This window comes from Variovorax sp. NFACC27, assembly GCF_048301545.1.
Lineage (GTDB): Bacteria > Pseudomonadota > Gammaproteobacteria > Burkholderiales > Burkholderiaceae_C > Variovorax > Variovorax gossypii.
This window is the reverse complement of sequence record NZ_CP157613.1, coordinates 3,080,833-3,191,436: the sequence shown is the minus strand read 5'-3', so window position 1 is coordinate 3,191,436 and position 110,604 is coordinate 3,080,833. Positions and strand designations below refer to the sequence as shown.

General features: G+C 68.0%; 106 protein-coding genes, 1 pseudogene and 1 riboswitch (2 of these 108 cut by a window edge). Of the genes and pseudogenes, 53 read left to right on the top strand and 54 right to left on the bottom strand.

Features of this window, described 5'->3' with window-relative positions; genetic code table 11:
- Positions 1 to 1,050, bottom strand: the 5' end (the start) of a protein-coding gene (gene uvrB, locus ABL840_RS14960; RefSeq protein ID WP_093304930.1) for an excinuclease ABC subunit UvrB. Its footprint begins 1,068 nt before the window's first position; 1,050 of the gene's 2,118 nt are visible here — the first part of the coding sequence; the start codon lies at positions 1,048 to 1,050; its stop codon lies off the left edge, out of view.
- A gap of 105 nt (positions 1,051 to 1,155) precedes the next feature.
- Between uvrB and ABL840_RS14955 the strand changes: the two genes are divergently transcribed.
- The 4 genes from ABL840_RS14955 to ABL840_RS14940 all read left to right on the top strand — a co-directional run bounded on the left by ABL840_RS14955 (position 1,156) and on the right by ABL840_RS14940 (position 5,246).
- A complete protein-coding gene (locus ABL840_RS14955) occupies positions 1,156 to 2,352 on the top strand; it encodes an amino acid aminotransferase (protein ID WP_093201686.1) in 1,197 nt (398 codons plus the stop codon).
- A gap of 158 nt (positions 2,353 to 2,510) precedes the next feature.
- Positions 2,511 to 3,944, top strand: coding sequence for a polyhydroxyalkanoate depolymerase (locus ABL840_RS14950; protein ID WP_093304932.1), 1,434 nt, complete (start codon positions 2,511 to 2,513; stop codon positions 3,942 to 3,944).
- A 28-nt stretch (positions 3,945 to 3,972) separates the two neighbouring features.
- A complete protein-coding gene (locus ABL840_RS14945; protein WP_093202206.1) occupies positions 3,973 to 4,611 on the top strand; it encodes an RnfABCDGE type electron transport complex subunit B in 639 nt (212 codons plus the stop codon).
- Complete coding sequence (locus ABL840_RS14940) at positions 4,608 to 5,246, top strand: LysE family translocator (RefSeq protein WP_093304934.1); 639 nt, start codon at positions 4,608 to 4,610, stop codon at positions 5,244 to 5,246. Before ABL840_RS14945 ends, ABL840_RS14940 begins: the two co-directional genes overlap by 4 nt.
- Here ABL840_RS14940 and yedA read toward each other — a convergent pair.
- Entirely contained in the window at positions 5,212 to 6,141 is a 930-nt protein-coding gene (gene yedA / locus ABL840_RS14935) for a drug/metabolite exporter YedA (RefSeq protein ID WP_093304936.1), read from the bottom strand. The two genes, ABL840_RS14940 and yedA, sit on opposite strands and share 35 nt — an antisense overlap.
- 116 nt (positions 6,142 to 6,257) lie before the next feature.
- On the opposite strand from yedA, the gene ABL840_RS14930 reads away from it, so the two are divergent.
- Positions 6,258 to 6,755, top strand: a complete 498-nt coding sequence (locus ABL840_RS14930) for an Lrp/AsnC family transcriptional regulator (RefSeq protein ID WP_093201697.1) — start codon at positions 6,258 to 6,260, stop codon at positions 6,753 to 6,755.
- Here ABL840_RS14930 and ABL840_RS14925 read toward each other — a convergent pair.
- Genes ABL840_RS14925 through scpA form a run of 8 tightly spaced genes read right to left on the bottom strand, consistent with a single transcriptional unit; the run spans position 6,745 to position 16,584 of the window.
- Positions 6,745 to 7,236, bottom strand: a complete 492-nt coding sequence (locus ABL840_RS14925; protein ID WP_093304938.1) for a VOC family protein — start codon at positions 7,234 to 7,236, stop codon at positions 6,745 to 6,747. The two genes, ABL840_RS14930 and ABL840_RS14925, sit on opposite strands and share 11 nt — an antisense overlap.
- The gene (gene bioB / locus ABL840_RS14920; RefSeq protein WP_093304940.1) at positions 7,233 to 8,270 is read right to left on the bottom strand and encodes a biotin synthase BioB; all 1,038 of its coding nucleotides are present in this window, start codon (positions 8,268 to 8,270) and stop codon (positions 7,233 to 7,235) included. Before bioB ends, ABL840_RS14925 begins: the two co-directional genes overlap by 4 nt.
- Positions 8,270 to 10,318: an acetyl-CoA carboxylase biotin carboxylase subunit gene (accC, locus tag ABL840_RS14915; protein ID WP_093305207.1), complete on the bottom strand. Its 2,049-nt coding sequence runs from the start codon at positions 10,316 to 10,318 to the stop codon at positions 8,270 to 8,272. Before accC ends, bioB begins: the two co-directional genes overlap by 1 nt.
- A 20-nt stretch (positions 10,319 to 10,338) precedes the next feature.
- Positions 10,339 to 11,883 (bottom strand): acyl-CoA carboxylase subunit beta, encoded by a 1,545-nt coding sequence (locus ABL840_RS14910; RefSeq protein WP_093201705.1) that lies wholly within the window; start codon positions 11,881 to 11,883, stop codon positions 10,339 to 10,341.
- A 21-nt stretch (positions 11,884 to 11,904) separates the two neighbouring features.
- Positions 11,905 to 12,918: a hypothetical protein gene (locus ABL840_RS14905; protein WP_093304941.1), complete on the bottom strand. Its 1,014-nt coding sequence runs from the start codon at positions 12,916 to 12,918 to the stop codon at positions 11,905 to 11,907.
- A complete protein-coding gene (meaB, locus tag ABL840_RS14900) occupies positions 12,906 to 13,889 on the bottom strand; it encodes a methylmalonyl Co-A mutase-associated GTPase MeaB (RefSeq protein ID WP_176947560.1) in 984 nt (327 codons plus the stop codon). Before meaB ends, ABL840_RS14905 begins: the two co-directional genes overlap by 13 nt.
- Before the next feature lie 47 nt (positions 13,890 to 13,936).
- The gene (locus ABL840_RS14895; RefSeq protein WP_093304944.1) at positions 13,937 to 14,410 is read right to left on the bottom strand and encodes a GNAT family N-acetyltransferase; all 474 of its coding nucleotides are present in this window, start codon (positions 14,408 to 14,410) and stop codon (positions 13,937 to 13,939) included.
- A gap of 11 nt (positions 14,411 to 14,421) precedes the next feature.
- On the bottom strand, positions 14,422 to 16,584 hold the full coding sequence (gene scpA / locus ABL840_RS14890; protein ID WP_093304946.1) for a methylmalonyl-CoA mutase: 2,163 nt from the start codon (positions 16,582 to 16,584) through the stop codon (positions 14,422 to 14,424).
- 128 nt (positions 16,585 to 16,712) lie between these two features.
- Here scpA and ABL840_RS14885 point away from each other — a divergent pair, with 128 nt between their 5' ends.
- Complete coding sequence (locus ABL840_RS14885; protein ID WP_093201715.1) at positions 16,713 to 17,354, top strand: GntR family transcriptional regulator; 642 nt, start codon at positions 16,713 to 16,715, stop codon at positions 17,352 to 17,354.
- A gap of 10 nt (positions 17,355 to 17,364) precedes the next feature.
- Here the strand turns inward: ABL840_RS14885 and ABL840_RS14880 are convergent, their stop codons facing one another.
- A complete protein-coding gene (locus ABL840_RS14880; RefSeq protein WP_093201718.1) occupies positions 17,365 to 17,979 on the bottom strand; it encodes a TetR/AcrR family transcriptional regulator in 615 nt (204 codons plus the stop codon).
- Positions 17,980 to 18,121: 142 nt separating this feature from the next.
- Between ABL840_RS14880 and ABL840_RS14875 the strand changes: the two genes are divergently transcribed.
- From ABL840_RS14875 to ABL840_RS14850, 6 genes are read left to right on the top strand one after another with little or no spacing between them, the layout of a single operon-like run.
- Positions 18,122 to 18,787, top strand: coding sequence for a DUF3313 domain-containing protein (locus ABL840_RS14875; protein ID WP_093304948.1), 666 nt, complete (start codon positions 18,122 to 18,124; stop codon positions 18,785 to 18,787).
- Positions 18,784 to 18,933: a hypothetical protein gene (locus ABL840_RS14870; RefSeq protein ID WP_176947554.1), complete on the top strand. Its 150-nt coding sequence runs from the start codon at positions 18,784 to 18,786 to the stop codon at positions 18,931 to 18,933. Before ABL840_RS14875 ends, ABL840_RS14870 begins: the two co-directional genes overlap by 4 nt.
- A 29-nt stretch (positions 18,934 to 18,962) precedes the next feature.
- Complete coding sequence (locus tag ABL840_RS14865; RefSeq protein WP_093304950.1) at positions 18,963 to 19,424, top strand: hypothetical protein; 462 nt, start codon at positions 18,963 to 18,965, stop codon at positions 19,422 to 19,424.
- A 32-nt stretch (positions 19,425 to 19,456) separates the two neighbouring features.
- Complete coding sequence (locus ABL840_RS14860; protein ID WP_418116360.1) at positions 19,457 to 20,344, top strand: DUF2145 domain-containing protein; 888 nt, start codon at positions 19,457 to 19,459, stop codon at positions 20,342 to 20,344.
- Between the two features lie 34 nt (positions 20,345 to 20,378).
- A complete protein-coding gene (locus ABL840_RS14855) occupies positions 20,379 to 20,567 on the top strand; it encodes a hypothetical protein (RefSeq protein WP_093304952.1) in 189 nt (62 codons plus the stop codon).
- Complete coding sequence (locus tag ABL840_RS14850) at positions 20,564 to 21,238, top strand: response regulator transcription factor (RefSeq protein WP_093304954.1); 675 nt, start codon at positions 20,564 to 20,566, stop codon at positions 21,236 to 21,238. The genes ABL840_RS14855 and ABL840_RS14850 overlap by 4 nt, the downstream gene beginning before the upstream one ends.
- On the opposite strand, the gene ABL840_RS14845 is transcribed toward ABL840_RS14850, so the two are convergent.
- Together ABL840_RS14845 and dusA are read right to left on the bottom strand one after the other, a co-directional pair.
- The gene (locus ABL840_RS14845; RefSeq protein ID WP_093304955.1) at positions 21,235 to 22,059 is read right to left on the bottom strand and encodes an IclR family transcriptional regulator; all 825 of its coding nucleotides are present in this window, start codon (positions 22,057 to 22,059) and stop codon (positions 21,235 to 21,237) included. The two genes, ABL840_RS14850 and ABL840_RS14845, sit on opposite strands and share 4 nt — an antisense overlap.
- Before the next feature lie 178 nt (positions 22,060 to 22,237).
- Entirely contained in the window at positions 22,238 to 23,203 is a 966-nt protein-coding gene (gene dusA / locus ABL840_RS14840; RefSeq protein ID WP_418116282.1) for a tRNA dihydrouridine(20/20a) synthase DusA, read from the bottom strand.
- A gap of 439 nt (positions 23,204 to 23,642) precedes the next feature.
- Between dusA and ABL840_RS14835 the strand changes: the two genes are divergently transcribed.
- From ABL840_RS14835 to ABL840_RS14825, 3 genes are all read left to right on the top strand, one after another.
- On the top strand, positions 23,643 to 23,795 hold the full coding sequence (locus ABL840_RS14835) for a hypothetical protein (RefSeq protein ID WP_418116281.1): 153 nt from the start codon (positions 23,643 to 23,645) through the stop codon (positions 23,793 to 23,795).
- A gap of 120 nt (positions 23,796 to 23,915) precedes the next feature.
- The gene (locus ABL840_RS14830) at positions 23,916 to 24,344 is read left to right on the top strand and encodes a tyrosine-type recombinase/integrase (protein WP_418116280.1); all 429 of its coding nucleotides are present in this window, start codon (positions 23,916 to 23,918) and stop codon (positions 24,342 to 24,344) included.
- A gap of 512 nt (positions 24,345 to 24,856) precedes the next feature.
- Positions 24,857 to 25,768 carry a class I SAM-dependent methyltransferase gene (locus tag ABL840_RS14825; protein WP_418116279.1) on the top strand — a complete coding sequence of 304 codons (912 nt, stop codon included), beginning with the start codon at positions 24,857 to 24,859 and terminating at the stop codon, positions 25,766 to 25,768.
- A gap of 146 nt (positions 25,769 to 25,914) precedes the next feature.
- Here the strand turns inward: ABL840_RS14825 and ABL840_RS14820 are convergent.
- The 3 genes and pseudogenes from ABL840_RS14820 to ABL840_RS14810 all read right to left on the bottom strand — a co-directional run.
- Positions 25,915 to 26,409, bottom strand: a pseudogene (locus ABL840_RS14820) (AMP-binding protein); the annotation flags it as partial.
- Between the two features lie 133 nt (positions 26,410 to 26,542).
- Positions 26,543 to 26,995, bottom strand: a complete 453-nt coding sequence (locus tag ABL840_RS14815; protein WP_176947555.1) for a nuclear transport factor 2 family protein — start codon at positions 26,993 to 26,995, stop codon at positions 26,543 to 26,545.
- Between the two features lie 56 nt (positions 26,996 to 27,051).
- A complete protein-coding gene (locus tag ABL840_RS14810; RefSeq protein WP_093304965.1) occupies positions 27,052 to 27,663 on the bottom strand; it encodes a TetR/AcrR family transcriptional regulator in 612 nt (203 codons plus the stop codon).
- Positions 27,664 to 27,874: 211 nt separating this feature from the next.
- On the opposite strand from ABL840_RS14810, the gene ABL840_RS14805 reads away from it, so the two are divergent.
- The gene (locus tag ABL840_RS14805; protein ID WP_093201748.1) at positions 27,875 to 28,258 is read left to right on the top strand and encodes a response regulator; all 384 of its coding nucleotides are present in this window, start codon (positions 27,875 to 27,877) and stop codon (positions 28,256 to 28,258) included.
- 15 nt (positions 28,259 to 28,273) lie between these two features.
- Here the strand turns inward: ABL840_RS14805 and ABL840_RS14800 are convergent, their stop codons facing one another.
- Positions 28,274 to 29,188 carry a GntR family transcriptional regulator gene (locus ABL840_RS14800; RefSeq protein WP_093201750.1) on the bottom strand — a complete coding sequence of 305 codons (915 nt, stop codon included), beginning with the start codon at positions 29,186 to 29,188 and terminating at the stop codon, positions 28,274 to 28,276.
- Between the two features lie 186 nt (positions 29,189 to 29,374).
- On the opposite strand from ABL840_RS14800, the gene ABL840_RS14795 reads away from it, so the two are divergent.
- The 7 genes from ABL840_RS14795 (at position 29,375) to ABL840_RS14765 (ending at position 38,729) form a co-directional block, all read left to right on the top strand.
- Positions 29,375 to 30,727: an aspartate aminotransferase family protein gene (locus ABL840_RS14795; protein WP_418116278.1), complete on the top strand. Its 1,353-nt coding sequence runs from the start codon at positions 29,375 to 29,377 to the stop codon at positions 30,725 to 30,727.
- A 23-nt stretch (positions 30,728 to 30,750) separates the two neighbouring features.
- A complete protein-coding gene (locus ABL840_RS14790; protein ID WP_093304966.1) occupies positions 30,751 to 31,848 on the top strand; it encodes a C45 family autoproteolytic acyltransferase/hydolase in 1,098 nt (365 codons plus the stop codon).
- Positions 31,849 to 31,915: 67 nt separating this feature from the next.
- Positions 31,916 to 33,532, top strand: coding sequence for an ABC transporter substrate-binding protein (locus tag ABL840_RS14785; protein WP_093304968.1), 1,617 nt, complete (start codon positions 31,916 to 31,918; stop codon positions 33,530 to 33,532).
- Positions 33,533 to 33,549: 17 nt separating this feature from the next.
- On the top strand, positions 33,550 to 34,494 hold the full coding sequence (locus tag ABL840_RS14780; RefSeq protein ID WP_093304970.1) for an ABC transporter permease: 945 nt from the start codon (positions 33,550 to 33,552) through the stop codon (positions 34,492 to 34,494).
- Positions 34,491 to 35,309: an ABC transporter permease gene (locus ABL840_RS14775; protein WP_093201761.1), complete on the top strand. Its 819-nt coding sequence runs from the start codon at positions 34,491 to 34,493 to the stop codon at positions 35,307 to 35,309. Before ABL840_RS14780 ends, ABL840_RS14775 begins: the two co-directional genes overlap by 4 nt.
- The gene (locus ABL840_RS14770) at positions 35,306 to 36,964 is read left to right on the top strand and encodes an ABC transporter ATP-binding protein (RefSeq protein WP_093304972.1); all 1,659 of its coding nucleotides are present in this window, start codon (positions 35,306 to 35,308) and stop codon (positions 36,962 to 36,964) included. The genes ABL840_RS14775 and ABL840_RS14770 overlap by 4 nt, the downstream gene beginning before the upstream one ends.
- A 31-nt stretch (positions 36,965 to 36,995) precedes the next feature.
- The gene (locus tag ABL840_RS14765; RefSeq protein WP_093304974.1) at positions 36,996 to 38,729 is read left to right on the top strand and encodes a hypothetical protein; all 1,734 of its coding nucleotides are present in this window, start codon (positions 36,996 to 36,998) and stop codon (positions 38,727 to 38,729) included.
- Between the two features lie 19 nt (positions 38,730 to 38,748).
- On the opposite strand, the gene ABL840_RS14760 is transcribed toward ABL840_RS14765, so the two are convergent.
- A complete protein-coding gene (locus tag ABL840_RS14760; protein ID WP_418116359.1) occupies positions 38,749 to 39,972 on the bottom strand; it encodes an MFS transporter in 1,224 nt (407 codons plus the stop codon).
- 74 nt (positions 39,973 to 40,046) lie between these two features.
- Positions 40,047 to 40,802, bottom strand: a complete 756-nt coding sequence (locus ABL840_RS14755; protein WP_093304977.1) for an aldolase — start codon at positions 40,800 to 40,802, stop codon at positions 40,047 to 40,049.
- A 203-nt stretch (positions 40,803 to 41,005) separates the two neighbouring features.
- On the opposite strand from ABL840_RS14755, the gene ABL840_RS14750 reads away from it, so the two are divergent.
- The 4 genes from ABL840_RS14750 (at position 41,006) to ABL840_RS14735 (ending at position 45,356) form a co-directional block, all read left to right on the top strand.
- A complete protein-coding gene (locus tag ABL840_RS14750) occupies positions 41,006 to 41,986 on the top strand; it encodes a helix-turn-helix domain-containing protein (RefSeq protein ID WP_093304978.1) in 981 nt (326 codons plus the stop codon).
- 78 nt (positions 41,987 to 42,064) lie between these two features.
- Entirely contained in the window at positions 42,065 to 42,541 is a 477-nt protein-coding gene (locus ABL840_RS14745; RefSeq protein ID WP_093304979.1) for a MarR family winged helix-turn-helix transcriptional regulator, read from the top strand.
- A gap of 118 nt (positions 42,542 to 42,659) precedes the next feature.
- On the top strand, positions 42,660 to 43,682 hold the full coding sequence (locus ABL840_RS14740; protein ID WP_093304981.1) for an alpha/beta fold hydrolase: 1,023 nt from the start codon (positions 42,660 to 42,662) through the stop codon (positions 43,680 to 43,682).
- Between the two features lie 114 nt (positions 43,683 to 43,796).
- A complete protein-coding gene (locus ABL840_RS14735; RefSeq protein ID WP_093304982.1) occupies positions 43,797 to 45,356 on the top strand; it encodes a cation:proton antiporter in 1,560 nt (519 codons plus the stop codon).
- A gap of 42 nt (positions 45,357 to 45,398) precedes the next feature.
- Here the strand turns inward: ABL840_RS14735 and ilvB are convergent, their stop codons facing one another.
- Entirely contained in the window at positions 45,399 to 47,189 is a 1,791-nt protein-coding gene (gene ilvB, locus ABL840_RS14730; protein WP_093304984.1) for a biosynthetic-type acetolactate synthase large subunit, read from the bottom strand.
- Positions 47,190 to 47,254: 65 nt separating this feature from the next.
- Here ilvB and ABL840_RS14725 point away from each other — a divergent pair, with 65 nt between their 5' ends.
- A complete protein-coding gene (locus ABL840_RS14725) occupies positions 47,255 to 47,749 on the top strand; it encodes an Lrp/AsnC family transcriptional regulator (protein ID WP_176947556.1) in 495 nt (164 codons plus the stop codon).
- A 36-nt stretch (positions 47,750 to 47,785) separates the two neighbouring features.
- Here the strand turns inward: ABL840_RS14725 and ABL840_RS14720 are convergent, their stop codons facing one another.
- A complete protein-coding gene (locus tag ABL840_RS14720) occupies positions 47,786 to 48,787 on the bottom strand; it encodes an OmpA family protein (RefSeq protein WP_093304985.1) in 1,002 nt (333 codons plus the stop codon).
- 330 nt (positions 48,788 to 49,117) lie between these two features.
- Between ABL840_RS14720 and ABL840_RS14715 the strand changes: the two genes are divergently transcribed.
- Positions 49,118 to 51,124, top strand: coding sequence for a sensor histidine kinase (locus tag ABL840_RS14715; RefSeq protein WP_093304986.1), 2,007 nt, complete (start codon positions 49,118 to 49,120; stop codon positions 51,122 to 51,124).
- Between the two features lie 15 nt (positions 51,125 to 51,139).
- Here the strand turns inward: ABL840_RS14715 and ABL840_RS14710 are convergent, their stop codons facing one another.
- On the bottom strand, positions 51,140 to 52,033 hold the full coding sequence (locus ABL840_RS14710) for a LysR family transcriptional regulator (protein ID WP_093304988.1): 894 nt from the start codon (positions 52,031 to 52,033) through the stop codon (positions 51,140 to 51,142).
- An 89-nt stretch (positions 52,034 to 52,122) separates the two neighbouring features.
- Between ABL840_RS14710 and ABL840_RS14705 the strand changes: the two genes are divergently transcribed.
- Positions 52,123 to 52,899, top strand: coding sequence for an NAD(P)H-dependent oxidoreductase (locus tag ABL840_RS14705; protein ID WP_093304990.1), 777 nt, complete (start codon positions 52,123 to 52,125; stop codon positions 52,897 to 52,899).
- 63 nt (positions 52,900 to 52,962) lie between these two features.
- On the opposite strand, the gene ABL840_RS14700 is transcribed toward ABL840_RS14705, so the two are convergent.
- The 6 genes from ABL840_RS14700 to ABL840_RS14675 all read right to left on the bottom strand — a co-directional run bounded on the left by ABL840_RS14700 (position 52,963) and on the right by ABL840_RS14675 (position 58,902).
- Entirely contained in the window at positions 52,963 to 53,274 is a 312-nt protein-coding gene (locus ABL840_RS14700; RefSeq protein WP_093304992.1) for a hypothetical protein, read from the bottom strand.
- On the bottom strand, positions 53,271 to 53,816 hold the full coding sequence (locus tag ABL840_RS14695; protein WP_093304994.1) for a hypothetical protein: 546 nt from the start codon (positions 53,814 to 53,816) through the stop codon (positions 53,271 to 53,273). Before ABL840_RS14695 ends, ABL840_RS14700 begins: the two co-directional genes overlap by 4 nt.
- 154 nt (positions 53,817 to 53,970) lie before the next feature.
- Entirely contained in the window at positions 53,971 to 56,061 is a 2,091-nt protein-coding gene (locus ABL840_RS14690) for an alpha/beta hydrolase domain-containing protein (protein WP_093304996.1), read from the bottom strand.
- 68 nt (positions 56,062 to 56,129) lie between these two features.
- On the bottom strand, positions 56,130 to 57,095 hold the full coding sequence (locus ABL840_RS14685) for a Bug family tripartite tricarboxylate transporter substrate binding protein (RefSeq protein WP_093304998.1): 966 nt from the start codon (positions 57,093 to 57,095) through the stop codon (positions 56,130 to 56,132).
- A 53-nt stretch (positions 57,096 to 57,148) separates the two neighbouring features.
- Positions 57,149 to 57,514, bottom strand: coding sequence for a hypothetical protein (locus ABL840_RS14680; RefSeq protein ID WP_093305000.1), 366 nt, complete (start codon positions 57,512 to 57,514; stop codon positions 57,149 to 57,151).
- Positions 57,511 to 58,902 carry an acyclic terpene utilization AtuA family protein gene (locus ABL840_RS14675; RefSeq protein ID WP_093305002.1) on the bottom strand — a complete coding sequence of 464 codons (1,392 nt, stop codon included), beginning with the start codon at positions 58,900 to 58,902 and terminating at the stop codon, positions 57,511 to 57,513. The genes ABL840_RS14680 and ABL840_RS14675 overlap by 4 nt, the downstream gene beginning before the upstream one ends.
- Positions 58,903 to 58,990: 88 nt before the next feature.
- Here ABL840_RS14675 and ABL840_RS14670 point away from each other — a divergent pair, with 88 nt between their 5' ends.
- The 4 genes from ABL840_RS14670 to ABL840_RS14655 all read left to right on the top strand — a co-directional run bounded on the left by ABL840_RS14670 (position 58,991) and on the right by ABL840_RS14655 (position 63,108).
- Positions 58,991 to 59,908: a LysR family transcriptional regulator gene (locus tag ABL840_RS14670; protein ID WP_093201813.1), complete on the top strand. Its 918-nt coding sequence runs from the start codon at positions 58,991 to 58,993 to the stop codon at positions 59,906 to 59,908.
- A gap of 140 nt (positions 59,909 to 60,048) precedes the next feature.
- Positions 60,049 to 61,029: a Bug family tripartite tricarboxylate transporter substrate binding protein gene (locus ABL840_RS14665; RefSeq protein WP_093305004.1), complete on the top strand. Its 981-nt coding sequence runs from the start codon at positions 60,049 to 60,051 to the stop codon at positions 61,027 to 61,029.
- 11 nt (positions 61,030 to 61,040) lie between these two features.
- Positions 61,041 to 61,916 carry an amidohydrolase family protein gene (locus tag ABL840_RS14660; RefSeq protein ID WP_093305210.1) on the top strand — a complete coding sequence of 292 codons (876 nt, stop codon included), beginning with the start codon at positions 61,041 to 61,043 and terminating at the stop codon, positions 61,914 to 61,916.
- Between the two features lie 130 nt (positions 61,917 to 62,046).
- Positions 62,047 to 63,108 carry a porin gene (locus ABL840_RS14655; protein WP_093305006.1) on the top strand — a complete coding sequence of 354 codons (1,062 nt, stop codon included), beginning with the start codon at positions 62,047 to 62,049 and terminating at the stop codon, positions 63,106 to 63,108.
- Here the strand turns inward: ABL840_RS14655 and ABL840_RS14650 are convergent.
- Positions 63,096 to 64,040 carry a LysR substrate-binding domain-containing protein gene (locus ABL840_RS14650; RefSeq protein WP_093201819.1) on the bottom strand — a complete coding sequence of 315 codons (945 nt, stop codon included), beginning with the start codon at positions 64,038 to 64,040 and terminating at the stop codon, positions 63,096 to 63,098. The two genes, ABL840_RS14655 and ABL840_RS14650, sit on opposite strands and share 13 nt — an antisense overlap.
- A gap of 117 nt (positions 64,041 to 64,157) precedes the next feature.
- Here ABL840_RS14650 and ABL840_RS14645 point away from each other — a divergent pair, with 117 nt between their 5' ends.
- Positions 64,158 to 65,309, top strand: coding sequence for an aromatic ring-hydroxylating oxygenase subunit alpha (locus tag ABL840_RS14645; protein WP_093305008.1), 1,152 nt, complete (start codon positions 64,158 to 64,160; stop codon positions 65,307 to 65,309).
- A 7-nt stretch (positions 65,310 to 65,316) separates the two neighbouring features.
- Here ABL840_RS14645 and ABL840_RS14640 read toward each other — a convergent pair whose 3' ends face one another.
- From ABL840_RS14640 to ABL840_RS14630, 3 genes are read right to left on the bottom strand one after another with little or no spacing between them, the layout of a single operon-like run.
- On the bottom strand, positions 65,317 to 65,988 hold the full coding sequence (locus ABL840_RS14640; protein WP_093305010.1) for an FABP family protein: 672 nt from the start codon (positions 65,986 to 65,988) through the stop codon (positions 65,317 to 65,319).
- Positions 65,989 to 66,046: 58 nt separating this feature from the next.
- Complete coding sequence (locus ABL840_RS14635; RefSeq protein WP_093305013.1) at positions 66,047 to 67,015, bottom strand: Bug family tripartite tricarboxylate transporter substrate binding protein; 969 nt, start codon at positions 67,013 to 67,015, stop codon at positions 66,047 to 66,049.
- Positions 67,016 to 67,067: 52 nt separating this feature from the next.
- Positions 67,068 to 67,472 (bottom strand): winged helix-turn-helix transcriptional regulator, encoded by a 405-nt coding sequence (locus tag ABL840_RS14630; protein WP_093202223.1) that lies wholly within the window; start codon positions 67,470 to 67,472, stop codon positions 67,068 to 67,070.
- 105 nt (positions 67,473 to 67,577) lie between these two features.
- Here ABL840_RS14630 and ABL840_RS14625 point away from each other — a divergent pair, with 105 nt between their 5' ends.
- The 3 genes from ABL840_RS14625 to ABL840_RS14615 all read left to right on the top strand — a co-directional run bounded on the left by ABL840_RS14625 (position 67,578) and on the right by ABL840_RS14615 (position 69,073).
- Positions 67,578 to 67,895, top strand: coding sequence for a DMT family transporter (locus ABL840_RS14625; protein WP_093305015.1), 318 nt, complete (start codon positions 67,578 to 67,580; stop codon positions 67,893 to 67,895).
- 20 nt (positions 67,896 to 67,915) lie between these two features.
- The gene (locus ABL840_RS14620; RefSeq protein ID WP_418116277.1) at positions 67,916 to 68,548 is read left to right on the top strand and encodes an FMN-dependent NADH-azoreductase; all 633 of its coding nucleotides are present in this window, start codon (positions 67,916 to 67,918) and stop codon (positions 68,546 to 68,548) included.
- 135 nt (positions 68,549 to 68,683) lie between these two features.
- Positions 68,684 to 69,073, top strand: coding sequence for a DUF427 domain-containing protein (locus ABL840_RS14615; protein ID WP_093201835.1), 390 nt, complete (start codon positions 68,684 to 68,686; stop codon positions 69,071 to 69,073).
- A 125-nt stretch (positions 69,074 to 69,198) separates the two neighbouring features.
- Here ABL840_RS14615 and ABL840_RS14610 read toward each other — a convergent pair whose 3' ends face one another.
- The 3 genes from ABL840_RS14610 to ABL840_RS14600 form a co-directional block, all read right to left on the bottom strand.
- Complete coding sequence (locus tag ABL840_RS14610) at positions 69,199 to 69,579, bottom strand: helicase SNF2 (protein WP_093305019.1); 381 nt, start codon at positions 69,577 to 69,579, stop codon at positions 69,199 to 69,201.
- 235 nt (positions 69,580 to 69,814) lie between these two features.
- A complete protein-coding gene (locus ABL840_RS14605; RefSeq protein ID WP_093305020.1) occupies positions 69,815 to 70,651 on the bottom strand; it encodes an APH(3'') family aminoglycoside O-phosphotransferase in 837 nt (278 codons plus the stop codon).
- Between the two features lie 78 nt (positions 70,652 to 70,729).
- Entirely contained in the window at positions 70,730 to 71,200 is a 471-nt protein-coding gene (locus tag ABL840_RS14600; protein WP_093305022.1) for a cupredoxin domain-containing protein, read from the bottom strand.
- Between the two features lie 183 nt (positions 71,201 to 71,383).
- Between ABL840_RS14600 and ABL840_RS14595 the strand changes: the two genes are divergently transcribed.
- From ABL840_RS14595 to ABL840_RS14585, 3 genes are all read left to right on the top strand, one after another.
- Entirely contained in the window at positions 71,384 to 72,238 is an 855-nt protein-coding gene (locus ABL840_RS14595) for a hypothetical protein (RefSeq protein ID WP_093305024.1), read from the top strand.
- Between the two features lie 65 nt (positions 72,239 to 72,303).
- Entirely contained in the window at positions 72,304 to 72,660 is a 357-nt protein-coding gene (locus ABL840_RS14590) for a DUF2845 domain-containing protein (RefSeq protein ID WP_093305212.1), read from the top strand.
- A gap of 6 nt (positions 72,661 to 72,666) precedes the next feature.
- A complete protein-coding gene (locus ABL840_RS14585) occupies positions 72,667 to 73,173 on the top strand; it encodes a GNAT family N-acetyltransferase (RefSeq protein ID WP_093305026.1) in 507 nt (168 codons plus the stop codon).
- A gap of 13 nt (positions 73,174 to 73,186) precedes the next feature.
- On the opposite strand, the gene ABL840_RS14580 is transcribed toward ABL840_RS14585, so the two are convergent.
- Together ABL840_RS14580 and ABL840_RS14575 are read right to left on the bottom strand one after the other, a co-directional pair.
- Positions 73,187 to 73,717, bottom strand: coding sequence for a cupin domain-containing protein (locus ABL840_RS14580; RefSeq protein ID WP_093305028.1), 531 nt, complete (start codon positions 73,715 to 73,717; stop codon positions 73,187 to 73,189).
- Positions 73,714 to 74,457, bottom strand: a complete 744-nt coding sequence (locus ABL840_RS14575; RefSeq protein WP_093305029.1) for an NAD-dependent epimerase/dehydratase family protein — start codon at positions 74,455 to 74,457, stop codon at positions 73,714 to 73,716. Before ABL840_RS14575 ends, ABL840_RS14580 begins: the two co-directional genes overlap by 4 nt.
- A 92-nt stretch (positions 74,458 to 74,549) precedes the next feature.
- On the opposite strand from ABL840_RS14575, the gene ABL840_RS14570 reads away from it, so the two are divergent.
- On the top strand, positions 74,550 to 75,962 hold the full coding sequence (locus ABL840_RS14570) for a PLP-dependent aminotransferase family protein (protein ID WP_093305031.1): 1,413 nt from the start codon (positions 74,550 to 74,552) through the stop codon (positions 75,960 to 75,962).
- Positions 75,963 to 75,969: 7 nt separating this feature from the next.
- Here ABL840_RS14570 and ABL840_RS14565 read toward each other — a convergent pair whose 3' ends face one another.
- Entirely contained in the window at positions 75,970 to 77,052 is a 1,083-nt protein-coding gene (locus tag ABL840_RS14565) for a hypothetical protein (RefSeq protein ID WP_093305032.1), read from the bottom strand.
- A gap of 139 nt (positions 77,053 to 77,191) precedes the next feature.
- On the opposite strand from ABL840_RS14565, the gene ABL840_RS14560 reads away from it, so the two are divergent.
- From ABL840_RS14560 to ABL840_RS14525, 8 genes are all read left to right on the top strand, one after another.
- Entirely contained in the window at positions 77,192 to 80,374 is a 3,183-nt protein-coding gene (locus ABL840_RS14560; protein WP_093305033.1) for a hypothetical protein, read from the top strand.
- Positions 80,371 to 82,080 carry a hypothetical protein gene (locus tag ABL840_RS14555; protein WP_093305035.1) on the top strand — a complete coding sequence of 570 codons (1,710 nt, stop codon included), beginning with the start codon at positions 80,371 to 80,373 and terminating at the stop codon, positions 82,078 to 82,080. The genes ABL840_RS14560 and ABL840_RS14555 overlap by 4 nt, the downstream gene beginning before the upstream one ends.
- 279 nt (positions 82,081 to 82,359) lie before the next feature.
- Positions 82,360 to 84,315, top strand: a complete 1,956-nt coding sequence (locus ABL840_RS14550; RefSeq protein WP_093305037.1) for a reverse transcriptase family protein — start codon at positions 82,360 to 82,362, stop codon at positions 84,313 to 84,315.
- A gap of 6 nt (positions 84,316 to 84,321) precedes the next feature.
- Positions 84,322 to 84,888: a GNAT family N-acetyltransferase gene (locus ABL840_RS14545; RefSeq protein WP_093305039.1), complete on the top strand. Its 567-nt coding sequence runs from the start codon at positions 84,322 to 84,324 to the stop codon at positions 84,886 to 84,888.
- Between the two features lie 356 nt (positions 84,889 to 85,244).
- On the top strand, positions 85,245 to 86,294 hold the full coding sequence (locus tag ABL840_RS14540) for a GNAT family N-acetyltransferase (RefSeq protein WP_418116276.1): 1,050 nt from the start codon (positions 85,245 to 85,247) through the stop codon (positions 86,292 to 86,294).
- On the top strand, positions 86,291 to 87,145 hold the full coding sequence (locus ABL840_RS14535; protein WP_093201874.1) for a PA4780 family RIO1-like protein kinase: 855 nt from the start codon (positions 86,291 to 86,293) through the stop codon (positions 87,143 to 87,145). The genes ABL840_RS14540 and ABL840_RS14535 overlap by 4 nt, the downstream gene beginning before the upstream one ends.
- A 21-nt stretch (positions 87,146 to 87,166) precedes the next feature.
- Complete coding sequence (locus ABL840_RS14530; RefSeq protein WP_093201877.1) at positions 87,167 to 88,108, top strand: ABC transporter substrate-binding protein; 942 nt, start codon at positions 87,167 to 87,169, stop codon at positions 88,106 to 88,108.
- A gap of 31 nt (positions 88,109 to 88,139) precedes the next feature.
- Entirely contained in the window at positions 88,140 to 88,667 is a 528-nt protein-coding gene (locus ABL840_RS14525; protein WP_093201879.1) for an SET domain-containing protein, read from the top strand.
- Here the strand turns inward: ABL840_RS14525 and ABL840_RS14520 are convergent.
- The 9 genes from ABL840_RS14520 to ABL840_RS14480 form a co-directional block, all read right to left on the bottom strand.
- Positions 88,655 to 89,071, bottom strand: a complete 417-nt coding sequence (locus tag ABL840_RS14520; RefSeq protein ID WP_093305042.1) for a RidA family protein — start codon at positions 89,069 to 89,071, stop codon at positions 88,655 to 88,657. The two genes, ABL840_RS14525 and ABL840_RS14520, sit on opposite strands and share 13 nt — an antisense overlap.
- A 128-nt stretch (positions 89,072 to 89,199) precedes the next feature.
- Positions 89,200 to 89,646 carry a vWA domain-containing protein gene (locus tag ABL840_RS14515; protein ID WP_418116275.1) on the bottom strand — a complete coding sequence of 149 codons (447 nt, stop codon included), beginning with the start codon at positions 89,644 to 89,646 and terminating at the stop codon, positions 89,200 to 89,202.
- Between the two features lie 203 nt (positions 89,647 to 89,849).
- Positions 89,850 to 90,917: an ATP-binding protein gene (locus ABL840_RS14510; RefSeq protein WP_093305045.1), complete on the bottom strand. Its 1,068-nt coding sequence runs from the start codon at positions 90,915 to 90,917 to the stop codon at positions 89,850 to 89,852.
- Positions 90,914 to 94,723, bottom strand: a complete 3,810-nt coding sequence (gene cobN / locus ABL840_RS14505) for a cobaltochelatase subunit CobN (RefSeq protein WP_093305047.1) — start codon at positions 94,721 to 94,723, stop codon at positions 90,914 to 90,916. The genes ABL840_RS14510 and cobN overlap by 4 nt, the downstream gene beginning before the upstream one ends.
- Before the next feature lie 15 nt (positions 94,724 to 94,738).
- Positions 94,739 to 95,803 (bottom strand): cobalamin biosynthesis protein CobW, encoded by a 1,065-nt coding sequence (gene cobW, locus ABL840_RS14500; protein WP_093305049.1) that lies wholly within the window; start codon positions 95,801 to 95,803, stop codon positions 94,739 to 94,741.
- 135 nt (positions 95,804 to 95,938) lie between these two features.
- Positions 95,939 to 96,616: an energy-coupling factor ABC transporter permease gene (locus tag ABL840_RS14495; RefSeq protein WP_093305050.1), complete on the bottom strand. Its 678-nt coding sequence runs from the start codon at positions 96,614 to 96,616 to the stop codon at positions 95,939 to 95,941.
- Between the two features lie 73 nt (positions 96,617 to 96,689).
- Positions 96,690 to 98,231 (bottom strand): PepSY domain-containing protein, encoded by a 1,542-nt coding sequence (locus ABL840_RS14490; RefSeq protein ID WP_093305052.1) that lies wholly within the window; start codon positions 98,229 to 98,231, stop codon positions 96,690 to 96,692.
- Positions 98,232 to 98,254: 23 nt separating this feature from the next.
- Complete coding sequence (locus tag ABL840_RS14485) at positions 98,255 to 100,339, bottom strand: TonB-dependent receptor (protein WP_418116274.1); 2,085 nt, start codon at positions 100,337 to 100,339, stop codon at positions 98,255 to 98,257.
- A 272-nt stretch (positions 100,340 to 100,611) separates the two neighbouring features.
- Positions 100,612 to 100,908, bottom strand: a riboswitch (cobalamin riboswitch).
- A gap of 79 nt (positions 100,909 to 100,987) precedes the next feature.
- On the bottom strand, positions 100,988 to 101,209 hold the full coding sequence (locus ABL840_RS14480; RefSeq protein WP_093201899.1) for a hypothetical protein: 222 nt from the start codon (positions 101,207 to 101,209) through the stop codon (positions 100,988 to 100,990).
- 170 nt (positions 101,210 to 101,379) lie between these two features.
- Here ABL840_RS14480 and ABL840_RS14475 point away from each other — a divergent pair, with 170 nt between their 5' ends.
- Positions 101,380 to 101,784 carry a hypothetical protein gene (locus ABL840_RS14475; RefSeq protein WP_093201901.1) on the top strand — a complete coding sequence of 135 codons (405 nt, stop codon included), beginning with the start codon at positions 101,380 to 101,382 and terminating at the stop codon, positions 101,782 to 101,784.
- A 34-nt stretch (positions 101,785 to 101,818) separates the two neighbouring features.
- Here the strand turns inward: ABL840_RS14475 and ybaL are convergent, their stop codons facing one another.
- The 3 genes from ybaL to phbB form a co-directional block, all read right to left on the bottom strand.
- Positions 101,819 to 103,522, bottom strand: coding sequence for a YbaL family putative K(+) efflux transporter (gene ybaL / locus ABL840_RS14470; protein ID WP_093201904.1), 1,704 nt, complete (start codon positions 103,520 to 103,522; stop codon positions 101,819 to 101,821).
- Positions 103,523 to 103,598: 76 nt separating this feature from the next.
- Complete coding sequence (locus tag ABL840_RS14465) at positions 103,599 to 104,942, bottom strand: dicarboxylate/amino acid:cation symporter (RefSeq protein WP_093305056.1); 1,344 nt, start codon at positions 104,940 to 104,942, stop codon at positions 103,599 to 103,601.
- A gap of 126 nt (positions 104,943 to 105,068) precedes the next feature.
- Positions 105,069 to 105,806, bottom strand: coding sequence for an acetoacetyl-CoA reductase (phbB, locus tag ABL840_RS14460; RefSeq protein WP_093201910.1), 738 nt, complete (start codon positions 105,804 to 105,806; stop codon positions 105,069 to 105,071).
- Positions 105,807 to 106,010: 204 nt separating this feature from the next.
- Between phbB and ABL840_RS14455 the strand changes: the two genes are divergently transcribed.
- Both ABL840_RS14455 and ABL840_RS14450 read left to right on the top strand, forming a co-directional pair.
- The gene (locus ABL840_RS14455; protein ID WP_093201913.1) at positions 106,011 to 106,658 is read left to right on the top strand and encodes a DJ-1/PfpI family protein; all 648 of its coding nucleotides are present in this window, start codon (positions 106,011 to 106,013) and stop codon (positions 106,656 to 106,658) included.
- The gene (locus tag ABL840_RS14450) at positions 106,655 to 107,167 is read left to right on the top strand and encodes a CinA family protein (RefSeq protein WP_093305058.1); all 513 of its coding nucleotides are present in this window, start codon (positions 106,655 to 106,657) and stop codon (positions 107,165 to 107,167) included. Before ABL840_RS14455 ends, ABL840_RS14450 begins: the two co-directional genes overlap by 4 nt.
- A 12-nt stretch (positions 107,168 to 107,179) precedes the next feature.
- Here ABL840_RS14450 and ABL840_RS14445 read toward each other — a convergent pair whose 3' ends face one another.
- The 4 genes in view from ABL840_RS14445 to ABL840_RS14430 are tightly spaced (at most 30 nt apart) and all read right to left on the bottom strand, a layout consistent with a single transcriptional unit that may run on beyond the window.
- Positions 107,180 to 108,199 (bottom strand): tripartite tricarboxylate transporter substrate-binding protein, encoded by a 1,020-nt coding sequence (locus tag ABL840_RS14445; protein ID WP_093305060.1) that lies wholly within the window; start codon positions 108,197 to 108,199, stop codon positions 107,180 to 107,182.
- 30 nt (positions 108,200 to 108,229) lie between these two features.
- Complete coding sequence (locus tag ABL840_RS14440; RefSeq protein WP_093305062.1) at positions 108,230 to 109,084, bottom strand: HpcH/HpaI aldolase/citrate lyase family protein; 855 nt, start codon at positions 109,082 to 109,084, stop codon at positions 108,230 to 108,232.
- Complete coding sequence (locus tag ABL840_RS14435) at positions 109,081 to 110,262, bottom strand: CaiB/BaiF CoA transferase family protein (RefSeq protein ID WP_093305065.1); 1,182 nt, start codon at positions 110,260 to 110,262, stop codon at positions 109,081 to 109,083. Before ABL840_RS14435 ends, ABL840_RS14440 begins: the two co-directional genes overlap by 4 nt.
- A gap of 17 nt (positions 110,263 to 110,279) precedes the next feature.
- Positions 110,280 to 110,604, bottom strand: the final stretch of a protein-coding gene (locus ABL840_RS14430) for an FAS1-like dehydratase domain-containing protein (RefSeq protein WP_093305067.1). It continues 581 nt past the right edge of the window; the window shows 325 of its 906 coding nt (coding positions 582-906); its start codon lies off the right edge, out of view; its stop codon occupies positions 110,280 to 110,282.

The window sequence follows — 110,604 nt, the reverse complement described above, 5'->3', positions numbered from 1 at the left end:
CGGCGGGTCGCCCGGGGCGGCGCCCGAGAGATGACGGGTGTAGTTCTCGATGCCCTTGCAGTGGCCGATTTCCGACAGCATCTCGAGGTCGAAGCGCGTGCGCTGCTCCAGCCGCTGCGCCTCCACCAGCTTGCCGGCCCCGACCAGCTCCTTGAGCCGATCCGCCAGCTCGACCTTGATGGTTTCCACGGCCGCCAGCACCTTGTCGCGCGGCGTGACGTAGTGGCTCGACGGGTACACCGTGAAGCGCGGCACCTTCTGCCGGATGCGCCCCGTCAGCGGGTCGAAGAGCTGCAGCGACTCGATCTCGTCGTCGAACAGCTCGAAGCGGATCGCCAGCTCGCTGTGCTCGGCCGGAAACACGTCGATGGTGTCGCCGCGCACCCGGAACGTGCCGCGCGCGAAGTCCTGTTCGTTGCGCGTGTACTGCATGCGGATCAGCTGCGAGATCAGGTCCCGCTGGCCGACCTTATCGCCGACGCGGGCAATCAGCCGCATCTCCATGTAGTCCTCGGGCGTGCCGATGCCGTAGATGGCGCTCACCGTGGCCACGATGACCGTGTCACGCCGCTCCAGCACGCTCTTGGTGGCCGAAAGGCGCATCTGCTCGATGTGCTCGTTGATCGACGAGTCCTTCTCGATGAACAGGTCGCGCTGCGGCACGTAGGCCTCGGGCTGGTAGTAGTCGTAGTAGCTGACGAAGTACTCGACGGCGTTCTTGGGAAAGAACTCGCGGAATTCGCTGTACAGCTGCGCCGCCAGTGTCTTGTTGGGCGCGAACACGATGGCCGGGCGACCCAGCCGGGCGATCACGTTGGCCATGGTGAAGGTCTTGCCCGAGCCCGTCACGCCCAGCAGGGTCTGGAACGACTCGCCGTCCATCACGCCCTCGACCAGGCCCTCGATGGCCGTAGGCTGGTCTCCGGCCGGCGGATAGGGCTGGTAGAGCTCGAACGGGGAGTCGGGAAACCTGACGAATTCGCCCTGCTTCACCGGCCCGATGGGGTCGAGTTTCTTCAGGTCTGCTATGGCTTCGTTGTTCTCTGGCATGGCTGTTCCCGACAGGTGGCGCTCGCGCCGGTAAAATTCAAGGCAACCGGAAAGCATAAAGCCTCCTCCGGTTGCAGCGAAGCTTTCATCCCAAAGGACCTTTCCATGTCTATGTTCACCGCGGTCGAAATGGCACCGCGCGACCCGATCCTCGGCCTCAACGAACAATTTGCAGCCGACACCAACCCCAACAAGGTCAATCTCGGCGTCGGCGTCTATTACGACGACAACGGCAAGCTGCCCCTGCTGCAGTGCGTGCAGGCCGCCGAGCAGAACATGATGAAAGCGCCCACCGCGCGCGGCTATCTGCCCATCGACGGCATCGCCGCCTACGACAACGCCGTCAAGGCGCTGGTCTTCGGCGCCGACGGCGAACCCGTCACCTCGGGTCGCGTCGCCACCATCCAGGCCATCGGCGGCACCGGCGGCCTGAAGGTCGGCGCCGACTTCCTGAAGAAGCTCAACCCCAACGCCAAGGTGCTGATCAGCGACCCAAGCTGGGAAAACCACCGCGCGCTCTTCACCAACGCCGGCTTCGAAGTCGAAAGCTACCCCTACTACGACGCCGCCAAGCGCGGCATCAACTTCGATGGCATGCTGGCCGCGCTCAACGCAGCCCCGGCCGGCACCATCGTCGTGCTGCACGCCTGCTGCCACAACCCGACCGGCTACGACATCACCCCGGCCCAGTGGGACCAGGTGGTCGCCACCGTCAAGGCCAAGGGCCTGGTGCCCTTCCTCGACATGGCCTACCAGGGCTTCGGCTACGGCCTGAAGGAAGACGGCGCCGCCGTCGCCAAGTTCGTCGAAGCCGGCCTGACCTTCTTCGTCTCGACTTCGTTCTCCAAGAGCTTCAGCCTGTACGGCGAACGCGTCGGCGCCCTGTCGGTGCTGTGCGAGAACAAGGAAGAAGCCGGCCGCGTGCTGTCGCAGCTCAAGATCGCCATCCGCACCAACTACAGCAACCCGCCCACGCACGGCGGCGCCGTGGTGGCCGCAGTGCTCGGCAACCCCGAGCTGCGCGCCCTGTGGGAAAAGGAACTCGGCGAGATGCGCGTGCGCATCAAGGCCATGCGCCAGGCGCTGGTCGACGGCCTCAAGGCCGCGGGCGTGAAGGAAGACATGAGCTTCATCACCACCCAGATCGGCATGTTCAGCTACTCGGGCCTCACCAAGGACCAGATGGTTCGCCTGCGCAATGAATTCGGCGTGTACGGCACCGACACCGGCCGCATGTGCGTGGCCGCGCTCAACAGCAAGAACATCGGGCACGTCTGCGCCTCGATCGCCAAAGTCATCTAGGTGACAGCAAAGTGTGAGGGAATCCGCCCCGAGCGACGATTCCTTCACACTCCCTCTCAGAAGGGCCCTGGCGGCGGACCGATGTAGGGGTTAGGCCTCCTGCAACGCAGCGGATGCGCTGATATATTGCGCCGCAACATTCCACTCCAACACCAGCGATGCTCTATCAACTCTACGAAGCCCAGCGTTCCTTGATGGAGCCGTTCTCGGACTTCGCCCAGGCGGCCTCCAAGCTCTACAGCCCCGGTGCCGTATGGGGCCAGTTGCCGATGGCCCAGCGCATGGCTGCGAGCTACGACCTGCTCTACCGCCTCGGCAAGGACTACGAGAAGCCCGAGTTCAACATCAAGTCCGTCAAGGTCGACGGCAAGGAAGTCGTGATCCAGGAGGCCGTCGAGCTCGACAAGCCCTTCTGCGAACTGCGCCGCTTCAAGCGCTTCACCGACGAGCCGCACATCCTCAAGACGCTCAAGAGCCAGCCCGTGGTGCTGGTCGTGGCGCCGCTGTCGGGCCACTACGCCACGCTGCTGCGCGACACCGTGCGCACCATGCTGCAGGACCACAAGGTCTACATCACCGACTGGAAGAACGCGCGCCTGGTGCCGCTGTCGGAAGGCGAGTTCCACCTCGACGACTACATCAACTACGTGCAGGAGTTCATCCGCCGCCTGCAGGCCGAGTACGGCAACTGCCACGTGGTGAGCGTGTGCCAGCCGACGGTGCCGGTGCTCGCGGCCGTGTCGCTCATGGCCAGCCGCGGCGAGGCGCTGCCGCTCTCCATGACCATGATGGGCGGCCCCATCGACGCTCGCAAGTCGCCCACCGCGGTGAACAACCTCGCGATGAACAAGAGCTTCGAGTGGTTCGAGAACAACGTGATCTACCGCGTGCCGCAGGGCTTCCCGGGCGCGGGCCGCAAGGTCTACCCCGGCTTCCTGCAGCACACCGGCTTCGTGGCGATGAACCCCGATCGCCACGCCAGCAGCCACTACGACTACTTCAAGGACCTGATCAAGGGCGACGACGCCAGCGCCGAGGCCCATCGCAAGTTCTACGACGAGTACAACGCAGTGCTCGACATGGACGCCGATTACTACCTCGAGACCATCCGCACCGTCTTCCAGGAGTTCGACCTGGTCAACGGAACCTGGGACGTCAAGAACCCCAAGGGCCAGGTGGAGCGCGTGCGCCCGCAGGACATCCACAGCACCGCCCTGCTCACCGTCGAAGGCGAGCTCGACGACATCTCGGGCTCAGGCCAGACCGAGGCGGCGCACAGCCTGTGCACCGGCATCGCCAACGACAAGCGCGAGCACTACGAGGTCAAGGGTGCCGGCCACTACGGCATCTTCAGCGGCCGCCGCTGGCGCGAGCTGGTCTATCCGAAGATGAAGAAGTTCATCGAGGCGAACGACCAGCCGCAAAGCCGCGCCAGCAGCCGTGGCGGCCTCGGCGCCGAAGACACCGTCAGGCCCGGGCGCAAGATCCCCGCCTCCGTGGCCGCCAAGAAGGCGCCCGCGAAGAAGACCGCGACCGTGGCGGCGAAGAAGCCCGCCGCGCGCAAGCAGCCCGGCGCCCGTGCCGCGCTCTGAGGCGCGCACGCATCGCCATCCGCAGCAAGTGAACGGGCTGGCCGCACGCATCGACGACGCACTGCCTCAAACGCAGTGCACACGGTGCGGCTACCCGGATTGCGCAGGCTACGCGCAGGCCATTGCCGACGGCGAGGCCGGCATCAACCAGTGCCCGCCCGGCGGCGCCGAAGGCATCGAGCGGCTCGCGCAGATCACCGGCCGCGCGCCGCTTCCTCTCGACCCCAAGTTCGGCACCGAAGGTCCGCGCGCCATGGCGGTCATCGACGAGGCCTGGTGCATCGGCTGCACCCTGTGCCTCGACGCCTGCCCGACCGATGCGATCGTAGGCATCAACAAGCGCATGCACACCGTGATCGAAGCCCATTGCACGGGCTGCGAGCTCTGCATTCCGGTCTGCCCGGTCGACTGCATCTCGCTCGAGGTCGAAACTCCGGGCCTCAGCGGCTGGCAGGCCTGGTCGGCCGAGCAGGCACTCAGCGCACGACGCCGCTACGAGGTGCACGGCAGGCACCGCAACACCGACGCCCGGCTGGCAGAAGCTGCAACTCCCGCACCCGAAGCCCCGCAGGACGCCGATGCGCGCAAGCGCTCCATCGTCGAAGCGGCACTGGCGCGCGCCCGCGCCGCCTCGCAACAGAAACGCCCTCCGGCGGCCAAGCCATGACGCTCGACACCCTGCTCGTCTACATCGTCGCCTCGCTCGCCCTGGCCCTCATCCCGGGGCCGACGATGCTGCTGGCGCTGTCCAACGGCATCGAGGGCGGCATGCGCCGCGCGAGCTGGGGCATTGCCGGGGCATCGCTCGGCAGCATCACGCTGATCACCGTCGTTGCGCTCGGGCTGGGTTCGCTGCTGGCGGCCTCGGAATGGCTCTTCAACGCCATCCGCGTGGCCGGCGTGGCGTATCTCGTGTGGCTGGGCATCAAGCTGTGGCGCAGCGAAGCGACCGACCTGAGCACCGCGCTGGCCAGGTCGCCGCTCGAAGTGCGGCCGCAGGGCCGCGTCGCGTTGATGCGCAGCCTGGCGGTGGCCCTGTCGAACCCGAAGACGGTGCTGTTCTTCGCGGCCTTCCTCCCCCAATTCGTCGACATCGCGAAGCCGCAGGGCCCGCAGTACCTGCTGCTGGGAGCGGTGTTCGTGGCGCTCGACACCTGCGTGATGCTGGCCTACGCAGGCGCCGGCACGCAGGCCGTGCGTTTTCTCTCCCAGCGCGGCATCAGGATGATGAACCGCGGCTGCGCAGCCGGCATGTGGCTGCTCGCCGCTACGCTTGCCGTGTGGCGCCGCCCCGGCGCTTGAAGAGCAGCAGCAATACGCCTGCCAACACAACGGCCACGGCGTACCACTCGAAGCGAGTGACCGTCTCGTTGGCGATCCATACGCCAAGCAGCATCGCGATCACCGGGTTCACGAAGGTGTAGCTCGCCGCCAGTCCGGCCGGCGCCCTGGCCAGCAGCACCATGTAGGCGTTAAACGCGATCAGCGAGCCGAACACCACCAGGTAGACCCATGCGGCGAGCGCCTGGGGCTGTGGCGGCCAGTTCATGGTCTCGCCCGACAGGGCGGCCAGCACCATCAGCACCACGCCACCGCAGAGCATTTCGCTCGCGAAGCCCATCGCGCCGGGTGCCAGCGGCAGGCTGCGCTGGCTCAGGACGCTGCCCAGCGACCAGCAGGCGCAGCCGATGCACAGCGCCAGCAGCCCCTCGGGCGAGGATTTGAAACCGCCGCCCTGCGTGAGCATCAGCACGCCGGCAAGGCCCACCGCGATGCCCGCCGCCTCCAGCCGCGAAGGCTTCACGCCCCAGATCAGGTTGAGCAGCGCGATCAGCAGCGGAATCACGGCAATGAACGCCACCACCAGCCCCGAGCCGATCGACACCTCGGCGTACGCCGTGGCCCCCATGCCGCCGCCCAGCATCAGCGCACCCACGACCAGGGCATTGCGCCACTGCACCATCGACGGCCACGGCGCCCCGCGCCAGCGCATCCACGCCGCCAGCAGCACGCCCGCGAACAGGAAGCGCGAACCCATCTGCAGGAATGGCGGGAAGCTGATCAGCGCGTACTTGATCGCGAGATAGGTCGAGCCCCACACCACCCAGGTGGCGGCAAGGCAAAGCCACAGAAGCGGCGGCAATCCGGAGCGTGCAGCCGCGGGCGCGGCATTGGCGGGGGAAGCGAGGGTCGGCATGTCGAGGGTGTCTCTTCTTGGTATCGGATGCCGGCCATGGTATGAAAGCCATCTTTCCGCAGCCATGCAGATTTCATGGTTCTGCCCCTGCCGCACCGTCGATTTGAAGGACTTGCATGGACTTTTCCTTGAACCCCTCCCTGGACGCCCACGACACCCGCATCCTCGCCGAACTGCAGGCCGACGCGCGCCTGACCATGGCCGAGCTCGGCCGACGCGTGCACCTGAGCCAGCCCGCCGTGACCGAGCGCGTGAAGAAGCTGGAGGCCGCGGGCGTCATCAGCGGCTATCGCGCCACCGTCAACCTCGGCAAGCTGGGCTACGGCATCCGCGCCATCATCCGCGTCGGCCGCGCCGACTACGACCTCGTCGTGAAGCTGGTGCAGGAGACGCCCGAATGCGTCAATGCCTACAACGTGACCGGCGAGGACAGCTGGATCCTCGAGATCGCGGTGATCGACGTGAGCCACCTCGACGCGGTGCTCACCAAGTTCTGCATCCTGACCGAGACGGCGACTTCGATCATCCTGAACCCGGCGCGCGAGCACCAGCCGATGCTGCCGCCCAGGCGCTCCGACGTGAAGCCGCCGATCAGGAAGATCGTCAACGCGTAGCGGCCAGCGCGCCGAAAGCCGCCACCACCTCGGGCGGCGCCTGCACCATCTCGATCAGCACGCCCTCGCCCGCGATCGGGAATTCGTCGTTCGCCTTCGGATGCAGGAAGCAGATGTCGAAACCCGCAGCGCCCTTGCGGATGCCGCCCGGCGCGAAGCGCACGCCCTGCGCGGTGAGCCATTCGACGGCCTTGGGCAGGTCGTCGATCCACAGGCCGACGTGGTTCAGCGGCGTCGTGTGAACGGCGGGCTTCTTCTCGGGGTCCAGCGGCTGCATCAGGTCGACCTCGACCTTGAAGGGGCCTGCGCCCATCGCGCAGATGTCTTCGTCGACGTTCTCGCGTTCGCTCCTGAAAGTGCCCGTGACTTCGAGCCCCAGCATGTCGACCCACAGCTTCTGCAGGCGCAGCTTGTCGGGGCCGCCGATGGCGATCTGCTGGATGCCCAGCACCTTGAAGGGACGCATGGTGGCGGCCGTCATGCTGCGCAACCTTCCGCCTGCTCCTGCACCTGGCGCGAATTCAGCCCCAGCTTGCGCAGCAGCACCGTGTCGGCCTCCACGTCGGGGTTGCCGGTGACCAGCAGCTTGTCGCCGTAGAAGATCGAGTTCGCGCCCGCCATGAAGCACAGCGCCTGCACCGCGTCGCCCATCTGCTGACGGCCGGCCGACAGACGCACGCGCGCGGTCGGCATCGTGATGCGCGCCACGGCGATCATGCGCACGAAGTCGAAGGGATCGACCGGTTCCGAGTCGGCCAGCGGCGTGCCGGGCACGCGCACCAGGCTGTTGATGGGCACCGATTCCGGGTACGGATTCAGGTTGGCCAGTTGCGCGATCAGCCCCGCGCGGTGCACCGGCTGCTCGCCCATGCCGACGATGCCGCCGCAGCACACGCTGATGCCGGCGCTGCGCACGTTGGCCAGCGTGTCGAGGCGGTCCTGGTAGGTGCGCGTGTCGACCACGTCGGTGTAGTACTCGGGCGCGGTGTCGAGGTTGTGGTTGTAGTAGTCGAGGCCGGCGGCCTTGAGCTGATGCGCGTGGTGCGGCTCCAGCATGCCGAGCGTGGCGCAGGTCTGCATGCCCAGGCCCTTCACCGCCTCGACCAGCACCGCCACCTTCTCGACGTCGCGGTCCTTCGGCGCGCGCCATGCGGCGCCCATGCAGAAACGCGTGGCGCCGGCGTCCTTGGCGGCCTGCGCGGCGCGAACCACCTCCTCGACCTCCATGAGCTTCTGCGCCTTCACGCCGGTGTCGAACTCGGCCGACTGCGGGCAATAGCCGCAGTTCTCGGGACAGCCGCCGGTCTTCACCGACAGCAGCGTGGCCAGCTCGATGTCGCCTTCGGGGAAATGCTGGCGATGCACGGTCTGCGCCTCGAACAGCAGGTCCATCAGCGGCTTGTCGAGCAGCGCCTGGATCGCCTCGACGGACCACGGCCCCTGCGGCGTCGCGATCTTCGCGGGCCGGTGCAGCGTGATCGCCTGTTGCGCCTGTTGAAAGTCGTTGGCACCCATCAGTTGAACTCCAGAATGATCTGATCGACGGCGAGCGATTCGCCCTTGTTCGCCGAAATCTTGCCCACCACGCCGTCCTGCGTGGCGAACAGCACGTTTTCCATCTTCATCGCCTCGATCACGGCCAGCTTCTCGCCAGCACGCACCTGCTGCCCCGGCTGCACCGACACCTCGACCAGCAGCCCCGGCATAGGCGACATCAGGAACTTGCTGAGGTCCGGCGGCGCCTTGTAGGGCATGAGCTCGAGCAGGCGCGCGCCCAGCGGCGACAGCACCATCGTCTCGATCTGCGTGCCGTCGTGCGACACGCGCAGCGCCAGCGGGTTCTTGCCCGCGCCGCGCTCCACCTGTGCGGTGAAGGGCTTGTCGTTGACGACGCCCTGCACGCGGATCGAGCCCAGCGCGAGGCTGCTGTCGATCTTGTATGTCTTGCCGTTCACGGTCACCGAGCTCGCGCCGGTCTTGCCGTGGAAGTCGGTCACCGAAACCGGGTGATGCACGTGCTTGCCCTCGTGCCCCAGCTCGACCACCACGAATTGCTCGCCCACCTTCACGCCGTGGCCCTCGAGCTGCCCGCTGATGCCGGAAGCGCGGGCACGGTAGCGCCGATGCACGTACGCCGCCAGCGCGACCAGGAAGGACGGATCGGTGTGCGGCACGTCTTCCGCGTGGAAGCCCTTGCCGTAGTGCTCGGCGATGAAGCCGGTGTTGAAGTCGCCCGCCACGAACTTCGGATGCGCCAGCAGCGCCGCCTGGAACGGGATGTTGCTGCTGATGCCGCGGATCACGAAGCCGTTGAGCGCCTCGCGCATGCGGGCGATCGCGTGCTGGCGGTCCTTTCCGTGCACGATGAGCTTGGCGATCATCGAGTCGTAGTACATCGGGATCTCGCCGCCCTCGTACACGCCGGTGTCCACGCGCACGCCGTTCAGGTGCTGCGTGTCGCTCGCGAACATGGTCTCGCCCGGCGGCTGGAACTTCACCAGCCGGCCGGTGGAAGGCAGGAAGTTGCGGAACGGGTCTTCTGCGTTGATGCGGCACTCGATGGCCCAGCCATCGCGCTTCACCTGCTCCTGCGTCAGCGGCAGCTTCTCGCCAGCCGCCACGCGGATCATCAGCTCGACAAGGTCGAGGCCGGTGATGCACTCCGTCACCGGGTGCTCCACCTGCAGGCGGGTGTTCATCTCGAGGAAGTAGAAGCTCTGGTCCTTGCCGACCACGAACTCCACCGTGCCCGCGCTCTGGTACTTCACGGCCTTGGCCAGCGCCACGGCCTGCTCGCCCATCGCCTTGCGCGTGGCGTCGCTGATGAAGGGCGACGGCGCCTCCTCGATCACCTTCTGGTGCCGACGCTGGATGGAGCACTCGCGCTCGTTCAGATAAATCACGTTGCCGTGCGAGTCGCCCAGCACCTGGATCTCGATGTGGCGCGGCTCCTCGACAAACTTCTCGATGAACACGCGGTCATCGCCGAAGCTGTTGCGCGCCTCGTTGCGGCAGGAGGTGAAGCCCTCGAAGGCTTCCTTGTCGTTGAAGGCCACGCGCAGGCCCTTGCCGCCGCCGCCGGCCGAGGCCTTGATCATCACCGGGTAGCCGATGTCCTTGGCGATCTCGACCGCGCGCTCCGCCGTCTCGATGGCGTCGTTCCAGCCCGGAATGGTGTTGACCTGGGCTTCATTCGCGAGCTTCTTCGAGGCGATCTTGTCGCCCATGGCCGCGATCGAATAGTGCTTGGGGCCGATGAAGGCAATGCCCTCTTCCTCGACCTGCCGCGCGAAGGCCTCGTTCTCCGACAGGAAGCCGTAGCCCGGATGCACGGCCTCGGCGCCGGTCTTCTTGCAGGCCGCGATGATGCGTTCGGCCTGCAGGTAGCTCTCGCGGCTTGGGGCGGCGCCGATGTGCACGGCCTCATCGGCCAGCTCGATGTGGCGGGCTTCCTTGTCGGCGTCGGAATAGACGGCGACCGTCAGGATGCCCATCTTCTTGGCCGTCTGAATGACACGGCAGGCAATTTCACCGCGATTGGCGATCAGGATCTTCTTGAACATGTTCTTCTTCTCCGTGCCGCTCACAGTGGAATGTTGCCGTGCTTGCGCCACGGGTTCTCGAGCTTCTTCTCGCGCAGCATCACCAGCGAGCGGCAGATGCGCTTGCGCGTCTCGTGCGGAAGGATCACGTCGTCGATGTAGCCGCGCGCGCCCGCCACGTACGGGTTGGCGAAGCGGGCCTTGTACTCGGCCTCGCGGGCGGCGAGCTTCTCGGGGTCGTTCTTGTCCTCGCGGAAGATGATTTCCACCGCGCCCTTGGCGCCCATCACCGCGATCTCGGCGCGCGGCCAGGCGAGGTTGACGTCGCCGCGCAGGTGCTTGGAGGCCATCACGTCGTAGGCACCGCCGTAGGCCTTGCGGGTGATGACTGTGATCTTCGGCACCGTGCACTCCGCGTACGCGTAGAGCAGCTTGGCGCCGTGCTTGATGATGCCGCCGTACTCCTGGCCGGTGCCGGGCATGAAGCCGGGCACGTCGACGAAGGTGACGACCGGAATGTTGAAGGCGTCGCAGAAGCGCACGAAGCGCGCGGCCTTGATGCTGCTCTTGATGTCCAGGCAGCCCGCCAGCACCAGCGGCTGGTTGGCGACGATGCCGATGGTCTGGCCTTCCATGCGCGCGAAGCCGATCACGATGTTCTTCGCGTAGTCGGGCTGCAACTCGAAGAAGTCGCCGTCGTCCACCACCTTCAGGATCAGTTCCTTGATGTCGTAGGGCTTGTTCGGGTTGTCGGGCACCAGCGTGTCGAGCGAGTAGTCGAGCCGGTCGGCCGGATCGCCCAGGCCGTTGTTGCCCAGGCGCACGGGAGGCTTCTCGCGATTGTTGAGCGGCAGGTAGTTGTAGAGGCGACGCAGCATCATCAGCGCCTCGACGTCGTTCTCGAAAGCCATGTCGGCCACACCGCTGCGGGTGGTGTGGGTGATGGCGCCGCCGAGCTCCTCGGCCGTGACACTCTCGTGCGTGACGGTCTTCACCACCTCGGGGCCGGTGACGAACATGTAGCTCGAGTCCTTCACCATGAAGATGAAGTCGGTCATGGCGGGCGAGTACACGGCGCCGCCGGCGCAGGGGCCCATGATCATGCTGATCTGCGGCACGACGCCCGAGGCCATCACGTTACGCTGGAACACGTCGGCATAGCCGCCGAGCGAGGCCACGCCTTCCTGGATGCGCGCGCCGCCCGAGTCGTTCAGGCCGATGACCGGTGCGCCGACCTTCATGGCCTGGTCCATCACCTTGCAGATTTTTTCGGCATGCGCCTCGCTGAGCGCGCCGCCGAAGACGGTGAAGTCCTGGCTGAACACGAACACCAGGCGTCCGTTGATCATGCCGTAGCCGGTGACCACGCCGTCGCCGGGAATCTTCTGCTCCGCCATGCCGAAGTCGACCGAGCGGTGCTCGACGAACATGTCCCACTCTTCGAAGGTGTTGTCGTCGAGCAGCAGCTCGATGCGCTCGCGCGCCGTGAGCTTGCCCTTGGCGTGCTGCGCGTCGATGCGCTTCTGCCCGCCGCCGAGACGCGCCTGGGCACGGCGCTTTTCGAGTTGTTCGATCAGTTCTTGCATGAGAAACGCCTCTTTAAAAAATCAGCAGTCATAGGTTTCGCGATACTGGAACGATGCTCCCGGCATGACAGCCAGGATGTCCATGAATTGCTCAATGGCACCGCACCGCTCGCGCGGAGAGAAGGGCAAAGTCTTGATCAGCGGGCCGAACGAAAGATCGGTGCTGCCGCCACCCTTGGCGGGCAGCACCTGCATCCATTGCGCCTTGAGGGTTTCGCCGCGGCGGCAGCACACAGTGTTATGGATGTCCGACACGCCCCAGGCATCGCCCGAGGCCGAAGACCACAACACCAGCTGGTGATCGGCTGCGCCATCGCCATTCAACAGCATGAAGTCGGGCACGGTGAAGTGCAGCGAGGGCCTGCGCAGCACGCGCTGCGCCGTGACCAGCGCTCGGATCTCATTCGCGTTGCCGCTGTGCATCGCCTGCTCGTGTGCGGGGCCAGCCTGCAGCTTTGCCACCGTATGGGCCTGACGCAGCAAGATGTCGAGCGACGCTTGTTCTCGCTGCCACGCATCGACCCACGGTGCGGCGGCGGCAATCTCGTCGTTCCAATCCAGAAAAAGGATGCCGCAGGTCTTCACCTCAGTTTCGTCGTTGCGCGGCGCGCCGTACCAAGAGACACCCACGTTCACACCGCCCACGCGCCATTCAGCGCTCACGGCGACATTCCAGGCGTTCTCTTCCTTGAAGCGCGCCGGCTGCATGTCGCCGTGGTCGGGCATGCCGAGTTGCGCGACCAGATGCGCATGCGCCCGCAGCACGAAGCTGACATGCGACTCACCGTCGGGCAAATCGAGTCGGTGCCACACCTGCATCACCGGACGCCCCAGATACGGCCCCATAAGGTCCATGCCGCTGCTGCGCAACCCGAGCACATCCACTCCAGGCACACGCCAGTAGATGGCGCCGAATTCCGTGGCCGCGCGCCGCAGACCCCGCGCTTCCAATTGCTCGAAGGTCGTGCCCCACGCGAAGGTGCCCGCCACGGTGTCGAAGCCCCGCGCGATACTGTCTGGGTTCAACCAGTCCATACTGTTTCGTCGCCTGCGTAAAGACCGAGCAAACGGCGCGCCGCCGTGGACGGCGCCAGTTCGAGCGCCTCTACTTGACCCAGCATCGCCGGTAGTTGCTCTTTCACCCGCGGGTGATGGCGAAAGGCATGGCGCAGCCCCGCCTCGATGCGGTCCCACATCCACGACTTGGCTTGCTGCTGGCGACGCGCCATGAGTCGGCCGTTGGCACCCTGTAACGCGCGAAAGCGCTCGACCTGTGTCCAGAACGCCTCGATGCCCTGCTCCAGCAGCGCGCTCAACTGGATGACTTGCGGATGCCAGAAGGTCTCGTCGTGATGCGCATGGCTGGGGTGGCCGTGCTGGCCGAAAAGCCGCAGCGCCGAAGTGATCTGCGCCTGCGCGCGCGTGGCGGCGTCCTTGTCGATGTCGGCCTTGTTGATGACGACGAGGTCGGCCAGCTCCATCACGCCCTTCTTGATGGCCTGCAGGTCGTCGCCCGCATTGGGCAGCTGCAGCAGCACGAACATGTCGGTCATGCCGGCCACGGCGGTCTCGCTCTGGCCCACGCCGACGGTCTCGACGATCACGATGTCGTAGCCGGCGGCCTCGCACACCAGCATGGCCTCGCGCGTCTTCTCGGCCACGCCGCCGAGCGTGCCGCTCGAAGGGCTGGGCCGGATGTAGGCGCGCTCGTTCACCGAGAGGCGCTCCATGCGCGTCTTGTCGCCGAGGATCGAGCCGCCCGACACGGTGGACGACGGGTCGATGGTGAGCACCGCGACGCGATGCCCCTTGCCGATCAGCAGCAGGCCCAGCGTCTCGATGAATGTCGACTTGCCGACGCCCGGCACGCCCGAGATGCCGAGGCGGAACGAACTGCCCGTGCGCGGCAGCAGCGCGGTGAGCAGCTCGTCGGCCTGCGCGCGGTGGTCGTCGCGCGTCGATTCGAGCAGCGTGATGGCCTTGGCGATGGCGCGACGCTGCGGCATGCCTTCGGTGCCGGCGATCGCGTTCTCGAGAGCCTGTGCCTTGTCGCTCAGCACGCAGCCTCCGACGCCACGCGCCAGCGGTAGTACAGGTCGACGCCCTCCCCGCCTTCGAGCACGAAGCCGTGCCGCAGGTAGAAGCGGTTGGCGTCGCTCTTCACGAGCGCGGTGAGCTTGATGTCCAGTTGCTGCTCGCGCGCCTGCGACTTGGCCCATTCGAGCACCCATTCGCCGATGCCCAGGCCCTGGAAGCCGGTGCGCAGGTAGAGATGGTCGAGGCGCAGCGCGTCGCTGTCCTCGGGCTTGAGCGTGACGAAGCCGATGCGCTGGTCGCCGTCGAGCACGATGTGGTGCATGTACGGCACGACGAAGCCCGCGCTCAGGCGCTCGCGCGAACGCGCCACGTCGAAGCGGCCGACGCGCTCCAGGCTCGGGCGCATCGCGTCGATGCGCAGGGCCAGCATGGCCTCGAAATCGCTGGAATCCACCGGCTGCAGCGACAGCCGCGACAAGAGATCGCTCACGACGACGCGCCTCAGGCCGTGACCGCCGCGCGAATCTGCTCCAGCACGTCCTTGGCGCTGGCGGGAATGGGCGTACCCGGCCCGTAGATGCCCTTGACGCCGGCTTCGTAGAGAAAGTCGTAGTCCTGCCGCGGAATGACGCCGCCGACGAACACGATGATGTCGTCCGCGCCCTGCTTGCGCAGCTCGTCGATGATGGCGGGCACAAGCGTCTTGTGGCCGGCCGCGAGCGTGCTGATGCCGACGGCATGCACGTCGTTCTCGATCGCCTGGCGCGCGCATTCCTCGGGGGTCTGGAAGAGCGGTCCCATGTCCACGTCGAAACCCAGGTCGGCGAAGGCGGTGGCGACGACCTTCGCGCCGCGGTCGTGGCCGTCCTGGCCGAGCTTGGAGATCATCACGCGCGGACGACGGCCCTGCTCCTCGGCGAAGGCGTTGATTTCGGTCTTCAGCGTTTCCCAGCCTTCGGCCGAGTCGTAGGCGGCGGCGTACACGCCGGTCACCTTCTGCGTGTCGGCGCGGTGGCGGCCGAAGGACTTTTCGAGCGCATCGGAAATCTCGCCCACCGTGGCGCGCAGGCGCACCGCGTCGATGCTCAGCGCCAGCAGGTTGCCGGTGTTGTTCTCGGCGGCTTCGGTGAGCGCGTCGAGCGCGGCCTGCACCTTGGCGCTGTCGCGCGATGCGCGGATCTTCTGCAGCCGGGCGACCTGCTGCTCGCGCACCTTCACGTTGTCGATCGAGAGGCTGTCGATCGCGTCCTCGTTCTTGAGCTTGTACTTGTTGACGCCGACGATCACGTCCTTGCCGGAGTCGATGCGCGCCTGCTTCTCGGCGGCGGCGGCTTCGATCTTGAGCTTGGCCCAGCCGCTGTCGACCGCCTTGGTCATGCCGCCCATGGCCTCGACTTCCTCGATGATGGTCCAGGCCGCATCGGCCATGTCCTGCGTGAGCTTCTCCATCATGTAGCTACCGGCCCAGGGGTCGATCACGTTCGTGATGTGCGTCTCTTCCTGGATGATGAGCTGCGTGTTGCGCGCGATGCGGGCGCTGAACTCGGTGGGCAGCGCGATGGCTTCGTCGAGCGCGTTGGTGTGCAGCGACTGCGTGCCGCCGAACACCGCGGCCATCGCCTCGATGGTGGTGCGCACCACGTTGTTGTAAGGGTCCTGCTCGGTGAGGCTCCAGCCCGAGGTCTGGCAGTGCGTGCGCAGCATCAGGCTCTTGGGGTTCTTGGGCTCGAACTCCTTCATGATGCGGCACCACAGCAGGCGCGCGGCGCGCATCTTGGCGACTTCGAGATAGAAGTTCATGCCGATGGCCCAGAAGAAGCTCAGGCGGCCGGCGAAGCCGTCGACGTCGAGGCCCTTGGCCAGTGCGGTCTTCACGTACTCCTTGCCGTCGGCCAGCGTGAAGGCGAGCTCGAGCGCCTGGTTGGCGCCGGCTTCCTGCATGTGGTAGCCGCTGATCGAGATCGAGTTGAACTTGGGCATCTTCTGCGCCGTGTACTCGATGATGTCGCCGATGATCCGCATGCTCGGCCCGGGCGGGAAGATGTAGGTGTTGCGGACCATGAACTCCTTGAGGATGTCGTTCTGGATGGTTCCGCTGAGCTGGTCCTGCGCCACGCCCTGCTCTTCGGCCGCGACCACGTAGCCCGCGAGCACCGGCAGCACGGCGCCGTTCATGGTCATGGACACACTCACCTTGTCCAGCGGGATCTGGTCGAACAGGATCTTCATGTCCTCGACCGAATCGATCGCCACGCCGGCCTTGCCGACGTCGCCGGTCACGCGAGGATGGTCGCTGTCGTAGCCGCGGTGGGTGGCGAGGTCGAAGGCCACGCTCACGCCCTGCCCGCCTGCGGCCAGCGCCTTGCGATAGAAGGCGTTCGATTCTTCCGCGGTGGAGAAGCCGGCGTACTGGCGGATGGTCCAGGGGCGCACTGCGTACATGGTGGCCTGCGGGCCGCGCAGGTAGGGCTCGAAGCCGGGCAGCGTGTCGGTGTACTTCAGGCCCTGCAGGTCGGCGGCGGTGTACAGCGGCTTCACGGCGATGCCGTCGGGCGTGATCCAGTTCAGCGCGCTCACGTCGCCGCCGGGCGCGGACTTGGCTGCGGCCTTGGCCCAGGCTTCGAGATCGGCTTGCTTGTAGGAGGGTTCGGGTTTGCTGCTCATGAAGGGGCCGTTCGCAGTGTCTTGCAGGGTGTTCGCAAATTCGCCTGCAGGGATTTGCAAGCCGGCCGCGAGTCTAACCGATCCATAATTATTAATTCAAACGCCATTTTTGAAGTACAGTCCGGCCCATGTCCGCCGTCACCCTCACCCCCCGCGCCCTCTACGAAGAGGTGGCCGAACTGCTGCGCCAGCGGATCTTCCGCCGCGAGCTGGAGCCCGGCAGCTGGATCGACGAACTGAAGCTGGCCGAGGAATACGGCATCAGCCGCACGCCCTTGCGCGAGGCGCTGAAGGTGCTGGCCGCCGAAGGCTTGGTGACGATGAAGGTGCGCCGCGGCGCGTACGTGACCGAGGTGTCGGAGCAGGACCTGGCCGACGTCTACCACCTGCTCTCGCTGCTGGAGAGCGATGCCGCCGGCGTGGTGGCCGAACGCGCAACCGATGCGCAGCGGGCCGAGCTGAAGGCGCTGCACGCCGAACTCGAGGCTGCCGCCTCGCCCGAGGACCGGGAACACTTCTTCGCCGTGAACGAGCGCTTCCACATGCGCCTGCTGGCCATCGCCAACAACAAGTGGCGCGACCAGATGGTGGCCGACCTGCGCAAGGTGATGAAGCTCAACCGGCACAACTCGCTGCTGAAGACTGGCCGGATCGGGGAATCGCTGGCCGAGCACCGCTCGGTGATGGCCGCCATCGAGGCCCGCGACGCGGAAGCCGCCATGGCCCGGATGCGCGAGCACTTCCAGAACGGGCTGGAAGCCGCGAACTGACGCGGCCTGTCTAGCGCGGCGTTGCGCCGGCCAGGAACATCTCGACGGCGCGCTCGACCAGCGCGCGGATCTCTTCCACCGACACCGGCTCGGGATTGGCCTGGAAAAGCCGTCGCTGGGTCTCCGCCGTGACCAGCGCGGTGAACTGCAGCGCGGTCACGTGCGGGTCCATGCGCCGCAGCTCGCCACGCGCCATCGCCGCCTCCATGAACCCGGCAAGGGTCCGGATGTATTCGGTGGGGCCCGACTCCTGGAACTGCTGCCCCACGTCGGAGCGCCCGGCCTCGGCCAGCACCATCCGGTAGACCGCCAGCGCATCCGCGTCGTTGGTCAACACGAACAGCATCCGCTCGCCGAACCGCATCAACTGCGCTTCGAGCGTGGCGGTCTCGCTCACCTCCTGCAACTCGGCTGCGGCTTCCGCCAGATGCGAGACGGCCACGGTCTGCACGACCGCCCGGAAGAGCTCCTCCTTCGACGCGAAGTACCCGTACAGGGTGGCCTTCGACCCTCCCAGGCGCTTGGCGAGCTCGTTCATCGACGAGCGCTCGTAGCCCAGTTCCTTGAACAGCGCCACCGCTGCTTCAAGGATGACGTTGCGCCGCGCTTCTGTCCTGACCTTCATCGCATCCTTTCAAAAGAATACCCAACTGTACAGTTTTCTTGACATCGTCAAAATCCGATTCAATAATGAACCGTACCGTACAGTTTTAAATCTGGAAACGGTCGTTGCCTTGTTCATTCACCTTTTCCAACCGAGGAACGCGATGCGTGCTCTTTCCGATGCCCCGAAGGCCATCACCCTGGCGGTCTGCCTGATCCTGACGGCGTGCGCCAGTACACAGCCGGTTCCCTATGCCGGCATCGCGTCCGCGACCCAGCTGCGGCCGAGCCAGCACGACGACTCCGGTCGCATTCCCTTCGAATACAGGACAAACATCGACTGGCGACGGTATTCGGGTTTCGTCCTCGATCCGGTCGCCATCTACCGCGGCAGCGACAGCCAGTTCGAAGACGTGTCGGAGGACGACAAGGTCTTCCTGGCGCGCTACATGCAGAACCAGTTCAACGACAAGCTGAATGCACGCTTCCTTCGAAACTCCCCCGGCAGAAGCACCAACGCCATACGGATCAAGCTGACGCTCACCGGCGCCAAGACCAACACAGCCGTTCTCAGCACCTTCTCGCGCTTCGACCTGCTGGGCGGCCCCTACAACGCCGTGCAGGCCGTGCGCGGCAAGGAAGGCGCGATGACGGGTTCGGTGAGCTTCGCCGTCGAGATCTACGACGCGTCGACCAACGAACTGCTCGGCGCCTACGTCGCCAAGCAGTACCCGAACGCATGGAACCTCAAGGCCGGCATCGGAGCCCGCAGCGCCTCCATCGTCGGCATCGAAAAGGGCGCCGAGCAGCTCGCCGCGTACCTGCAATGACGAAGACCGCCGTCACCACCCCGTCGGGCAAGGCACCGGGCTGGACGCTGGCGCTGCGGCGCGAGCTGCGCAGGGCCTGCATCAAGCTGCAGTGCGCCTTCGCGCGGGCCCGCCGGCAGGGACTCGGCATCTTCCACGCGAAATGAACTTCACCCATTCACAGCCGGAGCGTTCCATGACCTTTCTTCATTTCTTCCGTGCCGCGGGCAGCGCAGTCTTGCTCGTCGCGGCCTTCAACGCAAATGCCGACAGCTTCGCGTCGTCCGTGGCCTCGAGCGCCGGGTCGGCCTCCAGCGGCAGCGTGTCCGATTCGCTGCGCGGGTCGAGCAGGAGCTCGTTCGACGGCGACAAGGTGGCCGAAGGCGATTACCGCATCACGGAAATCGCACAGGCCGGCGACCGCGAGGGCTTCACGCGCGTGGCCATGCAGAGCGACAGCGACCCGCAGCGCCGCATCGTGCTCGAACTGCCGCAGGCCACGTTCGCGAAGGAGGGCCTGGGTCTCGGCGACCTGGTGCGCGCACGGCAGCGCGCCTATGGCACCGCCTTCGGCCGCGGCGACACGCGCGAGGCGTTCTACCTCGTGCTTGCAGACGACTGGTATCGGGGGCTCGCCGCGCGCCCCGTGAGCCTTTGAGCGCGCGGGCTTTCATCGCCCGCCGGCTTGCGCTGCCGGGCCTTGCGGCGGTCCTTGCCTTCGCAGGGAGCGTTGCGCATGCCGCCTCCGCGCAGTACTGCGATCGAACGCAGCCGCTCGGCGCAAGCCAGCAGGATCGCGTGCTGCGCTTTGCCGGCGTCGTGCAGGAGGCGCTCTCGAGCACCGGCGGCGACGCCGTGCTGATCAGCCGCTCCGGCCTCGATCTCTCGCGCTTCCGCATCCGCTACTCCCATGCCGCCATCGCCTGGAAAGGCGCGGACGGCACCTGGCTCGCGCGGCAGCTGTACTACGCCTGTGACGAAGGGCACCCGCGCCTCTACGACCAGGGCCTGGCCGGTTTCGTGACGGGCATCGACGACCCGGCGCTGGGCTATATATCCATCGTGTCGCTACCCTCAGAAGCGGCGCGAGCGCTGCGCAATGCGGCACTCGACACGCCGCGCGCCCTGCACCTGCTGGCCGCGCGCTACAGCGCCAATGCCTATCCGTTCAGCCTGCGCTACCAGAACTGCAACCAGTGGGTCATGGAGCTGCTCGCGGTCGCGTGGGGCAAGTTGCCCGACGGGGACGACCTGCGCGAGCGCGCCCAGCAATGGCTGCGCGCCGCGCCCTACAGGCCCGAGCCGGTCGATGTCGGCTCGCACGCGCTCGTCTTCGCGTCGAACTTCGTGCCGCTGCTGCATCTGGACGACCACCCGGAAGACGACATCTACGCGCTGAAGCTGCACGTCAGCCTGCCATCGACCGTGGAGACCTTCGTGCGCGAACGACAAGGCGCCGCAAGCGAACGCATCGAGCTGTGCCACGACGGCAGGCAAGTGGTGGTGCACCGGGGCTGGGAACCCGTTGCCGACGGCTGCCGGCCCGCAGAGGGCGATCGCGTCGTGCTCTTCGACTGAAGCGCGGCAAACAGGACTACAGGAAACGAAGGAAATGAAATATCCCTCCAGCTTTGCCGTCACCCACGCCACCGTGCTTTCACTGGTGGTGTGCGTCTTCCTGATGGACGGCTGCGCGCACAGACAGCGCGACGCCTCCCCCGGCACCAAGGATACGACGGCTCCGGCTCCGCTTACCTACACCGAGCAGGGACGCTCGGCAGCCAAGGATTCCCGCCCATGAATGTCCTGTTCCTCGGATCCGAAAGCAGGGTGCGCGACGAGCTCGGCGGCATGCTCGGCAGATGCGGCTTCACCGTCGACGTGGCCGCCGCATGCGACGCCGGCGCGTGGCTCTCGGCAGGCAAGCCGTACGCGCTGATCCTGCTCGACGCCGTGCAACCGGCGGCGACTCATGACGCGATACGGCTGGTCAGGCGCGGCACGAATGCCCCGCTCCTCGTGCTCACGCAGCGCGACCAGCTGGCCGATCGCCTGGAAGGACTGGCGCAAGGCGCGACCGAATACATCGTCAAGCCCTATGGTCCCGCCGATCTGCTGGCGCGCGCATGGGCGCTCGCTTCGCGCGGCCGCGGCCCGGAAACGGCCGTCCTGCGGCTGGCGGACCTGGCGATCGACCGCGCGCGCGGCAAGGCGTTTCGCCAGGACACGGACCTGGGCCTCAGTGCCACACTGTTCGAGCTCCTGTACGTGCTGATGACGCACAAGGGTCAGGTGCTCTCGCGTGCCAGGCTGATCCAGGCCGTGTGGGGGTCGGCTGCCGACGAGCGAGACAACATGGTCACTGTCGGCATCCTGAGGCTTCGGCAGAAGCTGGACGATCCATTCGGCCTCAAGCTGCTCCACACGGTGCGCGGCAAAGGCTATGTGCTGAAGCTGGAAAACAGCCGCTAGGCCGACGGCCGGCTCGCCCTTTCACCCGCTCTTTCATCGACTCCGGCCGACGTGCCGACCTCGCCGGCCAGGCGCTGGGCGGTTTCGAGCAGCAGCGGCGCGATGCGCGCCACCATGGTTTCCTTGGGCAGCAGGTAGGCCGGGCCGCCGCAGCTCACCGAATAGCGCTCGCCGCGCGGGCCTTCCAGGGCAAAGCCGATGGCGTGGATGTGCGGATTCCATTCGCCGAAGGAGCCGCAGTAGCCCAGCGAGCCGTACTCGTCCAGGCTGGAGACCAGGCCCGGCTCGATGGCACCCCAGCTTTCCCCGCTCTCGGCCCGGATCTGCGCCAGCAGCTCGGACTGCTCCGCCTCGGGCAGCGCCGCGAGGTAGGCGCGTCCGGCGGCCGAGGTGGCGATGGTCATGCGCGTGCCCACCTCGATGCGCGAGCTGATGACCACCGAGCGGGGCCGCAGCGAATCGATGACGAGCATGTCGAGCTCGTCGCGCACGCCCAGGTGCACGCTGACGCCCGCCGCCTCGGACAGCGCCGACAGGTGCGGCCGCGCCACGGTGCGCAGGTCGAAATGGCGCAGATAGCGGCTGCTCATGTCCAGCAGCGCCGGGCCGAGGCTGAAGCGCTCGCTGTCCTGGGACTGTCGTAAATACCCCGCACTCACCAGCGTGGCAGTGAGCCTCGATACCGTGGCCTTGGGAATGCCCGTGGTGTCTGCCAGTTCGCGATTGCCTATGGGAGCCGATGCCATTCCGATGACCCTGAGGAGGGCCAGCCCTCTGGCGAGTGCACTCACTTCTTCCTTGCCGCCAATCGCGTCACTCATGTATTCCAAACCTTTTTATGTCCCTGATGCTCCTCATTCTTCAGCAAAAAACGGTTGACGCGCCACTAATCGTGAAGTAGCAATTTCGGAACAATGTTTCAGGCGAGCGACAACGGAGCCGCGCCCGGTCGGCGGCGGCCCGCAAGAAAGACCAGAAGTCGCGCGGAAAAAGGAAGGTTCAGGCAGCCTGGGCGGCCGGCTCGCGGGCCAGCGCCATGACTTCGTGCGCCGGCAACGTCTTGAGCCGGTGGTCGCTCCAGACCTGGCGCCAGCGGCGCGCGCCCGGCAGGCCGTTGCGCAGGCCCAGCATGTGGCGCGCGACCGGCCACCAGTGCGTGCCGTGCTCCGCCGCCTCGCGGGCCATGTAGTCGCACATGAGCGACTCGACCTCTTCGCGCGTCAGCGGCTGCGCCTTCGCGCCGAAGAACTCGGCGTCCCACTCGGCCAGCCACCAGGGGTTGTGATACGCCTCGCGCCCGACCATCACCCCGTCGAGCAGCCGCAGGTGCTCGTGCACCTGGGCGTTGACGGTGATGCCGCCGTTGATGGCGATGTGCAGGTCGGGAAACTCGTGCTTCAGCCGGTGCACCAGCTCGTAGCGCAGCGGCGGGATCTCGCGGTTCTGCTTCGGGCTCAGGCCCTGCAGCCAGGCGTTGCGCGCATGCACGATGAAGGTCCGGCAACCAGCCTCGCTCACCTTGCCGACGAAGTCGCGCACGAATTCGTAGCTCTCGATCTTGTCGATGCCGATGCGGTGCTTGACCGTGACCGGGATACCCACCACGTCGACCATCGCCTTCACGCAGTCGGCCACGAGTTGCGGCTCGTTCATGAGACAGGCGCCGAAAGCGCCGCGCTGCACGCGCTCGCTGGGGCAGCCGCAGTTCAGGTTGATCTCGTCGTAGCCCCACTCCTCGCCGAGCTTCGCGCAGTGCGCAAGGTCGGCCGGCTCGCTGCCGCCGAGCTGCAACGCGACGGGGTGTTCCTCGGCGTTGAAGCGCAGGTGCCGCGGCACGTCGCCATGCATCAGCGCGCCGGTCGTCACCATCTCCGTGTAGAGCAGCGCGTGACGCGACAGCAGGCGATGGAGGTACCGACAATGCCTGTCGGTCCAGTCCATCATGGGTGCAACGGACAAACGCATTGCCTCGGTCGCGCGGGCCTTTCGAGGAAAATCAAGCACTGGCGCGGGGTTATGGGGGTTCTCGTTCGTCGTCATTCAGTGTCATTCAGCGCTGTTTTTTGATCCCGGTGGTACATTGCGTGCCACAAAAGTGGCATGTACCACCGGAAGGCCCCCTTTGGGAACCATCACGAAGCGCAAGCGCGCAGACGGAAGCGTAGCGCACATGGCTCGCATCCGAATTAAGGAGGGCGGCATCGTCGTCCACAGCGAGACCGAGACTTTTGATCGCGAGCCAGCCGCCCGGCTCTGGCTGAAGAACCGGGAAGCCGAGCTGGCCTAGCCCGGCGCGCTGGCAAAACTCAAGGCCCCGGATCCCACGTTCGCCGAGGCAATACAGGAATACGTCGCCGAGTACCGCAAGGGCATCGGCAAGACCAAGGCCCAGGTACTTAACACGGTGGCAGCCACCAGTCTGGCGAAGCGGCGCGGTTCAACCATCACCAGCGCCGACTGGGTGCAGTTCGCTAAAGACCTCGGCGTCTTGCCGCAGACGGCGGACAATTACCTGTCGCACGTCTCGGCGGTCTACCAACTGGCGCGGCCGGCCTGAGGGTATCAGCTCGATCCCCAAGTCATCAATGACGCGCGCAAGGTATGCAAGGCGCTCGGCCTGACCTCGAAATCCAGACAGCGTGATCGGCGCCCCACCCTCGACGAGTTGGACAAGCTCATGACGCTCTTCGGCAACCGCCGCAAGGGCTCGATCCCCATGCAGGAAATCGTGGCTTACGCGATCTTCAGCACACAGCGGCAAGACGAGATCACCCGGCAGACCTTTGAGGACTTGGACGAAGCGCACCCGGACATCTGGGTGCGCGACATGGAGTACCCGGGCGAGAAGTCCGGCAACGACGTTCGATGCGACCTGACGCCCAAGGCACTTACGATCATCCTGAATCGGTGCAAGACGCATGGGCAAAAAGGCCGAATCTTTCCCTACGACAGCGGAACCATCAGCCGCGTCTTCACCGATGCCTGCACCTTGCTAGGCATCGAGGACCTGCACTGCCACGACCTGCGCCATGACGGCATCAGCCGCCTATTCGAACTGGGCTGGAACATCCCCAACGTCGCCGGAGTTCCAGGGCATCGAACATGAAGTTCATTGCGACGGTACACGCACATCCGTCACCGCAACGACAAGTACGCCTCCTGGCCGTGGCTGGAAAAGCTCGGCATCCGCGCATCGACACCGAAGGTCAACCATGAGGGTCTCTGAATTCGCCGGCATTCAGCCCTTCTGAGCGGCGAGAACGAAGTTAGGGCCAGGAAGCAGCGGCCAGTCACAGGCGCAAGCCCAGCCCCTTTGACGTCTGCAAACCATCAACGCCGGCGCCCAGCGCGCCACAAGATGAAGCAGCATGCCGCAGCGGGTTGTCGTGCGAAACAGATTCGCTTGTTCTTCAGCTCACGAGCCGAGCAGCGCCAGCACTCAACGCTAGGCCGGCCATGCATCAGTCGAAGCGTGCAACTGCTCGTGCGCACGAAAGCTTCCGCGCGCCAGCAAACCACCATGCCAACGCCCAATGCGAAACGGCAAAGCGCTCCTTCCTCAGAATCCGAGACTCGCTACGATACGCAGTTCGCTCGAATTACCCTGATCGCCCCCTGATGCTCAAGAACATCGCCAAAAAAATGTTGCGCCCGCTCTGGGCACGTGCACGTCATCGCATCGAACATATCGTTCACTCCCAGACGGTACCGATCTGGCAACACTCAGCCGAATTGGCCGATCGACTCACCCTGATTGAAGCGCGTTTAGCCTCAACTGACGAATGCTCCATGTCGACACCTGCACATTCCGTCCTTTCCAACCATCATGACCAGGTGGACTCATCGATGATTTGCAGCGTATGTGGCGGCCGCGAATTTACTGGAAGAAAGATCCTCTGGCAAGGCCTGATTGATGAATGGCAACTGTCGCCTGACGAAGCGGATTACGTCGATCGTCAACAAGGGGAGCAATGCGTCGCTTGTGGCTCGAATCTTCGTTCCATCGCACTTGCGGATGCGATCCGCTCATGCATGGGCCTACGCGGCACCTTGCGCGAAGTCGCTCGGATGCCGAATACCAGCCCGTTGCGAATACTTGAACTAAACGAAGCAGGCACTCTCACCTCCACGCTTCAACAATTTGCAGGCTACGTGTTCGGCAAGTATCCAGAAGTCGATATGCACGCGATGCCTTATCCCGACAACAGTTTTGATATCGTAATTCACTCGGACACGTTGGAACACGTTCCCAATCCGGTTCATGGACTCGAGGAATGCAGGCGAATCCTGAAGCCTGGTGGTGCACTTTGCTTTACTGTTCCCGTCATTGTTGGTCGAATGACGCGTGATCGATCTGGTCTGCAAAAGAGCTTCCACGGCGATCCGGCTACAGCGACTGCCGATCTGGTTGTGCAAACAGAGTTTGGGGCGGACGCTTGGACATTCATCATGCAAGCAGGCTTTCGAAAGGTCACCACTCACGCATTGGCGTACCCCGCTGCTACAGCATTTTCTGCATTCAAGATTTAACCGATGTGCAAATCTTTGAGGTGCCCCGCGCGATGAATAAGTTGCGGACTAATACGCCGGAGAACTACGAGCGCGCACTCAATCGCGCGAGAGAGTTGATTCAGCAATACCGTCGTTGATCGCAGCTCGGCACCCTGTCAAGGTGCTCCTACCCCGTCGCAGCTTGCGGCGATGCGGAACTGCGTGACGACCAGGTGGCGCAGGCGCTGCCCCTCCGGCAGCGCGTCGCTGGCCTTCGCGAGTTCGACCGCGAGGTCGGCCGTGGCGACCGCCACCCGCGCATCGGGGTCGACGATGAAATGCTTCAGCTCCTCGGCCCGGTTCATCGGATTGACCGGCACCACCACCGCATCGGCGCGCAGGATCGCGAAATGGGCGGCGACCAGCTGCGGGCAGTTCTGCATCGCCAGCATCACGCGGTCGCCCCTGCGCACGCCCATCTCGTGCAGGCAGGCCGCGAAGCGCCCGACGGCGGACCACAGCTGCGCATAGCTCATGGTGCTCCCCATGAAGATCAACGCCGCCTTGTCGGGGAAGCGACGGGCGTTGACCGCGAGGTTGTCCCATAGCGGCGTGCGCGGCGCGTTCATCGCGCGAGGCAGGCGCCGGGGCCAGAACGTGTGATGCGGACGTGTTTGCATGCGTTGCTCCTTCTTCCTGGTGAATGAGACGGGGGAGCCTGCCTGGTGCAGGCGTGGCGCTGCCCTGCCCGCATCCGGCAATGCGGATGCGAGAGCAGTTCTTCGTCCGGGTGGCCGCGCGCGGCTGCGCCAGCTAGTGCGGCTGGCGGTCCGCGCCTGTAGCGATACCCGCCCGCGCGAAGGCGGCCTGCGACTGGGCACCGTTCATGTAGACGTCCTTGCGCGTCACCTCGCCGACCTCGTTGAAATCGACGACGTCGAGCATCTCCACGCGCGCGGTGAACGGTTGTCCCGCCGTGTCTTTCAACGGCAGCACCATCACCCATTCCAGCACCCAGTGCCGTTCGGCGAACAGGCTGCGGCGCAGCTCGAAGGTGAAGGGATAGCGCGCGAACACGCCGATGCAGTACTGGCGCAGCGCCTCGCGCCCTCGCACCGGCTCGGAGCCGTCATGCAGCCAGTAGAGGGTGTCTTCCGAATGCAGCGATGCGATCCGGTCCGGATCGCGCGTTTCCCATCCGACGTGATAGCGGGCGAACAACTCTTCGCCCGCCAGACCGGGGGCGGCGGCGCCAGAGAAAACCATGTCTGTCTCCATCCGTTCTTTTGATGGAGAAAATTTACCGACTCGAAGTCGGTTTGTCAATCGTGCGGCTCGCCGGCCCCGTGCCCCCGCAGTCCGCACAGCATGGTTTCGAGCAGCCGGCAATGCAGCTGCACGGCGGCGACCGGGTCCTGCGCAACACCGCAGGCCAGCGCCGCTTCGGCGACTGCGCCTGCGATCAGCCGTGTCGCGGCATCGATCTCTACCGGTGCCGTGCCCGCCGGCATGATCGCCACCAGCCCGCTGTGGATCGAAGCCATGAAGTGGCGGTCGTCGATGCTGCGCCAGCGCTCCCAGCCGAGCACCACGGGGCCGTCGACCAGGATCAGCTGCCGCAGCCCTTCCTGCGTGGCCGCTTCCAGGTAGATCCGCAGATTGGTCGCGATGGTGTGCGGCGAGCGATGCCCCTCGATGCGCTGGATGCGCGTTCCGAGTTCCGCCGCGAGCTCCGCCTGCACCGCGTCGAGCACCGCCTCGAAGATGTCCTGCTTGGAACGGAAATGGTGATAGAGACCGCCCTTCGCGATCCCGGCGCCGGCCGCGATGTCGTCGATGCTGACGGCCGCGAAACCGCGTTCGATGAAAAGCTGTCGCGCCGAGGCGAGGATCGCCCCGACAGTGGTTGCGCTGCGCTTGGCCTGCTGGACCATGTGCCCTCTTCCTCCTCGATGGCTGCCGCGCCACGTGAATACACACGCGGCCAGTATGGCACGCGGTACCGCGCGCGCCGGTGATCCGCTACGGCAGATGACGGCGTTGTCCGACTCGCCGCGCGGCCCCGATGGAGAGAATCACCGCGTCGGCCCGAGACAAGCCGCACATGACGAAAACGAATACGGCAAGAAGCCCCGACCACGCAAGATGACCCGCATCTACCTGATAGAAGACAACCCCCTGATCGCCACCACGCTGTCCGACGGGCTGCACGAATTCTCCGAATGCAATGTGATCGGCACTGCCGCCACTTCGCGCGACGCCATCGACTGGTTCAAGGACAACCCCGGGGGCTGGGACGCCGCGGTCATCGACGTGTTCCTGGCCGAGGGCAACGGGCTCACCGTGGCGCAATACCTCAACGAGCACAAGCTGCCGGAGCAGCGCACGGTGGTGCTCATGAACCACGCGACCTCCGAGGTGCGCGAAGGCGCGCTGTCCGCCGGCGTCGACGCGGTGTTCGACAAGTCGCTGCAGCTCGAAGCCTTCTACGACTTCTGCAGCAATCTGAACATCAGCCCGCGCCGCTGATGGCGCACTGATCGGTCAGTCGCCCAGCACGCCCATCACCCGCCGCTCGAGCAGGTCGCTGGCGCGGCTGAGGTGTTGCCGCATGTGCTCGGCGGCGGTGCCGAGGTCGTTGCGCTCCACCGCGTCGAGTATTTCCAGGTGCTCGTGGCACGACTTGTGGAGCAGGTCGATGTTCACCAGCGGGTAGTCCGACAGGTCCGACATGCGGCGCAGCCGGTTCTGCTGCTGCACTGCATCGAGGAAGAAGCGGTTGCCCGAGGCGCTGGCCAGCAGTTCATGGAACTGCGCGTTGGCCTCGAAGAAATCCATCCACGAATAGCGCGAGGCCTGGGCCAGCAGCCCCTGCTGCCGCTCGCGACAGGCCAGCAGCCGCTGCTGGTCGACCTTGAAGCCGGGCTCGCGCAGGCCGGCGCATTCGACCGTGAGCCGGAACCTGTAGCTCTCGCGCTCGCTCTCGACCGAATCCAGCGTTTCGGTGAACTCCCAGCGCTGGTAGTGGCGCCCGCGCAGCACGCCGTCCTGCAGCAGCGTGGTGAGCACGGTGCGCAGCAGCGGGCGCGGCACCGCGTAGGCCTGCGCGAGCTCCAGTTCGTTGACGCGCGTCGGCAGCTTGCCGGCGAGGCGATCGCGCAGCAGCCGGTAGTAGAGCGTCTTCTCCTCGTCCTCGGGCATCTCGCGCCGCGCGCGGTTCAGCGCGTCGCGATCGGCGACCAGGGTGTAGCCGCGGTTCGGCACGTGCGCCAGCAGGGCCCGTTCGTGCAGGAAGCGCAGCGCGGCGCGCACCGGCGTGCGCGAAATGCCGAGCCGGCCCGCGAGCTCGGCCTCGGTGAGGTGGCGGCCGTTCTCGTAGCCGCCGGCCAGGGCCTGGTCGAGGATGTAGCGGCTCACGCGCTGAGTGAGCGGCGGGATCGGCACAAGCGACTTGCTCATATCTGTGATGCGTCCATCCAGGGTTCTCCGGAATCGCGGTGGACTCCTCGGGAGCGATCATCAACCCAGTTTTGTATTTTTGGCCCGGAAAAACCATGTACATATCGTGCCAAAAATACAATTTGAGTTTCAAGATCGGCCCCACGACGACCCGAGCCGGGTCGCTTTCCAACGGAGAACCATCTCGTGGCCCAAGCCGACACCCTCGCCTCCCCCGCGTCGCTCGACGCGTACTGGATGCCCTTCACCCCCAACCGCAAGTTCAAGCAATCGCCGCGCCTGATCGTCGGCAGCGAAGGCGTGCACTACGACATGGCCGATGGCAGCCGCGTGCTCGACGGCATCGCGGGCCTGTGGTGCGTGAACGCCGGGCACCGCAACCCGCGCATCAGCGCCGCACTGAAGGCGCAGATCGACGTGCTCGACTACGCCTCGAGCTTCCAGATCGGCCACCCCGCCGCCTTCACGCTGGCGCAGCGCCTCTCGGAGATGGCGCCGGCCGGCATGAACCACGTGTTCTTCACCAACTCCGGTTCGGAGTCGGTCGACACCGCGCTGAAGATCGCGCTGGCCTGCCACCGCGCACGCGGCAACGCCGGCCGCTACCGCCTCATCGGCCGCGAGCGCGCCTATCACGGCGTGGGCTTCGGCGGCATCTCGGTCGGCGGCATCGGGCGCCAGCGCAGCACCTTCGGCCCGCTGCTCAACGGCGTAGACCACCTGCCCCACACGCACGACCTGGCGCGCAACGCCTTCTCGCGCGGCGAACCCGGCCACGGCATCGACAAGGCCGACGCGCTCGAGTCACTGCTCGCGCTGCACGACCCGTCAACCGTGGCCGCCGTCATCGTGGAGCCCGTGGCCGGCTCCACCGGCGTGCTGCCGCCGCCGCGCGGCTACCTCAGGCGCCTGCGCGAGATCTGCGACAAACACGGCATCCTGCTGATCTTCGACGAGGTCATCACCGGCTTCGGCCGCCTGGGCACCAACTTCGCGGCCGACCTGTTCGGCGTGACGCCCGACCTCATCACCACCGCCAAGGGCCTGACCAACGGCGCGGTGCCCATGGGCGCGGTGCTGATGCGCGACGAGGTGCACGACGCCTTCATGCACGGCAGCGTCAGCGCCGTGGAGCTCTCGCACGGCTACACCTACTCGGGCCACCCGCTGGCCTGCGCCGCAGCCCTGGCCACGCTCGACGCCTACACGCAGGACGGCCTGATCGCCCAGTCGGCCGCGCTGGCGCCCTATTTCGAGGAATGCCTGCACGCGCTGCGCGGCCTGCCGGGCGTGATCGACATCCGCAACCTCGGCCTGCTCGGCGGCGTGGAACTGGAGGCCTGGGCCTCGGGCCCCGGCATGCACGCGCAAGCCGTGGCACAGCACTGCCTGGACAACGGCCTGCTGGTGCGCCCGGTGGGCGAGACCATCGCGCTGTCGCCTCCCTTCACGCTGGAGCGCCGGCACGTCGACCAGATCGCCGACACCCTGCGCGCGGCCATCAAGCAAACCGTCCAGCCCGCGAGCGCCGCGGCCTGAACACCCCGGAAAGCACGAACAAGATGGACATCGAATCCTTTCCCCTCTACGACATCGAAGGCGACGCGCGCCAGTGCGGCCAGCAATACGGCCGCGCCGCCGGCGAGCGCATCGACCTGAGCCTTCGCACCTACCGCGCCGCCTTCGAGCGCGTGGGCCTGAACTGGGACCGCACCCGCGCGCTGGCCCGCCGCTTCATGCCGATGATCGAAGCCTTCGACGCCGGCATGCTGCGCGAGATCGAGGGCGTGGCCGAGGGCGCGGGCGTGCCGCCGGAAGACATCGTGGCGCTCAACGCGCGCAGCGAGATGCTCTACGCCTTCCAGCAGCTCGAAGCGACCGAGCCGCCCGACGGCTGCACCGGCGTGGTGGTCATGCCCTCGGCCGCGCGCGAAGGCAGGCTCATCCACGCGCAGAACTGGGACTGGCGCATCGAGAGCCTGGAGCTCGGCGTGGTGCTGCGCATCCAGCCGGCCAAGGGTCCGTCGATGCTGACCTTCGCGGAGGCGGGCACGCTCGCGCGCGCCGGCCTCAACAGCGCGGGCATCGCCGTCACCGGCAACTTCATCAAGGCCGACAGCGACGGCAGGCAGCAGGGCGTGCCGCTGGCGCTCATCCGCCGCGGCATCCTGCAGTCGGAGCTGTACGCCAACGCGCTCGGCGTGGTGTGCCGCACGGCGCGCTCCATTTCCAACAACATGATCCTCACGCACGCCGACGGCGAGGCCGTGAGCCTGGAGACCTGCCCCGAGCAGGTGTTCTGGCAGCAGCCCGAGGCCGGCATCCTGGTGCACGCGAATCACTTCAAGACGCCGGCGGCGCTCGCGCGCGTGGTGGACCGCAGCCTGGAGACCACGCCCGACTCGCTCTACCGCGACCGCCGCGTGACCGAGGCGCTTCAGAACAAGCGCGCGGACGGCCTCCTCACCGAACAGGACGTGCTCGACGCGCTGCAGGACCGCTTCGGCGCGCCGCGCGCCGTGTGCCGCAGCCCGAGCGCGGGCCCCGGCGGGGCATCTTCCGCCACGGTGGCGACCATCGTGATGGACCCGGCGGCACGAAAGATGCGCATCGCCCCGGCGCCCTTCAAGGAACACCGCTTCACCGAATATTCCCTCTGAGTCCGACCGCCCCGCCCGACCGCTCGACCGCTCTATCGACCGCCCAGCCCATGCCAGGAGTGTTGCCATGAAGAAAGTCCCCGTTCTCCCTTCTCGCCCGCCCTCTCGTCCGTGTTCCGCACGTCGAATCGCCGCCCTGGCACTGGGCCTCGCCGCCGCGGCCTCGTCTTCCGCCCAGCCCGCCGTGGGCACGGGCCAGACGCTTCGCATCCAGATCAACTCCGACATCCGCACCACCGACCCTGGCGGCAACCGCGACGACAACACCGACAACGTGCTGCTGCACGTGGGCGAAGGGCTGGTCGCGCTGCGCGAGGACACCTCCGTCGGCCCCATGCTCGCGAGCAAGGTCGACACCTCGGCCGACGGCCTGACCTACACCTTCACCCTGCGCGACGGCGTGAAGTTCCAGAACGGCACCATCCTCACCGCCGACGACGTGGTCTGGAACTGGCAGCGCTACCTGAAACCCACCAGCGGCTGGCGCTGCCTGCCCGAGTTCGACGGCAAGGGCATGACCAAGGTGCTCTCGGTGGAAGCACCCAATCCGAAGACGGTGGTGTTCAAACTGGAGCGCGCCAGCGCCCTCTTCCTCACGATGATGGCGCGCCCCGACTGCGGCGGCGCCGCCATCCTGCACCGCAGCTCGGTCGGCCCCGACGGCGCCTGGAAGGAACCGGTGGGCACCGGCCCCTACAAGCTCAAGGAATGGAAGCGCGGCCAGTACGTCGAGCTCACGCGCTTCGACGGCTACAGCTCGCGCGCAGAGCCGCGCGACGGCCTCACCGGCGGCAAGAAGGCGGAAGTCGAGAACCTGCGCTTCGTCGTCATTCCCGACTCGGCCGCGGCCAAGGCCGCGCTCTACAGCGGCGGCATCGACGCCTTCGTCAGCCCCAGCCCGGCCGACGTGGTCGAGATGCGCAAGCGAAGCGACGTGCTGGTCGACACCACACCGGTGATGACCATGGTCGGGCTGCTGCTGCAGACCAACGACCCGGTGCTGAAGGACGTGCGCGTCCGCCGCGCGCTGGCGCTCTCGCTCGACACGCCGGAAATCGCTCGCTCCGTCACCGAGGGACTCTCGGCCGTCAACAACTCGGTGGTGCCCTCTTCGAGCCCTTACTACGACGCCGTGCAGAGCGGCGGCTTCAAACGAGACCTCGCCGCCGCGAAGAAGCTGCTCGCCGAGGCCGGCTACCGCGGCCAGCCCATCCGCATGATCGCCAACAAGCGCTACGAGGCGCTGTATTCCGCCACCGTGCTCGTGCAGGCCATGGCTTCCGAGGCCGGCATCAACGTCGAGCTCGAAGTGCTCGACTGGGCCACGCAGCTCGACCGCTACACCAAGGGCCAGTACCAGAGCATGGCCTTCATCTACTCGGCGCGCATCGACCCCTCGCTCAACTACGAGATGGTGTCGGGCGACAAGGCCACCCAGCCGCGCAAGGTGTGGGACAGCCCCTATGCCCAGGCGCGCCTCACTGAATCGATGGTCACGCGCGACAAGGCGCGCCGCCAGGTGCTCTTCGACGAGATGCACAAGCAGATGCTGCAGGACGTGCCGATGATCGTGCTCTTCAACGCCAGCGACGCCACCGCCATGCGCAAGAGCGTGACCGGCTTCAAGGGCTGGGCGCCGGCCAAGCCGAGGTTCTGGAACGTGCGGCTGGCCGCCGCCGGCTGAGCGGGATCTCGCGAACAATGCCCGCCTACCTCCTGCGCCGGATCGCGATGACGATCCCGACGCTGCTGCTGGTCTCCATCGCGGTCTTCACCCTGATGCGGCTGATTCCGGGCGACCCGGTGCTGCTGATGCTGGGCGAAGGCGCCGACCCCGCGCAGCTCGAGCTGATGCGCCACCAGATGGGGCTGGACCAGTCCCTGCCCGTGCAGTACCTCGTGTGGCTGCGCCACGCGGTGGCCGGCGACCTGGGCCTCTCGACCACCAACGGCCTGCCGGTGCTGCCGCTGATCTGGGAGCGTTTCCACGTCAGCGCGGTCATCGTGCTGGTCGCGGTGGCGCTGGCCTCGCTGATCGCGGTGCCCGCCGGGCTCGTTGCCGCCTGGCGCAAGGACAAGCCCGCCGACCTCGCCATCATCGGCGCGGCCACGCTGATGCTCTCGGTGCCCAGCTTCTGGCTGGGCCTGCTGCTGCTGATGTTCTTCGGCCAGTACCTGGGCTGGCTGCCGGTGGTGGGCTACGTGCCCATGTCGGAGAACTTCTCGCAGGGCGTGCTCTACGTGATCCTTCCCATCGCCACGCTGCTGCTGGTGGAGACCGGCGTGCTCACGCGCATGTCGCGCGCCAGCACCATCGAGATCCTGCGGCTCGAATACGTGACGCATGCACGCGCCAAGGGCGTGCCCGAGTCGCAGGTGCTGCGCCGCCACGTGCTGCCCAACGCCTTCAACCCGACGCTCACCATGATCGGGCTGATCCTCGGGCACCTGCTCAGCGGCATCGCGGTGCTGGAGACGGTGTTCACGCTGCCCGGCCTCGGCCGCCTGATGATCGACTCGATCTTCGCGCGCGACTACCCGGTGCTGCAGGGCTGCCTGCTGTTCACCGCGTGCATCTACGTCGTCATCAACCTGATCGTCGACATGTGCTACCCCCTCTTCGACCCGCGGGTCTCGGTGCAGTGACCAAGAAGTTCAAGACCCATACCCTCATCGGCGGCGTGCTCATCGCGGCGCTGCTGGCCACGGCCGTGGTGGCGGCCCTGTGGACGCCCTACAACCCGGTGGGCATCGACCTGCGCTCCAAGCTGCAGTCGCCCTCGCTGGCGCACTGGCTCGGCACCGACGAGTTCGGCCGCGACGTGGCCAGCCGCGCCATGCAGGGCGCTGCCACCAGCTGCCTGGTGGCGCTGCTCACGGTGACGCTGGCCACCGCCATGGGCCTGGTGGTCGGCGTGGTCGCGGGCTTCGTGCGCGGCTGGACCGATCGCGTGCTGATGGCCTTCAACGACACGCTGCTGGCCTTTCCGGGCCTGCTGCTGGCGCTGGGCGTGATGGTGATCGTCGGCGCCAACAAGTGGGGCATCGTGCTGGCGCTGAGCCTGGCCTACGCGCCCTCGGTGGTGCGCGTGGTGCGCGGCACGGTGCTGTCGCTGCGCGAGCGCGAGTATGTCGAGGCCTCGCGGATGATCGGCAACGGCGAGCTCTACACCATGTGGCGCCACGTGCTGCCCAACTGCATGGCGCCGGTGGCGGTGCTGGCCACCAGCATGTTCGGCTGGGTACTGCTGTCGGAAAGCGCGCTGAGCTTCCTCGGCCTGGGCGTTCCGCCGCCCGCGCCCACCTGGGGCAACATGCTCGCGAGCGCCCGGCCCTACATGGCCTCGGCCGTGTGGCTGTGCGTGGTGCCGGGCCTGTGCATCGCGCTCACGCTGCTGGGCATCAACCTGCTGGGCGAATCGCTGCGCGACCGGCTCGATCCACGGACGGAGAAGTCATGAGCGCCGCATCGAACCCGACCGTGCTGTCCGTCGAGCACCTGAAGATCGAGCTGCGCCACGGCACCCAGCCGCTGGTGCACGACCTGTCCTTCGAAGTGAAGGCCGGCGAGTTCCTGGCCGTGGTGGGCGAATCGGGCAGCGGCAAGACCATGGCGGCGCGCGCCATCCTGCAATTGCTGCCGCCGGGCATCTCGCAGACCGGCGGGCGCATCGTGTTCGACGGCGAGGACCTGGCCTCGCGCGACGCGAAGGCAATGCGGCCCATTCGCGGGCCGGGCATCGGCATGGTGTTCCAGGAGCCGATGGTCTCGCTCAACCCGGTGCACCGCATCGGCGAGCAGATGGCCGAGGGCCTGCGCATGCACACCCAGCTGCCGGCGGCGGAAATCCGCGCGCGCATCGTCGACATGCTGCGGCGCGTGCAGATCGCCGACCCCGATCGCTGCATGCACGCCTACCCGCACGAGTTCTCGGGCGGCATGCGCCAGCGCATCATGCTGGCCAGCGTGATGCTGCTGAAGCCGCGCCTGCTGATCGCCGACGAGCCGACCACCGCGCTCGACACGCTGAGCCAGCGCGAAGTGCTCGACCTGATGGTGGGCCTGGCGCGCGACAACGGCACCGCCGTGCTGCTCATCACGCACAACCTCGGCCTCGTGGGGCGCTACGCGCAGCGCGCCATCGTGCTGGAGAAAGGCCGGCTGGTCGAGACCGGCGATGTGCCCGGCATCCTGCTCGAGCCGAAGCAGACCTACACCCGCAAGCTGGTCGACGCGCTGCCGCGCCGGCAGGCCGCCAGGGCGGAAACCGTCGCACCGCAACAGCCGCTGGTGCAGGTGCGCGGACTGTGCGTGAGCTATCCGGGCGCGCGCACCGGCCTGTTCAAACGGCATCCTCCGATCCGCGTGATCGACTCGCTCGACCTCGACATCCACTCCGGCGAGATGGTCGCGCTGGTCGGCGGCAGCGGTTCGGGCAAGACCACGCTGGGCCGTGCCATCCTGCGGCTCGCGCCGTCGCACGCCGGGCAGATCCTGTTCCGCGGCGAAGACGTGCGCACCGCCGACCGCGCCGCGCTGCATCGCTTCAGACTGGCCTGCCAGCTGGTGTTCCAGGACCCGTTCTCCTCGCTCGACCCGCGCATGCGCGTGCAGGACATCGTGGCCGAGCCGCTGCGCCACCTGCCCCAGCTCGATGCGGCCGCGCGTGTGCGACGCGTGAAGGAAACGCTGGACGAAGTGGGCCTGGACGGCCTCGGCGCGCGCTACCCGCACGAACTCTCGGGCGGCCAGCGCCAGCGCGTGGCGATCGCCCGTGCCCTGGTACGCAGGCCCGCCTTCGTGGTGGCCGACGAACCCGTGTCCGCGCTCGACATGACGATCCAGGCGCAGGTGCTCAAGCTGTTCCAGAGCCTGCAGCAGCACCACGGCTTCGCCTGCCTCTTCATCAGCCACGACCTCGCGGCCGTGGAGCAGATCGCAGACCGCGTGATCGTGATGGAGCGCGGGCGCATCGTGGAACAAGGCGCGCGCGACGCGGTGTTCGACGACCCGCGGCATGCCTACACGCAGGCGCTGCTCGCGGCGACGCCCCGGCCGCTGGCGGCGCTGGATGCCGCCGAGGCAATGCCCGAAGCGGGACGGGCTTTCGCGTGATCGCGGATGGCACGGCGGCACAATCGTTCGCGTGCCACCCATTCGACACCACCTCCCCGCCGCCCTCCTCGCGCTGACAGTCGCGCTCGCCATGCCCGTGGTGCACGCTGCGGAGCCGGTGCTGCTCGTCACGTCGCCCGCCGCGCTGCAGGCCGCGGAGAAATCCGGCGCCGGCTTCGCGCGCTGGATGAACGGCGAGACGGCGCAGTCCGCCGATGGCGTCACAACCAACCAGGCGTTGATGCGTGCGCCGGCTTGGCGCTCGATCATCGAACCGCTGGGCGCCAGCCTCGCCGGCATCCAGCGGCGGGACAAGCAGGCCGGCGTCGGCGTCTCGCGCTATCCGCACCGGTTGTTCGACGCGCGCTGGCTCGCGAGCCCCGACGCCTTCTTCGAACTCGTTGGCGTGGCCAACCGCATGGACCGCAGGCCCTTCCAGGATGGCGCGTGCGGCGAGACACGGCTCGTGTACCGGCTGGCCTACCGCACGGCCGAGATGCAGTCGCGCCTGCCGATGACGATCAACGTCGAGCTGCGCGGCGATGCGCCCGATGCGAACGGCAGCTGCGCGAGTGCCGCGAAGCGCTGGCAGCCGCCGCAGGCCTCGATGACCGACGAGGCGCTGGGCCGCTGGCTGGTGTCCGCCGACGGCCCCCTGGCGCCGCGCCGTCTCGAGCACGAGCGCATCGCGCAGGTCACGACCAACCTCCAGAGCGTGCGCTGGCCTTCGGCGGTGCGGCCCGACCTGGGCGGCCATGCCGAATACATGCTGCGCGCCTTCCGCTGGAACGCGCCGGCGAAGCGCTTCGACGTGGCGCCGCTGGAGAACACGCCCGACGTCGCGAAGCTGAAGGCCAACGCCCCGCTGCGCAAGGAGCTGCAGCAATGGCTGCAGCAGCCCGCGAACCTGCGGGCGCTGGACGAAGCCACGTTGCGGATACCTGAAAAGTTCCTCGCGACCGAAGCGATCTCGGTCGCGCCGCGCGGACTCGAACGGCTGGCGAACCGACCCTTCGCGCAGGTCTTCGCGCCGGGCGAGTGGCAGGCCGTCGCGGGCAGCCGCACGCTGCAATCGCCGCAGGCCGTGCTGCGCCGCCTCGACGACCTGAGCTGCATGGGCTGCCACCAGAGCCGCGCGGTCGCGGGCTTTCACCTGCTGGGCGTGGACCGGCGCGGCGCGTCGCGCACGTTCACTACCGGCAACGCGCTCGCGGTGGCGCATTCGCCTCATGTGCAGGACGAACTTGCACGCCGCGGCACCTATGTGCAGGCGTCGCTGTCGACGCGGCGACCCGATCCGTTCCGCCCGCTGGCCGAGCCCGACGACGCCGGCACAGTGGCCGAGAAGCCCACGGTCGGCGCACGCTGTGAGCCCACGCGCATCTCCCAATCCGCCAACCCATGGCTGGACCGCGCAGAGAAGCTGCCTCGCATTTCCTGCGAGGGCCTCTTCTCCGTGTGCGAGAAAACGTCGGTCGGCTTCCCCGGGGGCATGTGCTCGGGCCCTTGCGATCCGAACGACAGGAACGGCACCTGCGGCGGCATCGCCATCCTCAGCGACTTCAACAGTTGCCTGGCCGCGAAGAAGCCTTTCGGCGAATGCCTTGCGAAGCACACGCGCCCCGGCAACCTGCGCAGCTGCTCGGCGCAGCAGGCGTGCCGCGACGACTACATCTGCGCGCAGGCCGAGGGCCAGCCCGAGGGACGCGGCGCCTGCATACCGCCCTACTTCCTGTTCCAGATGCGGGTGGACGGGCACTCCTGAGCAGCGCCCCTTTCGCCGTTCACTCGTTCACCGTGGGGCGCATCAGCCAGGCCGAGACCGCCGCCACCACGCCGAGCACCGCGACATAAACGCCCACCGGCACGATGCTCGAGTACTTCGCGACCAGCGTGGCCGCGATGATCGGCGCCAGCCCGCCACCGATGGCCGCCGCGAACTGGATGCCGATGGAAATGCCCGAGTAGCGCAGCTCCGCCGGGAACTGCGCGGCGTAGAGATTGGACTGCGGCGCGAACATCAGCGGGTAATTGAGCGACAGCGCCAGCACCATCGCCACCGTGTAGGCCGTGAGCGATCCGCTGCCGATGGCCTGGAAGAGCGGCACCGCCATCAGTGCCAGCAGCAGCCCGCCGAACACGTAGAGCCGCCGCGCTCCCACCTTGTCCGCGAGCCAACCGCTGGCCGGAATGGTGAAGACCATCGCAGCGGAACCGGCGATCAGCGCATGCAGCGCGTCGGAGCGCGAGAAGCCCAGCCGGCTGGTCGCGTACGAGATCGAGAACACCAGCACCGTGTAGATCAGCGTCACCTCGGCCAGCTTGCCGCCGATGGTCAGCAGCAGCGGCTTCAGGTGCGCCACCACGACCTCGCGCGCCGGCAGCACTGCCGTCTTGCGGTGGACCTTGACCTGCATGAACTCGGGCGACTCCTCCACCTTCATGCGGATGAACACGCCCAGCACGATCAGCACCGCGCTCGCGAGGAATGGCAGCCGCCAGCCCCAGCTCAGGAAGCTGGACTCGGGCAGTTGCGTGACCAGCGCGAAGGCACCCGAGGACAGCAGCACGCCGATGGGCGCACCCATCTGCGGCATGCTGCCGACCAGCGAGCGCCACTTGGGCGGCGCATGCTCCACCGCCATCAGCATCGCGCCGCCGAGCTCGCCGCCGAACGACAGGCCCTGGCCGATGCGCAGCAGCACGAGCAGCACTGCGGCCCACAGGCCGATCGACTCGTAGGTCGGCAGCAGCCCGATCAGCACCGTGCAGATGCCCATCATCAGCAGGCTCAGCGTGAGCATCGACTTGCGGCCCAGCCTGTCTCCGTAGTGCCCGAAGATGATGCCGCCCAGCGGACGCGCGAGCATGCCGCTCGCGAAGGTGCCGAAGGCCGCGAGCGTGCCGACAGTGGCGTCGAAGTTGGGAAAGAAGAGCTTGTTGAACACCAGCGCCGCGGCGGTGCCGTAGGCGAGGAAGTCGAAAGCCTCGATGGCCGTGCCGACCATGGTGGCGGCGCCGATCTTCCACACGCTCTGGTGCTTCTTTTCGGCGGTGCCCTGCAGCGGGGGCGCGATGCTGTTCATGGGCGATCCCCGGTGATCTGCCGCGCGAACATCGCGAAGCTGGCGTTGACGATGCTTCGCTGCAGCAGGAAGTCGTGCGACTCTTTTGCCAGCACCGGGTCCACCAGCTTGAGCCGGCCGTAGGCCGACTGCGCGATCAACTGGTTGCGCGCCGCGCGCTCGATGAGCACCGACATGTAGAGCGACTCCTCGATGCTCGAGGTGGCGGCCAGGAAGCCGTGGTTGGCGAGCAGCACGCAGCGCTTGCCGCCCAGCGCGGCCGAGATGATCTCGCCCTCGACGTCGGCGATCGGCAGGCCGGGCCACTCGGGCAGGAAGGCGCAGTCGTCGAAGAAGGGGGTGGCGTCCATGTGCGCGATCTGCAGCGGCTCACCGGTCATTGACAGTGCCGACACGTACGGCGGATGCGTGTGGATCACGCAGTTCACGTCCGGCCTGCGCCTGTAGACCCACAGGTGGAAGCGCACCGCCGGGTTGGGCACGCCGCGGCCTTCCAGCACGCGCAGCGAGTCGTCGATGCGCATCACCGATTCCGGGCGGATCTCGCCAAAGGCATGTGCGAGCGGCGTGGTGAGGAAAGTGCCGTCCGGCTGCCGCACGGTGACCTGTCCGGCCAGGGTTTCGGAGTGGCCCTCCTTCGCGAGGATGCGGCAGCTCAGCGCGAGCTTCTCGGCCTCGGTCCAGTTGCCATAGCTGAGGCCGTCGAGGGACGGTGCGGGGGTGTCGTGTCTTCCTGGGCTCGTGTCGCTCACGCTGTGGCTCCTGTGCGTTCGTGGGGGGTGCGGCCAATGTAAGAAGCAGCCCCTTGTTGGCTCTTGCGCCTGGGTGCACGCGCATTGATCCAGCGTGCCAACTAGTGGAAAGTCTTAGCCCGTGCGCAACGGATGGCTGCCTAGACTGCACCGGCCGCCCCGCCTGGCATGAAGCGTGCGGGCCGACGGCAGGAGCCCCACCCATGCACCACGACACGACAGCAGCCTCCGACCTGAGCTTCGCGCCCCGCTTCCGCTCGTTCTATCCGGGCGACGTGCAGGGCTACTCGAACGCGCTCGATTCGCTGGTCTATCCCGGCGAGCTCAGCGTGCGGGACAGCAACCCGAGCATGAGCCTCGAAGCCTGCCGCCTCGTGGGCGGCGGGCTGGCGATCAGCTTCTCGTCGACGCCGCTGGCGGTTCGCCATGACACTGCCCTGGCGTCCATCGGCGGCGCGGGCGACGTGCTTGCCATGATCGCCGTCGAAGGCGAAGGCACCATCGACCAGGGCGGGCGACGCATGGCCTTCCGCAAGGGCGACATCACTTTCCGTACGACCCGGCTCCCCTCGACCTGCACGCTGAACTCATCCGGCAAGCTGGTGATGCTGCGCGTGCCCTCCGACCGGTTCTTCGGCATCTATGCCGACCTGCACGATCGCTTCGTGCCCTCTCTCGCGCAGGCGGATTCGCGCCTGGCCGAGGCGGCGCGCTCGCACATGGGGCATGTGTTTCCGGGCTCGGCACAGGCTGCGCCGGCGCTTGCCTACTTTTCCGAGCAGTCCTTCGTTTCGCTGCTGGCCGCGGCCTACTGCGAATCCATCGATGACGATGCCGCCGACGGCAAGCGGCGCGAGCGCGACCGCTGGCAGCGGCTCGCAGCGTTCATCGAGGCGCACCTGGGCGATCCGGAGCTGTCCGTGGATGCGGTCTCGAGGGAGCTCGGCATTTCGAGGCGGCTCACGCATCGCCTGTTCGAGATGCAGCGCACGCAGTACGGCGCCTACCTGAAGATGCGTCGCCTGGAGCGCGCGAAGGACGAGCTGCAGAACCGGCGCCTCGATCACCTGAGCGTCTCGGAGATCGCCTATCGCAACGGCTTCGGCGATGCGAGCCACTTCAGCCGCAGCTTCAGGAGCCGGTTCGGCGTTCCGCCCGGGGCCTTCCGCAGATCGCCGGACTGAGACGGCTGCATGACCGCTTGACCGTGCGACAGAAAATATCGCTTGCCATTAGATCGCATGCGATCTAATATTCGCGCCATGCCAGCCAAGCGCTCCACCGCCCAACCCGCCGACGCCTCCGCGAGCAATCCGCTGGCGCTCGACGAGCAGCTCTGCTTCGCCGTCTACTCGACGATGCTGAGCCTCAACAAGGTGTATCGCGGCCTGCTGCGCGACCTGGACCTCACCTACCTGCAGTACCTCGTCATGCTCGTGCTGTGGGAAAAGGACGAGATCAACGTCTCCGAGATCTGTTCGCGCCTCGCGCTGGAAACCACCACCCTCACCCCTCTGCTCAAGCGGCTCGAAGCCCGCGGACTGATCCAGCGCGCGCGTTCCGCAAGGGACGAGCGCCAGGTCATCGTGTCGCTCACGGCCGATGGCCGCGCGCTGCGCACGAAGGCGCGCGGGCTGCCGGGTTGCGTGGCACAGGCCATGGAGCTTTCCCCCGACCAGATCGGCGCGCTGCGCACCCAGCTGCTGGAAATGCGCGCCAGCCTCGACAGGAACGCGTGATGCCCGATCGCTTTGCCGTTCCTGCTTTTTCCGGCCAAATACATCGCATGCGATATTAATTCATGCGATCTTTCGTACTCCATTCCTTCCCTCGACCCACGACCCAAAGCACAGCACCATGACCCCGGAACACGACCAGTCCCCAACCAACACCGCACCGACCCGCCGCAGCCTGCTGCTGGGCGGTGCCTCCGTCGCAGCCGGAGCCCTCATGGGCGCCGGCTTCTCAAGCGCGGCATCCGCCGCTTCCACCGCCGCGCCCGCATCGGGCGCGGCCCACGCCTCTTCGAAAGGAAAGCAACCCATGAGCAAGAACATCATCGTCACCAAGGACGGCACCGAGCTCTACTACAAGGACTGGGGCCCCAGCACCGGCCAGCCCGTCGTGTTCAGCCACGGCTGGCCGCTGAACTCGGACAGCTGGGAATCGCAGATGCTCTTCCTCGCATCGCAGGGTTTCCGCACCGTCGCCCATGACCGCCGTGGCCATGGCCGCTCGAGCCAGCCGTGGAACGGCAACGACATGGACACCTACGCCGACGACCTCGCCACCGTCATCGAGACGCTGGACCTGAAGAACGCCATCCTGGTCGGTTTCTCGACCGGCGGCGGCGAGGTGGCGCGCTACATCGGCCGCCACGGCACGAAGCGCGTGGCCAAGGCGGCCCTGATCTCCGCCGTGCCGCCGCTGATGCTGAAGACCGCCGCCAACCCCGGCGGCCTGCCGATCGAAGTGTTCGACGGCCTGCGCGCGGCACAACTGGCGAACCGCTCGCAGTTCTACAAGGACGTGCCCTCGGGCCCCTTCTTCGGCTTCAACCGCCCCGGCGCCAAGGTGTCGCAGGGCCTCATCGACTCGTGGTGGGCGCAGGGCATGCTGGGCGGCCACAAGAACACCTACGACTCGATCAAGGCCTTCTCGGAAACCGACTTCACCGAGGACCTGAAGAAGTTCGACGTGCCCACGCTCATCGTGCACGGCGACGACGACCAGATCGTGCCCATCGGTGCCGCCGGCCTGGCCTCGGCCAAGCTGGTGAAGAACAACAAGCTGATCGTCTACCCCGGCGCGCCGCACGGCCTGACCGACACGCACAAGGACAAGTTCAACGCCGACCTGCTGGCGTTCGCCAAGTCCTGATGCGTTGACGCACCGACCAGGAAACGAAGGGGCCCGCAGCGGCCCTTTTTTTATCGGACGGGGCGACCCGAGCTCTTAGTATTCGGGGCAAACAACACCAAGACCGAGGCCCCGATGGACATCTTCGAGAACGTGCTCGTCATGCTGGTCGCCGCCTGCCTGCTGCTGCAGCTCTCGCGGCGTCTCGCGCTGCCCTATCCATCGATGCTTGCGCTGGCCGGCGTGGCGCTCGGCGCAATGCCGTGGGTGCCGCATATCAGCCTCGATCCGCACCTGGCGCTGGCTCTCTTCATCGCGCCCGCGCTGCTCGACTCGGCCTTCGACACCTCGCCGCGCGAGCTGCGGCGCAACTGGATGCCGCTGGTCTCGCTGGTGCTGGTGGCGGTGCTGCTCACCACGGCCGTGGTCGCATGGGCCGGCTGGGCCTTCGCGGGGCTGCCGCTGGCTGCGGCGATCACGCTCGGCGCCATCGTCGCGCCGCCCGACGCGGTGGCCGCGGCGGCGGTGATGCAGCAGTTCCGCATTCCGCGGCGCACGCTGTCGATCATCAACGGCGAGAGCCTGCTCAACGACGCGGTGGCGCTGCTGGTCTTCGGCGTGGCGGTGTCGGCGGCCGGCGCGGCGCACGTGCCCATGTCGAGCTCGCTGCCGATGCTGCTGGTGGCGGTACCGGGCGGCGCGCTGGTGGGCTTCGCCTTCGCCAAGCTCAACCTGCATTTCGGCGCGCCGCTCTTCGCGGGCACGCGCTCGGCCATCATCTTCCAGTTCGTGATGACCTTCGGCGCGTGGATCGTGGCCGAGCGGCTGCACCTGTCGCCCATCATCTCGGTGGTGGCCTTCGGCATGACGCTGGGCCAGTTCGCGCCGAAGCGCCATGCGCCGCGCGACCGCGTGCATTCCTACGCTGTGTGGGGCGCGGTGGTATTCACGCTCAACGTGCTGGCCTTCTTCCTGATGGGGCTGCAGGCGCGCGGCATCCTCACGCGGCTGTCGGGGCCGCAGCTCGCCCACGCGCTGGAGTTCGCCGGCCTCGTGCTGGTGCTGGTCATCGCGGTGCGGGTGGCATGGGTGCAGGTCTACGGCGCGGCCATGCGCAGGTACAAGCTGGGCCTGATCGCGCGAGGACGCGACGTTCCCCTTCCGTCCAGGCGCATCAACCTGCTGATCGGCTGGTCGGGCATGCGCGGGCTGGTGACGCTGGCCACGGCTTTCGCGCTACCGGAGGACTTTCCGGGGCGCGACCTCATCGTGCTCGCAGCGTTCGCGGTTGTGCTGGGCACGCTGGTGATCCAGGGCTTCACCATCGGGCCGCTCATCAAGGCACTGAAGATCGCACCCGACGATTCGCTCGAAAGGGAGATCTCGCTGGCGCGCACCACGATGATGGATGCGGCGCTCGCCGCCCTCGAAGCCGAGCCCGGCGGCGAAGCCGCGGCGGTGCGCGAGGAGTACCGTGCGGCACGCACCCTGGCCCAGGACACGCAGCAGCCGCAGGCCAAGACCGCGCACGACCGGCTGCGCGCAGTGGCGATCCGCGCTCAGCGCCGCGCGCTCGATGCGCTGCGGCACGGCGGTCAGATCGAGGACGACGTCTACCACCAGCTCGAGGAAGAGATGGACTGGGCCGAACTCAACGCCATCCCGGCGAGCGACGTGCGGCTGCAGAGCGTCTGACGCGCACTGTTCCCCCTCCCTCCGGGAGAGGGAACAAGACCGTCAAACCTCCTCGTACCACCGGTCCTTCGACAGCATCACCCGGTGGTGCCCGTGCCCCGAGGGCATCATCGGAAAGCAGTTCTCCTGCGCCTCCACCTGCACGTCGAGAAAGAACGGCCCTTCGCTCGCGAGGCACTCGGCCAGCGCGTCCTCCAGCTCCGCCGGGTCGGACACCCGCCGCGCGCCCCAGCCGAAGGCCTTGGCCAGCGCCACGAAGTCGGGCAGCGCCTCGTTCCAGCTGTGGCTCAGGCGGTTGCCGTGGTTCAGCTCCTGCCACTGCCGCACCATGCCCATGTAGCCGTTGTTGCTCAGCACGAGCTTCACCGGCGTGCGGTGCTGCACGGCAGTGGACAGCTCCTGGATGTTCATCAGCACCGATGCATCGCCGCTCACGCACACCGTGAGCGCGCCGGGGTGGCCGATCTGCGCGCCGATGGCGGCGGGCAACCCGTAGCCCATGGTGCCCGCCCCGCCGGAGGTGAGCCAGCGGCGCGGGCTGTCGAAGCGAAGGTACTGCGCGGCCCACATCTGGTGCTGGCCCACGTCGGTCGACACGATGGCGTCGCGGCCGGCGATGGCCCGCTGCAGCGAGCTCATCAGCTGCTGCGGCAGGATCGAACCGGCCTTCGGCTCGAAGGCCAGGCAGTCCTCGGCACGCCAGCGCTCGATGCGCGCCCACCACGGTGCCAGGCGCTCCGGCGCGAAGCCTTCCGCCGGCAACAGCGCCAGCAGGCTCTCGAGGATCGCCGCGCAGTCGCCCACCATCGGCACGTCCACGCGCACCACCTTGTTGATGCTGCCGGGGTCGATGTCGATGTGGATCTTGCGGGCGTGCGGGCAGAACTCGTCGAGCTTGCCGGTCACGCGGTCGTCGAATCGCGCGCCGACGCACACCACCAGGTCGGCCTCGTGCATCGCGAGGTTGGCCTCGAGCATGCCGTGCATGCCCAGCATGCCGATGAACTTCGGGTCCGACGCGGGGAATGCGCCCAGCCCCATCAGCGTGAGCGTGCACGGCGCATGCATCAGGTTCACGAGCTTCGCGAAGGCTTCGCAGGCGGCAGGGCCCGAGTTGACCAGCCCGCCGCCGCCGTAGATGACGGGGCGGCGCGCGGTCGAGAGCAGATCGGCGGCGCGCTGCACCATGGCCTTCGGCGGCAGCGCCGTGCGGCTGGTGCGCAGGGCGCGCAGCGGCGCGGGCTCGGGGGCGTGGCCCAGGCGCTGGAACTGGATGTCCTTCGGCACATCGAGCAGCACCGGCCCGGGACGGCCGCCGGCGGCGATCTCCAGCGCCCGGCGCACCAGCGAGGGCACGTCGTCGGCCGAGCGCACCTGGCGGTTCCACTTGGTCACCGGGCGCGACATGCCCAGCGCGTCGCTCTCCTGGAACGCCTGCGTACCGATGACGGCGGTCGCCACCTGCCCGCTGATGCACAGCACCGGCACCGAATCGCTCATCGCATCCAGCAACCCGGTGATGGTGTTGCCCACGCCCGGACCCGAGGTGACCAGCACCACGCCCACGCGGCCCGTGCTGCGCGCATAGCCCTCGGCAGCGTGCACGGCCGCCTGCTCGTGGCGCACCAGCACATGGCGCAGCCGGGGTTCGCCGTGCAGCGCGTCGTACAGCGGCAGCGCCGCGCCGCCCGGGTAGCCGAAGATGGTGTCCACGCCGCACTCGACCAGCGTGTCGAGCAGGGCTTCGGCGCCGTTGCGGATCCTGGCCGGCGTCTCGGCATGGAGAGGACGGAGGGACGGAGATGACGTGGGGGGTAGGTCGAGCAGTCGCATGCCGTCAATTCTTCCGTTTCGGTCGCAGAATATGCATCTTTCTTTTGGCTCTTTAAGCTCGATTCATGAAAACCAATCGGCAAACCCCGAACGATGGCGAAGGATCTTTCGACAAGACCGACCTGGCGATCCTGCGGGTGCTCCTGCTCGACTCGCGCAAGACCCTGCAGGAGATCGGCAACGAGGTCGGCCTCTCGCCCACCAGCTGCTGGACGCGCATCAAGAAACTGGAGGCCACGGGCGTCATCAAGCGCTACACGGTGGACGTCGATCCGGCCAAGCTCGGCTATCACGACTCGGTGATCGTGCAGGTCACGCTCGAGAGCCACACCGACGAGACCCTCTACGACTTCGGCCGTACGCTCGCCACCATTCCGGAGATCCAGGAGGCCTACCTCGTCTCGGGCGACTACGACTACTACATCCGCATCGCCGTGCGCGACACGCGCGACTACGAGCGGCTGCTGCGCGAGAAGCTCTACAAGATCCCGGGTATCCGGCACAGCAAGTCGCACTTCGTGCTGCGCGTGCTGAAGGAAGCGAGCGTGCCGGTCATCTGAGCCAGTCCGCCGACCACGGCCGGGCCGAGCCCGGGCTCAGAGCCGGATCAGCTCCACCCGCCGGTTCTTCGCTCGCCCGGCCTCGCTGTCGTTGGGTGCGACCGGCTCCGAGGCGCCCGCGCCGCGCGTGGTGAAGCGACGGGGGTCCACGCCCGCCTTCACCAGTACCGCGATCACCGCCAGTGCCCGGCGTTTCGACAGGTCGTCGTTGTGCTTCGCTTCGCCCTGTGCGTCGGTGTGACCCACCACCGACAGCTTCAGCGGCGGGTTGTTGCGCATCAGCTTGGTCATCTCGTCGAGCGTGGGCTGCGACTCGGGGCGGATCACGTCCTTGTCGAGGTCGAACAGGATGCCGTAGAGATTGACGCGCCCCGTCTCCGCCAGGCTCTTCTGCATGGCCGTGGCGTCGAGGAACACGATCTTGTTCTCCTCCATCGCCTTGCTCTCCACCACCCGCACGAAGGCGTGGTTGCCGACGTCGGCGTTGTGCTCGGCCAGCGCGATGCTGGCGTAGACGGTGCCGGCGGGCCCGCTCTTCCTGGCCAGCAGGTAGCGGCCGCTCACGGCGAAATAGTTGCGCGCGTAGTCGCCGCGGCTGCCCAGGCGCGGCCATTCGGGGTCGTCGAAGGCCAGCGCGAAATCGTAGGGCGTGGTGGAGTCCCCGCTGCCGGGGCGCGGCTTGTAGCAGGAGGCATTGGCGGTGCCGCAGCTGAACACGATCTCGAAGCCCTTGGCCTTCAGGCTGGCCTCGTAGTTGCGCTGCACCTCGAGCAGCGAACGCTCCTTGGGCAGCCTGTACAGATAGAGCGTGACCCTGCCCTCGACCTTGAGCAGGTCCGGCTTGCCGCCGCCCCAGTTCTGGAACGGCTCCTTGATGAGGCCGACCTCGTCGTACGCCGACGCCTTGTAGCCGTCGAGCACCGAGCCTTCGTAGCGGCCGACCAGGGGATGGTCCTTGCCGGGCTCGGCGGCGAAGGTGAAGGCGCAGCCGCACAGCGACAGCAGGGTCACGCCGGCCAGGCGGACGAGGGAGACCATGAAGGCAGGCTGTTTCATCGGCAGGCCCGGACAGGAAATATGAAAAGGGAAAACCCGAGAAAGCGGAGAAGGCGGAGAAAGCGGGAGAAAACCCGACCCGCTCCATGCTAGGCAGCGACGCCGCCGCTGTGCATTCGACGGACGGCCTATGCCATGCCCACCCATCGCCTGCCTGCGCGCATCCCCATGGATCGCCGGAATATCCGGGCAGGGACATAATTGCGCCCGGCCGCCGGGAGCGGGGGCTCCGGCCCCGCCACAGCGGGCCGAGTGGCGTCGGCGCTGGGCTGACGCATCCAACAAGAGTGACGTCCAAGGCAGAAGCGATCTATGAAGCTGGGCAGCAAGAGCTGTTGGCGAGTCGGCCAGTTGATCGCGAAGTTGTTGCTGGCCGTCGCGCCGGCTCTCCTGCCATGCGCGAACGCCGCCGAGCCGGATGAGCCGGCCGGTCCGGCCGGCACGACACAGGCCTCCCCGCAGCGCGAAGGCGCGATCCACATCACCCGCGCCGAGCTGCTCTCCGTCGTTGGCACCGGCTACACCGCGCCCCCGCCACGCGTCGAAAACGCGAAGCTGCCCGCCGACGGCTGGAAGGCCATCGGCCTGCCTCACACGGTCGGGCGCGAACTGGTGCCCGACGGGGCCAGCGGCGCACGCACCGTCACGGACTGGTACCGCATCGACCTGAGCCGGATGGCGCCCTCGAACGAGCCGCGCCTGCTCTACCTGCCGCGATGGAAGACGCTGGGCCAGATCGCCGTGTACGGCGACGGCGCCCTGCTCTACCAGTCGCACGGCAGCCCCATCCACAACGGCTACAACCATCCACTGCTGCTGCCGCTGAACGCGACCGCCGGCACGCTGTCGCCACAGTCCGTACTGATCCGCGTGGACCGCCTGCGCAACAGCGGCAGCGGTTTCTCGACCCTGTGGGTGGGCGACGAAGCCTCGCTGAGCTGGCGCTACCAGCTTCGCCAGCTGCTCCAGGTACAGCTGCCGTTCATGGGCAGCGCAGCCTTCCTGGCGGTCGGCGCATTCGCGTTCGCGGTGTGGCTGGGCAGGCGGCGCGAATCGCTCTACCTGCTGTTCTTCGCCATCTCGGCGATGGCTTTCCTGCGCACGCTGCACTACTACGCGGGCGGCAGCTACATCCCGATCTCGGACGACTGGTTCGAGTGGATGACCGTCTCCAGCCTGCTCTGGCTGATCATCCTCATCCACCTGTTCCTGCAGCGCCTTCACCAGCAGCCCTCGGTCTGGTTGACGCGCATCTCGATCGGGCTGGTGCTGGCCTGCAACATCACGACGCTGCCCCACCTGTCGACGAAGATCGTCAACCTCTACCTGTTCACGCCGCTGCTCAATCTGGCGGTACTGCCCGTCGCGGTGCTGATCTTCACCGTCAACCTGCGCAAGTCGCTGCGCACGCAGCTGACCGAGGGGCAGCTGGTGGCGGGCTGGACGGTGTTCGCGGTGGCGCTCACCTCCTACGACGGGCTGCTGCAGAACAACCTCGTCAGCCCTGAGAGCGTGTACATGTCTCCGTACGCGATCATCAGCCTGTTCTTCGTGTTCTCGTACATCATGTTCCAGCGCTACACCGGTGCCTTCGCCGAGGTGGGCCGGCTGAACAAGGGCTTGGCCCAGCGCCTGCAGGCTCGCGAGGCCGAGCTGGAGCAGAGCTACCAGCGGCTGCGCGTGATCGAGAACCAGAACATGCTCAACGCCGAGCGCCGCCGCCTGATGCAGGACATGCACGACGGTCTGGGCTCTTCGCTCATCAGCGCGATCCGCTCGGTGGAAAGAGGCGCCATGACCGAGGCCGAGATTTCCCGCGTGCTGAAAGGCTGCATGGAAGACCTGCGGCTGGTGATCGACTCCATGGAAAGCGTGGAGGCCGACCTGCTCCTGCTGCTGGCGACCATGCGCTTCCGCCTCGCGCCGCGCATCGAGAGCGCGGGCATCACGCTGCAGTGGGAAGTGCAGCCCGTGCCCAGCCTCCCCTGGCTCGACCCGGACGGCGCGCTGCACATCCTGCGCATCGTGCAGGAGTGCGTGGCCAACGTGCTGCGCCACACCCGGGCCACCACCATCTGCGTCAGCACCGCGACGGTCGACGACGGCGTATGCGTGGTCGTCGAGGACAACGGCGGGGGCTTCGACTTGCAGGAAGCCATGCGCCGTGGCGGCCGGGGCCTGCGCAACCAGCAGCGCCGCGCGCATGCGATCGGCGGCACGGTGGGCTGGCAGTCCGGCGCCAACGGAACTCGCTTCACGCTCTGGCTGCCGCTGCACCGCAAGGCCGAGACCGACAAGGCGGCCATCAGCACCTTCTGAGAAGCAGCAGCCGACTCAGAGGCTCGCGACGATCTGCTCGCGCAGCCATCTGTGGGCCGGATCGCGGTGCCGGCGTTCGTGCCAGAGCATCGCCATTTCGTAGCCCGGCACCTCCAGCGGCGCCTCCACCACGCGCAGCCCGGTCGCGCCGCGCGCCAGTCGCTCGGGCAGCATCGCGACCATGTCGGTGGCGGCCAGCGCCGACATCATGAAGAGAAAGTGCGGCACCGACAGCACCACGCGCCGCGCCAGCCCCCGTTCGGCGAGCGCCTCGTCGGTAGGCCCCGCGAAGCCGCCGCCGGCGAGCGAGACCACCACGTGCTCCAGCGCGCAGAACTGCGCGAGCGTCGGCCGCCGTTTCAGCCGCGGATGGCCCGCACGCCCGACCAGCACATAGCGCTCGTGGAACAGCACGCGCGCGTGCAGGCCGGGCGGCGCGCCCACGCTGGTGTGGAAAAACAGGTCGATCTCCCCGCTCTCGAGCTGCCGCGCCATGCGCGAAGGCACGGCCTCCACCACCGCCAGCCGCGTGTTCGGCGCGGCGGCGCGCAGCCCGGCCAGCGCCGGCAGCAGGATGGCCGACTCGGCGTAGTCGGCCGCGGCAACGCGCCAGGTGGTGCTCGCCTCGGCGGGGTCGAAGGGGCGCGTCGGCGCCACCGCACGGCCCAGCGCCTCCAGCGCCTCGCGCAGCGGCTCCCGCAGTTCATCGGCTCGCGCGGTGGGCCGCATGCCGCGCTGCGCGGGCAGCAGCAGCGGATCGCCGAACACCTCCCGCAGCTTGGCCAGTTGCACGCTCACCGAGGGCTGCGACAGGTTCAGCCGCTCGGCTGCGCGCGTCACGTTGCGCTCGGCCAGCAGCGTGTCGAGCGTGACCAGCAGGTTGAGGTCGAGGCGGCTGAAATTGTTCATGGCAATTCCTGGAATTCAGACTATTCATTTCCAATATATCGCCACGGAGCCTAACCTGAGGACATCTCCACTCGAATCCTCCTGAAATCATGAATGTCCTGCTGGTACTCGCCCACCCCGAAACCGCTTCGCTCAACGGCTCGCTCCACCGCTTCATGCTCGAACGCCTGACGGCCGCCGGGCATTCGGTGCGCGTGTCCGACCTGTACGCCATGCGCTGGAAGCCGGCGCTCGATGCCGACGACTTTCCCGCGCGCGACACCGCCGCGCGCTTCGACCCGGCCCTCGATTCGCAGCAGGCCTTCGAGGCCGGCACCCAGACCGCCGACATCGCCGCCGAGCAGGAAAAGCTGCTCTGGGCCGACGCGGTGATCCTGCAGTTCCCGCTCTGGTGGTACTCGATGCCCGCCATCCTCAAGGGCTGGATCGAGCGCATCTACGCCTACGGCTTTGCCTACGGCGTCGGCGAGCATTCCGACACGCACTGGGGCGACCGCTTCGGCGAAGGCGTGATGGCCGGCAAGCGCGCCATGCTGGTGGTCACGACCGGCGGCTGGGCCTCGCACTACGCGCCGCGCGGCATCAACGGGCCGATGGACGACCTGCTCTTCCCGATCCACCACGGCATCCTCTACTACCCCGGCTTCGACGTGCTGCCGCCCTACGTGGTGCATCGCACGCACAAGGTCGACGAGGCCGCCTATGCGCGCATCACGGACGAACTGGGCCAGCGGCTGGACACCCTCTTCACCGCCGACCCGATTCCCTTCCGCCGCCAGAACGCGGGCGACTACGAGATTCCCGCGCTCACCCTGCGCGAGCACATCGCACCGGGCAGGACGGGCTTCGCGGCGCACACCGCCTGAAGCAAATGCCGGCAGCGCTCGTGCCGGCACATCTCCAACCTGCCTCCTGTAGGTCGCCGCAAATCACACGCCAAAGATCACAACGACCAGCACGATGGCGAAGTCCAGTGCAAGGATGCCGACGATCACCATGAGCACTGCAAAAAGCGCAAGATACATGACGCGCCTTGGAATGCTCGGGGTAGACGGCACGCAACGCCAATAGATCCAGAGGCCCCACAGGATCATTGCCGTCCACGCAAGCGGAACAGGCAACCAGTCGGTGATGATGGTCGGATAGACCGTCCTGGCGAGCACCGAGGTCAACACACCGATGACAGGAAACGCGACAGCCCAGAGGGCGACGCTCAGAGCAAGTCGCCAACCGACTTTCACCGCAGGGCCTCGCCCTTGAAGAAATGCAGGGGCATGGGCTCTTCCCAACCGGGCATCTGATAGCCGGCTACCTTGAGTTCCGGCACATACCCCATCACGCTGCGAAGCAATGCAGCGAGATACGAGCTGCTGTTGTACTCACCGGGGTTCATCCTCTCGCCTCTCACCTTTGCCGGGAAGCTGTACGGGGAGACATAGCTTGCAAAGTTCAACGCCCGCTTGATCAGCTCCTGCGCGAATGTTTGACGGCTCATACCGCTTGGAGGGTCCAACGGGATCCGGATGAGTGCTTCAGCGGGCAACTGGTTTGCATAGATGTTGGTCCTGATTCGCAGGACATTGCGCAAGCCCGCTTCTCCATATGTAGGTTGTCCATCGATTACGGTGATACCGCTGTAAGCATCATCGATCACCAGCGAGATGTGCAGGCTCGGATTGGGTCTGCTCATCTTACCGATGAAGCCTGCGGCAATCCGCCCATAGAGAGTGAAGGTCGGCTCGGAATGCTGAGCTCGCCCCACCGAATTGATTTCAGTCGACATGATCCCCCCTTTTTTTGATAGGCACGCCTTCCGGCGAGCCCATCAATTGGAGGACACACGCATTGCAGTGATAAGTCGATATGAGCCCGCAGTTCGACTGGTCGACCCCTCCAGGGATCCAACCAGTGCGTGCATCGCAGCAGATGCCCGAGTCTCAGGGCAACACGGGATTGGCCACCGCATTCGCGATGGCCGAGTCCGCATCAACGCGCAGCATGAAGCGCTTCGCCACTAGGTCGTTGGCGGCCGCAGTCACCGCCGCCACATAGCCCGCCTGGTCCGTGTAGCGCTCCTGCAGCGAAGGACGCGGGTCACTGCCACGCAACGCGGCGGTCTTCGCGAGCGGGAAGTACGAGCCGAACAGGCCCGCCTGGTCGATGCGCCCGGGCACGCTCGTGTAGTTCCAGCCGGTGTTCGTGCCCAGCGGTACGGCCACGTCGAGGCTGCGGATGCCGGCGATGTCGTTGCCGTCGGCGTCCACCTGCGGCACCAGGATCGCGTAGTCGCGGCCGAGGTAGGCCGGCGGCACCTGCGTGGCGATGCCGCTCTCGTCCTGCGGCCGGTAGTTCGGGCCCCAGTCGAGCAGCGAATAGTTGTTGACCAGCCCCGTGTAGCTCACGCCCGGAATGGCCGGAAACTTGACCTGCTGCGGGCGCACCAGCGTGGCGTCGGCGATCTTCGGCACCTGGCTGTCGGGCGGCGTGGTGCCCTTGACGACCCAGTCTTCCAGGTTCTGGTACAGCGCGCGCACCACAGGGATCACGCCTGCATTGCCGTTGGTTGCATAGAGCGCGCTGGCGCTCGCGCCCGGCAGCGATGCCAAGCCCAGCAGATGGTGCGTGCTGGCGTAGTAGTAGACGCGCGCGTTGGCGGGCTGCACGAGGTCGATCGTGCCCCAGGCGTCGGTCAGCAGCGGCGAGCCCTGCAGCACGTAGAACTCGGTGCCGCTGAAACCGATGAAGAGCTTGGGGCAGGTGCCGCTCGCCTCGCAGCGCGACAGGATGCCGCCGCGGCGCTGTGCCACGTCGTCCACGTAGTCCTTCGAGAGGCCGCGCGTGCCGGCCTGTCCGAAGGCCGTGTGGTCGGCACGCACGCCGCCACCGCCGCCCGGAATGGAAAAGCGCATGTTGATGTTCGTCTGCCGCGCCGCGATCTGCGCGAACACGCCGTCGAACACCTTCTGGCCCGCGCGGTCCTCGTTGAAGCCGAGGTGCACGAAGGTCTTCATGAAGTTGCCGCACTGCGAGACGCCGGAGGCGATCGTGTTCTTTATCGCAGCAGCCACCGGGTTGGCCGTGCCAGCCGAGTCGCTCGCGTCGCGGTGGAAGAAGGTGATCATGTCGCGCAGCGCCGCGAGGCCCAGGCCCATGACCTTCGGGTCCTTCGCGACGTAGACCAGCTCGTAGAGGTAGGCCGGATCCCACTTGTCCTTCAGGCACACGTTCGTCTCGTCGGGCGTGCCGGGGAACGGCGTCGCGGCGCTGCACTTCGCAAACTTCCAGTCGCTCGCCGGGATGAGCTGCCGTGCGTCGTCCTCGTTGATGCGGCGCGTGAGCACATAGCCGGGCTTGGTGTTGTCGAGGCTCGCGGTCGCGTAGGCCTGCATCGCGGCATTGAACGGACCACCGGGCAGCGGCAGCGAATCGTTGGTGGCGGCGGTGGGCAGCAGCTCGGCCCGATAGGTGCCGGTGATGCTGCTGCCGTCGGCGTTCTTCGCGACCGGCACCTTCAGCGTGAGCTTGCCGGTGGCGGCCGGCACGTCGCCCTGCCATGCGGCCGTGAGGAACACATAGCCGCGCGAGGCGAAGTACGGATCGAGGTTCACGATGTTGCCGCGGTTCGGCGCGTCGTAGCGCAGCACGCCGCTGGCCTTGCTCATGTCCTTGGGCTTGAAGAGCACGAAGTCGGACGTGTACTCGACCTTGCCGTTGGCGTTGAGCGGCGCGAGCTGCAGGTCCTGGATGATCGCGTTGCGCGCGTCCTTCGGGTCGACCTCTCCGGTGAAGGTGCCGCTGATCTTCTCGTAGGCACCGACGCTGCCGAAGGTGCCCGGCACGTCTTCCGTCGCGGTGATCGCGAGCTTGTATTTCGGTGCCGATGCGGCCGCCGGTGGTGTCGCGGCCGGCGGCGTGGTGGCGGACGGCAGCAGCAGGCCGCCTCCTCCACCGCCGCTGCCGCCGCAGCCGCTCAGAAGAAAAAGGGCGGCCGAAGCCACCGTGGCAGCCCCGAGGCTCCAGCGTTTCATGGTTTGTCTCCTTCGTTGTGTGTCTTTGTCTGCGTGCGGCGCCGATCCCCGCTACGGCGCGCAGGCGGCTACTCGGCCTCGATGCCGGCGGCCTTCACGATGCGGCCCCACTTCTGCGACTCGCCAGCCTGGAACTTCCCGAGTTCCTCGGGCGAGCTGGTGAACACCTCGGTGCCGGTCGGCTCATAGAAGGCAGTCTTCGCGGCCTCGCTCTTCGCTGCCTTCACCAGCAGTTCGTTGAGCCGCTTCACCACGGCCGGCGGCGTCTTCGCGGGCGCGTAGGCCGCGAACCAGTAGCCCATCTCGTAGCCCTTGACGCCCGCCTCGGCGATGGTGGGCACGTCGGGCGCGAGTGCCGAGCGCGTGGAACTGGAGAAGCCCAGCGCACGCAGCTTGCCGGCCTTGACCTGCGGCAGGCCGGTGGCGGTGTCGGTGATCATCATGTTGATCTGGCCGCCCAGCAGGTCGGTCACGGCGAGCGTGTTGCTCTTGTAGGGCACGTGCAGCAGCTTGATGTCGGCCATCTGCTGCAGCAGTTCGCCCGCCATGCGGCTCGACGAGCTGCCGCTGCCGAAGCTGTACTTGCCCGGCTCCTTCTTCGCCAGCGCGATGAACTCGGCCACGCTCTTCGCGGGGAACGTGGGGTTCACCACCATGATCTGCCCGCCCTTGCCCAGCGCGGCGACGGGCGAGAAGTCCTTCACCGGGTCGTAGGGCAGCTTCTTGAACAGGTGCTCGTTGGCCGCGTGCGTGGTGTTGGTGGTGATGAGCACCGTGTAGCCGTCGGCCGGCGCCTTGGCCACGTTCTGCGAAGCGATGAAGCCGCTGGCGCCGGCCCTGTTGTCGATGACCACGGCCTGCTTGGTCTCGGCGGTGATCTGGGTGCCGAGCGCGCGGGCGATCTGGTCGGTGGCGGTGCCCGCCGCGAACGGCACGACGAAGGTGATGGGCTTCTCGGGAAAGGCCTGCGCATGGCCCAGCAGCGGCGCCAGGGCCAGGGCAGCAGTCAGCACAGTGAGGGGGAATCGCTTCATTGTCTTGTCTCCGTATGGAATCGCTTGGCAAAAGAAAAGGAAAAGGGTTGCGGCTACGGCCCGGCCAGCAGCGGCACCAGCTCGCGCGGCACGCGCACCGGCATGTCGAGCAGCAGGAAGGAAAGCGCCTTGCCGTGCGCGTCGAGGTTCAGCGCGTCGTTGACGCCGCCGTCGAGAACCGCGTCGAGCACGAAGTTCATTGCATGCAGCTTCGGCAGCAGGAAGCGCTGCACCTGCGAAGGCGAGCGGTGATGGAACTGCGCCGCCACGCGCTCCGGCGTGATCTGCTCGACCAGCACGGGATAGAGCCGCGCGTGCCAGGCGATGACGCTGATGTTGGATCGATCGCCCTTGTCGCCGGTGCGGCCGTGGGCGGCGCGGTACAGCGGCACTTCGACGGTGTCTGCGATGTCGTTCATGCCAGTTCCTCCTGCGGGATCAGCTCGAAGCGCACCGGTATCGCCTCGCGCGGCAACAGGCACGACAGTGTGTTCAGCCTGGGCGTGAGCGCGGTGCGCACGCCGCCGCCGCCCGCCGGGCCGCAGGTGTAGAGCGCCATCACCTCGCGAGCCAGCCGCTCGGCCTGCGCGCGCTCCGTGTGCGAAGCCGCGATGCGCAGGCGCACGTCGCGCAGGCCGGCATCGGGCGTATCCGCCAGCGCACGGCCGGCGTCGTCGCCGAAGATGCTCAGGGCGCCGATCAGGTCCACGCGCAGCGAGAGGCCTTCGAGGCGCTTTCTCAGCACCTCCGCCGCGAGCCGCGCACGGGCCTCGGCGCGCGGGCCTGCATAGGAGATTTCGCCCTCCGCCAGCCAGCCGCCTTCATGGCACACGTTGACCTTGTAGCGGTCGGGCCGCGCGTGGCCTCGCACGCCGGAAAGCGCCACCCGATCGGCTCCGTCGAGCGCGTGCACTTCGGCTTCGGAGATGTCGGCGACCACGTCGGGCGTCAGGTAGGCGGCCGGGTCGTGCACCTCGTAGAGCAGCTGTTCCTTCACCGTCGCCTCGCTCACGAGACCACCGGTGCCGTCGGCCTTGCCGATGGTGCAGCGGCCGTCGGCATCGATCTCGGCAATCGGGAAGCCCACTGCCTCCAGGCCCGGCACGTCCTTGTAGCCCGGGTCGGCGAAGTAGCCGCCGCACACCTGCGCGCCGCATTCGAGCAGATGGCCGGCCATGGTCGCGCGGCCCAGCCGGTCCCAGTCGTCGCAGCGCCAACCGAAGTGCGACATGGCAGGGCCGACGGTCAGTGAAGGATCGGCCACGCGGCCGCACACCACGATCTGCGCACCCGCATCGAGCGCGGCCGCGATCGGCTCGGCGCCGATGTAGGCATTGGCGCTCACGACGCGCAGGCCCTCCATGCGTGCCCCGAGCGCTTCGTCAAGCAATGCGCGGTGTTCCGGGCCCGACAGGTCGTCGCCCTCCACCACCGCGATGCGCGGCGCGCCCGCACCGAGTTCGCGCGCCATGCGGGCGATGTGCCGGGCGGCGGCGCGCGGATTGGCCGCGCCGAAGTTGCTCACGATGCGGATGCCGTGCGCCAGGCAGCGTGCGAGCACGGGCCGCAGCATGGGGTCGAGCAGCGGCTCGTAGCCCGCCTCGGGGTTGTCGCGGCGGCGCAGTTGCGCCAGAGCGAGCGTGCGTTCGGCCAGCGTCTCGAAGATCAGGAAGGCGCGCTGCCCTGCGGGACCGCTGGCCAGGCGCGCGATCAGCGTGTCGACCACCGGCCCGGCGGCGTCGGTGCGGTCGCCAGAGAAACCGGCGGCGCAACCGATCAACAGCGTGGGCGGAACATTCGGATTCATCGGCGTGCACTGTAGGCAGCACGGGGTCATCCGTAAAATCGAAAATCCGGATCGATTGATCCGCTTTTCAAATAACAAGAGAGACATCATGAGAAAGACGCCCGACCTCTCCACGCGCCAGCTGCGTGCCTTTCTCGCGCTGGCCGAGCACCGCAACTTCACGCGCGCGGCGCAGGGCAGCCATCTCTCGCAGCCCGCCTTCAGCGCGCTGATCCGCACGCTGGAAGACGCCGTCGGCACCCGCCTGTTCGACCGCGACACGCGCAGCGTGCAGCTCACGCCCGAAGGCCGGCTGTTCGAGGGGTCGGCGCGCCGGCTGCTCGACGACATGGGCAGCGCCATGGGTGACCTGGCCGACCACGTGGAGCGCCGCAAGGGCCGCGTGCGCGTGGCCGCCCTGCCTTCGCTCGCGGCCGGCTGGCTGCCCACCGTGTTCGCGGAGTTCATGCAGGCCTGGCCAGGCATCCGCATCGACCTGGACGACGCACTCTCCGACGCCTGCATCGCCCTCGTGCGCAGCGGCCAGGCCGACTTCGCGCTTGCCGCATCCGGCGCCGGCGGCACCGCCGACAGCGACCTGCGCGCACGCAAGCTCTGCACCGACCGCTTTCATCTGGTGTGCCGCGCCGATCATCCGCTCGCGCACGAGCCGCGCCTGACGGTGAAGAAGATCGCGCCTTACCCCTTCATACAGATGGCGCGCAACAGCAGCGTGCGACAGGCGCTCGACGCGGCCCTGCATCCGCAGAGGCTGAACGCTGTGTTCGAGGTTGAGCACCTGGCCACCGTGATGGGCCTGGTCGAAGCCGGCCTGGGCATCAGCGTGGTGCCCGCGCTCACGCTGTTCCACTTCCAGCGCGAGACGCTGGTGACGCGCCCGCTGCCCCTGCCCTCGCTCACGCGCACGCTCTACGTGGTGCAGCGGCGCGAAGGCAGCCTGTCGGTGGCCGCGCAGACGCTGCACGACCTGATCGTCGAGCGGCTCGGTTCGCTGCGGCTGGACTGAAGGCCGGCGTCGCGCCGGGCGCCCGGCCATGCCGAAAAGCGATATCTCCCAGTGCGAACGCGATCTTGCCGGTGGCCGCACCGGCGGGAATAGTCCGGGTTGGCGGCGCACATGGCCGCCCGCAAGTTCAAAGGAGACCCATGAGACATTCCCGCCGCGGCTTCACCGGCCTGATGCTGGCCCTGGCCGCCGGCCTGCGCGCATCGCCATCAGCGCTCGCCGCTCCCCTGTCCTCCCGTCCGATCCGCCTGGTGGTGCCATTCGGCGCCGGCGGCGTGGCGGATCTTGTCGCGCGCAGCGTGGCCCAGAAGATGTCCGAGTCGATGGGCCAGAGCATCGTGGTCGACAACAAGCCCGGCGCGGGCGGCGTGGTGGCCTCCGACACCGTGGCCAAGGCGCCGCCGGACGGCCACACGCTGCTGCTGATGTCCAACGGCAATGCCGTGAGCGTGGGCCTGTTCAAGTCGCTGCCCTATGACACGCTGAAGGACTTCGCGCCAGTCTCCACGCTCGGCTACTTCGACATGGCCGTGCTCGCCGCGAACGACAGCAGGTTCAAGAGCTTCGCCGACCTCGTGGCTCACGCGAAGGCCCATCCGGGCAAGCTCAACATCGGCACCATCAACGTCGGCAGCACGCAGAACCTGGCCGGTGAACTGCTGAAGACTTCGCTGGGCATCGATGCGCAGGTCGTGCCCTTCAACGGCACGCCGGCCGTGGTGACGGCGCTGCGCGGCGGGCAGGTCGACGTGGCGGTGGAAATCCTCTCGCCCGTTCTCTCGCAGATCGAAGGCAAGGCGCTGCGCGCGCTGGCGGTCATGGGCGAGAAGCGCTCGCCCAGCCTGCCGGACGTGCCGACGGTGGCCGAAAGCGGCACGCCGGGCTTCCAGGTCGCATCCTGGAACGCACTCGCCGCGCCCGCGAAGACGCCACCCGACGTGATCGCCCGGCTGAACCAGGAGGCGCGCAAGGCGCTGGATTCCCCCGAAGTCCGCAAGCGCCTGCAGAACCTCGGCGTGGAGCCGCGCGGCAGCACGCCGCAGGAACAGGCGCGGCTGCTCGACAGCGAGATCCGGCGCTGGTCGGGCGTCATCCAGCGCGCCGGCATTCCCAAACAGTGAGCAACACCTTGATGAAGACCATCGCCCCGCCCCATCCGAACCCGAGCCGCCCCACCTTCCGCCTGCCCGCCGGCGCTTGCGACGCCCACTGCCACGTGTTCGGCCCCGGCGACGTGTTTCCGTACTCGGACAACCGCCGCTACACGCCGCCCGACGCACCCGCTGCGAAGTTGCGCGCCCTGCACGAGCTGCTGGGCATCGAGCGCGTGGTGCTGGTGCAGGCCAGCGTGCACGGCCACGACAACCGCGCCATGCTCGACGCCATCGCGCAGTCGCCGGACGCCTATCGCGGCGTCGCCATGGTGGGCGCGGGCATCTCCGATGCCGAACTCGCCGGGCTGCACAAGGCCGGCGTGCGCTCGGTGCGCTTCAACTTCGTGCAGCACCTGGGCGGCGCGCCCGACCTGCCGACGGTGCTTCGCATGGCCGAGCGCATTCGCCCGCTGGGCTGGCACCTGGTGCTGCACCTGGACGCGGAAGACCTGCTGACGTATCGCGCCTTCCTCGACACGCTGCCAGTGCCCTTCGTCATCGACCACATGGGCCGCACGATGGTCGAGCACGGCCTCGGCCAGCAGGCCTGCACGATGATGCTGGAGCTGATGCGCGACGAGCGCGCCTGGGTCAAGGTGAGCGGCGCCGAGCGCATCTCGCAGACGCTCTCGACGCAGGGCCAGCCCTATGCCGACGCCGTGCCTTTCGCGCGCCAGCTGATCGAGGCTGCGCCCGACCGCGTGCTGTGGGGCACCGACTGGCCGCATCCCAACGTGCGCGAGATGCCCGACGACGGCAAGCTGGTCGACCTGCTGCCGCTCTTCAGTGACGACCCGGCGCAGCTTCGCAAGCTGCTGGTCGACAACCCGACGCGCCTGTACTGGTACGACTGAGCGCCTCGCCGCTCACCGCTTCCACTGACCGATACCGCTCCCACGCCACGGCCCCCCGTGGCGTGCGGCAGCACGCGCCTGCGCCACTGCAGGCCACGAGCCACAGAAAACCAACGAGGAGACAGACGACATGAGAAGACTTTCCCGCCTTCCGGCACTCTCGAAGCGCACGGCCTTGCGCACGCTGCCGGCGCTGGCCCTGTGCACCGCCACGCATTCGGCGTGGGCACAGGCCGCCGATGCATCCAGCGTGCAGATCTACGGCCTGCTCGACGCCTTCGTCGGATCGATGAAGCGCAGCGACGAACCCGGCCGCACGAAGCTTCTGGGCAGCGGCGGCATGACGACCGCCTACTGGGGCGTGCGTGGCACCGAGAGCCTGGGCGGCGGGCTGCAGGCGCAGTTCGCGCTGGAGAGCTTCTTCCAGACAGATTCCGGCACCTTCGGGCGCAACAGCACCGATCCGTACTTCTCGCGCAACGCGTGGGTGGGCCTGGCGGGCGGCTTCGGGCAGGTCTCTCTCGGCCGCCAGACCAACCCGATGTTCGTGGCCAGCGGAGCCTTCAACCCCTTCGGTGTCTCGCTGCAGTTCTCGCCCGTGATGCTTCATACGTGGCAACCGACGTACAACCGCGCCGTGCTCGGCGACAGCGTGTGGAGCAACGCCATCCAGTACACCTCGCCCACCTTCGCGGGCCTGCGCGCCAGCCTGCTCTACGGCATGGGCGAGGTGCAGGACCGCGAGGGCATCCGCAACCTGAACCTCACGCTCAACTACGCGGCCGGCCCGTTCGCCGCGGTGGTGTCGGTGCAGCAGGCGAAGACCGGCCCGGGATTCACCGCGACCATCGGCCGGCAGGATGCGGCGCTGATCGGCGCCTCCTACGACTTCAAGGCCGTGCAGCTCTACGGCCAGCTGCAGCGCACCCGCACGCCCGACATCCGCACCACCGCCGACACCGCGCAGCTGGGTGCGGCCGTGCCGGTGGGTGCCGGTCGCTTCCTGGCCTCGGTGGCGCGCACGGAGCGCAAGGTCACCGGGAGCCCCGGGACGCAGCGGACCACCTGGGCACTAGGCTACGACCACTTTCTGTCGAAGCGCACCGACCTGTACGCGGTCTACATGCGCGACAGGCTGACCGGCTTCTCGGGCAGCGGCAGCATGGGCGTCGGCATGCGTCACCGCTTCTGATCCGCGCTCTCCACGGGCGCCGTGGCGTTCGCGCCCAGGTGCTGCCCGACCAGCTCGCGCAGCAACTCCCCCATGGCGCGCTGCGTGCGCGTGACCGGCCGCTGCGAGCTCGCCGCCAGTGCGAGCCGGCTTCGCAGCACCGGCTTGACGATGGGCCGGATCGCATAGCGCCGCGAGCGCTCGGCGATGGCGACGGCATTGCGCGACAGCACCGCGTGACCGGCACCGTCGGCCACCAGCGCGAGGATCGCCGCGACGCCGTCGATCTCCAGCGCGATCTGCGGCCTGCGGCCGATGGCGGCGAGTTCGGCCTCGACCAGCATGCGGATCGCGTTGGGCCGGGTCGGAATCACCAGTTGCTGCTCGGCCAGCTGGTGCAGCGCCAGCGGTGCGCCGCTTCGCTTCGCGCCCGAGCCCTTGGTGGCGCTGACCAGGAACAGGTCTTCCTCCAGCACCGTCTCGCTGTCCACGTCAGGCGAAGGCTGCGGGTTGTAGAGCAGCGCGATGTCGAGCCGGCCGGTGAGCAGCGATTCCTGCATCGCGGTGGAAAGGTTCTCGGTGATCGACAGCGCCGCGTCGGGCAGGCGCTCGCGCGCGGCCCGCACCAGCGGCACCGTGAGCACGCCCGCCACGCTGGGCGGCAGGCCCACGGCCACGCGGCCGGCCAATGCGCCGCGCATCCGGTTCATGTCTTCCTTCGCGCGCTCGACCTGGTGCAGGATGCCGCGGCCATGCTCCAGCAGGCGCTTGCCGGCGTCGGTGGGCACCACGCCGCGTCCGTTGCGCACCAGCAGGTTCTGCCGCAGCTCCACCTCGAGCTGGCGAACCTGGCGGCTCAGCGCGGGCTGCGCGATGGCGATGACGTCCGATGCGCGGGTGAAGCTGCCGAGTTCGGCCACGCGGATGAAGTACTCCAGCTGCTTGAGATCCATGCCCCTGAGGCTATCGGCATAACCGATTCGCAGCTATGCGTGTTTGTTCTATCCGGCAGGCGGAACACGACCAGTTGAAACAAGCCGCCGCGGCGGACGCTCGCCACAATCGCGCGCATGAAGCAGGAAGAACAGATCGCCCTGATCCGGCGCGCGCTCGCGCTGATCGCTGCCGGCGGCAGCGAGCGCGGCGAGCCGGCCGTGAGCCCGGTGACGCGGTACCTCGATCCGGCACGCCATGAGCTGGAGGTGGAGCGCATCTTCCGCCGCTATCCGCTGGCGCTGTGTCCTTCGGCCTCGCTCGCGAATGCGGGCGACTCGTTCGCGATCGACGTGGCCGGCATGCCGCTGCTGTTCGTGCGCGGGCATGACGGCGAAGTCAACGGCTTCGTCAACGCATGCCGCCATCGCGGCGCACGGCTGAAGCCGCCCGGCGCATCGCCGGGCCAGCGTGCGCTGATCTGCCCGTATCACAGCTGGACCTACGGCCTCGACGGCGCCTTGCGCGGCCGTCCCTCGGCCGAAGACTTTCCGCACGCGCCGGCATCGAAATGCAGCCTCGCACGCGTACCGGTCGCGGAGGCGCTGGGTTTCGTCTGGGCCGTTCCGCGCGTGCTGGCCGATGGAGAAAGCCCCGGGCTGGACATCGCCGAGTGGCTCGGCCGCTTCGGCGCTGACCTGCGCTCGTGGGGCTACGACGGCTGGGTGCCCTTCCATCAGCGCGCCTTCGACAACGCGGCCAACTGGAAGATCCCCTTCGAGGCCAACCTGGAGACGTACCACTTCCAGTACGCGCACCGCGACAGCATCGCCGGGCTTTTCTACGACAACCTGCTGGTGGCCGACCAGGAGCGCCAGCACCAGCGCCTGTTCCTGCCCAAGCGCAGCATCGAGGGGCTGCGCGACGTGCCCGAGCAAGAGTGGCAGGTGGGGCCGCACTCGAACATCATCTACTACTTCTTCCCCGCGACCTTCATCCTGCACGAGGGCGACCACGCCAACGCCTTCACGGTGCTGCCAGAGTCGCCGGGCCGCTCGCGCGTGATCGCGAGCACCCTGATTCCCGAACCGCCGAAAACGGAGAAGTCGGCGAACTACTGGCGCAAGAACATCGAATCGTTCTGGGGTGCGCTGAACGAAGACTTCGCGCTCGGCGTGTCGGCGCAGTCCACGCTCGCGAGCGGCGCGCAGTCGTCGCTGTATTTCGGCGCCACGGAGTGCTGCTCGGCACGCTTCCACGCGGACGTGGAGGCGGCGCTCGCAGCCTAGCGACGGCTCAGGCCGCCGCGGTGCCCGCTTCCGCCATCGCGGCGCGCGCCGTCGGGTTCGGCGTGGGCTCGCCGATCTTGCGCATCGTGTTGCGGTCGGTGTGGCTGAAGGGCTCGGGCTTTCCGAGCACGTCCAGCACCGTCTCGAGTTCGTACGACCAGCTTCCGTCGTCGTGCACCGTCACCTCGATGCTGTAGCGCAGCGTCTTGAACGCATGCTCCAGGAAAGGGTTGGCCACGATGCCGTTGGTTTCGCCGCCGCGCACGGCCTCGAGCCTGAAGCTGCGGTCGTCGGCCTTGGCGCGGCCCGTGGCCATGGCGGTGAGCCCGCGCGGGATGGTCAGCGTCTGGATCAGCGCGCCCGTGGCGGGCTCCCAGAGCCAGTAGCCGACCTGGTCGTGGAAGCTCTCGACCTCGTCGGGCTTCACGATGCGCAAGTGGTAGCGCAGGCCGTAGAAGATCTGCGGCCCGTTGGTCTGCGCGTCGATGGGCTGGAATTCCGCATGCTCGATGTAGGCCTCGGCTTCCGGGCCGTCTTCCTTGGGGCTCACGTCGTGGCCCGCCGTGCCGGTCCAGATGCCGGCCAGCGCGGTGAGCGGGCCCAGGTTGGCGAGCGTGTGCGGATCGGGCTCGGGTTCGGTGTAGATGTCGCGCGGGAATTGCGTGGGCTGCTGTTCCATGTTCTTCTCTTCCTCAATGAATCTTCTGGTGTGGGGTTCCGAAGTGTCGCTCACCGGCTCACTGGTCGAGGCGGATTCCGACCTTGGCGATGATCGCACCCCACTTGCGGCCTTCACTGTCGATGAAGGCCTTGAACTCCTCGGGCGAGCCGCCTCCCACCGCCAGCCCCTGGTTGGCCAGCAGCTCGCGCACCGCGGGTTCGCGCAACACGGCATTGACGTCGGCATTGATGCGCTGAACCACATCGTGCGGCGTGCCCGCGGCGGTGAAGAAGCCGTTCCAGGCCAGCGACTCGAATCCCGGGTAGCCCGACTCGGCGACCGTCGGCAGCTCCTTCATGAGTTCGGAGCGCTGCGCGCTGGTGACGGCGATGAGCTTCACGCGCTGCCCCTGGATCAGCGGCAGCAGCGCGGGCGCCACGGTGAAGAGCGCCTGCGTGTCGCCGGCCGCGAGCGAAAGCCCGGCGGGCGGCGAGCCCGAGTACGGCACGTGCACCGCCTCGATGTGCGCCACGCTGCGAAACAGCTCCATCGTGAGATGCGAAGAGCTGCCCGCCCCCACCGACGCATAGCTGAACCTGTTGCCGCGCTTCTTCGCCCATTCGACGAACTCCGGCAGCGTGTTCGCCGGGTTGTCTGCCCGCACCGCGAGCACGTTGGGCTGCGACGTGGTGAGCACGATGGGCACCAGGTCGCGCGAAGGCTCGTAGGGCATGCGTGCATACATGTAGGGGCCGAAAGCGATCGGCCCGTTGAAGCCGACGCCCAGCGTGTAGCCGTCGTGCGGAGCCTTCGCCACGGCCTCCATGCCGATCAGCCCTCCGGCGCCGGCCTTGGTCTCGATCACCACGGGCTGCTTCCACATCACGCGCAGGCGATCGGCCAGCGTGCGCGCGATCAGGTCGAGCGAACTGCCCGCCGGCGCGGGCACGATCACGCGCACGGGCTTCGACGGCCATGCCTGCGCCCATGCGCCGGCGGCCAGCAGGCTGGCGAGCAGGAAAGTGGCGAGCTGCTTCTTCTTCACTTCGGTCCTTCGATGGCGTGGAGTCGCGGGAAGTTATCACCGAATCCGGCGCTCAGGCCCGCTCTCGCGCGGCTTGCCGCGCCGCGTCGATCTGGGCATGGTTCGCCTCGGCCCAGCGGTCAACGGCGATCAGCGTCCTGCTCAGCGAAAGGCCGATCGGGCTCAGCCTGTACTCGACGTGCGGCGGCACGGTCTGGTGGTCTTCGCGCAGCACCAGCCCGTTGAGCTCGAGATCGCGCAGGGTCTGCGTGAGCATCTTCTGAGAGATGCCGCCCACCTTGCGCAGCAGCTCGTTATTGCGCTGCGGCTTTCCGCGCAGCAGCGGAATGAGCAGCAGCGCCCACTTGTTGGCGATGAGCTCGAGCACGCGGCGCGAGGGGCAGCCGGCGCTCCACACGTCGGCCGGTGCCGTCTCGGCCTGCGTCTCTGCCACAGCCGTTGTCTTCCTAGATGACATGCCTGGATTTCCCATGGTTACCAGAAGGTGCGTACTTGTCGCTCGGTGCCTGGCCCGGAATTATCGGGTTCCTGTTCTTCCCGCAACAACACCAAAGGAGTTTTCATGGGCTGGGTATTCCTGCTGGCGGCCGGTCTCGTCGAGATCGCGATGGCCGCGGCACTCAAGCAATCGGAGGACTGGTCGAAGCCCGTGCCCTCGGCCATCGGCGTGCTGACCGCACTGCTGAGCATCTACCTGCTGGCCAAGGCGCTGCGCTATCTGCCGCTGGGGCCGGCGTACGCGATCTGGACCGGCATCGGTTCGGTGGGCGTGGTGCTGATGGGCGTGCTGTTCTTCGGCGAAGCGCTTTCGCCTGCGCGGCTTGCATGCATCGCGCTGGTGATCGGCGGCACCGTGGGCCTGCGCCTGGTCAACGGCTGATGCGGGAAGGACACAAAATCGTGACCACACGCATCCTGCACATCGAAGCCTCGCCTTCAGCCGCGCGTTCGCGCTCCGCCGAGACGGCGCGTCACTTCCTGCAACAACATCGTGCACTCCACCCCGACGTGGAGATCGAGACGCTGCGCCTCTGGGACCTCGACCTGCCCGCCTTCGACGCCACGATGATCGAGGCCAAGTTCGCGATGCTTCGCGCCGCCAACGCCACCGAGGAGCAGAAGCGCCACTGGCAGAAGGCCGTGCGGCTGGCGCGCGCCTTCAACGCGGCGGACAAATATGTCTTCAGTCTTCCCATGTGGAACTTCGGCATACCTTACATACTGAAGCACTACATCGATGTTGTTACCTTGCCGGGCGAAAACTGGCTCTGGACGCCCCAGGAAGGCTACAGCGGCCTCCTGCACGGCAAGCGCGCCGCGCTGATCTATTCGAGTGCAGGCGACTATCCGGTGGGCCTTCCGTCCCTCGATAAGGACTTCCAGAAACCATACATGCGCACGTGGCTCGGCTTCCTCGGAATCGACGAAATCCTCGAGATAACGGCGGCGCCGACGCTTGCATCGCCGGAGGCCGTCACGGCCTCCCTGGCCCGGGCACGAAATGAAGCCGAAAGGCTTGCAGAGCGGTTCTGATGGGGATTCAGCCTTTAACCATGTCGGCAATGGGCTGATTTCTCGGGGACTTCAAATCGACACGCGGTCGCGGCAATATCCGCATCCCCCGATTCTTGTGTCAACCGATCTGACCTGAGGACTAAGGAGCCTTCCATGTTCGCTACAGCAGAGCGCACCATCAAGACCCCCGGCCCCGAGCACCCGATCACCATCACACCCAACCCGCTGCGCGTGGTGGTGTCGGTCGACGGTTGCGTCATCGCCGATACCCGCGAGGCCCTGACGGTACGCGAAGCCCACTTCGGCACCGTGCACTACTTTCCTCGCAAGGACGTGAAGATGTCGCTTCTGGAACGTACCTCGCACGCAACCTACTGCCCGTATAAGGGCGAGTGCAACTACTACAGCATTCCCGCCGGCGGCGAACGCTCGGTGAATGCCGTATGGACCTACGAGTCGCCGTACGACCCAGTCTCGCAGCTCAAGGACTACGTGGCGTTCTATCCCGATCGCGTGGGTCCGATCGAAGAGCGCGTCTACTGACCACTCGACACGCAGCACGCACATCAACGCAGACAAGCAAAAAGCCGGGCCCCGCTTTCACGGGGCCCGGCTTTTTACTTTTGCTTTCGCGCTATCGCACTATCGCGCCACAACGCTCCAGCCGATTACAGCGGCAATGCGTCGCCGCGTGCGGCGGCACGGGCAGCTGCGCGCACCGTGGAGCGGTCCAGGCCGCTGGCGAGAACCGGTGCGACGCGCGAGGTCACGCCTTCGGCATACGGGTTCTCGCTGTGGGCGGCGGCCACGGCTTCGGCGCGAACGGCGGCACGGCTGGTCGTGGAAGCAATCAGTTGCACGGGGCCCTGGTTGGCGCCGTCCGCATACGGGTTGCCGCTGCGGGCGGCGACCACGGCCTGGCTGGCAACGTCGGCACGGCTGGTGGCCGAGGTCAGTTGATGCACGCCGTCATAGCTTTCGGCATGAGCGGCACCTGCGGCGGCCAGCAGGGCGATGGAGATGGCGGAGAGGAGCTTCGAGGCGGTCATTTGGATTTCCTTCAATTCAGTTCTTTGCATACAGGATGGTTTCGAACCGGTCTTGGGTGGGGAACCGTCCCTTTCGGGGGCGGCCACCTCGCTCGGGGCCTGTTCATCCAGATCGGCTTGCGGGCTGGTCTGTGAGACGAATTGTGAGCCGCCGGGTAGGTAAAAACCCGCAGCAAAGAGAACCGCAGCGTTCATGCGATGGAAACAATCGCAGCGCCGCAGCGGGCGTGCCCCCTCAGCCCCAGGTCAGCGGGTCGAGGCCCAGATAGAAATCGAGCCGCCCGTCATCGGGCTCGCCGATCTCCAGGGTGTCGAACAGGCTCTTGCGAGCGGCAAGCTCGTCGTCCGGACCGCGCCAGCTGTCGCGCGCATTCGCGAGAAAGAGCGAAAGATCGACATACCTGTCGGCCGTGCCGAGACGGCCGAGATCGATCAGCCCCGTGCAGCGAAGCGTCCGCGGATCGACCATGAAGTTCGGCATGCATGCATCGCCATGACACACGACACGGTCGCGCGCCTCCTGTGCCAGGCGCTGCGGCAACTGCACGCGCAATGCATCGAGCAGGAGCTGCGGCGGAATGTCCTGCTGTTCCGGGTCCAGGAACTCCTTGTTGACCGCATTGCGTGCCACCACGTCGCAGGCACGCTCGAACATCGTGGAAAGAGCGCGCGCGAACGGGCAGCTTGCCGCGGGAATCTCGTGCAACAGCCTGAGCCGATGGGCCATGGAGGGCCACGCCTGAAGCAGCTGTTCGGCCGGCAATTCGCTGGCGGGCACGCCGGGAACGGCACTCATGACCAGGCATGCGCCCTCCTGCGACGCATGCCAGTCGAGCACCTTCGCGGACCCCAGATCAAAAGGCTCCAGCCATTCGGTGCGAAGCCGCTCGCCGGCCAGCGACTCCACGCCATCGGAGCCGCTCACGGACACCTTGGCGAACGCAGCCCCATCGCTGCGGCGATAGACGCTGTCTCCCGACTCCCCGAGATTCACCGGGAGCCACTCGATGCCGGCAGGAGGAACAGGAAGAAGATGCCGGGGATCCGGAAGGCCTTGTGTCGACAAATGCATGCGGCGGGTGCGGGCGCAAAGTGTGTTGGGTTGCCCTCGGGAATCTATCCAATCCCGCCCGCCGCGCAGCCAATGCCCCTATCGGCCGGCCTGCGCCACGTTCACCGCGCCCTTCATTCCCGCGTCGTAGTGTCCGGGCTGCAGGCAGCCGAAATCGACCTTGCCGGCCTTCGTGAACTGCCAGACGACCTCGCCCGTCTTGCCCGGCGCCAGCGTCACCATGTTCGGCTCGGCGTGCTCCATTTCCGGGTTCTTCATCATCGCGGCGTAGTGCGACTTCAGTTCCTGCGCAGTGCCGAGCACCAGCTCGTGCTTCAGCTTGCCCGAGTTCCTGACAACGAAGCGCACGGTCTCGCCCTGCTTGACGCTGATGTCGGCCGGCGTGAAGCGCATGCTGTCCGTCATGTCGACTTCGATCGTGCGGGTCGCCTTGGCGGCCACGCCGGGCTTGCCGATCGCGTCGTTGTGCGTGCCAGAGGCCGATGCACCGGTGGCAAGCACGGCGAGCAGCGTTGCGAAGGCGGAGGTGGCGAGGAATGCGTGTTTCATGATGCGATGCTCCTTGGGGTGAATGGCGAATGAAGAAAAAAGCAGACAGACCGACACGCGCCGGATTCTGGAAAGCCCACCCGGCCATCTCCTTTCACGCGGATTACAAGGGCGTAATCCGCAGGCACGCCCGTAAGATGGCGCCCGCCACTTCGGCCCTTGCCTGGAGCGAAGAAGAAAAAGATGTCCCACCCCGTCTACCTTTCCAGCTCGCACCTGCCGCGCATGCCCGAAGGCAGCCGCAACGAATGGCGCGGCTTCTTCGGCCATGGCGGAGAACTGGAGGCCAATGCCTTCTTTCCGCTCTTCTGGCGGGCGCTCTTCGGCGAAGGCGACATCCGCCACGCGCGCTTCATCGACTCGTACGACATCGATGACGAGGACAGCGCCATCGAACGCGAGGAGTGCCTCGAAGACTTCGGTGCCGACGCCACCTACCCCTACCTCGTCACCGACAAGGCCAGCGCGCTCACGCGACTCGCCGCACGGCGCGAAGCCGTCGTCGCAGCCATCGGCGAACGCTACCGGCCGCTCTACGAAAGCTTCGAAGCCTGGACCGCTCAAGGCTTCGCGGACCACATCCTGCTGCGGACCGAAGGACTGCCTGATGCCGCGGATGCCGAGCCATGGCTGCGCGCCGAGCAGGCGTCCATCGATCGCCTCGACGACAGCAGCCTGATCGGCAGCCTCATGTCGGATCTCTCGCGCCACGACACCGACCCGGTCTGGCGATTGGCCGGCATCGGTGCATCGCCGGACAACCCGTGGCCCCCGCCGGAACTGAGACGCCTCTTCCCCGACCCGAGGCAACGAAAGCCGCGAAAGGAAGGAGGCGCGCAACCGGCGGAGAAGCTCAGGAGCCGGCCCAAGAGCTGGATCGACCCGGTGCTCGAATGGCTGGCCGTCGCGCTGTCGGCAGCCGCGACGCTGGGCACCTATTTCTCGACGCGATCGATGTGGTTGGCACTGCTGGTCTTTCTCTGCGCAGCCTTCGCGCTGGGCTTCGGCATCGTCAAGCTGCGCGGCCCGAGGTCCTGATGGCGGCAAGGGAAACTATCGGGGCCGCTCGCAATTCCAAGCCGCTCAAGGAGCCCATCGACACCATGCGCACACTCGCAGCCAGCACCCTCGTCTTTCTTGTCGCCCTCATGCACGCCGGCAGCGCCTCGGCCCAATCGCTGAGCTGCGGCGGCACGCTCTCCGGCGTGGGCGACTCCAAGTTCTCGGTGGTTCAGAAGTGTGGCGAACCGATGTCGAAGGAATTCGTCTGCGTGCCCCGCCCGCAGGTGGCATGGGTGCTTTCGCCCTACCCCGGCGCACCGGCGCAGCAAGTGGTGACGCAGGCGTGCGTGCCGATGGAAGACTGGGTGTACCACCGGGGCCAGGGCAACTTCCTGGGCATCGTGAGGTTCTACAACGGCGCCATCGAATCGGTGCGCGACGGGGAAAGGGTGCGGTAGCGGCCGATGAACATCCGTATCCGGAACGAAGCTCCCGCGGACGCACCCGCCATCGAAGCGGTGACGGCAGCCGCCTTTCTCGATGCAGAGCATTCGAGCCACACCGAGCAGTTCATCGTCAATGCATTGCGGCGCGCTGGCCAGCTCTCGGTCTCGCTCGTCGCGGAAGATGCCGGGCAGATCGTCGGGCACGTCGCCATTTCCCCTGTGCGCATCTCCGACGATTCTCTCGGCTGGTACGGGCTCGGGCCGGTGTCGGTTGCACCCGGACATCAGGCTCTCGGCATCGGCAAGCGGCTCGTGAACGAAGCGCTGACCGAGTTGCGCGACATGGGCGCATCCGGCTGCGTGGTGCTCGGCGACCCGGCCTACTACGGCCGCTTCGGTTTCGTGGCCATGCCTGCGCTGGTCTACCCCGGCGTGCCGGCGCAGTATTTCCAGGCGCTGCTGCTGGCCGGAGCGATGCCGTCCGGCACCGTTTCGTATCGCGCGGCCTTCGAAGCGACGGCCTGAGCGCTCCGCAGGTTCAGGGCGGCAGCAACAGCGGCCCGCAGTTCTCCTCGGCCACAAACACCGCCACCAGCCTGGCCGGCTTGACCGGATCGGGGTTCTCCGCGAACAGATGCAGCGTGCCCGGCGGCTCGAAGAAGGTTTCGCCTGACTTGTAGTCGCCCGCCGGAGTGCCGGCCAGCTGCGAGCGCACCGTGCCATCGAGAATGATGGCGGTCACCGAGCCCGGATGCCGGTGCGCAGGCGAATAGGCCATCGGCGGAAAGTCGACGATCACCGTGGTGACCGACTTGCCCGGCACGTTGGGCAGGGCCTCGCAGGAAATGACCCGGGACGAGGTCTGAGGCCGTGCCGCGGCGGCCGAGCCTTCGGGAGCCGGTGCCGACGAGAACATCGGCCGGCTCACGCTGCTGCAGATGTCGTCGATGAGCCGGAGGGTCGATTGCCTGCCGGCATGCGGCAGCAGCGCCCAGCCCGCCGCAGCGACGGCCAGCGCGGCGAGTCCGGCGCCCGCATGGCGGTGCGCGGGAAAAATCCGGGCATTCATCGCAGGGCTCCCTGCGGCAGCCGCTCGTCCGCACGCCAGCCCAGCACGCGCTTGGCCTTCTCGCTGCTGGCCTCGGCCCCGTCCTCGGCGATGTTGAAGATGCCACCCGGTGAGCGCTGAAGCGCCCGCAAGGCAGCCCGTGCGGCGGCCTCCACATGCAGCGGACTCGGCCCCTTGGGCGTCCCGGTCGACGTGTTCGGCCCGTAGAGCTGTCCGTAGCGCAGCACCGTGGCGGTCATGCCGCGCGCGGCCATCACGCTCCGTTCCAGCGCGGCCACGCCGTCGACGCTGATGCGGCGCGAGCCTTCGGCCTCCGTATCGAGCGGCCACTCTTCCGCGAAGGGCCTGGGCCCCGGCGCGTAGGCCCAGGCGATGCTCTGCGCCACCAGCCGCTTCGCACCTGCGGCCTGCGCGGCTGCCACGAGGTTGCGCGTGCCTTCGATGCGCACCCGCGCGTTGAGCACTGCGGCCTCGGCCATGCGGGCCGGGTCCAGGTCTCTGGGCAGGTCCGTGAGCTGGTGGATCACGCCCCACGGCGCGATGCGCACCAGCGCGGCATGCAGCGCCTGCGCATCGAACACGTCGACGACGACCGGGTGCACGCCCTGTGCCTCCAGCACCTCCGCGCGGTCCGCACGCCGCGTGCTGCCATGCACGGCGTAGCCCGCCTCGATCAGCATCGGAACCAACGCGGTGCCGACCGCTCCGGTGGCACCTGCCAAAAATACCTTCTCGCTCATTGCATTTCCTTCTTCCAGGCTGTTGCGAGGCTCGATCATGGATTTACCATGCCCCATCGAAAAGAGCCAAGAATCATGAAAACGACCAGGCCATGACACTCAGGATCGACCGCTCGAAGCCGACGCCGCTGTTCCGCCAGATCTACGAGCGCTACCGCAGCGCCATCGAGCAGGGTACGCTGCGCCCCGGAGATCGCGTCGCCTCCGCGCGCAGCCTCGCCGCCGAGCTCGGCGTGGCGCGCGGCACCATCGAAACGGCCTACAACCAGCTGACGGGCGAAGGCTACTTCTCATCACGCGGACAGGCGGGCACCGTGGTCTCCCCGTCGCTTCCGCTTCATCGGCCCGCGCGGCGGGAGTCGCCCCGCCGCGCGGACACGCGCACATCCGGCGACGCGCTCAAGCAGCCGGGAGAGCCGCCGCCGATGCAGCTGGGCATTCCGGCGCTGGACGCCTTCCCGCGCAAGCTGTGGTCGCGCCTCGCCGCCCGCCGCGCGCGGGCCATGAACGCGGCCGACATGTTCTACGGCGACCCTTGCGGCTATGCGCCGCTGCGCGAGGCCATCGCGGCCTACCTGCTGGTGTCGCGCGGCGTCTCGTGCCATGCATCGCAGGTGCTGGTGACGGGCGGCTATCGCGCATCGCTCTCACTCGTCGCGCGCACGCTGCTGAAGAAGGACGACCGCGTCTGGATCGAGGACCCCGGTTTTCCTCCCACGCACGAGGTGCTGCGCGCAGCCGGCCAGCGCGCGGTGCCGGTACCGGTGGACGAAGACGGCCTCGTCGTCGCGCGCGGCTTGCGCAAGGCGCCGAAGGCGCGCATGGCCGTCGTCACGCCTTCCCACCAGGCGCCGCTGGGCGTCTCGATGACCCTCGCGCGCCGCCTGCAGCTGCTCGAATGGGCCACTCGCGCGAACGCGTGGATCGTCGAGGACGACTACGACGGCGAATACCGCTATGCCGGAGCGCCGCTGCCAGCGCTCAAGAGCCTGGACGGCAACGACCGCGTGCTGTACGCGGGCAGCTTCTCGAAGGTACTCTTTCCCGGCCTCGCGCTGGGCTATCTGGTCGTGCCCGAATCGCTGCGCGCCCGCTTCGAGGAGGCCGCGCGCATCGGGTCGAACGGCAGCCCGCAGGCCACGCAGGCCGTGGTGGCCGACTTCATGCGCGAGGGACACTTCCCGCGCCACCTGAAGAAGATGCGCCTGCTCTATGCGCGGCGGCGCGCCATGCTAGCGGCCGGCTTGCTGAAGGCATTCGGCGACGAAGTGCGCATCGACCTGCGCAGCGGCGGCATGCACCTGATCGCGCGCTTCGACAAGCGCCGCGAAAGCGATGCAGAACTCGCCCTGCGCGCGCAGCAGGCCGGGCTGAACTGCCAGCCGCTCTCGGCGCGCGGCGTGGCGGGGCCGGCCGCGCAGGGCCTGCTGATGGGCTTCACCAACATCGCCACCGCCACCGAGGCGAACCGGCTCGCGGCGAAGCTGCGAGCGGCCTTCGGCTGAGCCTCCTTCAGGCGGCTTCGTCGTCGAGAGCCCCGCTGCGGTCCTTGATGCGCGTGACCTGCGACAGCACCGCGTCCTCGGCAGTCATGTCAGGCCGCTGGCCCTTGTAGACGGGCTGCTCGAACTTGCCGCCGGCATAGCGGTAGAGGTAGCGCACCTCCACCAGCGTGCCCACCGCGGGCAGCGCCTCGTTGGGCGGCACGGTCACGTTGCCCAGGTCGATCATGGCGCCCGCGTCGTCGCGCAGCCCCACGGCCACCGAGCGCTGTGCGTTGACGCGGATCACCTCGCAGGTCGCGCTCTGGTTGAACTTGAACTTCAGGCTGCTCGTGCTGCGTCCCGCGGAGAAAGGTGCGTCGAGTGCCTTGAGCACGTAGCCCTCGCCATGCGCGGCCAGCAGCTCTGCGGCGCGACGGCGCTTGCCTTCGGCTGTGAGTTCGAGTTCGAGCAGCGCGATCCACGGCATGGACGAGGCCACCGTGCGCAGATGGCCGAAGCGCTCGATGAAGGGCGCGCCGCGCAGGTCCTGGCCTTGGAGTTCGAGCAGGTCGAAGGCCATGAAGGCCTCGCCCACGTGCTCGCCGGCGATCACTGTGCGCCCTGCCGCCGCGCCTGCCGTGCCGGTCCAGGCCTGCGGAATGTCCACGAACAACCCGCGGCGGTTGGTGCCGCGTACGGCCTCGCCTTCGATCAGCAGGATGCGGTTCTCGCCGTCCGCCTTTTCCTGCAGGCCCCAGCCCGGGTCGTCGAAGTAGCGCGCGGCCTGTTCCTCGAGGATCAGCGTCGGCAGCTGCGGCAGCTCGCCGCTCACCCGGCCGGCGAGGTCGGTCGAGGTGTAGAGCGCGCCGGACTGGTCGGGCGTGTAGCCCTTCGAGGTCTTTTCCTTGACGACCTTGTCGTAGATCTTCAGCGCGGCCTCGTAGGCGACCGGGCTGCTGGTCTTGGTGCCGGTGGAGAGCGTGCCGCCGCGGCGGCCGTTGCCGTAGTCGACCACCCAGCCGTCGTCCTTCGGGCGCAGATGCACCTGGTAGACCTTGTCCGAGCCCTGGCCCGTGAAGTAGAGAAAGCTCGATCGCTCAGCCTGTTCCATATTCGACACCTGAAGAACCCCCACACGATTGCCGGACCGCGCATGCTACACAGGCGGCGCCGACGCAAACGCCCGCTAAGATGCGCGGCGATACAAGAAAGCAGCACAAGCATCAACCGAAGGCAGGGGAGGCCTCCGCGTGAAGCGCATTCGCTCAGAAAAATTCATCCGCTCGAAGCCCGGCGTGGCAGGCGCCGCCGGCTTCAGCACCGTGGAACTGTTCGCCCTGCCGGAAGCCACCGGCCACGTGGTGCACGTGAGCACCAGCCGCGACGGGCTGCAGTGGAAGGAGACGGTCCATACCCCGTCGCCGCTGCCGCTCGAAGCCGCCACCGCCGCCTTCGAGCGCGCCGTGGTGGCGCAGATCGCGCAGGGCTATGTGCCCGAGGGCTCCGCCGTCGCTCCTGCCGCGGCCCCCGTGGCCGCCGCCCTCTCCCACCCCGGCGACGCCGTCCTGCTCGCCAGCATCCGCCCCGACGCATGGAGACTGCTGCCCCCGGTGCGCCGCAGCCGCGTGGTGTGGCGCATCGGCGAACGCCGGCTGGCGGCCGCGGTGCCGCAGCTCGTCGACCACATCGAGACCGGCGAGCCGATGCTCGACTACTGCATTGCCTGGGCCATCGGCCGCTGCGGCGACGGCGGCGCCTTCGAGGCGATGCGCGAACTCTCCCGGCGTGGCCGCACGCCCGTGGTCACCCGCGCCGCGCGCTGGGCCGCGCTCGCCCTCTGGCCCGCCGAACAGCGCGCGGCCGAAGCGGCACGCATCGTCGACGACTGGCCCGCCCCGCTTCGCCGTGCCTGGGCCGCCATGGGCGAAGCGCCCGCCGGGCAGGCCATGCCGATGCTGCGGCAGCACCTGGCCGACCCCGCGCTCTGGAACGGAATGAAGTACGCGGCCTGGGTCGAGCAGCTCTTCGACCTCGCGCTGCTCGAAGGCCCCGCGGGCGACGGGCTCGCGCATGCCGCGCTGCTGGAGATCGCGCCGACGCTGCAGCTCGCGGCCGGCAGCTTCCGCGCGTGGCGCCGGCTCTACAAGGGCGCAGAGTTCTCGGGCGACTACGCCCTGCTCGGCGTGCTGCACCAGCGCCTCGAAACGCAGCGCGCGGCCTTCCGCACCGGCGGACGCTGGGCACAGGTCAACGGCCGCTACGTTGAGATCGCGAAGGAAATCGTGCGGCCCGACAGCCGCCTCGCCTACAGCCAGCGCACGCGCGACTACCTGCGCCGCCGCACCTGGCGCAACCTGCGCCGGCTGGCGCTGGCCGGCACGGCCGACGAACCAGACTGGCTGCGGCTCGCCATGGGCGTGCTGCTCGCCGCCGACGACAGCGAAGCCGGCACCGCCGGCCAGCAGCGCGAATCGCGCTGGACGCCCGAGCCCCGCAGCTGGCACACCGGCCCCTACAGCCGCTGGCTGGTGCTGATGCAGCTGCTGCATCGCCACGACCCCGAATGGGAGGCCCAGCGTGGAGGCCTGCAGTGGCGCCGCAGCACGCCGCTGCCCGCGCAGCGGCTGAACCGCACCGAAGCCTGGCCCGAGCGCTGGGACCGGCATCCGCAAGCACTGTTGCAGTTGATGCAGCAGGGCCGCTGCGCTGCCGTGCACGCCTTCGCAGCGCGCGCGCTGCAGGACAACAAGCCCTTCTGCGATGCCCTCGAGCCGCCCGCGGTGTGGCGCCTGCTGGCCAGCACCTGGGACGACACCGCGCGCTTCGCGCTCGCCATCGCGCGCCAGCGCATCACGGCGGGTGAGCCTGCCCTGCCCTGGCTGCCCGCGATGCTGGGCTCGCCGCTGGCCGAGGCGCGTACGCTCGCGCTCGAATACATCGGACGGGATCCGGGCCTCTACAGCCAGCAGGTCGACCTGCTCCTGATGCTGCTGACCTCGGCCGATGCCGAAGTGCGCCGCGCCTCGCGCCTGCTGCTACAGGCCGCCGCCCCGAATCTTTCGACGCTCGACGCGCTGGGCACCGAACTGCTCGCATGGCTGTCTGCCTGCGACGCCACACAGCCGGCGCTCGACGCCATCTGCGAGAACGTGCAATGGGCACTGCAGGGTCTGCTGCGCACGGCCGCCGCGAAGGCGCCGCTGAACAGGCTGCTCGCGCTCTTCGATCACGCGAGTCCGGACGTGGTGCGCACGGCCGCCGAGTGGCTGCTGCTGCATCCGGCCTCGGTCCAGGGCCTGCCGGTGAGCGTGCTCACGCGCCTGCTGCAGTCGGACGACGAGCTCCTGCGCGGCGCGGGCGTGCGGCTCTTCACCTCCCTGCCCGATGCCACGCTGGTCATCCAGCCCGAGCTGTTCGCGGCCTTCTGCAGCAGCCCGATGCCGGCCGTGCGCGCCGCCGTCGCGCCGCGCCTGGCACAGCTGATTCCCGCTCACCCCGAATTCGCCGCGGCGCTGATGCCGCTGCTGCGCGACGAGCTGTTCCGCTCCGAAGCGGCCGATGGCGTGTTCGACTCGCTGCTGCAATGGCTGTGCGGCCCGCTGGCCGAGCACACCCGCCGCGGCGAGCCCGCCGTCACGCTTCGCCTGCTCGAGGCGCGCAGCAAGGGTGCGCAGCGCCTGGGTGCATGGCTGCTGCCGCAGCAGGACGCACAGGGCTTCGACGTGCTGCAGACCGCCAGCCTCGGCCTCGTCGACACCGCCGCCGCGCGCCGCTGGGCCATGGACCAGCTGGCCTCGAACCCCGGGCGCACGCTCTCGAACCTCGGCGATGCGCTGCGCATCTTCGACAGCCGCTGGGACGACGCGCGCGACTGGGCCCGCCAGTGGTTCGGCGCCCAGAGCGGCGCCAGCCAGTGGACGCCCGCGCTGCTGGTCCGCCTGTGCGACCACAAGGACGCGGGCGCACAGCGACTGGGCCGCGAGCTGCTCACCACGCATTTCGACGTGACCGACGTCACCACCTACATGCTGCAGCTCAGCCAGCACCCGTCGGCGGGCATGCAGCTCTTCGTCACCAACTGGCTGGCATCGGCCGCGAGCCGCAATGCGGACGTGCTCGCACGCCTGGAGCCCTACTTCCTGAGCGTGCTGTCGCAGGCCAACCGGGGCCGGCTGGCCAAGGCGCGCGTCATGGAGTTCCTGGCTGCCCAGGCGGCGCACTCGGAAGACATCGCGCGCATCGTGGCGCGCGTGTTCGCGCGGCAGGCCGTCACCGGCGCCATCACCGAACGGGCCCAGTACGTGGCCGGGCTGCGCAGCATCCAGGCCCTCTTCCCGGACCTGGACAACCCGTTGCAGACCGCACTGGTGCGCAGCATCGCGCCGCGCCGCGCCCCTCCCTCCGTTGCCCCCTCGCGAGGGCCCGCCGCATGAGATTCCAGTACCGCTATTTCGGCCATTCGGGCGCGCAGCACACTGCCAACAGCACCGCCCTGCAGTTCGCGCCCGACACGCTGCGCGCGCCGGTGCACTTCGTCGCCGACATCAACCGCCACCTGCCGTTTCGCGAAGGCATGTCCGCGCTGCACGACGTGGTGGTGGGTGACCTGCGCTTCAAGCCGCGCGACAAGAGCGCGTACCTCGAATGGCTGGCCGGACAGGAAGGCGAGCTGCTCGCGCAGTTCATGGCGCGCAGCGATGCGATCAAGGCGCAGATGGAGCCGATCAGCAAGGAGCTGACCGAACTGCGCAAGAGCAAGCGCGCGGTGATGCAGCCCTTCATGAGCGCGCAGCAGCGCTACTTCGACCACATCTACAAGGTCAACCGCGAAGCCTGGTTCGTGCTCGACCCGGTGATCACGGTGCACCCCGACCGCGTTTTCTTCGAGTGCTTCAGCCAGGACGAGTCGAGCTACGGCATGTTCTCGTGCAGCCACGACATCTTCGACCGGGTGAGCGACCACGCCTTCGGCACCACCAACGTCGACTACTCCGAGTCGCTGTACGACGAGTTCCAGAAGATCCGCGACTACAAGACCACGCGGCTGGCCATCGACCCGGGCGGCTTCCAGGTTCAGAGCGACAACGACCCGGCCTTCCACGAGCCGAAGATCGACGTGCCCGACAGCTGGGTGCGCGGCTTCCTGCAGGTCAGCAGCGCGATGCTGCTGCCCGCGCAGCGGCTGCAGCTGCATCCGATGGACATCCACAACATCTGCCTGGTGCTGCGCCGGCGCAAGGAGCGCGCGGGTCCGCGCTCGCTGCGCTTCATACTGCGGCCGGGGCAGCCGGTGCGCATCCTGTTCGAGCCCTGGGGGCACGAGATGGTGTGCCCGCGCTCCACGCACAGCGCCGTCTCCGACACCGACATCCGCGTGTGGGGCCGACGACGCCTGCTGCAGCTCGAGCGCCTCGTGCCGGTGGCGCAGGGCTTCACGGTGCACCTGCTGGGCACCGGCATGCCCAGCTTCTGGGTGGCGCAGCTGCCCGGCATGGAATTCACGCTCGGCCTTTCGGGCTGGACCGCCAACGACTGGTCGCGCAACGGCCACTTCGAGCTGCTGCAGCCGCGCCAGACGGTCGACCAGGACAGCCTGCTGCGCGTGTTCGCGGCGCTGGGCGAACGCTGGCGCGCCACCACCGACGAGCTCGCGGCAGCCACGGGTCTTTCGACGCTCACCGTCGATGCGGCGCTCGGCGGCTACGTGCAGGCCGGCCGCGTGGTGTACGACATCGCGCACGGCGTGTGGCGGCTGCGCGAGCTGAGCCGCGAACCGCTGCCGATGGACAAGCTGCGCTACGCCAGCCCCGAGGAAGAAGCAGCCGCCGAGCTGGTACGCGCACGCCGCATCACGGGCGTGAAGACGCAGGCGCGCTCCGACGGCGGCGTCTCGCTCAGCGGCAAGTGCAAGGGCTCGGCCGGCCAGCGCGAGTACTTCACGAGCCTGCAGCTCGACGCCGACCAGCGCGTGGCCTCGGGCGAATGCCAATGCAGCCACTTCGTGCGCCACCGCATGACCAAGGGCCCGTGCGAGCACATGCTCGCGCTGCGCCTCTCGGCCGCGCCGGCAGTGACGGCCATGACGGAAAAGACAACAAAGACGACAGATCAGGAAAGGACCACCGCCCACATCGGCTGATACACTGCTTTTTGCGAACGGAGCGGGAAGGCTCTTGCAATCCGGTCGGCGTATCGCCGCCCTCGCATACAGCACTTCCCAAGCGTCACTGGACGTCTCTTCACTGTGCCGGATGGCCATGGTGACGCGACAACAGTGCGGCTTCCTCGAAGCTCATCGGCGTCACCATGGCCATCCGGCGTCGAGTGGAGCCCTCCAGTCCCGAGGCTCTTCGACGAGATTCCCGCTTCGTTCGCAATCTTTCTCTTCAAGCAGTGCATCGGCCGGTGGCGCAGCGCCATGACCATGCAGTCTCCCGCCTCTTCTTCATCTTCCATTCCCGACTCCGCGCTCACCCGCGAGGAGCTGTACGAGCGCATCCGCAAGAGCTCCAAGCAGGAAGTCGTCCTCGAGGAAATGCAGCGCCTGGGCTTCTGGCCTCAGGACGCGGCGCGCCCGACGGTCGAGGAACAGCTGATCCGCCGCGAAGGCGAGTTGCAGACGGCGCTCACGAAGCTCGGCGACGAGCTGCGCGGCATCGAGGATCGCGACAGGGCCCTGAAGACCATGCGCAAGGAGCGCATGGCCCGGGCCCGCGAGCGTCGCGAGGAAACCCGTCAGCGCCTCGCGCAGGGCCGCCATGCACGCGCCGTCGCATGGCACGAGCGGCGCCAGCGCGAGTTGCTGTACGTGGGCGACGGCGTGTCGGGCGGACTCAACGACGCGCACAGCGACAGCCAGGCGCTGGCGCGCAACGCCCTGCCCGCGCTCGACCACGCGGGCGATCTCGCGCAGGCCATGGGCATCGGCCTGGGCGAGCTGCGCTTCCTGGCATGGCACCGCGAAGTGTCGAGCGTGAGCCACTACCAGCGCTTCACCATGCCGAAGAAGAGCGGCGGCGAGCGTCACATCTCCGCGCCGATGCCGCGCCTGAAGCGCGCGCAGTACTGGGTGCTCGACAACATCCTCGCGAAGATGCCGGTGCACGAGGCGGCGCACGGTTTCCTGCCGGGCCGATCGATCCTCACCAACGCCGCGCCGCACGTGGGCCGCGACGTGGTGATCAACCTCGACCTGAAGGACTTCTTTCCCTCCATCGGCATGCGCCGCGTGCGCGGCGTGTTCCGCCAGCTCGGCTACTCGTCGCAGGTGGCGAGCCTGCTGGCGCTGGTGTGCACCGAAGCGCCGACGGACGAAGTACAGCTGGACGGCAACCGCTATTTCGTCGCGCGCGGCGAACGCGTGCTGCCGCAGGGCGCCCCCACCAGCCCGATGCTGACCAACCTGCTGTGCCGCCGCCTCGACGCGCGGCTGGCAGCGAGCGCCGCGAAGCTGGGCTTCCGCTACACCCGCTATGCCGACGACCTGACCTTCTCGGCCGGCCCCGAGCACAGCCGCGACACGGCCAGGCTGCTGTGGCGCGTGAAGCAGATCGTGGCCAGCGAAGGCCTCACGGTGCACCCCGACAAGCAGCAGGTGATGCGCAAGCACCGGCAGCAGCACGTGACGGGCATCGTGGTCAACGACAAGCTCTCGGTCGACCGCGACACGCTGCGACGCTTCCGCGCCGTGTTGCACCAGGCCGAACGCAGCGGCCCGCAGGGGCTGCAATGGAACGGCAACAGCGACGTGATCGGTGCGCTGCGCGGCTATGCGAACTTCATCGCGATGACCGACGCGGCACGTGGCGAGCCGTACCTGAAGCGCGTTCGCGCGCTGGCAGCGAAGCATGAGGGCAGCCGCGCCTCGACGACGACGACCAGCACGCCCTCGCCGCGCAAGCTCGCCGAGGGCGAATTCCGCAAGCAGTCCGCCGCCGGCAAGGCTCCGTGGCCCGAATGGTGGCAGCCGGCCCAGGCGCCCGCACCGGTGCTCGAGAAGACCGCCGAGCAGATCGCGGAAGAAAAGAAGGCGCAGCGCGAAGCGGCGCGTCCGCAACCGGCCAGGACCGGCCTGGCGCAAGCAACGGCGCGCGCACCCGCACCGGCGCAACCCGCGGCCGGGGAAACCACCCAGCAGACTGCGAAACAGGCACTGGGCGCCCTCTCGCAGATCGGCTGGATCGCCAGCATGATGCTTCAGGCCCTGTACGTCGTCAGCGTCTTCCTCTCGGGAAGCAGCCCGCTGATCTGGCTGCTGACGGGCGGCGTCGCCATCGGCAACTTCGTGCAGCGCAAGTCCGGCTGGCTGCGCTTCATCGTCGCAATCTTCATTTCGTCGGCGCTGGCTTCCCTTGTCCACAGCATGAAGAACTGAGATCCCATGCCCGCGGCAGCCGACGCACCGATCGCATTGCGCCGGCTCTCGCGCGCCGACTTCGCGATGCTCGGGCGTTGGCTCGCCGAGCCGCACGTGGCCCGCTGGTGGAACCACGAGACAACGCCGGAAGCACTCGAACGCGACTTCGGGCCGTCGGTGGACGGAAGCGACACGGCCGAGATCTACATCGCCGCCATCGAGGGCCGCGACTTCGGCCTGGTGCAGCGCTACACCTTCGAGGACAACCCCGGCTACATCGAGGAGCTCGCGCCGCTCGTCGAAGCGCCGGGCGAGGCACTGAGCATCGACTACTTCGTCGCAGAGCCCGACATGCTGCGCCGGGGCCTTGGCGCGGCGATGATCCGCACGCTCGTCGACGCCACCTGGCGCGACTACCCTGCCGCGCCGTGCATCGTGGTGCCGGTGTCGGCGGCCAACACGGCTTCCTTTCGCGTGCTGGAGCGTGTGGGATTCATTCGCGTGGCCGAAGGGCCGCTCACGCCCGACAACCCGGTCCACGGCACGGCGCACTTCGTCTATCGCATCGATCGCCCTCGCACCCTGCGTTGATGCGCTGCATGCGCGCAAGCAACGCGGCACTTCACAGCACGCGGCAAGCCCGCTACATTCACCGCTTCGACAACCACGCAGGAACAGGAGGTACGAGATGGAAAACGCCGTAATTCATGCCCCCACCATCGTGCGGTTCGTCGGGCCTCATCTGAACTGATCGTTCAACAGCAGCAAGCACCGACCGCCTGGCCGGTCAGCCCAGCGGCCATCTTCTCCGGCCGCAGCGCCCCCGAACCGCCCCGATTCAATCAAGACGCCGCCGCAGGCACGCCCGTGCCCGCGGTGCCCCGTTCATTTGTCGAATCAAGGCAGCAACCATGCTTGAAAACCGTGCCGCTAACGCGCGGCATACCGTGACAACAACAGTGTTCGATCCCCAGCGCGCGAGCGAAGCCGACTGGGCCAACTTTCTCGCCTACTGGCGACTGCGCACCGAGGAAGACTTTCCCGGTGACCCCGTCGCTCCCGATGCCGATACCCGGCACAACGTGCAGCAGTCGAACCCGCTGTACGAGTTCCACCGCGTGCTGGCCGTCGGCGCGGGCGGCAAGTTCATCGGCAGCCTGAGCGCGAGCTTCCGTCGCGAAGGCACGTCCGGACACGAGGCCTTCGCGCCTTTCCTCGAAGCCTGGGGCGGCGTGCTGCGCCCGCACCGGCGCCAGGGCGTCGCGAGCGCCCTGCTTCGCGCGCTGCTCGAGCTGATGGAAGCGCGAGGCAAGTCCGTCGCGACCATCAAGACCCACCTGCCAGAGGGCCACGCCTTCATGCAGGCCGTCGGTGCCCCTCATCGGCACCGCAGCGTCGAGAACCGCATGTACTTCGCGGATCTCGACTGGAGTGAGCTCGCAGGCTGGCGCGCCGACGGCTTCGGACCCGGCCACGGTCTTCGCGCCGAGATGCACGCGGGGCGCGTGCCGCTGGAGCGGCTGGCAACGCTGATGGCGCCGCTGTCCGCGCTGCTGAACGACGCGCCCACGACGTTGCTCGAACGTCCGCCGCTGCGCTACGACCTGGAAGACTTCCCGCCCTGGTACGCCGACATGGACCGGCGCGGCGGCGACCACTTCCTCGTGCTGCTGCTCGACGGCGACGAAGTGGTCGCGGTGTGCGACGCCGCGTGGAACCGGCACTTCCCCGACCGCATGCACCAGCGGCTCACGGCCGTCGACCGCCGCTGGCGCGGCAAGGGCCTGGCCAAGGCCGTGAAGGCCGCGATGCTGCAGCTCGTGCGCGAGCGCCACCCCGAAGTGACGATGGCCTACACCCACAACGCCGAGGTCAACGCGCCCATGCTGTCCATCAACCACCGGCTCGGCTACAAGGCGCACAGGCACGACGGGTACTACCAGCTCGGCACCGAAAACCTGCGGTCCTACCTCTCCGCCCGGGAGGTGCGCCCATGAAGGCCCCGCAACGACTCCAGCCGCTGATCGACGAAGGCCTCGTCGACGCCGTGGTGCGCCAGCTCATGAGCGGCAAGGAAGCCATGGTCTACGTCGTGCGCTGCGGCGACGAGACGCGCTGCGCCAAGGTCTACAAGGAGGCCGACAAGCGAGGCTTCCGCCAGGCCGTCGACTACACCGAGAACCGGCGCGTCAAGAACTCGCGCGAGGCGCGCGCAATGGCCAAGGGCACGCGCTTCGGCCGAAAAGTGACCGAGGCCATCTGGCAAAGCGCCGAGGTCGACGCCCTCTACCGCCTGGCCGCCGCGGGCGTTCGGGTGCCCGCGCCGCACAACTTCTTCGAAGGCGTGCTGCTGATGGACCTGGTGACCGATGCGGACGGCGACGCCGCCCCGCGCCTGTCCGACGTGGACTTCTCGCCGCAGGAGGCGCTGCGCCACCACGCCGGCCTGCTGCGGGAAGTGGTGCGCATGCTCTGCGCCGGTATCGTGCACGGCGACCTCTCGGAGTTCAACGTGCTGCTGGCCGAAGACGGCCCGGTCGTCATCGACCTGCCCCAGGCCGTGGATGCCGCTGGCAACAACCATGCGCAGCGCATGCTGCTGCGCGACGTCGGGAACCTGCGCGATTTCTTCGGCCGGTTCGCGCCGGCGTTGCTGCGCACGCGCTACGGCGAGGAGATCTGGCACCTCTACGAGCGCGGCATGCTGCGCCCGGAAACCGAGCTGACCGGCAGGTTCGAGCCCGACACCCGCCCGGTCGACCTGCGCGAGGTGTTGCGCGAGGTGAACGACGCCCGTATGGAAGAAGCGACGGCGCGCCGGCTGCGCGTGCGGACGCCGCGACAATAGCGGGCCCTGGATGCCCGCCCGATGACCGCCACTGCCCCGCCGCCCCGCGCCCCGCGCCCGCTCTTCCCCGCCACCGCTGCCGCGCGGCGCATCGCAAAGGCCGCTGCCTTCGTGGCCCTGGGCTTCGGCCCGGCGGCGCACGCCGCCGGCATCCGGCTGGAGGACGACCGCGGCACCACCGTCGAACTGCAGGCGCCTGCAAGGCGCATCGTGTCGCTGATGCCCTCGCTGACCGAAACCGTCTGCGCCCTCGACGCCTGCGACCGGCTGGTGGGGATCGATCGCCATGCCAACTGGCCGGTGTCGGTGAAGGGGCTGCCGCAGGTGGGCGGCATCGACGACGCGAACGTCGAGCGCATCGTCGCGCTCAAGCCCGACCTGGTACTGCTGCGCCCGCGCAGCCGTGCCGCCGAGCCGCTGGAGCGCCTGGGCCTGAAGGTGCTGGCGCTCGACGCCAAGACCCATGCCGACATGCGCCGCGTGATGGAAACCGTGGCCCGCGCCACCGGTCGCCCCGGCGCGGGCGAAGCCTACTGGCGCAAGCTCGACGCCGGGCTGGACGCGGCCCGTGCCCGCGTTCCGGCCGGCTGGCGAGGCCGGCGCGTGTATTTCGAGGTGCATGGCGGCATGGCCGCGGCCAGCGAAAGTTCCTTCATCGGCGAGACGCTGGCCCGCCTCGGGCTCGGCAACGCAGTGCCCGGCACGCTCGGCCCCTTTCCCAAGATGAGCCCCGAATTCGTGGTGCGAGCCAACCCCGACGTGCTGATGGTGTCGGCCCTCGGCGAAATCTCCGCCATGGCCTCGCGGCCCGGCTGGTCGGCCATGTCGGCCATCCAGCGCGGACGGGTGTGCAGCTTCGCCTCGGCGCGCTTCGACCTGATGATGCGGCCCGGCCCGAGGCTCGACGAAGCAGCCGACGCGATCGTGGGCTGCCTGAATTCCCTGGGCGATCCGAAGCCCTGAACCGACAGTCCTTTTCGTTCCCCCCCCCCCGATGAAGCATCACAAGCGAACCTCGTCCACCCCCTTCGTGCGTGTCGGCCCCAGCGGCGTGCACGGCCTCGGCGCCTTCGCCACGCGCGACCTGCCGGCCGAAGCCTTCCTCGGCCTCTACGAAGGCCGCCGCTACACCAAGGCCGAGATCGCCACCAAGGTCTGGGACGACCAGCTCACCTACCTGTTCACCCTGTCGAACAACGAGACCATCGACGGCGCGAAGGGCGGTAACGCCACGCGCCACCTCAATCACTCGTGCGAGCCGAACTGCGAGGCCGTGGAGGAATACGACGAAGGCGGCGAGCTGGTGCTCAAGTTCCAGACGCTGATGGCGGTGGACGCGGGCGACGAGCTGTTCATCGACTACTCGCTCACGGCGGACGACGGCTCGCCGCCATCGAAATACCCCTGCCACTGCGGCTCGCCGAACTGCAGGGGAACGATGCTGGCGCCGCCCGACGAAGCGCCTCTGCAGGAAACGCCTCTTCCTCTTCTCCAGGAAGCTCCGGCCGGTCAGCCCGCCTGAGCGGCGTCAGCCACCCTGGCGATGCACTTGATCTCGAGCAGCCAGTCCGCGCTGCCGAGCCTCGCGACCTGCACCAGCGTCTGGGAGATCTGAGGATCGCCGCCGAACATCTCGGCGCGCAGCCCGAACAGTTCGTCGCCCCTGCCCAGAAAGCCGTCGATGTCGGTCACGAAGACGGTCTCGTCCACGACGTCGGCCATGGTCGCGCCGAAGGATTCGAGCACCGTGCGGACGTTGGCATAGGCCTGCTTCACCTGCGCCGCGATGTCGCCCGCGCCGATGGTGCGGCCCTCGCCGTCCACGCTCACCTGGCCAGAGAGATAGATGGTGTCGCCGACCTGCACGCCGTCGGCAATGATTTTTCGAAATGGTCCCTCGCGCACTACGCGCCTCGATGCCGGCATGACTGATCCTCTCGTTGAAAGGCGGCAGTATCGAAGGACCAGCGCCGCTCATGGCGCCGCGCGGAAGATGGCCCCTCCGGACGCAAGCCGATACGCCAGTGGCCGGGCGCGCCGGCCGCTCTTGTGATTCACGCCGTGCCGGCGGCCGGCAGATAGCGCGCGTCCCAATCCTCGGCGAGCTGTCTCGCGCGATGCAGCGGCAACCGTGCCGCCTCGAAGTCGACCACGCAGGCCACGTCGGCGGACGCAGGCCGCGCGGGGTGCTCGCTGCTGCGCCCGTCCGTCAGCAGCCATAGCCAGCGTTGCCTGGTCTCGCTCTTCGCCAGCAGCTGGTCGGCACGCCGCACGCCCAGCGCGAGCGGCGTGCCGCCGCCTGCCGCGATCGGCGCGATCCAGTCGTCGTTCCACGCACTGGCGCGGCGCGGCGGCAGGCGCAGCTCGACCGTGTCGCCGGCAAAGCACAGCAGCGCGACATGGTCGCGGCGCTGGTAGGCCTCGTGCATCAGCGCGAGCAGCAGGCCCTTGGCACGCGCGAGGTTGCCGTCGTTGCGCATCGAGGCCGAGCAGTCGAGCAAGAAGCAGTGCAGCGCGCCGCTGCGTGCTTCCTGCGGGCGATGGCGCAGATGCTGGGTGCGAAGCCGGTCGGCACCGCGCGCCGCGAAGGTGCGCGGCCAATCGAAGGCGCCGCCCTGCTTGGCGGGACCTTGCCATGCGTCCCTGTGCGAGCCCTGCCTCCGGTCACCCTGGCGCGCGCCAGCGGGTGCGGCGTCCCGGAGGCTCAGGCTTTTTTTGGGGCGACGGCCTGCGCCGGGGCGATCAGCGGGCGCAGCGGTTTCACGCGCTCGATGCCGACGGGCTCGGGGGGCATGGCGCCCCAGTCCTCGTCGCCCGTGCCGTTCGTGCCGCGCTGGCCGTTCGCCGTGGCATCGGGCCTTGTGGCGAGGGGTGCCGGAGACGGCGCTGCAGCCTCGGCTTCGGGCTTGCGACGGTGCAGCAGCACCGCTTCAGCCACGCGCCGCACGTGATCGGCCGTGATCTCGTCGGCGCCTTCCCACGCGGCGAGCGCCCGGACCGAGCGCAGCATCACGAGGTCGGCGCGCAATCCGTCCACGCCCGCGGCAATGCACAGCGCGCCGACCGCCTCGTGCACCGCATCGCCGTAGGGCAGCGCCGACGTATCGGCCACGAGGGCCCGCGCGCGCGCCAGAGAGGCAGCCAGCGCGGCCTCTTCCTGCGCATGCTTCGCGCGAAAGCCCTGCGGATCGGCATCGAAGGCCAGCCGGGCCCGCACGATGGCCTGCCGCCCGGCGGGGTCGTCGATGTTGCGCAGCTGCACGCACAGGCCGAAGCGGTCGAGCAGCTGCGGACGCAGCGTGCCCTCTTCCGGGTTCATCGTGCCCACCAGCACGAAGCGCGCGGCATGCCGGTGCGAGATGCCGTCGCGCTCCACCACGTTGACGCCGCTGGCTGCGGCATCGAGCAGCGAGTCGATCAGAGCGTCGGGCAGCAGGTTGATCTCGTCCACGTACAGCACGCCGCCATGCGCGCGCGCCAGCAGGCCGGGTGCGAACGCAAGTTCATGGCCGGCCAGGGCCTTTGCGAGGTCCAGCGTGCCGACCAGGCTTTCGAGGCTCGCGCCCAGCGGCAGCGTGACGAAGGGCGCGCCGGGCAGCAGTTCGGCGAGCGCGCGCGCCGCCGTGGTCTTGGCGGTGCCGCGCGGCCCTTCGATCAGCACGCCGCCCAGGCCCGGGTCGACGGCAGCGAGCAGCAAGGCCTGGCGCAAATGCGGCTGGCCCGCTATCGCGGCAAAGGGAAAAGGCACCGGCATCGGGGCGGCTGTGGTCATCGGGGGATTCCTTCCATCCGCTGCTCGTGGTCGAGCAGCAGGTTCTCCAGCTGGGCGCGGTAGTCGCCGGGCGACTGCCACAGGCCGCGCTGCATGGCTTCGAGCAGGCGGTTGACCATGTCGGTCAGCGCGCGCGGATTGTGTTCATTCACGAAATCGCGGGTGGCTTCGTCGAGCACGTAGGCATCGGCCACCATCGCGTACTGGTGGTCGCCGACCACGCGGGCGGTGGCGTCGAAGCCGAACAGGTAGTCGACCGTCGCGGCCATCTCGAAGGCGCCCTTGTAGCCGTGGCGCTTCACGCCGTCGATCCATTTCGGGTTCACCACGCGCGAGCGGATGACGCGACCGATCTCCTCCTTCAGCGTGCGCACGCGCGGCGCCTGCGGGTTGCCGTGGTCGCCGTGGTACATGGCCGGCTGCCGGCCGCTCAGGTGGCGCACGGCGGCGGCCATGCCGCCCTGGAACTGGTAGTAGTCGTTCGAGTCGAGCAGGTCGTGCTCGCGGCTGTCCTGGTTCTGCATCACGACGTTCATCGCGCGCAGGCGGCGAACCAGCGCTTCGGCGGCAGGCACGCCGTCGCTGCCCTGGCCGTAGGCATGGGCGCTGCCGCCGACATAGGCCCGCGACAGGTCGTCGTCGGTCTGCCAGTCGCCGCGGTCGAAGAGCGGTTGCAGACCCGAGCCGTAGCTGCCGGGCGCCGAGCCGAACACGCGCCAGCCGGCCTGGGTACGAGCGGCCTCGGATGCCACGCCCTGCGCTTCCAGCGCGGCGGCCTCGCGAAGGATGCGCGCGCGAATCGGGTTGCGCTCCTCGTCCTCGTCTTCCTGCGCGGCAACGGCCTGCACCGCCGCGTCGAACATCTGCACGGCATTGGGAAACGCGTCGCGGAAGAAGCCCGAGATGCGCAGCGTGACGTCGATGCGCGGACGGCCGAGCCCGACCGTGGGCAGCACCTCGAAATCGACCACCCGCTGGCTGCCCGGCGCCCACTTCGGCCGCACGCCGATGAGAGCGAAGGCCTGCGCCAGGTCGTCGCCGCCGGTGCGCATGGTGGCGGTTCCCCAGACCGACAGGCCCAGGGCCGCCGGATAGTCGCCATGCTCCTGCATGTGCCGCTCCACCAGCTGCGCGGCCGACTTGAGGCCGAGCATCCAGGCCGTGGGCGTCGGGATCGCGCGGGTGTCGACCGCGTAGAAATTGCGGCCGGTCGGCAGCACGTCGGGCCTGCCGCGCGAGGGAGAGCCGCTCGGGCCCGGTGGCACGAAGCGGCCCTGCAGGGCGCGGCAAAGCTGCAGCAGCTCCTGCGCGCCGCAGGCATCGAGCGCGGGTGCGAGGCTGCGGTCGATGCGCGCCATCACGGCGGCGGCGCGCGGCAGCTCCGGCGGGCATGCGCCCTCTTCCATCAGCCTCTGCGCGAGCAGCTCCAGCCGCTCGCGTGTGTCGCCGTGGTGCCGCCATGCATCGGCGCTCACCGACTGCAGCAGCGCGGGGCGTGCGCCCTGCCATGGCGTGGCCGCGTCGATGTCCAGCGGATCGAAGCTGTCGTCCGGCAGCAGGTCCTGCGACAGCGCGCCGAGCAGTCCGGCATTCGCTCCCGCGCCGTCGGCGGCCGGGTAGCGCGCCAGCGCCAGCAGCGTGTCGCGCCGCAACCGCCCCTGTGGCGACGCGCCGAACACATGCAGCCCGTCGCGGATCTGAGTCTCTTTCAGCTCGCAGAGGTAGGCGTCCACGCGCGCGAGCACGGCGTCGTCCTCCTCGCCCGGCATGCCCAGCTCCTCGACCAGGTGCTGCGCGCGCACCGCCGCGAGGATCTGCGCGCGCAGCACCTTCGCGCGGCGCGCGTCGACCAGCAGCGCGTCGTAGTACTCGTCGACCTGCCGCTCCAGGTCCTGCATCGGGCCGTGGTTCTCGGCGCGCGTGAGCGGCGGCATCAGGTGGTCGACGATGACCGCCTGCGTACGACGCTTGGCCTGCGCGCCCTCGCCCGGATCGTTGACGATGAACGGGTACACATTCGGCAGCGGCCCGAGGATCGCATCGGGCCAGCAGGCCTGCGACAGCGCGATGCTCTTGCCCGGCAGCCATTCGAGGTTGCCGTGCTTGCCCACGTGCACCACGGCATCGATGGCGAAGGCTTCGCGCAGCCAGAAATAGAAGGCCAGGTAGCTGTGCGGCGGCACCAGCTCGGCGTCGTGGTAGCTCGCGTAGTCGGCTGCGCCCAATGTGCCGAGCGCGCGCGCGGGCTGGATGCCGACGAACACGCGGCCCAGCCGCAGGCCGGCGATCATGAAACGGCCGTTGCGCAGCATCGGGTCTTGCTCGGGCGTGCCCCAGCGTTCGTCGATGGCCGCCGCCATGCCCTCGGGCAGCTTCGCCAGGCACGCGCGGTACTCGGCCAGCCCGAAGCTCTGCCACGCGGGCCGCGCGGCCCATTGCGCGGGGTCGTTCGCGATGCCTTCCTGCAGCCTGCGCATCAGCGCATCGCCGTCGGCCGGCAGCGAGCCGGGCTCGCCCAGCGCGTAGCCTTCGGCTGCCATCGCATGCAGGATCGCCATCACCGAGGCCGGCGTGTCCAGCCCCACGCCGCTGCCGATGCGGCCTTCGCTGCCCGGGTAGTTGGCGAGGATCAGCGCGATGCGTTTCTCGCCGGCGCGCAGGCTGCGCAGACGGCACCAGCGCCGCGCCAACTCGGCCACGAAGGCGATGCGGTCGGGCTCGGGCTGGTAGCTGACCACCTCGGTCTGCGTGAGTTCGCAGCGGTGCGACAGGCCCTTGAAGCTCACGGCCCGCGTGACGATGCGGCCGTCCATCTCGGGCAGCGCGATCTGCATGGCGATGTCGCGCGGGCGCAGGCCCTGGCTGTCGGCCAGCCAGTCCTCGCGGTTGCCACCGCTCACGATCACCTGCAGCACGGGCGCGTCGCCGGCCAGTTCCACATCCTCACCCTGCCCGCCCTGCCCCAGCGCCGCGAAGGCCGTGGTGTTGAGCACGAGCTGCACGTCGTGCTCCGCGCACAGCTCGCGCAGCGTGGACAGGCACAGCGGGTCTTTCAGCGAATCGAGCGCGACCGGCAACGGATTCAGCCCCTGCCCGCTCAGCGCCGCCGCGAGCGCATCGAAAGCCGCCGTGTTGCCCGACAGCAGGTGCGAGCGGTAGAACACCAGCGCCACCACCGGCGCGCCCGCATGCCAGCCGGCGCGCAGGTCGTCGATGCCGGCCACGGTGTGCGCCGCGTCCATGCCGCGCGGCACATGCAGCGCCACCTGCGGCAGGCTGCGCGGCGGCAGCGGCGCCTCGCCACGGCCGAGTCCGTGAAAGGCCACCGCGCGCAGGAACTGCATCGCGTTGCCGGCCCCGCCGCTGCGCATGTACTGCCAGAGCTGGCGGCTCACTGCGCGCGGCGCCGTGCCGCGCGCGAGCAGGTCTTCGTCCTCCTGCAGGTCGCCGGAGAACATCGCGAGCTGCTGGCCCTTGCGTTTCGCCAGCTTCTCGAGCTGCTGCAGCCCGTAGGCCCAGGCCGATTCGGCCCCCAGGTGGTCGACCACCACCACGCGCGCATGCTGCAGCACCTCGTCGACGTAAAGGTCGAGCGAGGCCGGCTGGCGCAGGTGCATCAGGTTCGCCAGCCGCAGCGACGGATAGCCGGGGTCGGTGGCCGCCAGCGCGGTGCGCGCGGCGGCGAGCAGCGCGAGCGTGGTGTCGGCCGAGCTGAGCACCACGATGTCGCCCGGCGTCTGGTCGAGACGGGTGACGACGCTGTCGTCCTCGACGAAGCGTCCGGGCTGGGTGCTCAGCAGGTGCATGCGATCAAGGCAGCGTCAGGCGGCGACCGCACTCACCTCGTCGAGCGCCTTGCGCAGCGCCGCCTCGTCGAGGTCTTCGCCGATGAACACGAGCCGCGTGCGCTGCGCCTCGCCGTCGCGCCAGCGGCGGTCGAAATGGTGGTCGAAGCGGCGGCCTACGCCCTGCACCAGCAGGCGCATCGGCTTGCCCGGAACGGCGACGAAGCCCTTCACGCGGTAGATGGTGTGCTGCTCGACCAGCTTGCCGAGCACGGCGAGCAGGCCGTCGCGGTCCACGGGCGGCAGCTCGATCACGAGCGAGTCGAACTCGTCGTGGTCGTGGTCTTCCTCGTGGTCGTGGTGGCTCTCGCGCAGGTGGATGGTGGCCTCGGCCGCACGGCCCTGGCCCAGCAGCAGAGCGAGCGGCAGCTTGCCCTCGCTGGCGGCGACGATCTTCACCTCGGGCGGCAGCTCTTCGCGCACCAGTGCCTCGACCTTGGCGCGCGCGGCGTCGTCCATCAGGTCGGTCTTGTTGAGCACCACAAGGTCGGCGGCGGAGAGCTGGTCTTCGAACAGCTCGTGCAGCGGCGATTCGTGGTCGAGGTTGGGGTCGGCGCGGCGGGCTTCATCGACGGCCTCGGGGTTCTCGGCGAACTGGCCCGAGGCGGCGGCCGGGCCGTCGACCACGGTGACGACCGAATCGACGGTGAAGATGTTGGCGATGTCCGGCCACTGGAAGGCCTGCACCAGCGGCTTGGGCAGCGCGAGGCCGGAAGTCTCGATGAGCACCGCGTCGAGCTCGCCGCGCCGCTCGGCCAGCTGCAGCATCACGGGCAGGAACTCTTCCTGCACGGTGCAGCAGACGCAGCCGTTGGCCAGTTCGTAGAGCGCGCCTTCGCGCTCGTTGCCTTCGTCGTCGCAGCCGATGCCGCAGCCGCGCAGGATCTCGCCGTCGATGCCCAGCTCGCCGAACTCGTTGACGATCACCGCGATGCGGCGGCCTTCGGCGTTGCCGAGGATGTGGCGCAGCAGCGTGGTCTTGCCGCTGCCGAGGAAGCCCGTGACGATGGTGACGGGGATCTTGGCGTTGCTTGAGGTCATGGGGTGGATTCTTTCAGGCGCCTGCGCGCGGCATGCAGCCGGCAAGGCAAAAGTGGCGCCGGATGATTCCGGCGCCACTGATGGTGATGAATGGCCTCCCCGGAGCAAGCCCGGGGAAGCGACGACAGGAAGCGATCAGACGCCGCCGTACAGGCGGCGCTCGACGAAGACGGAGCCCTGCAGCCGGCGCCAGGCCTTGGCCGCTGCCAGCACGCCCAGGTCGACCAGCGGCTCGACGAGCACGACGGTCATGTAGGCCGCGCCGAAGCTGACGATCTGGCTCATGTTCTCGATGCCGGTGCCGCGTCCATAGAGCGCCCAGAAGCCGACCCACACCACGATGCCGCCCTGGTAGGCCACCGACAGCTTGAAGGCCTGCTGGTAGCCGATGTCCACGTAGGCCAGCTTCTCGGGAATGATCCGGCGGGCCAGCGCGGAAGTCGCGAACAGCGGCACCAGCAGGGTCGTGACGTTCATGCCGTACTGCGGAATGTCCTGCGGCTCGAAGAAGAGGCCCTGGATCAGCAGGCCGCCCGCAAGGCCAATGGCGGCGGGCGCCAGCCCGAACACCAGCAGCAGCGTGGTGCCGAGGATCAGGTGCACTTCAGACACGCCCACGGGGTGATGCGGGAACACCTCGAAGAAGCAGAACACCAGCGCGATGGCGATGGCCGAGCGCAGCAACAGGGCGGCGGGGCCGTCCTTCACGAGAGTCTGGAACCCAACCTTGCCCGTGTAGGCAAGAGCGGCTGCCGCCGTCGCGTAGCTGAGGAATATCTTGGATCCGTCGACTAGACCTGGTTCGATGTGCATCGAGCACCTCCTGAAATGCACCGTGGTGCGAAAGTTGATTGTTGGTGGATGGGCTGGCGCACGCAAGCCCCCGTCATGGACGCTGGAGCGCGCGCTGCGCTCCCTGCATGGCCGTCGCCGGCCGGGGCTTTCGCCGCAACCGTCGCCAGCCGATCACGACGCCGCTGGCCGAAGCCACGGCGCCGACGATGGAAAGCAGCCACATCACGAGATCCCAGGCCGGCCTGTACTGGATGAGCCAGGGGAAGTCGAGGCTGTGCGCCGCGTTGAAGAGCCAGCGGCGCAGGCGCGAGTTGCCGTCGCTGCTGCCCGCGACCTGGCCGCTGGCCGGGTCGATGTAGATCCAGCTGCGCGCCGGGTCGTCGAACAGCAGGCGCCACACGGGCACGATGCGCTCGCGGTGGTGGCCGTACCAGTGGAAGTCTTCGCGGGTCTGGAGCGTGGCCTGGGTGATGGCGTATCCGGGCCTCAGACGGGCCGCAGCGCGCAGGATGTCGTCCTTCGCGATGACGGCCGGCTCGCCGGTGACTGCATCGACCACGCGCACCCGCGCTTTCGCATCGCGCAGCTGCAGCAGCGGCCTGCCGTCGAACCACAGCAACACGGCCTCGCGCGCGGCAGCCTCGCCCTCGCCCGCCGGCAGCGAAGCCGGCGGCCACGGGAACGGCGACTTGCCGACACCCGTGTAGCCCGCCATCGCCGCCGCGTCGCCCGCCCCGCGCTGGAACCAGCCGTTGGGGTTCATCGACAGCCAGCCGCTGACGATCCACGTCAGCACGAAGAAGCCGCCGACCAGCCCCGCGATGTGGTGCCAGGCCATCCAACCCGAGTACGGCGTGACCGCACCGTTGCGGAACCTGCGGCGCAGCCGCACCCGCAGGATGCCGATGACGATGCCCGTCACGGCCGAGACGATGCAGGCGGCCGACAGCCACACCACCACGTCGTGCCACAGCGGCGGATCAGCGCGCAGCGGCGTGAAGTAGATCCAGTGCGGCACCGAGCCCAGCCAGTTCCAGAAGCGCTCGGAGCGCGTGGTGTCGCGCACCACCTCGCCGTTGACCTGCGACACGTAGAGCTCGGTACCCGCCTCGTCGCCGACCTCGATGCGGTGCAGCGGGCGCAGCGGGTTCAGGCCCTGCGGCACGGTCCACTGGTCGCGCTCCAGCGTCTCGGCCCAGTGCGCGCCGGCGTGACCCGAGAAGGCGCGCGCGATGGCTCCGGCCTGCGCGGCATCGACCGGGCCGGGCACATGGCCGTCGCGCGCCGACACGCTGTGCCGGCCACCGCGCGCATCGACGATGCGCCAGACGGGGCTGGCGCCGTCTCCGCCCTGCATCTCCAGCACCATGCGACGCGGCGGGCGCAACCGTGCATCCTTCGGCAGCGCATCGAGCGCGGCCGCGGGCGACACCACCGCCTGGTCGAAACGCAGCGGAGAGAGCCCCGCGAGCCGCTCCTGGTCCGTGAGGTTGGGATACCCCACGTACATCATCACCACGCCCGAGACGAACCACATGACGAACAGCAGGCAGCCGCCGATGCCCAGCCACCGGTGCGTCCAGTAGAGCCAGTGCCGGATGCGCGGCCAGGCGCGGCGCCATGCGAAGGTCATGCGTTCCCGGTCCTGTCTGCCATTCAGAAGCTGACCAGCGCCGACAGCTCGAATGAGCGCGGACGCCCCAGCAGCCACTGGTTGCCGCCGTTAGAGAACGACACCGGGTAGCGCCGGTCGGCCAGGTTGTAGGCACGCAGCGCGAGCTTGAGCGACGGGTTCGTCTGCCAGCTCACGCCCGCGTCGGCCACGGTGTACGAACCGATCCTGCGCGAGTTGGCCGCATCGACCTGGCGCGGGCCGACGTAGCGCACGCCGACATCGGCCTCCCATTGCGGCAGGAAGCGCCAGGTGAGCCAGAGGTTGGCGGCCTCCTCGGGCACGCCGGCGGGCGTGTTGCCCGCGCGCGAGACCAGCCTGCCGCTGACGACTTCGTTGAAGTCGTCGTAGCGCGCGCGCAGCTTGGTGGCGTTGGCCTCCAGCCGCAACGTGGAGCTGAGCGCCAGGTCGAGCGTGGCCTCGATGCCTTCGGAAGACTGCTTGCCGACCTGCTGGGTGACGGTCGGATCGATGGCGTCGCGCGACAGCAGCTTGTTCTTCTTGATGCTGTACGCGGCCACGGTCCAGGCACCTCGGTTGTCCGCGAGCTGGCGCTTGTAGCCGACCTCGACCTGCCTGCCGGTGCTGAGATCGAACGCCGCCTGCGAGGCCGAGGTGGTCACCAGCGAGCCCAGCGGATCGGCCGCACGCGCCACCTGCGCGTAGAACGACTGCGAGGCGTCGGGCGCATAGACCACGCCGAGGCGGCCGGTGGCGTACTCGAAGGTCTTGCCGAAGCTGTTGGCGGCGTTCTGCAAGTCGGTGCGCGCGACCTTCGCGTGGTCCCAGCGCAGGCTGCCCACCACCGACCACTGTTCGTCGAAGGCCAGCTTGTCCTCGGCGAAGAAGGCGTAGGTGCTGGTCTTCGTCTTGTAGCGCGGCGTGTAGGCCACGGGCGAGGCGTAGTAGCCCGGGTTGAAGACGAAGGGGTCGACCACCGAGCGGCCGCCGTAAGGCGAATCGTTGGTGTGCGTGAAGTCGATGCGGTTCGCGTCGAAGCCCACCAGCACCTGGTTGGCGAGGCCGAACAGCCGGTGCCTGAAGGTGGCGTCGGTGCGGTTGCCGATCTGCTCCTGGTCGTGGCCGATCTCCAGGTAGTCGCCGCGCGTCACGCGACGGGTGATGGCGTTGTAGGTGTAGGTCTCGCTGTTGCGCCAGTGGCGCTTGCTCTCCAGCCGGTAGAGCTGGTTGCGCACGGTGACGGATTCGTTGGGCGTCCACTGGGCGTCGAGGCGGGTCCACTTGTCGCGGTACTTGATCTCGGCGTCGTCCACGTTGTAGTTCTGGCGCAGGGTCTGGCTGCTCAGGCGGCCGTCGATCAGCGGCACGCCGTAGTAGCGCTGCGGCGACTGCCGGCCCTCGTCGTGCGAGAGCGTGAACTGCAGCTGCGGCGATACGTCCAGCCGCACGGCCGCGCTCACGGCAAGGCTCTCGGCCTCGCCGCGCTGCATGAAGCCGTCGGTGTTGCGCTGGCTGATGTCGAAGCGGTACGAAAGCCTGTCGTCGATCGCCCCGCCGCTGCCGAAGGCCACCTGTCGCGTGGCGTCGGAGCCCAGCGTGACCAGCGCTTCATTGCGGATCGGGCCGCGCGTGGGCTTCTTCGGCACCACGTTGATCGCGCCGCCGATGGCGCCCTCGCCGTACATCACCGAGGCCGCGCCGCGCAGCACCTCGATGCGGTCGGCAGACCAGGTGTCGAAGGGGAAGGTGACGGTGCCGGCACCCGCGAAGAGGCGCGTGCCGTCGAAGAGCTGCATCACCGAACCGTGGCCCAGGAAGCCGCGAGCCCCCAGCGCGGTGCCGCCGTTGCCCGGGCCCGGCGCGCCCGTGATGCCGGTGGCGCGGGTGACGGCATCGACCACCGAGACGTCGCCGCGCGCGCGGATGGTGTCGCCCGTCAGCACCTCGATGCTGGCCGGCGTCTCCAGCGGCGTGAGGCCGAGGCGGCTGCCGGTCTGGGTGGGCTCGTCGATGGCCAGCGGCACGTGCCGGTCGGCCTCCACCTGTATGGGCTTGAGGCTCTGGCCGCCGCCGACGACTGTTTCGTCCTGGGATTGCGCCAGGGCCACCGAAGGCCCGAAAACCAGCCCCAATCCCAATGAAATGCCCGAAAGGCCCGAAAGGCCCGAAAGGCCCGAAAGACCCGAAAGGCGTGTCCTGCGCGGTGGCGGCACACCCTTGCGATCGCGCCGCGGCGATGCATGACCCATGTAGCTTCTCCTCCGGCCTGCGTCCCCGCAGGCTCCCGACCGATGAAGGACGCGGCGGAAGAAGAGGCGAAGGGACTGCGGCGGCTCGGGGGCGAGGGATGCGGCAGGCCCGGACACGCACTCCCGCAGCGTCCGAAGGCGGTTGCGAGGGCCGGTATCCGGGCTTGCGGAGCGCCGCGGCGTGCTTCATGTGGATGCACGCCACGACGGAAATCCTCGCCTTCCCACGCCGAAGCGCAGTGGCTGCCCGTGCCAACCGAGATGGCACGTGCGTGAGGGTTTCCAGATCCGCTGACCGTTGCGGGGGCAGCGCAGGAATTGACGCATCGATCGATCAAGAGAACGACGACGCGGCGCACCTGCTTCCCGTTTAACCCCGTCGCCATGGATGAGATGGCGTGCGGGGCACCTTCGAACCGTGTTGTCCGGCGCAGTTAATGAAAACTGCCGCACCGGAACGGCGGGATTATAGGTAGCGCCCCCTCGGGAGGGGCCGCGCCGCGGGCTTCAGCCGGGCTTTCCGTCGGGGCCGAACAGCCGTCGCATCATGGCCACGCCGGCCACCAGAGCGTTCGAATAGGTGGCGTAGGGCTCGTGGGCGGCTTCCAGCGGCACATAGACGTGGGAGGTTTCGCCGGGCGTGTCGTCCACGGCCTCCATCAGCACCCAGTAGAACTCGCCCGCCTCCAGTTCGTGGACGGTGAGTGCGATGTTTCTGGGAGAGGGCATGGTGCAAGGATGAATGTGCTGCCTGACTACTGGATGAACAGGAAATGCACGGGCGTGGTTGACAGAGCTTTCGGGGTTCTCCTACAGAGCACGCCCCGGGTGCGACCTAATGTTGTATCAACAGGGACTCACGAGACTCCAAGAAGAACCGACCAAGAACAGGAGGCAGCATGAAGCACTTCACTCTTGAACCCGGCATGCGATCGAGCATCGGCGGCGCCTTCTACCCGACCGGCTACTCGATGGTGATGTTCCCCAGCGCCGAGGATGCGGACCGCATCGGCCACCGCCTGATCGAAAAGGGCATGAGCGGCGACGAGGTCTACCTGCTTCCAGCCGAGACGGTTCTCGCGGAGATCGTCCCGACCGTGAGGTCGGCCGACAGCCCCCTGCCCTCCGCCGGCACCGACGCGGCCACGGTGCGCGCCTATGCCAAGCTGGCGAAAGAGGGCCATACCGGCCTGCTCGTCAGGACGAAGGACGGCGCGGCCGCCGAGCGGCTGATGGAGCTGGTGCGAACCGTGCCCTACTCCATCGCCCAGCGCTACCGCACGCTGGTGATCGAAGACCTCTGAAGCCCTGAAGGGAAAGAGTCCCTTTCAGGGGCCCTCAGGCCGGCACGGCCATCGACACGGCGCGCTGGACCACGTCGCGGGCCATGGCCTGGGCCAGTTCCTGCTCGCCGAGAAACACGGTGGCGGAGGTTTCCTGCGTGAGCAGCCGGGCCTCCTGCTCGTTGTGGCTGCGGATCACCGTCTGGATGGTCGGGTTGAGCGTGCGCGCGGTTTCCATCATCTGGCGCACGTTCATGGTGTCGGGCGTGGCCACGACCAGCACGCGGGCGCGGGCGATGTGCGCTTGTATCAGCACGGCCGGATCGGCCGCGTCGCCCCAGACGGCCGGGGTGCCGGCCTCGCGCAGCTTCTCGACCAGTTCGCGGTTCTGCTCGGCCACCACGTAGGGGATGTCGTTCGCGTCGAGCTCCGCCGCGATGCGGCGCCCCACCCGGCCGTAGCCCACCAGCACCACCTGCCGCGAGAGGTACTTCGCCTCGGTGGTCATGGGCAGTTCGGCGAGCGGGTCGTCGCGCATCTCGAGTCCGCGCGCGAAGGAGGAATGGGCATGCAGCCATTTCTGCATCGGTGCGATCAGGCTGAACCACAGCGGATTGGTGGCGATGGAAATCAGCGCCCCGGCCAGCACCAGGCTCTGCCCCTCCACCGGCAGCAGGCCCAGCGACACGCCCAGCCCCGCCAGGATGAACGAGAACTCGCCGATCTGCGCCAGGCTGGCGCTGACCGTGAGCGCCGTGCCCAGCGGATAGCGGAACACCAGCACCAGCGCGCAGGCCGCGAGCGACTTGCCCAGCACGATGACCAGCACCACCGCCAGCACCTGCAGCGGCCGCTCGATCAGCACCGAGGGGTCGAACAGCATGCCGACCGACACGAAGAACAGCACCGCGAAGGCGTCGCGCAGCGGCAGCGATTCCTGAGCTGCCCGGTGGGCGAACTGCGACTCGCGCATCACCATGCCGGCGAAGAAGGCGCCCAGCGCGAACGACACGCCGAAGAGCGCAGCCGACGCGTAGGCGATGCTCACGGCAGCGGCCACCACGCACAGCGTGAACAGCTCGCGCGAGCCGGTGCGCGTGACCTGCCAGAGGATCCACGGGAACACGCGCCGCCCCACCACCAGCATCAGCGCGACGAAGCCGCCCACCTGCAGCAGCGTGAGGCCTAGCGTCTGCCACAGCGGATCGCCCGAGCCGGCAGCACCCGACACGCCCAGCGTGCCCGCCAGCGGCGGCAGCAGCACGAGCACCAGCACCATCGCCAGGTCTTCCACCACCAGCCAGCCGACGGCGATGCGGCCGGTGAACGAATCGAGGATGCCCAGGCTTTCGAGCGCGCGCAGCAGCACGACCGTGCTGGCCACCGACAACGCCAGCCCGAACACCAGCGCCGCGCCGGGGCTCCAGCCCCACCACAGGGCCAGGCCGCCGCCGAGCAGCGTGGCCACCGCAATCTGGGCGAGCGCGCCGGGCAGCGCGATCTTGCGCACGGCCAGCAGGTCGTCGAGCGAGAAATGAAGGCCCACGCCGAACATCAGCAGCATCACGCCGATTTCGGCGAGCTGGGCGGCAATGCCCGCATCGGCCACGAAGCCAGGGGTGAAGGGGCCGATGATCACGCCCGCCAGCAGGTAGCCGACCAGCGCCGGCAATCGCAGCCTGGCCGCCAGGAAGCCGAGGATGAGCGCCAGCCCCAGGCCGGCGGCGATCGTGTTGATGAGGGAGACGCTGTGGGGCATCGCTCCATTTTGCAGGAACGATGCCCGGCCTTTCATTTCGAACGGCCTTCCCGGCCGGCCGTTTCAGGCGGCCTGTTCAGCCCGCCATCTTGCTGGTGCGGGCGGCATCGAGCACCTCGGGCTCCTGCGCCTCCACCCAGCTCTCGTTGTTGAGCCCGGCCCGCAGGCGGGTCTCGTCGAGTTCGCCGGTCCACTTGGCGACCACGATGGTGGCGACGCCGTTGCCGATCAGGTTGGTCAGCGCGCGGGCTTCCGACATGAAGCGGTCGATGCCCAGGATCAGCGCCAGCCCCGCCACCGGCACATGGCCTACCGCCGACAGCGTGGCAGCCAGCACGATGAAGCCGCTGCCCGTGACGCCGGCCGCGCCCTTCGAGGTGAGCAGCAGCACCGCCAGCAGCGTGATTTCCTGCGTGAGCGTCATCGGCGTGTTGGTGGCCTGCGCGATGAACACGGCCGCCATCGTCAGGTAGATGGAAGTGCCGTCGAGGTTGAACGAGTAGCCGGTCGGTATGACGAGACCCACGCAGGTCTTGTTCGCGCCCAGGTTCTCCATCTTCTCCATCATGCGCGGCAGCACCGATTCGCTGGACGAGGTGCCCAGCACGATCAGCAGCTCTTCCTTGATGTACTTGATGAACTTCCAGATGCTGAATCCGTGGAATCTCGCGATGAGCCCCAGCACCACGAAGATGAACAGCAGGCAGGTCAGGTAGAAGGTGCCCATCAGCTTGCCGAGCGAGAACAGGCTGCCCAGCCCGTACTTGCCGATGGTGAAGGCCATTGCGCCGAAGGCACCGATGGGCGCCAGCTTCATGATGTAGTTGACGATGCCGAAGAGCACGTGCGAGCCCTTCTCGATCACGTCGAACACCAGCGTGCCGCGGCCGCCGAAGCGGTGCAGCGCGAAACCGAACATCACGGCGATCAGCAGCACCTGCAGGATCTCGCCCTTGGCGAATGCATCCACCACCGTGTTGGGGATGATGTTCATGATGAAGTCGATCGTGCCGGTCATCTTGCCCGGGCCGGTGTAGGCCGCGATGCTCTTGGTGTCGAGCGTGGCCGGATCGACGTTCATGCCCGAGCCGGGTTTGAGCACGTTGACCAGCACCAGCCCCACGATGAGCGCGATGGTGCTCACCACCTCGAAGTACAGCAGCGCGAGGCCGCCGGTCTTGCCGACCTTCTTCATGTCTTCCATGCCGGCGATGCCCACCACCACCGTGCAGAAGATGATCGGCGCGATGATCATCTTGATCAGCTTGATGAAGCCATCGCCCAGCGGCTTCATCGCCTCGCCGGCCGCCGGGTAGAAGTGGCCGAGCAGCACGCCGATGATCACCGCGGTGATCACCTGCACGTAGAGGGAGCGGTAGAGCGGGAGCTTTCTGGCGGATGTGCTTGTTGTGCTTTCCATGTTTGCCTCCGGAGGGTTGAAGACTGTAGGACGCGTATTCGCGGTTTTCTATCCGTGGAACCCGCATCGTCGAAATGAAAAGACCCGCCGAAGCGGGTCTTGTCGATCAGGTGTAAGTCAGCATGCTTAATGCATGTGGAGACCGCCGTTGACGGAGAAGTCGGCCCCCGTGCTGTAGCCGCCTTCGTCGGTGGCCAGCCACGAGATGATGGAGGCGATTTCGCTCGGCTCGCCCAGGCGCTTGACCGGAATGGTGGCCACGATCTTGTCGAGCACTTCCTGGCGGATGGCCTTGACCATGTCGGTGCCGATGTAGCCCGGGCTCACGGTGTTGACCGTCACGCCCTTGTTGGCCAGCTCCTGTGCCAGCGCCATGGTGAAGCCGTGCATGCCGGCCTTGGCCGCCGAATAGTTGGTCTGGCCCGCCTGGCCCTTGGCGCCGTTGACCGAGCTGATGTTGATGATGCGGCCCCAGCCCTTTTCGACCATGTCGCCCACCACCTGCTTGGTGACGTTGAACATGCTGTTGAGGTTGGTCTCGATGACCGCGCTCCAGTCCTCGGGCGTCATCTTGAGGAACATGCGGTCCCGCGTGATGCCGGCGTTGTTCACCAGCACGTCGATGGGGCCGTGCGCGGCCTTGGCGGCGGAGAAGGCTTCGACGGTGGATTGCCAGTCGCCCACATTGCCGACCGACGCATGGAACTCGAAGCCTGCGGCTTTCTGTTCGGCCAGCCACTTGGCGTAGTCGCGCGTGGGGCCGCAACCTGCGACCACGGTGAACCCGTCCTTGTAGAGACGCTGGCAGATGGCTGTTCCGATGCCACCCATGCCCCCGGTGACATATGCAACTTTCTTGCTCATGAGATTTCCTTTGTGTAATGGCAAAAGCCTGAACGGCCGCCTTCACTCTAGCGAGTTTCAAGCCATGGGCCCTCTGAGGAAAACACTGAGCCAAGCTTGCAACCAGCTGTCACGAAGAGTGGTCACGAAGCGACCTTCGTTCCCAGCCTCTATCCTCTCATCCGTGCGTGTCCGCACAGGCAAAAACCCAAGGAGTTCCAAAGTATGAATTTCGGGATCATCGTCTTCCCCGACGTCGAGGAACTCGACTTCGTCGGCCCCTGGGAAATGCTCACCATGTGGAGCAAGCTGGCCGGCGGTCCCGAGCACTGCCTGATCGTGGCCGAGAAGCGCGAGCCGGTGGCCTGCGCCAAGGGCCTTTCCATCAACCCCCACGTTTCCTTCGCCGACTGCCCCCAGCTCGACTGCCTGCTCGTTCCCGGCGGCATGGGCACGCGCCGCGAGGTCGACAACGTGGTCATGACCCGCTTCCTCGCCGACCAGGCGCCCGGATGCACCACGCTGATGTCCGTATGCACCGGCGCCTTCGTGCTGCATGCGGCCGGGCTGCTCTCGGGCAAGACCGCGACCACGCACTGGGGATCGCTCGACCGCCTGCGCGCGCTGGGCGACGTGAAGGTGGTGGAGCAGCGATTCGTGCAGGACGGCAACGTCTGGACCTCGGCCGGGGTATCGGCCGGTACCGACCTGATGCTGGCCTACATCGCCCACAGCGCGGGCGAGGAAGCCGCCGCCAAGGTGCAGCTGCAGGCCGAGTACTACCCCGCGGACACCGTCTACGGAAACACGGCGAGCCACGAGCGCGCGCCGGCCTACGTGAAGCGGCCCGGTCCGCGCTCCCACGCGCAATGAGTTCGCCTGCCCTCCCCGAACCGCTGCCCGTGCTCGCGGCCCGCGTGGGCGAAGCGCTGCGCGCGCGAGGCCAGACTGTGGCGGTGGTCGAGTCGTCGGCAGGTGGCCTGGTGTCGGCCGCCCTGCTCGCCATCGCGGGCGCCTCGGCTTACTTCAAGGGCGGTGCGGTCGTCTACTCGAGGCGAGCCGGCCGCGCGCTGCTGGACCTGACCGCCGAAGACATGGCCGGCATGCGCGGCGAGACCGAGCCCTACGCCCGGCTCGTCGCCGGCCGGGTGCGCGACACCCACCACTCGAGCTGGGGCATCGCCGAAAGCGGCGCGGCCGGGCCGTCGCCGAGCCCGTACGGCGACGTGCCGGGACGCGTGTGCCTCTCGATCGTCGGCCCGGTCACTGTGAGCCGCACCGTCGAGACCGGCGATGCGGACCGGCCGGCGAACATGGACCTGTTCGCGCGGCACCTGCTCGCGCTGTTCGACGAAGTCCTGCGCGAACAGCCCCCGGCCTGACGAAGGAAAAGGTCAGTCCGCCTGCACGCCCGCCGCGCGGATCACCTTGCCCCACTTGGCGACCTCCGCCGTCAGATGCGTACGCAGGCTCTCCGAGGTCTGCTTTTCCACCGGCACGATCTCCGAGCTGAGTTCGGCCAGGCGGTGCTTCACCATGTCGTCCTGCAGCCCGGCGCGCAGGGCTGCGTTGAGCTTCTCGATCACCGCGGGCGGCGTGCCCTTGGGCGCATAGATGCCGTGCCACACCCTCACGTCGAAGCCCTTGAGGCCCTGCTCGTCGAGCGTCGGAATGTTCGGCAGGCTCGACAGCCGCTGCGGCGTGGTCACGCCGAACACCTTCACCCGGTTGCCGTCCTTGATGACCGGCGCGGTCTGCGTGGTCTGGTCGCACAGCAGGTCGACCTGCCCGCCCATCAGGTCGTTGAGCGCCGGCCCTGCACCCTTGTAGGGCACGGTGGTCAACTGCACCCCGATCTGGTTCATGAAGAGCAGCCCGCACAGCTGCGACACCGCGCCCACGCCCGCGTTGGCCAGCGTGACCTTGTCCTTGTTGGCCTTCACGTAGGTCAGCAGCTCCTGGTAGTTGTTGGCCGGGAAGTCCTTGCGCGACAGCAGCGTCATCGGCACGTCCAGCACCTGGCCGACGTATTCGAAGTCCTTCAGCGGGTCGTAGTTGAGCTTCTTGTAGAGCGCGGGCGCGGTGGCCATGCCCATGTGATGGATCAGGATGGTGTAGCCGTTGGGCGCCGCCTTGGCCACCCGCGCGGGCGCGATGGTGCCGCCCGCGCCCACGGTGTTCTCGACGATCACCGGCTGGCCCAGCGACTTGCCCATGGGAATGGCCAGCATGCGCGCCACCACGTCGGTCGGACCGCCGGCCGAGTACGGCACGACCATCGTCACCGGCTTGTCGGGCCATGCGGCCTGCGCCGATGCCGGCGCCTGGAAGGCGAGCAGGCAGGCGCCCGCGGACGCGGCGATCAGGGTCTTGAGTTTCCAGGTCTTCTTCGTTGCTCTCGTTGCTCTCGTCACTTGCTTGTCTCCTTTGTGGTTTGTCTCTGTTCAGGGTTGTTCTTCGAACGCGAGCAGGCGTTCGGCCAGCCGCACCACCGGCGCATCGACCATGCGCCCGTCGAGGCTCACGACACCGCCGCCGGCCGCGCGTATGGCCTCGACCACGCGGCGGGCCCACGCCAGCTCCTGCGCCGTAGGGCCGAGCGCCGCATGGACCGGCGCGACCTGGTCGGGGTGGATGCACAGCTTGGCGCCGAAGCCGCCGCGCCGGGCGCGCGCGGTGTCGACTGCCAGCCGGGCGGCGTCGCGCCAGTCGGGCGTCACGCCGTCGATGGGCGCGACGAGGCCGGCACGACGCGTGGCCAGCAGCAGCGCGAGACGCACCGGCACCAGCTCGGCCTCGTCGGCATCGCAGGCAAGGCCCAGGTCGGCCTGGAAATCCAGGTTGCCGAAGGCCAGGCGCAGCACCTGCGGGGCGGCGGCGAGTTCGTCGACCGCAGCAAGACCGGCGGCCGATTCGATCAGCGGCACCAGCACGGCCGACGGACCGGCGGCGACAGCCAGCCGAGAGAGATCGGCCGCGCGCTCCGCCTTGGGCAGCACGATGCCGGCGATCAGCCCCTGTGCGGCGAGCGCCCCGACCTGCGCGCGATCGTCGTCGTGCCACGGCGTGCCGGCCGCATTGATGCGCACCAGCAGCCGTCGCCGGTCTTCGGCGGGCAGCGCGGCGAACGAAGATGCCAGTTGCTCGCGCGCCGATGCCTTGCGCTCGGGCGCGACGGCGTCTTCCAGATCGACGATCACGCCGCCTGCCCCGGTTGCGAGCGCGCGCGCATGGCGCTCCGGCCGGTCGGCGGGCACGAAGAGAAAGGCGCGTGCCAGCGAAAGCGGCGGCGCGCTCACACCGCCCTCGCTTCGCGCAGCGCCGCGATGTCCGCCTCGCTGCGCCCGAGGCTGCGCAGGATGGCGTCGGTGTGCTCGCCGACCGCCGGGATCGGGTCCATGCGGTAGTCGAAGGCGCTCTGGCGTCCGGCCGGCAGCAGGGCCGGTATGTCCCCCGCCGGCGAGCCCACCTGCCGCCAGCGCTCGCGCGCCTGCAGCTGCGGATGCGCCCACAGGCCGGCCATGTCGTTCATGCGGGCGTTGGCGATCTGCGCGGTGTCGAGCCGCTCCAGCACCTGCGCCGTGCTCAGCGCGCCGAAGGTCTCGAGGATGATGGCGCGCAGCGTCTCGCGGTTCTCGTTGCGCCGCGCGTTGCTGTCGAAGCGCGGGTCGGTGGCCAGCCCCGCCTGCAGCAGCACCTTCTCGCAGAAGGTGCGCCACTCGCGCTCGTTCTGCAGGCCCAGCATCACGGTGCCGCCGTCGCCCGCGGGAAACGGACCGTACGGGTAGATCGTCGCGTGCGACGCGGCGCTGCGCGGCGGCGGCGGCGCGCCGTCGTAGGCGTAGTACATCGGGTAGCCCATCCACTCGGCGAGCGATTCGAGCATCGACACGTCGATGTGCGAGCCCTTGCCCGTCTTGCCGCGCTGGAGCAGCGCCGCGAGGATGCCGGTGTACGCATACATGCCGGCCGCGATGTCGGCGATGGAGTTGCCCGACTTGCAGGGCTCGTCCGGCGTGCCCGTCACCGAGAGAAAGCCCGCCTCGCTCTGGATCAGCAGGTCGTAGGCCTTCTTGTCGCGGTACGGGCCGTCCTCGCCGTAGCCAGAGATGTCGCAGACGATGAGCCTAGGGTGCTTCGCCTGCAGCGCCTGCGCGCCCAGCCCCATGCGCGCGGCGGCGCCGGGCGCAAGGTTCTGCACCAGCACGTCGGCATCGGCCAGCAACTCCTGCAGCACGGCGAGCGCGGCGGGCTGCTTGAGATCGAGCGTGAGGCTTTCCTTCGAGCGGTTCACCCACACGAAATGCGAGGCCTCGCCGCCGACGCGGGCGTCGTAGGCGCGCGCGAAGTCACCCACCTCGGGGCGCTCCACCTTGATGACGCGCGCTCCGAGGTCGGCGAGCTGGCGCGTGCAGAACGGCGCGGCGATCGCGTGTTCGAGAGAGATGACGGTGATGCCGTCCAGGGGTCTTGTCATGTGCCTGTTCCTCCCGCTCAGGCCAGCACGGCCGTGGCCTGCATGGTGAGCCAGCCGTCGGCGTCCTCGCCCCAGAGGCTGAATGTCTTGCCGTCCACACTTCCCTCGGCGGGCTTGCCGTGCACGCGGAACGGCGCGATGTCGAAGGTCGGCCGCACCGCGCGGAACTCGAAGCGCGCGAGCTGCGCGCCCGGCACGTTGCGGCGCAGCAGGTCGACCAGCAGCGTGGCGATCAACGGGCCGTGCACGATCAGGCCCGGGTAGCCCTCGACCTGCGTGACATAGCGGCGGTCGTAGTGGATGCGGTGGCCGTTGAAGGTGAGCGCCGAATAGCGGAAGAGC

What these genes read in the sequence shown, in the direction of transcription:
- ABL840_RS14955 (WP_093201686.1), top strand. Translation starts at nt 1,156, where the DNA reads ATGTCTATGTTCACCGCGGTCGAAATGGCACCGCGCGACCCGATCCTC.
- ABL840_RS14950 (WP_093304932.1), top strand. Translation starts at nt 2,511, where the DNA reads ATGCTCTATCAACTCTACGAAGCCCAGCGTTCCTTGATGGAGCCGTTC.
- ABL840_RS14940 (WP_093304934.1), top strand. Translation starts at nt 4,608, where the DNA reads ATGACGCTCGACACCCTGCTCGTCTACATCGTCGCCTCGCTCGCCCTG.
- yedA (WP_093304936.1), bottom strand. Translation starts at nt 6,141, where the DNA reads ATGCCGACCCTCGCTTCCCCCGCCAATGCCGCGCCCGCGGCTGCACGC.
- ABL840_RS14930 (WP_093201697.1), top strand. Translation starts at nt 6,258, where the DNA reads ATGGACTTTTCCTTGAACCCCTCCCTGGACGCCCACGACACCCGCATC.
- ABL840_RS14925 (WP_093304938.1), bottom strand. Translation starts at nt 7,236, where the DNA reads ATGACGGCCGCCACCATGCGTCCCTTCAAGGTGCTGGGCATCCAGCAG.
- bioB (WP_093304940.1), bottom strand. Translation starts at nt 8,270, where the DNA reads ATGGGTGCCAACGACTTTCAACAGGCGCAACAGGCGATCACGCTGCAC.
- accC (WP_093305207.1), bottom strand. Translation starts at nt 10,318, where the DNA reads ATGTTCAAGAAGATCCTGATCGCCAATCGCGGTGAAATTGCCTGCCGT.
- ABL840_RS14910 (WP_093201705.1), bottom strand. Translation starts at nt 11,883, where the DNA reads ATGCAAGAACTGATCGAACAACTCGAAAAGCGCCGTGCCCAGGCGCGT.
- ABL840_RS14905 (WP_093304941.1), bottom strand. Translation starts at nt 12,918, where the DNA reads ATGGACTGGTTGAACCCAGACAGTATCGCGCGGGGCTTCGACACCGTG.
- meaB (WP_176947560.1), bottom strand. Translation starts at nt 13,889, where the DNA reads ATGCCGCAGCGTCGCGCCATCGCCAAGGCCATCACGCTGCTCGAATCG.
- scpA (WP_093304946.1), bottom strand. Translation starts at nt 16,584, where the DNA reads ATGAGCAGCAAACCCGAACCCTCCTACAAGCAAGCCGATCTCGAAGCC.
- ABL840_RS14885 (WP_093201715.1), top strand. Translation starts at nt 16,713, where the DNA reads ATGTCCGCCGTCACCCTCACCCCCCGCGCCCTCTACGAAGAGGTGGCC.
- ABL840_RS14880 (WP_093201718.1), bottom strand. Translation starts at nt 17,979, where the DNA reads ATGAAGGTCAGGACAGAAGCGCGGCGCAACGTCATCCTTGAAGCAGCG.
- ABL840_RS14875 (WP_093304948.1), top strand. Translation starts at nt 18,122, where the DNA reads ATGCGTGCTCTTTCCGATGCCCCGAAGGCCATCACCCTGGCGGTCTGC.
- ABL840_RS14870 (WP_176947554.1), top strand. Translation starts at nt 18,784, where the DNA reads ATGACGAAGACCGCCGTCACCACCCCGTCGGGCAAGGCACCGGGCTGG.
- ABL840_RS14865 (WP_093304950.1), top strand. Translation starts at nt 18,963, where the DNA reads ATGACCTTTCTTCATTTCTTCCGTGCCGCGGGCAGCGCAGTCTTGCTC.
- ABL840_RS14855 (WP_093304952.1), top strand. Translation starts at nt 20,379, where the DNA reads ATGAAATATCCCTCCAGCTTTGCCGTCACCCACGCCACCGTGCTTTCA.
- ABL840_RS14850 (WP_093304954.1), top strand. Translation starts at nt 20,564, where the DNA reads ATGAATGTCCTGTTCCTCGGATCCGAAAGCAGGGTGCGCGACGAGCTC.
- ABL840_RS14845 (WP_093304955.1), bottom strand. Translation starts at nt 22,059, where the DNA reads ATGAGTGACGCGATTGGCGGCAAGGAAGAAGTGAGTGCACTCGCCAGA.
- dusA (WP_418116282.1), bottom strand. Translation starts at nt 23,203, where the DNA reads ATGCGTTTGTCCGTTGCACCCATGATGGACTGGACCGACAGGCATTGT.
- ABL840_RS14830 (WP_418116280.1), top strand. Translation starts at nt 23,916, where the DNA reads ATGACGCTCTTCGGCAACCGCCGCAAGGGCTCGATCCCCATGCAGGAA.
- ABL840_RS14825 (WP_418116279.1), top strand. Translation starts at nt 24,857, where the DNA reads ATGCTCAAGAACATCGCCAAAAAAATGTTGCGCCCGCTCTGGGCACGT.
- ABL840_RS14815 (WP_176947555.1), bottom strand. Translation starts at nt 26,995, where the DNA reads ATGGTTTTCTCTGGCGCCGCCGCCCCCGGTCTGGCGGGCGAAGAGTTG.
- ABL840_RS14810 (WP_093304965.1), bottom strand. Translation starts at nt 27,663, where the DNA reads ATGGTCCAGCAGGCCAAGCGCAGCGCAACCACTGTCGGGGCGATCCTC.
- ABL840_RS14805 (WP_093201748.1), top strand. Translation starts at nt 27,875, where the DNA reads ATGACCCGCATCTACCTGATAGAAGACAACCCCCTGATCGCCACCACG.
- ABL840_RS14800 (WP_093201750.1), bottom strand. Translation starts at nt 29,188, where the DNA reads ATGAGCAAGTCGCTTGTGCCGATCCCGCCGCTCACTCAGCGCGTGAGC.
- ABL840_RS14790 (WP_093304966.1), top strand. Translation starts at nt 30,751, where the DNA reads ATGGACATCGAATCCTTTCCCCTCTACGACATCGAAGGCGACGCGCGC.
- ABL840_RS14785 (WP_093304968.1), top strand. Translation starts at nt 31,916, where the DNA reads ATGAAGAAAGTCCCCGTTCTCCCTTCTCGCCCGCCCTCTCGTCCGTGT.
- ABL840_RS14780 (WP_093304970.1), top strand. Translation starts at nt 33,550, where the DNA reads ATGCCCGCCTACCTCCTGCGCCGGATCGCGATGACGATCCCGACGCTG.
- ABL840_RS14770 (WP_093304972.1), top strand. Translation starts at nt 35,306, where the DNA reads ATGAGCGCCGCATCGAACCCGACCGTGCTGTCCGTCGAGCACCTGAAG.
- ABL840_RS14760 (WP_418116359.1), bottom strand. Translation starts at nt 39,972, where the DNA reads ATGGTCGGCACGGCCATCGAGGCTTTCGACTTCCTCGCCTACGGCACC.
- ABL840_RS14750 (WP_093304978.1), top strand. Translation starts at nt 41,006, where the DNA reads ATGCACCACGACACGACAGCAGCCTCCGACCTGAGCTTCGCGCCCCGC.
- ABL840_RS14745 (WP_093304979.1), top strand. Translation starts at nt 42,065, where the DNA reads ATGCCAGCCAAGCGCTCCACCGCCCAACCCGCCGACGCCTCCGCGAGC.
- ABL840_RS14740 (WP_093304981.1), top strand. Translation starts at nt 42,660, where the DNA reads ATGACCCCGGAACACGACCAGTCCCCAACCAACACCGCACCGACCCGC.
- ABL840_RS14735 (WP_093304982.1), top strand. Translation starts at nt 43,797, where the DNA reads ATGGACATCTTCGAGAACGTGCTCGTCATGCTGGTCGCCGCCTGCCTG.
- ilvB (WP_093304984.1), bottom strand. Translation starts at nt 47,189, where the DNA reads ATGCGACTGCTCGACCTACCCCCCACGTCATCTCCGTCCCTCCGTCCT.
- ABL840_RS14725 (WP_176947556.1), top strand. Translation starts at nt 47,255, where the DNA reads ATGAAAACCAATCGGCAAACCCCGAACGATGGCGAAGGATCTTTCGAC.
- ABL840_RS14720 (WP_093304985.1), bottom strand. Translation starts at nt 48,787, where the DNA reads ATGGTCTCCCTCGTCCGCCTGGCCGGCGTGACCCTGCTGTCGCTGTGC.
- ABL840_RS14715 (WP_093304986.1), top strand. Translation starts at nt 49,118, where the DNA reads ATGAAGCTGGGCAGCAAGAGCTGTTGGCGAGTCGGCCAGTTGATCGCG.
- ABL840_RS14710 (WP_093304988.1), bottom strand. Translation starts at nt 52,033, where the DNA reads ATGAACAATTTCAGCCGCCTCGACCTCAACCTGCTGGTCACGCTCGAC.
- ABL840_RS14705 (WP_093304990.1), top strand. Translation starts at nt 52,123, where the DNA reads ATGAATGTCCTGCTGGTACTCGCCCACCCCGAAACCGCTTCGCTCAAC.
- ABL840_RS14695 (WP_093304994.1), bottom strand. Translation starts at nt 53,816, where the DNA reads ATGTCGACTGAAATCAATTCGGTGGGGCGAGCTCAGCATTCCGAGCCG.
- ABL840_RS14690 (WP_093304996.1), bottom strand. Translation starts at nt 56,061, where the DNA reads ATGAAACGCTGGAGCCTCGGGGCTGCCACGGTGGCTTCGGCCGCCCTT.
- ABL840_RS14685 (WP_093304998.1), bottom strand. Translation starts at nt 57,095, where the DNA reads ATGAAGCGATTCCCCCTCACTGTGCTGACTGCTGCCCTGGCCCTGGCG.
- ABL840_RS14680 (WP_093305000.1), bottom strand. Translation starts at nt 57,514, where the DNA reads ATGAACGACATCGCAGACACCGTCGAAGTGCCGCTGTACCGCGCCGCC.
- ABL840_RS14675 (WP_093305002.1), bottom strand. Translation starts at nt 58,902, where the DNA reads ATGAATCCGAATGTTCCGCCCACGCTGTTGATCGGTTGCGCCGCCGGT.
- ABL840_RS14670 (WP_093201813.1), top strand. Translation starts at nt 58,991, where the DNA reads ATGAGAAAGACGCCCGACCTCTCCACGCGCCAGCTGCGTGCCTTTCTC.
- ABL840_RS14665 (WP_093305004.1), top strand. Translation starts at nt 60,049, where the DNA reads ATGAGACATTCCCGCCGCGGCTTCACCGGCCTGATGCTGGCCCTGGCC.
- ABL840_RS14660 (WP_093305210.1), top strand. Translation starts at nt 61,041, where the DNA reads ATGAAGACCATCGCCCCGCCCCATCCGAACCCGAGCCGCCCCACCTTC.
- ABL840_RS14655 (WP_093305006.1), top strand. Translation starts at nt 62,047, where the DNA reads ATGAGAAGACTTTCCCGCCTTCCGGCACTCTCGAAGCGCACGGCCTTG.
- ABL840_RS14650 (WP_093201819.1), bottom strand. Translation starts at nt 64,040, where the DNA reads ATGGATCTCAAGCAGCTGGAGTACTTCATCCGCGTGGCCGAACTCGGC.
- ABL840_RS14645 (WP_093305008.1), top strand. Translation starts at nt 64,158, where the DNA reads ATGAAGCAGGAAGAACAGATCGCCCTGATCCGGCGCGCGCTCGCGCTG.
- ABL840_RS14640 (WP_093305010.1), bottom strand. Translation starts at nt 65,988, where the DNA reads ATGGAACAGCAGCCCACGCAATTCCCGCGCGACATCTACACCGAACCC.
- ABL840_RS14630 (WP_093202223.1), bottom strand. Translation starts at nt 67,472, where the DNA reads ATGTCATCTAGGAAGACAACGGCTGTGGCAGAGACGCAGGCCGAGACG.
- ABL840_RS14625 (WP_093305015.1), top strand. Translation starts at nt 67,578, where the DNA reads ATGGGCTGGGTATTCCTGCTGGCGGCCGGTCTCGTCGAGATCGCGATG.
- ABL840_RS14615 (WP_093201835.1), top strand. Translation starts at nt 68,684, where the DNA reads ATGTTCGCTACAGCAGAGCGCACCATCAAGACCCCCGGCCCCGAGCAC.
- ABL840_RS14610 (WP_093305019.1), bottom strand. Translation starts at nt 69,579, where the DNA reads ATGACCGCCTCGAAGCTCCTCTCCGCCATCTCCATCGCCCTGCTGGCC.
- ABL840_RS14605 (WP_093305020.1), bottom strand. Translation starts at nt 70,651, where the DNA reads ATGCATTTGTCGACACAAGGCCTTCCGGATCCCCGGCATCTTCTTCCT.
- ABL840_RS14600 (WP_093305022.1), bottom strand. Translation starts at nt 71,200, where the DNA reads ATGAAACACGCATTCCTCGCCACCTCCGCCTTCGCAACGCTGCTCGCC.
- ABL840_RS14595 (WP_093305024.1), top strand. Translation starts at nt 71,384, where the DNA reads ATGTCCCACCCCGTCTACCTTTCCAGCTCGCACCTGCCGCGCATGCCC.
- ABL840_RS14590 (WP_093305212.1), top strand. Translation starts at nt 72,304, where the DNA reads ATGCGCACACTCGCAGCCAGCACCCTCGTCTTTCTTGTCGCCCTCATG.
- ABL840_RS14585 (WP_093305026.1), top strand. Translation starts at nt 72,667, where the DNA reads ATGAACATCCGTATCCGGAACGAAGCTCCCGCGGACGCACCCGCCATC.
- ABL840_RS14580 (WP_093305028.1), bottom strand. Translation starts at nt 73,717, where the DNA reads ATGAATGCCCGGATTTTTCCCGCGCACCGCCATGCGGGCGCCGGACTC.
- ABL840_RS14575 (WP_093305029.1), bottom strand. Translation starts at nt 74,457, where the DNA reads ATGAGCGAGAAGGTATTTTTGGCAGGTGCCACCGGAGCGGTCGGCACC.
- ABL840_RS14570 (WP_093305031.1), top strand. Translation starts at nt 74,550, where the DNA reads ATGACACTCAGGATCGACCGCTCGAAGCCGACGCCGCTGTTCCGCCAG.
- ABL840_RS14565 (WP_093305032.1), bottom strand. Translation starts at nt 77,052, where the DNA reads ATGGAACAGGCTGAGCGATCGAGCTTTCTCTACTTCACGGGCCAGGGC.
- ABL840_RS14555 (WP_093305035.1), top strand. Translation starts at nt 80,371, where the DNA reads ATGAGATTCCAGTACCGCTATTTCGGCCATTCGGGCGCGCAGCACACT.
- ABL840_RS14550 (WP_093305037.1), top strand. Translation starts at nt 82,360, where the DNA reads ATGACCATGCAGTCTCCCGCCTCTTCTTCATCTTCCATTCCCGACTCC.
- ABL840_RS14545 (WP_093305039.1), top strand. Translation starts at nt 84,322, where the DNA reads ATGCCCGCGGCAGCCGACGCACCGATCGCATTGCGCCGGCTCTCGCGC.
- ABL840_RS14535 (WP_093201874.1), top strand. Translation starts at nt 86,291, where the DNA reads ATGAAGGCCCCGCAACGACTCCAGCCGCTGATCGACGAAGGCCTCGTC.
- ABL840_RS14530 (WP_093201877.1), top strand. Translation starts at nt 87,167, where the DNA reads ATGACCGCCACTGCCCCGCCGCCCCGCGCCCCGCGCCCGCTCTTCCCC.
- ABL840_RS14525 (WP_093201879.1), top strand. Translation starts at nt 88,140, where the DNA reads ATGAAGCATCACAAGCGAACCTCGTCCACCCCCTTCGTGCGTGTCGGC.
- ABL840_RS14520 (WP_093305042.1), bottom strand. Translation starts at nt 89,071, where the DNA reads ATGCCGGCATCGAGGCGCGTAGTGCGCGAGGGACCATTTCGAAAAATC.
- ABL840_RS14510 (WP_093305045.1), bottom strand. Translation starts at nt 90,917, where the DNA reads ATGACCACAGCCGCCCCGATGCCGGTGCCTTTTCCCTTTGCCGCGATA.
- cobN (WP_093305047.1), bottom strand. Translation starts at nt 94,723, where the DNA reads ATGCACCTGCTGAGCACCCAGCCCGGACGCTTCGTCGAGGACGACAGC.
- cobW (WP_093305049.1), bottom strand. Translation starts at nt 95,803, where the DNA reads ATGACCTCAAGCAACGCCAAGATCCCCGTCACCATCGTCACGGGCTTC.
- ABL840_RS14495 (WP_093305050.1), bottom strand. Translation starts at nt 96,616, where the DNA reads ATGCACATCGAACCAGGTCTAGTCGACGGATCCAAGATATTCCTCAGC.
- ABL840_RS14490 (WP_093305052.1), bottom strand. Translation starts at nt 98,231, where the DNA reads ATGACCTTCGCATGGCGCCGCGCCTGGCCGCGCATCCGGCACTGGCTC.
- ABL840_RS14480 (WP_093201899.1), bottom strand. Translation starts at nt 101,209, where the DNA reads ATGCCCTCTCCCAGAAACATCGCACTCACCGTCCACGAACTGGAGGCG.
- ABL840_RS14475 (WP_093201901.1), top strand. Translation starts at nt 101,380, where the DNA reads ATGAAGCACTTCACTCTTGAACCCGGCATGCGATCGAGCATCGGCGGC.
- ybaL (WP_093201904.1), bottom strand. Translation starts at nt 103,522, where the DNA reads ATGCCCCACAGCGTCTCCCTCATCAACACGATCGCCGCCGGCCTGGGG.
- ABL840_RS14465 (WP_093305056.1), bottom strand. Translation starts at nt 104,942, where the DNA reads ATGGAAAGCACAACAAGCACATCCGCCAGAAAGCTCCCGCTCTACCGC.
- phbB (WP_093201910.1), bottom strand. Translation starts at nt 105,806, where the DNA reads ATGAGCAAGAAAGTTGCATATGTCACCGGGGGCATGGGTGGCATCGGA.
- ABL840_RS14455 (WP_093201913.1), top strand. Translation starts at nt 106,011, where the DNA reads ATGAATTTCGGGATCATCGTCTTCCCCGACGTCGAGGAACTCGACTTC.
- ABL840_RS14450 (WP_093305058.1), top strand. Translation starts at nt 106,655, where the DNA reads ATGAGTTCGCCTGCCCTCCCCGAACCGCTGCCCGTGCTCGCGGCCCGC.
- ABL840_RS14435 (WP_093305065.1), bottom strand. Translation starts at nt 110,262, where the DNA reads ATGACAAGACCCCTGGACGGCATCACCGTCATCTCTCTCGAACACGCG.